We start from the raw sequence: 112,917 nt of genomic DNA on the forward strand, positions 1-112,917 counted from the left end.
GTCTCCGACAGGTACTTTCGTCGATACGCTTCTACGCACAGATTTCGCCGTACGCAGGTATCCTAGCTACGCGGGGGCTTGGCCCCTCCCGCGACCGGACTTTCACCGGCTAGAAGATGCGTGCTTCTGGGCACGCCAGACAAAAAAAAGAGGCCGCGAAAGATTCGCGGCCGTTGTTCATGAAGAACAACACAGTTATTGGATAGGAGTGGAGAGAAACCATACTGTACTTTTATTATATGTATACGTTTTCATTTTGTCAACACTAAAGCGGAAAAATTTGTTTCCGCTCTTCAAACGTGTCTATAAGTATACGGTGTAGCCTTTGGATTGCAGCAGCTCCATGGCCTTTTCCTGCTCTTTTACATTGCGGAAGGACAGCCGCATAACCCCGGGGACGTCCTCCCGACTCTCAATAATCTGGATGTTACTGAGGTTAACCTGATTATGTCCGAGCTCGGAAGTAATCTTTGCAATGATGCCGGGATGATCGGGAACATCCAGATAAATGTCGTACCGGGAGACGATCATGCCTTTTCTGCGTTCCGGCAGCTCATTGCGGAAGGCGCCGGCTTTCTGAAAGGCATCCTGAATGCCGACTCCATCCCCCCGCTCCAGCATAGACACAAACTTCTGTATTTCCTGATTCCAGTCCTGCAGAAGCGGCAGCAGCACCTTTCGGTTATTGACCAGAATGTCTCTCCATACCACAGGATCGCTGGCCGCAATGCGGGTCACATCTCTAAACCCTCCAGCCGCAAGCAGCTGGTAAAGTGGATTGCTGTCATTGTACTGACTAATCTGGTTGACCAGGGCCACCGCAATAATATGAGGAAGATGGCTGATGGCGCCTACAATCTGATCATGCTGCTCCGGATCGACCTGTACGACATGAGCCCGGGTATGGGAGAGCAGATCGGCAAGAGAGCGAACCTGATCCTCCGGCGTTTCCGGAGGCGGCGTCAGCACGTAATAGGCATTCTCGAACAGCAAGGAAGAGGCGGCACCCACGCCAGCCCTTTCCGAGCCGGCCATGGGATGTCCCCCAATAAAGCAGGCCTCTTGAAATTGCAATCTCCGTGCACAATCGGCAATGCTGGATTTCGTACTGCCTACATCGGTAATAATACATCCCGGCTTCAGGGCCATCTGGCTTAGTCGGGTAACATACTCCTCGAGGCGGCCCACCGGGACACATAGAAAAATATAATCGGCATCCTGAGCCGCTTCCTCTATGGATAGCGTCACCTTGTCAACGACGCCTCTGGCAGCAACCTGCTCGGCATAGCTCTCATCATGGCTAAAGCCTGTCACCGTAAGGCCAGGCTTTCCTTTGAAGCACATGGCAAGCGAGCCGCCGATCAGGCCAACACCGAATATTGAAATATTTATGTCTTGATCATTGGACATCTTCAGCTTCACTACTTTCAAAGTTACAGTCTAGGCAGGTGCTTGGATCTCGCGCAGCACTTCTTCCAGGACGGAGGCAAATGCCTGATTTTGCTCCGGTGTTCCCACACTGACCCGGATATATGTCGGGTAATGTGCAAAGCCGGGACGTACGATAATCCCTTGTCTCAGCAGCTTGTCGAACACATCTTTGCCCGAGGTCTTGACATCAACCATTACAAAATTGCCTTGTGACGGGAAATAGCTCAAGCCGAGACGGTCAAATTCTTGTTGCAAAAAGTCCCGTCCTTCTGCATTCAGCCTGCAGCATTCCTCAATAAAGCCCTGATCTCCAATCGCTGCTTTCGCTGCAGCCTGCGCCGAACGATTCGTATTAAACGGCTCCCGCACCTGGTTGATCAGCGTTATGACCTCCGGCTGAGCAATCCCATACCCGATACGCAGGGAGGCCAAGCCGTAAATCTTGGAGAAGGTGCGAAGAATCACCAGATTGCTGTATTTCTCCATCAGCGGAACGCCCTGTGGATAGCTCTCATCTGTTACAAACTCATAATAAGCTTCGTCCAGCACAACCATAACACTGGACGGCACCGCGTCCATAAATGAGATCAGGTCACGTTCTGCCACAATGGTTCCGGTCGGATTGTTCGGGTTACACACCCAGATAATCTTGGTCTTGTCCGTGACGGCGGCCAGCATGCCATCCAGATCGTGAACACCATTCTTCAGCGGCACTTCAATGCTGAGTGCACCTTCAATGTCGGCATTGCTCTTATATACCGAGAACGTCTGGTCGGCCATAATGGTCTCATCACCGGGAACGAGAAATGCCCGGGTAATGAGCGCGATAACTTCATCCGAGCCGCAGCCAAAAATCAACGAGGATTTGGCAACCCCAAGATATTCCGATAACGCTGTGGTCAGCTCCGCTGCGCCGCCGTCCGGATACACACTGACATTGGATAACTCAGCAATGATCGCTTCTTTCGCTTTCGGTGAGCAGCCATATGGATTTTCGTTAGAGGCCAGCTTGATGACTTCGTCCAGTCCCAGCTCGCGCTTCACCTCTTCAATCGGCTTACCCGGCTGGTAGACCGGCAGATTGACTATGTTTGATTTAGGCTTCATATTCATTCACTCACCCTTCGTGTACTTTACTGCCTTTTAACTGAGATACAAACTCCCGGATTTGCTGCAGCCCCTGCGCTTTGGTCTCTGCCTTCTCGAGCAGGGGAATTGCGGCTTCGATCTGTCGCACAATAGCACTGCCCACGACGACACCATCGCAAATCTCGGAAAAGCGGGCAACCTGCTCGCGGCTTGAAATCCCGAAGCCGATGGCTACCGGAATGTCTGTCAGCTGCTTGACCGTATTCAGGAAAGGCTCAATGCCACTGTAGAAATCCGTCCGCTCACCTGTTACGCCCAGCGAGGATACACAATACACAAAGCCGCTGGCATCACGGACAATATTCTCGATCCGCTCATGAGAGGTTGGAGCGACTAACGGGATCAGATGAACTCCTGCCGCCTTCGCCTTGCTGCGAATCTTCTCAGATTCTTCAATGGGCAAATCCGGAATAATGAATCCGCTAATATCGTGAGTCACAACCTCTTGTATAAAAGTATCTAGTCCCATTTGGAGCACGGGATTATAATACGTAAACAAAACAAATGGCAGCTTGCTGCCCGCTTGTCTTGCCTGCAGCGCGGTTTCCATACAGGTCCGAATCGTAACGAAGCTGCGCAGTGCACGCTCCGAAGCGCGCTGAATGACAGGTCCGTCCGCTAAAGGATCGGAATAAGGCACTCCCAGCTCCACAATATCGGCACCCGCTGCCTCAATCTCGGAAATGATATCCAGCGTGACTGCCGGATTAGGATCACCAACGGTAATGAACGGAATCAGTGCCGTTTCACCAGCCGCCCTTATTTTTTTAAATGCTTCATCCATCCGGTTCATAGGGTGTTACCTCCCGTGTATGCCATAATGGACTCTACGTCCTTGTCTCCCCGTCCGGACAGGCAAATGACGATAATATCCTCCTCGGTCCAATCCGCAGCCATCTTCGCCACTTGAGCTACTGCATGCGCCGACTCCAGCGCAGGGATTATCCCCTCCGTCCGGCACAGCAGCTGCAGAGCCTCCAGCGCCTCCCGATCCGTGATCGGTACGTACTGGACCCGCTCAATATCCTTCAGATAGGAATGCTCCGGACCTACGCCTGGGTAATCCAGACCGGCAGAAATGGAATGAGCTTCCTTCACCTGGCCATAATCGTCCTGAAGCAGGTAACTCATCGAGCCCTGAAATACACCCTTGGTTCCCTTGCTCATTGTAGCCGCATGCCGATCGGTTTCTACCCCTTTACCAGCCGCCTCTACACCAAAAAGCTGGACCTCAGCATCCTCCAGAAACGGATAGAACATGCCGATGGCATTGCTTCCGCCACCAATAGGTGCAAAGATGCGATCCGGCAGACGACCTTCCATCTCTAACATCTGCTTGCGGGTCTCATCGCCGATAATGCGCTGGAAATTCCGAACCATCATTGGATACGGATGAGGGCCAACCGCCGAGCCGAGGCAATAAAAGGTATCCTCAACGTGACTGACCCAGTAGCGCAGCGCTTCGTTCCCGGCATCCTTCAGTGTCCGGCTGCCTGAGGTGACCGGTACAACCTCTGCTCCCAGCATTTTCATGCGGAATACATTCAGCTGCTGACGTTTAGTATCCTCTTCGCCCATAAACACTTTGCACTCCAGCCCCAGCAAGGCGGCCACTGTGGCCGTGGCCACACCATGCTGGCCGGCGCCGGTTTCAGCGATAACCTTGTTCTTGCCCATGCGCTTGGCCAGTACCCCTTGGGCAATCGCATTGTTAATTTTATGGGCACCGGTATGATTCAAATCCTCACGCTTTAAATAAATCTTGGCTGATCCCAGATGCTTGCTGAGACGCTCCGCATAATAAAGCGGTGTCTCTCTGCCAGAATATTGCTTCAACAAATAAGCGATCTCCGCTTTGAATTCCGGATCATTCTCGTACCGCTTATATTCCTGCTCTAGTTCGATCAAGGCGTTCATTAATGTTTCAGGGACGAAGCGGCCTCCAAAATCACCGAAACGTCCATGTATATCGGGAAGCTGTATCATATGGATTTCACCCTTTCCACAAATGCGTTCACTTTTGCTATATCCTTCACACCCGGGGCGCTTTCGACTCCGCTGGAGACGTCTACCCCGTCGGGCTGAAACTGGAGCATTAAATCTCGAACATTGTCTGCGTTCAGGCCGCCTGCTACAAACAGCGGGATGCCATGGCGGCGTGTCCACTGCTGATATTCAGGAATGGACTCCCAATCAAACGTCTGGCCGGAGCCGCCGCCGTATTCCGGATCATACGTATCCAGCAGCAGGGCGTCAATGCTTCCGGCATAGCTCGCCAGCTCCTGAAGATGGTCTTTCCTGGCGTCCCCGCTGCGTACCGAAACAGCTTTATAAACAGAAACCGGGAAGCTCTCTTTCACTTCCCGGCAGAACTGCGAGGTTTCCTGTCCATGTAGCTGCACAACCTCCAGCGGGACATGGGCAAGCACCTCCCGCAGCTCCTCCATGGAAGGGTTGACAAAGACCCCGGCTGCGGCAGGCTGATCGGTCTGATCCCACTGACGGAGCAGCTCGGCAAGCTCTTTGGCCCGCTCTGCTGTAACCTGGCGTTTACTTCTTGCAAATACAAAACCGATCAAATCCACGGGTAAGTTTATCATCGATTTTAGCACTTCAACGTTCTGAAGTCCACAGATTTTTAGAAGGGGAGCGCTCATGCGAGCCCCTCACTTTTGAGTGTAACAGGGCCCATCAGCTCGGTGACAGCGGCAGAAACATCGGGCTGCCGCATGAAATGCTCTCCGATAAGTACACCTTGTGCGCCTGCAGCTGATAGATACTGAATGTCTTCTTTTTTACTAATGCCGCTCTCGCTGATCAAGGCAATACCGGACGGAATCAGAGCACTAAGCTCCTTCGTGATCGACAGCGAGGTCTCAAACGTCTTCAGGTTGCGGTTATTGACTCCTACCAGGGAGAGGCCTTCCAGCTTCAGCGCAATGCTGAGCTCCTCCTGGTCGTGCACCTCGACCAAGCAGTCCAAGCCGATCGAGCCGGCCACACCCATAAAATGCTCCAGCTGGGACGGTGTAAGAATCGCTGCAATTAACAGGACCGCATCCGCTCCAAGCAAGCGGGCTTCGTAGATCTGTGCCTCGTCTATAACGAAGTCCTTGCGCAGCAGCGGCAGGCCAACAGCCTGCCTTACCTGCTGCAAATAAGCGGCGCTGCCTTGAAAGTAGTGCACGTCGGTCAGTACTGACAAGCAATCCGCACCGGCCTCTTCATAAGACTTGGCTATCGATACGGGATCGAAATTTGGACGAATGAGTCCCTTGGAAGGCGAGGCCTTCTTCACTTCGGCAATCAGACCCATATCCCGGCTTCGGGAATGCAGCAGCTTGTTTGCAAAGCCCAGCGTGTCTGGCAGTCCTTGAATCTGCTCCCGCACATGATTCAGATCAAATCCGCGATACAGCTCCGCCAGCTCCTCTTTCTTCGTTGCGACGATACGATCAAGATACATAGGTCAGTTCCTCCGTTTTGGCAATTAATTGCTCCAGCTTGTTCTGGGCCGCACCTGAATCGATCGCCTGCGCGGCCTGGCCTACACCCTCTGCCAGAGTCTCCGCGAGACCGGACACATAAATACAGGCTCCGGCATTGGCTAGAACGATGTCACGGTAGGCATTCTGTTCACCCTGAAGAACACCGCGAATGATACTCGCATTCTCCTTAGCATCCCCGCCAATGACCGCCTGCATAGGATGGCGGCGAAGTCCTAATTCCTCAGGCTCAATATTAAATGTAGATATTTCACCGCCGCGAAGCTCACTGACCCGGGTCGGTGCAGAAACGCTGATCTCGTCCAGGCCGTCATGACTGGTGACCACCATAGCGCGCTTTAGCCCCAGCTCTTTAAGCACCTGCGCGATCGTTTCTGTTTTATGAATATCATAAATGCCCAGAAGCTGCCGGTCTGCTCCCGCCGGATTGGTCAGCGGCCCCAGCATGTTGAATACGGTGCGAATCCCCAGCTCTTTGCGCGGGCCTGCAGCATGCTTCATTGAAGGATGATAGATTTGCGCAAACAAAAAGCAGATGCCTATATCCTCCAGGCAGCGGGAGGCCTGCTCGGCATTCAGATGAATGTTGACCCCAAGCGCTTCCAGCACATCCGCACTTCCAGCACGGCCGGAGGCCGAGCGATTACCATGCTTCGCGACACGAACGGAGACGGAGGATGAGATGATCGCCGAAACGGTTGAAATGTTAAACTTGTGAATTCCGGATCCTCCGGTGCCGCAAGTATCAAGGAGCTGTGTACGTTCTGTCCGCACGCGTCCACCCGATCCCCGCATCGCTTCTGCGAAGCCGGTAATTTCCTCCACCGTTTCACCTTTCATCCGCAATGCTGTCAAGAGGCCGCCAATTTGTGACGGCGCAGCTTCTCCTTCCATAATGCTCTGCATAATCTGTCTTGCTTCTTCCCGGCTTAGATGCTGTCCTTCCACGATCTTGGACAGACCTTTAAGAATACCATCCGCATTGCCCACACCGATCTCCTCCTTCTTCTCTATTCATTTAGGGTTATATTCGAAAAAATAATCCTGATTCGTCACATGATCAGGCTTCGGCTCCGGCGGAAACATCTCCTCTGCTACCCGGATCGCCTTCAGCATCCCCTTCGCCTTGTTTACCGTTTCCTCGTATTCCTTCTCTGGCACCGAATCCCAGACGATGCCCGCTCCCGCCTGAACATAGGCCTTGCCTTTGCGGAAAATAATTGTGCGGATGGTGATACAGGAATCCATGTTGCCGGCGAAGCCTAAATAACCAATCGCTCCCGCGTACGCTCCTCTGGCCTCCCTCTCCAGCTCTGCGATAATTTCCATAGCTCGCAGCTTCGGCGCACCGGAGACGGTACCCGCCGGAAGACAGGACAGAAATGCATCAAAAAAGTCCTTATCCTCTCGCAGCTTGCCCGTCACGCTGGAGACGATGTGCATGACATGGGAATACCGTTCAATCTCCATAAAGGACTCACATTTCACGGTACCGAATTCACTGACACGCCCCAAATCATTTCTTCCTAAATCCACCAGCATGAGATGCTCGGCGCGCTCCTTCTCATCCTGCAGGAGATCCTCTGCCAATGCTTTGTCCGCAGCCTCATCGGCTCCCCTCGGCCGGGTACCGGCAATAGGCCGGGTTTCGAGCCGGCCGCCGTCTACTTTGACGAGCGCCTCCGGCGACGTTCCTACTATAATTTCTTCATCCATTTTCAAGTAGTACATATAGGGTGATGGATTCACTGTCCGAAGCACCCGGTAAACATGGAGCGGGGAAACCTCGGTATCAATATGAAAGCGCTGGGATAGCACAACTTGAAAAATATCACCGGCGCGAATATATTCCTTCGCCTTTTCCACATTTGCGATATATTGCTCCTTGGTCATGTTGGACTGAATGTCCTTCGGCTCCAGGTTAACCGGAATGCCTCTGGCGTTCACATTCTCACGAGGTCCCTGCTCCTGCAGCTGTCCCGCTGTCGCTTCAAGCCTGCTGCACACCTCATGATAGGATCGCCGAATCTCCTCATCGGTGTCTCCTTCCTTAATATGGACATTACCCAGAAGCAGAATGTGCTGCTTGATATGGTCGAACACGATAATCTGGTCGCAGAACATAAAACGAATATCGTCCATTCCCAGATCGTCCAGCGCATGCGCCGGCAGATTTTCATAATATTGCAGCAAATCATACCCGAAAAAGCCAATCGCGCCGCCTGTAAAAGGAGGCATCTCCTCTAGCTGCGGGCTTCGATATCCTCTCAGCAAGGCCTTCAGCTCCTCCACGGGCTTGCCGTTCAGCTGTTTGCGCTCGCCGTCCACCTCCACCTCAATGGTGCCGTTCTTGCCTTTAATCATCAGGAAGGGATCCGTACCGATAAAGGAATAACGCGCCCATTGCACGCCGCCCTCCACACTTTCCAGCAGAAACGCTCTTTCACGCTCGGCGTAACGCTGGAATAATCGGATCGGGGTTTCCATGTCGGCCAGCAAACGTACCGCTACGGGAATCAGGTTATACCGTCCTGCCAGGCTGATGACCTGCTCTACAGATGGACTCGCCATGCTCTCTTCCTCCTTAAAATTGCTTTGAAATGTTTATCTTAAAAAGCCAAAAAGACCCCTACCAAGGGTAGAGGTCACAAATTCAGAGTATATAAAGAGCACATATGAGGTTTCCTGATATTCTCCTGGACATTAACATCATGAATATTGGCGGTTTCATCAGCCCATATCACGCTACGTCAGGATATAACGAAAACAAACATCTCATATGCCGGATGCTATCAATCAGTCTCATCTCTGCTCAACTATACTCAGCTACACTCTACTCTGCTCATCTGCCCTTGATTATACATGATAAGTGCTTTTCCGTGCAACCCTGATTTCTATGAGGAAGCCGTCGATGACAGATCCGGCCGCAGGCGCTTGGCTTCATTGAGATAGACATGCTTGATGTCCTGCTGGCTTTTTTCAGTATTGACCTGAACCATGAGGCGTATGCAGCGCGGAAGGCTGCCCTCAACCGGTATCTCCACAGAACACATCAATGGAACGAGCTCCCAGCCGTCCAGGTTGCGAATAGCCTTTGCCGGAAAGGCTGCATTCAGATCCTGTGTCATGGTGATCCAAATATTGCTGATAAATTCCGGTTCAAGATCATTGCTCGAAATGATCTCCTGAAGCAACACAATCGTTTCATTCAAAATTTCCTGCTCGTTATTACCGGATACCGTAGTGGCACCGCGAATGCCGCGATTCATCATCATCCCTTGATCCCCTCTTTCTGTAAACGTTCCACAACGCTGCGTACTACGGTCACAGGCACATCCTTGACGATGCTGACACGACCGATTTCTTCCGGCACAATAAATACCATTTGTCCTTCTGAAAATTTCTTGTCGTGCTGCATGGCTTCCATGACTTCATCGACGGAAACATCCCCAGGCAATGTCACCGGCAGCTGTATCGCTTGCAGCATCTTCACCGTTTCATCGTACAGGCCGCTTCTTCCCAGCTCCTCAGCGAGCATCGCGGAGCCTGCCATCCCGATTGCGATGGCTTCCCCGTGCAGAAAACGTCCATATCCGCCGACAGCCTCAACAGCATGGCCGATGGTATGTCCCAGATTAAGAACCGCTCTCCATCCGCTTTCCCGCTCATCTGAGGATACGACCTCAGCCTTAATGGCACAGCCGCGCTCCAAACCATACGTTAAGGTATCCGCATCCAGGGCCAGTAAATCATCGGCGTGCTCCAAGCACCAGTATGCAAAATCCCGATCCAGAATCAGGCCGTGCTTCACCATTTCGGCCAGCCCCGCTGATACTTCGCGGGGAGGCAGCGTAGTCAGCGTATCTACATCATAAAGCACCATGACGGGCTGATGAAAAGCCCCGATCATATTTTTGGCCAGAGGATGGTTCACCGCCACCTTCCCACCAACGCTGCTGTCATGCGCAAGAATGGTCGTCGGAATTTGTACAAAAGTAATGCCCCGCATATATGAGGCTGCCACAAAGCCAGCAAGATCTCCCACGACCCCACCGCCCAGTGCAAAAACGGCCGAGCTTCGATCCAAACGGGAAGATATCGCCGTCGTCATGACTTCTTCGTAAACCTTTAATGACTTTGAGCCTTCACCTGCTGGAACAATATGTACTGCTGCATCATAACCTGCTTCCGCCAAACTGCTCTGAACCCGCTCCAGATAATGAGGGGCCACGCTTTCATCGGTAACGATGAGATGCCGGCTCTTACGACTGATTCCCCGCTCTTCACAATAGGTTCCTGCCTTGCTTAATAAATCCCGTCCAATATAAATCGGGTAGGATCGTTCTCCTAAATGGACTTGAAGTGTTTTCATGAACGTTCGCCCCTTAAAGTTTTAGGACTGTAAACCGCTAAAATCCTTGTCAGACCATTATAGTACAGCAGGCATGCTTTGACAAGAATAGATGACCATGTAACTACCCTTTCTGTGTCCTGTAATCAGGTTTCTGACTGAACCTGAAAACACAAAAAAGAGCCCTCCCCCAGATTCATTAAATCCAGGAAAGCAGCTCTTCGAGCGGGCCTCACTTGACTTTACTATACAGACGGCTTGGCTCCCGATGCATCGGCGCCGTATTACCCTCTGCCGATGACAAGACAGCAGATAATTGAAGCTTGTCCACGCCGAGCAGCTGCGCACATTCCTGTATGCTGAACAGCCCTTGGCGGTAAGCATCAATGACCTTGCGTTTATCCATACCTCAACCTCCAGACTCTGGCTTCATTGGCATAGTATGGATGGCACAGCTACAAATTATGCAGGTATTTACGATTGGATTTTGCGGTAGAAGAACGTTTCTGCGGTCTCTAACCCGTACTGCCCCGGGTTAAATATCTGCTCCGTGCTGCCTACAAACAGCACACCGCCAGGCCGCAGGCTGGCAGCAAACTTGTGATAGAGCTTGTGCTTTGCCTCTTCAGTGAAATAAATCATCACATTGCGGCACACGATCAGATCAAATCCGGTTTCAAATCGGTCTGTAAGCAGGTTCTGCTTCTGAAACCGAATTCCCTTCTTCAGCTGGGGATCAACACGGAATACCGGTCCTTCTTCCTTAAAATAACGGGAAGCAATCTCACGCGGCACGTCCTTTAATGACCTTTCCACATACAAGCCCTCTTGCGCACGTGCCAATGCGCCTTCATCCAGATCACTGGCCAGAATCGTGCTGCCAGAAAGCAGCCTCTCTTCTGAGAGAATCATAGCCAGCGTGTACGGCTCCTCCCCGGTAGAGCAGGCGGCACTCCATACCTTGAGTCGGCCGGATGGCTTCATCTCCGGCAGCACCTTGGTGCGAAGCACTTCCCACCGATTTGGATTCCGCCAGAATTCCGATACGTTGATCGTCATTCGATCCAGAAACTCCTGAAACAGCAGCTTGTCGTTCATCATCGCTTCGTAAAAAGCCGCAAACGATGAGTACCCGTTCTTCATCCGCAGGGTAGTCAGTCTGCGCTTCATCTGGGTTTCTTTATATTCTGCCAGATTGATTCCCGTGCTGCGCTCAATATTCAGGATAAAGCCGGAGTAATCCGGATCCTGTCCGATCTGCTCACATTGCATGGATTCTTACCTTCCCTGTCCCAGAATGACGTGCTTAACTCCAGCGGCTCATGCTCTTGTCATAATCCACGATCTCCTGGCTGTCAAAAAAGTTACCGATCTCGCGTTCCGCGCTTGCAGGAGAATCTGACCCGTGGATCAGATTACGGGGGGTATGACAGGCGAAGTCACCGCGAATCGTTCCCGGCTGGGCCTCTGTCACATTGGTTTTTCCGATGACTATTCGGGACAGCTCGATAATGTTATCGCCTTCCCACACCATCGCAAAGACAGGTCCCGACGTAATAAAGGAAACGAGATTCGGGAAGAAATCCTTACCTTCGTGCTCCGCATAATGCTTTTTGGCCTGTTTCTCTGTTACCTGCACGAATTTGCCAGCAACCAGCTTAAAGCCTTTATCCTCCAGACGGCTCACGATGCGGCCAATCAGACCCCGCTGAACACCATCCGGCTTGACCATTAAAAAAGTACGTTCCATGGTTCTCATCACTCTCCAATGTAATTTGTGATGCACTACGGTTCTAACGTAAATTTCAAGATAGGGCAATGTACGAAATTAAGTCTAGTATGAACGCTTGGTTACAAAATGTGCAATATCTTTTAAATGTTTTTTGGTACGGATATCCGGAAGATGGTCCAGAGCTTGAATCGCCTTGGCAATGTACCGGCTCGCAAGCTCCTCGGATTGCTGGATTCCTTGGCTCCCGCGGATGAGAGAAATCGCCGTACTGACGTCCCCTTGTCCGTCTTGCTTGTGAATCTGTTCAATTTCCTGCAGCAGCGGCTCCCGCGTCCTGGCATCCTGCAGAGCGAAGATGACCGGCAGTGAAATATTACCTTGACGGATGTCGCTGCCCGGCGGCTTGCCGATCTGTTTCTCAGTGCCGCAGACGTCGAGCAGATCATCCTGAATTTGAAAAGCCATGCCGACGTTGTACCCGAATCGGTACATCGCTGCAGCCTTTTGCCGGTCGGCATCTGCAGCCAGGGCTCCAAGCTGACAGCTAACGGCAATCAGGAGCGAGGTTTTTCTGCGAATGCGCAGCAGATATCGCCTGACATCCTGCTCCACATTAAAGAAATCCCGGATTTGCTCCATTTCTCCGATCGTCATTTCGACCATAGCCTTGGACAGAATCTGGTGAATTTCCGGATTAGATAGAGCTGTCGTCATTTCCAGGGCTTTTCCATATATGTAATCTCCGGTGTACATCGCGATTCGATTGTCCCACTTGGCCTTGACCGTCGGCTTCCCCCGCCTCATGTCGGCATTATCGATAACATCGTCATGCACCAGAGAAGCACTATGAATCAGCTCTAACGGAACGGCAATATGCTTGAGCTTCTCAATATCGTAATTTCCGAATTTGCCGCCCATAAGCACAAAGACAGGACGCAATCGTTTGCCGCCAGCCTTCAGCAGATGTAGCGACGTTTCGACCAGCTCCGAATCGCCGCCCTCAATGCTCCGGTAAAGCTCCTTCTCAATGAGATCCATGTCCTTCTTTAAGGCTCCAAAAATGTCCAGTCGTTTCATTCCTTCACCTGCACTACGAATTTGTCATTCCAAATCTCGGGATATACCCGGGACGGCAGCAGACCCAGCTCATGCGCATATTTGAAATACAGCTGAAGGCCTTGCTGCTTGCCGTCATCCAAATCATACTCCAGATTGCTGAAGTAGGTCTGCCAGTATTCTTGAGAACCGCCGATCACGGCTCTGGCTTCATCAATAATAGGCTGAAGCTCACTCAGACCCTTTAACTTGCTAGCCTGAAACATCTCCATAATCGCCTTCATTCTGCCCGGTGACTGCTGAACAGCAGCCCGGTTTACGGCCCAGACAGCATAGGTCATACTGCAGCCCGTATACTCCTTCCACCAGCGTCCCAGGTCAGTTACATGATATTTATGGTTGCTCCAGGAGGCCTTGATCGCATGATCTCCAATGAGCAGAGCACCGTCCGCTGATGCCATCATCAGGTCCAGATCCGGCTCCATGGTCATAAATTCGGGAGAGCCGTTGAGTGATTTTTTCATTAGGATCTTCAGCAGATTAACCGATGTCGCCGACGTGTTCGTCAAAGCGATCCGGGAGTGAACCAGCTGGGATAAGGGCTTTTGAGAGAACAACAAAATTGACTTGACGTCCCCGTCCGAGCTGACAGACAGATCCGGGAGCAGCAGCAGCTTGTCTGCCGCTTGTCCATATGCGAATGAGGATAGCGCGCCGATATGAATGCTTCCCTGCTGCATACCTTGATTCAGCACCGCGGGAACAGCCGTGAGCAGCTCCGCTGGAAAGGGAAGCCTGCCGGGATCTGCATAATGGAACAGCGGCCATGCATTCGTATAGCTGATCTTGCCGATCACCGTTTTTCCGTCAGGCCTGGACATCGTGGTCACCCCATCTTGTAAATAGTTCATGCTGGATCCCGACGCTGTCCAGCACTTTACCTACAAGAAAATCTACAAGGTCCTCCAGAGTCTGAGGATGGAAATAGAACGCTGGCATAGCCGGTATGATCTTGACGCCCAGTCTTGACAGTGTCAGCATATTTTCGAGATGGATTGCGTGCAGCGGAGTTTCTCTTGGCACGAGCAGAAGCGGACGCCCTTCCTTCAGCATCACATCTGCAGCCCGAGCCATCAGATTATCAGAAGCGCCATGCGCGACAGAGGACAGCGTGCCCATGGAGCACGGCATGATGATCATCCCTTCCACCAGATAAGAGCCGCTGGCAATGCCTGCTCCGATATCACCGATGGCGTGATACGTATAGCTCCCGGCGTACGCCCCGAAGTGCTGCTGCAGCAGATCCTCACGGTGAGTTCCCTGCCACCCCAGCTCCTCCTTCAGCACACGCCACCCGGCATTCGAAATCACCAGATGCACATCCATGTCCATAGATAAAAGAACCTGGATAAGCCGAACTCCGTAAATGGAGCCGCTGGCCCCTGTAATGCCTACAACCCAGCTTCGCTTCCGGTTGTCCGTCATACGTATTTCACCACCGAGTCGATTAAGGTAAATACGAACATAATCATGCTTAGAGCAATATTCATCGTAAAAAAGGCCGTTTGCAGCCTGCTCATATCGTTCGGTGATAGAATGTAGTGCTGATAGAACAAGATACCGCAGGCGATCAGCGCTCCTGCTAAATACCACCCGCCCAGCGGCGTGATGATCCAGAGCAGAAGCAATCCTGCAGCAGTAATCACATGAAAGCCTCGAGCGAACCAAAGCGCACGGCGCAGTCCAAACCGGGAAGGAATGGAATATAAGCCTTCCTTGCTGTCAAACTCTTCATCCTGACAAGCATAAACGACATCGAAGCCGGCGGTCCAGAAGGCAAGCGCCAGATAGAACACCATCGCTCTCCAGTCCAGCTGCCCGGTTACCGCAACCCAGCCTCCTAACGGAGCCAAGGCGGTGGTCAATCCAAGCACGACATGACAGAGCCAGGTGAAGCGCTTCGTGAAGGAGTAAATGACCAGAAAGAAGAAGGCGATGGGCAGCAGGCGGAACGCAAAAGGATCCAGTTCAATCGTAGCCCAGATAAACAGTGCAAAGGATACGATAATAAAAACAATCGCCTCCAGCGGCTTCAGCAGCCCGGCTGGAATAGCCCTCTGAGACGTTCTGGGATTCTTGGCATCAATATACTGATCTGCAAGGCGGTTAATGCCAAAGGCCGCGCTTCTGGCCCCGAACATCGCAAGAAAAATCCACCAGATATCCATCCAGGGCGGGAGATCGCCAAACACTGCGGCGGCACCCGCAATAGCTCCCATGAATGCAAAGGGCAGAGCAAACAACGTATGCTCTACTTTAATCATTTCTAAATATACGCCAATTTTCTTAAACATCCTTCTTCTCCTTGATTCCCAGGTGTAAGGCAGCAATGCCACCGGTCAAGGGGAAGGCTTTGACATTGGTAAGCCCGATGTCCGTAAAGACTCCAGCCAGCTCCTGCCGGCCCGGAAACATCTTCAAGGACTCTGGAAGCCACTTGTACTGCTCATACCGCTTTGCAACCACTTTACCCATCATGGGCAGCATCTGCTGAAAATAAAAATAATATAGTCCTTTAAATGGCTGCCAGGTTGGCTTGGACAGCTCCAGGCACACGACCATGCCTCCCGGCTTCACAACTCGCTTCATTTCCTTCAGCACCTGGACATAGTCTGGCACATTTCTCAAACCAAAGCCGATCGTTGCGTAATCAAATGAATTGCTATCATAAGGCAGGCTCATGGCATTCCCCTGAACGAGCGTAATCTGGCGGTCCAGGCTGCTTCGATCAATCTTCTGCTGACCCACGCCCAGCATGCCTGCACTAAAGTCCAGTCCGACTATGTGTCCGGTTTCACTTGCACGGGCCATGCTAATCGTCCAGTCACAGGTTCCACAGCATAAATCAATGGCGGTGTTCCCCGGCTGCACATTCATCTGCTTCATAGTGAATTTGCGCCACGCTTTATGCCGCCGGAAGCTGAGAAGATCATTCATCATATCATATTTGCCGGCAATGCTTTCAAATACCGAGTGAACATACTGCTCTTTCGGATGCTCTTCGCCCTGATGCTGATTGGCGGATGTTCTGGATGTGTTATTTCCCAACGTCTGCTCCCTACCCTTCTCTAACGGCACGGCGGCAGGTATTCAAGCGTTCCATGAACGGCTGTGACGCCATTCTGATCTGATTGCCGCCGCTCTCTCCTAGTGCCAGCCATGCTTCTTGTATGTTCTCCAGAGACTGGCTCAGCTTGTCCATCAGCTTATCCATAGATCTGTGCTTCAAGAGCAGCTGCTTCCAATCCTTGAGTTGCAAATCCTTGCGGGCCAGCAGCTTCTTGTCTTCCTCCAGCCCATTCTCCAGAACGAGCCAGTAGCTGTAGCCTTCCTTGCCTGCTTCCGGCGATGCGGAACGATCCATTTCGCGCATCAGCAGCTCACAGCGTGTGAATTCCTGCAGGAGCTGCCTCCAGGTCCCTGCTGCCGAAGCATCCAGCAACGGCGTAAAAGAAAGAAACAGCTGCATATTCAGCTGTACCATGTTTGACAGGTATTCTTCTGAAGTCAGGAGCATGCTCTTCATTTTACTATACAGCTTCATCTTCATCACATTCACTTCACTGACAGCACGGCTCATAAGTGCAATGCTTTGTATGTCACCGGATCTTGAGAGCAGCTGGTAGAACAGGCTGCTAAAGTAATCGCCCGCAAGCACCTTCAGCTGCCTCGATCTCATCTCCTGCTCATTCCGGACCTCCGTGACCGTGTCAATGCCTTCATGCGTGTCGAGACCCATCTGAACCAGTGAAGCAGCGAGTGCTGCTGTTTCCGAGCGTTCCGGTCCGCGATGCAGAGCGTGATTCTGCATAAATATGTATAGTAAATGAACTCGGGCATCCGGAAACTCCGGCAGCTCGGTATGATTCTGAATCATGTCATATTGCAAATATTTCTGGGCTATTGCGGGAACGCGATACGGTTTCATTCTCAGCCTCCGTGCACTTGATGTACTACAGTCACGTTGTGATTACAATCTAATCTATTATAACACATCATGTCGCGGCGTACATGCCTGTATATTGTATTTTAACCCTGAGCGTCCTGCTGAACTGCCTTTAGCCACAGATTTGTCAGAGTCAGATGCAGCTGCTCTGTCGCCTGTTCTGAAAAAGCTCCTGACTTCTGCTGGGATAGACCTTCACGCAGCTCCTCTGTCCAGTGATTCCTGTCCACGGAAGCCGCCAGCAGCAGCTGCTGTCTCCCTGTCCAAGGATCTGCAGCTATAAAGCGTAGATAGACATGCTCAATGTTGCCGACCTGCTCGAAGGCATAGCTCAGCAGCTCCAGAAGCTGCCGATGCACCATCACGGTGGAATGCTTCGCCTGCTCCAGCCGAAGATCGATCGAAAGCGCAGCCCCATGAAGCGCTGCACGCTGCAGATGTCCCGCCAGCTTCAAGGCATTCAGCTCATCCACGATATTCAGCTCGGTCAGTTCTCGTTTTGACATCTGGTCTGCCATAAAGACAGCAGAAGCTGCTTCATCAGAGGTCCCTGCCTGCAGCGGCATCCCTGAAATGCTTAACAGCAGCACTGCACCTGCCACAGCAGGCAGCAGGACCGCCGCGATCCCCTTATGCTTCATACGCCAGCCGCTCCTTTCTTTCTATTCATTGTCCTCCTGCCTAACCACGGTCATACCTCATATGTACAAAATAAAAAAGCAGGCTATGCCTGCTTTTTTATTGAATTTCAGCTGCCAGACTCCATTCTGCCGTGCTTCGTCATGACTTCTGCTTTTCCCCGAATTTTTACGGCCGAGGTATGATCCGTGAATTGAGCAATAATGATTTCACCTTTATCGAGCTTCTCGGTATGATGAAAACGGGTATCCTGTCCCCGGGTCAAGCCAATGACCTGAACACCGCTTTCCAGCGCCTTGACGACAAAGTAATCACCGCTGCGTGCATCCTCCATATACCTTCTGTGCCCCCTGTCCTTTAAAAGAAAGGACCGTGAATAAATTCACGGACCTTTCTTGTAGGTAATATGTAGAAATCTTTATTTAATTCCGTCTTTGAGCGCTTTACCAGGTTTAAATGCAGGAATTTTGCTCGAAGGGATTTCGATTTCTTCACCTGTTTGTGGGTTGCGGCCTTTACGTGCGGAACGCTCGCGCACTTCAAAGTTACCAAAACCAACCAGCTGAACCTTATCTCCATTTTGCAGAGCTTCGGAAATCGCATCAAATACCGCGTCTACGGCTTTCGTTGCATCCTTCTTGGAAAGCTCTGTAGCTTCAACCACCTGATTGACCAGATCTGATTTATTCATTCTTTCACCTCCCTGCAAGAGCTGTACATACTTGATATTCACTGTTTCCGATTTGAAGCAAAATATACGTATTTCTGGCCGTTTCGCCCGATGAAATTACTTATGCTTTTGGCGCGAACAGATTTATAGTAATACAGTCAAATCATAATTTCAAGACTTTTAGGTCCAAGATCATCCATTCATAAGAAAAAGCAACCACAAATCGGCTTATTTAGCCAGATTTTGGTTGCTAAGAAACTCTTCATAGGGCTACAGAATGATCGCAATCAAGCCGCCGGAGCCTTCATTAATAATACGTCCCAGTGTTTCCTGGAGCTTGTAGCGGGCATTGTCCGGCATCATCGCAATCTTACCCTGAATGCCTTCGCGGACAATAGAATGCAGCGAGCGGCCAAAAATGTCTGACTCCCAAATCTTGATCGGGTCGTTCTCAAAATCCTGCATCAGATAGCGAACCAGCTCTTCGCTCTGCTTCTCCGTCCCGATAATTGGCGAGAACTCAGACTCCACATCCACACGGATCATATGAATGGACGGCGCTGTCGCTTTCAGGCGAACCCCGAATCTCGTGCCTTGGCGGATCAGCTCCGGCTCATCAAGCGCCATCTCTGCCAGTGAAGGTGCTGCAATGCCGTAGCCGGTCGTCTTCACCATTTCGAGTGCCTCGGCGAACCGGTCATATTCCCGCTTCGCATGGGAGAACTCCTGCATCAGCTGCAGCAAATGGTCCTTGCCCCGGATTTCAACACCGACAACCTCCATCAGAATCCGGTCGTACAGCTCATCCGGTGCGAACAGGTCGATTTCGGCAACGCCCTGACCCATATTCATACCGCTCAGACCGGCCTGGTCAATGAAATCATATTCCATGAATTGACCGACAACACGGTCGACATCCCGCAGCCTTTTTATATCCTTGACGGTATCCCGTACCGAATTCTCATAGTTGCTGCGAAGCCAGTGGTTCTCATTGAGCACCATAACCCAGCTCGGAAGATTCACATTCACTTCATGCACCGGAAATTCATATAATACCTCTCGAAGGACGCCGGTTACGTCCTCTTCACTCATGCTTGCCGCGCTCAAGGTCATGACCGGAATATCATATTTGGCAGCCAGCTCGCTGCGCAGCTGCAGTGCCTCCTCGCTCTTCGGGCGAGTAGAGTTAATGACAACCACAAAAGGCTTGCCGACTTCCTTCAGCTCCTCGATCACTCTTTCCTCGGCGTCGACGTAAGAGCTTCTCGGAATTTCAGCAATGCTGCCGTCCGTCGTAATGACGACACCCAGTGTCGAATGCTCCTGAATGACCTTACGCGTTCCAATCTCGGCAGCCTCCTGGAATGGAATCGGCTCCTCGAACCATGGCGTCGAGATCATACGCGGACCATTTTCATCCTCGTAGCCCTTCGCGCCTTCCACGGCATAACCGACACAGTCTACCATTCTGACATTGACCTCAAGGCCCTCTGTCACTTTGATCTGTACCGCATTGTTCGGTACAAACTTGGGCTCTGTTGTCATAATCGTCTTTCCTGCTGCACTTTGCGGCAGCTCATCGACCGCCCGTACGCGATCCGCTTCATTCGTAATGTTCGGAAGCACGACCGTTTCCATGAACCGCTTGATGAAGGTTGATTTTCCCGTCCGGACTGCACCGACGACACCCAGGTATATGTCCCCCCCTGTTCGCTCGGCAATGTCCTTGAAAATGTCCACTTTTTCCAAAAGAGATCCCCTCCTCAAATTACTCCGAAGGAAAAATGCTATTAAGAGCATCCGCTTCGTGTTTCCTCTCACAGCTAAAGCCATTGCAGCATTTGAGCAGCCTTACCATGCCGCCAGCAGTCCGCCGCCCGGATTCCGAAGAGAGACATGGAAACGGCAAAGCGGCGTAACTCGTACATGCATTAGGACTAGTAACATCTTATTGTTCCGGGACTCAAAATATGCCGCCGTCTTTTAAAAGATTAAAAGGTTTTTGTAAGCACCCTACTGCCTCCAACCATCTTTATGTGTTGTATTTGCAAATATGCTACTGCCGGCAGATCAAATCATAAAAAAAAGCACCTCTGGCACGTATGTCCAGAGATACTTATAAGAGTGCGGGTTATGAAGAGCCTGGCTGAGGCACAGGCTGATTGTTCTCCCAACGGTAAGGGACCGACTTCACGGGCACATAAAACGATTCCGATTCCAGATATACCCGAAGATCCTGGTCCGGCTGAGGCTCCTGCCCATTTTTCTGAATAGCTTGCATAATGTCAAATGCGTAATCGATATAGACCTTGCCGCCCTGATCCATCATGATCACCACATCCTGGCCAGAATAGAAGCTCTTCAGCTTCCAATTCTTTGCGTCGGTCTTGGATATATCGACGGCCGTGAAGCCGGGATACAGCTCTTCTCCAGCCGGGAGCTTTCCTTGATCAGACTTGTAGCGGTCGACCGACATCTGCATATCATTTATCTTTTGCACGGTAAGCAGATCCATCACTTTAACGAGCGGCTCCTGCTCTTCATTAATAATCAGAAAACGCCCGCTGCCGCCCTTTTCAAAAGCGGTTGTCGGAATTTCATCCATATAGCCCATATTCTTGAGCTTGTCCAGGTCTACCCGGTATTTCTCATAACGCGGTATCTCTTCACCTGCAGTCATAATCGGCAGCAGTGATGTTTCTTTATAGTAATCATCCACGGCACCTTGAATTCGACGCACGCTTTCACGATAAGATACCTGCTCTTCCTGTGAATCCTCATTGGGATACATACAGCCGCTAAGCAGCAGCATGCCAATAAGTGCTATGGCAGCCAGATACATATTTTTCACTGGATTTCACCACTTCCCTTTAAATAAAATCCTCCCGATCCCGATTTCTTGCACTCTCCAACTGTCGGCGCACTGCCGCCTTCAGCGGATCCTCCGGTACTTCAACCTGCACATGATCATGAACAACCGTTTGACACGAGAAACGAATGCCTTCATCAATCAGCGTTCCCAGCTTGCGGCGCTCCTCTTCCTTCGGAGGCAGTACATGACTGCTCTCTTCTTCGGTGAGCTTAACCTTGCACATGAGGCAGCCCATTTTCCCGCCGCAGCGGGTCGGGATGTGAACCCCGGACTGTCTGGCTGCAGCCAGTACAGTAACTCCGGGTCTGACGCTGACGGTTTTGCCTTCCGGCATAAAAGTAACCTCACACTTCAGTTCAAGCTCCTCCTTACTCTGATGAAGTTTCCCCGCTTAACCCTTATGAATTCCTGCCAGCTCCTGAATGCGCAGTGTATGCTCACTGTCCAAGGTGTAACGGGATAACATATCTTGAAGCAGCGCGTGGTGCTGATCCGGACGGTATCTGATAGCTTGTCCAATGGCCTGATACCGATCCTCCCGATCTCTCAGCACATTAAATAAGAGCTCATGGCTCAGAGGTGTTAAACGGACAGGAGTACCGTGAAGCAGCACATCCGGCGCAGCAGGATATAAAAGCTCCATTTCCACAGTATACAAACTGCCGCCTGAACACACTTCAAAGCCGCCAACCAGCTCGGCCTCTATGCTGTCCAGTTCATAACGGCTTAACACGGACTTATACATACCCTCTTGATCCAGGCGCGGCTGACTCAACGCATAGGCTGCCAGCTGCTCATGAAGAGCCTGAATCCCTTCCAGGTCACTATACACGTCCAGATCCCGCGGCGGCTTATCCAGCTGCACTCCTTGAAGGAGCAGCGAGCAGCTGCCACCCAGCAGCCAGGGCGTTGAGAGGTCTTGAAGTAAAACAGACAGCTGCTGCAACGCTCGGGACAATCCCGGCATATCCTCTACATTCATGTATTTCACCTGCTTCCTCAAGCTGCATGCAGCCCTTCTCCATTAGGTGATCGAGGCCAGTCCGGTAATAAAGCCGATCAGCATCATCATAAATGCCACAAAGGACAAGCCGAAGCGTACCGCTCCCTTGGTCTTGCTTCGGGCGAATGTAACGACGATCACGGACAACGCCATAATCAGCAGTGCGATCATGGACAGCCACATCTTTTGCATTGGATCCAATTTAATATTGCCCCCTGTCTTTCTCTAAAATGTCTGCCCTAATTATATCATGACTTGGAATCTCCTCCTATCCTTCCACGCAAAAAGACCGCTGTATCTGCACACAGCGGCCTCATGTTTCTCAAAACCTTCACACTTTACTTGTTCATCATCATTTTCATCAAAGCTTCCATATTGCTTGGGTTCATCCCGCTTTTTTTGACGGCCGCGATGATCTCTTTGACGGTCTCTTCGCTGACAGGCACGTTCGCCATCGCCGAAACCTGCTTGATGAGCTGTCGAAGCTGGGCATCATTCTGCAGCGTTGACGGCTTCACGGTATTGGCCAGCTTTTTAACAGCTCCCGAAGAAATCTGCTTGCCGCTTTTTTTATTAATCGCGCTTAATACATCTTTAGGAAAGTTTTTGCTCATGTCCACCCCTCCTCCGGCAATCCTCATACTATCGTATGAAGCAGGAGGTCAAGGTGTGATTAAGCTAGGAATGCCACTGCTCCCATGTTTGGAGCGGCATCATTTCCATTTCCGTCTTCGGATCCCGTCCCATCAGGTTCATGACGGCTGTCCGAGGATCCCGCTGCTTAAAGAGCACATGATAGAGCTGATCCGCAATCGGCATTTGTACCCCGTGCTTTTCAGATAGCGCAAAGGCAGCCTGGGTGGTGCGAACCCCTTCCACAACCATGCCCATCGAGCTTAGAACCTCCTCTAGAGCCTTTCCCTCACCCAGCAGGTAGCCTGCGCGCCAATTCCGGCTGTGGCGACTCGTGGCGGTCACTACGAGGTCCCCAATCCCGGCAAGGCCGGCAAAGGTAAGTGGATTTGAGCCCATCTCAATCCCGATTCGGGTTATTTCAGCCAGTCCCCGTGTCAGCAGAGCCGCCTTGGCATTATCACCAAATCCCAGACCGTCAGACATCCCGGCACCCAGCGCGATAATATTTTTAAAAGCGCCAGCCAGCTCCACGCCGATCATGTCCCGATTCGTATACACTCTGAAATCATGGTTCATAAACAGGTCCTGAGCCGCCGCCGCCGCTTCACTGCTTGCCGAGGCTACCACGACCGTGGTTGGACACTGCCGGATGACTTCCTCCGCATGACTTGGACCCGACAACACGACGATGTCGCCTTCACTGCGCCCAAGCTCCTCCGAGATGACCGTTGACATTCGCTTTAAGGATTCAATCTCAAAGCCCTTGGTCGCGTGAATGATCAACGCATTGTCCTTGACACAGGATTTCAGCTGACTGCAAACTGATCTCATCGCTGACGACGGAGCAGCGATCAGTACTGCGGCAGCCCCGCGGACAGCCTCCTCCATATCTGTTGTCGCCTTCAGCTGTGGAGATAGCGTAATCCCCTTTAAATAACGGTGATTACTATGCTGCTCATTGATCTCCTGAACCTGCTCCGCATTCCGGCTCCAGATCATCACATTCAGCTTTTTGGAGACCAGGACACTCGCAAGCGCAGTCCCCCAGCTGCCGGCCACCAGCACCGCCACTTTATCAGACAACGCGTTTCCCTCCTTTAGAAGCTCCTCCTGAGCCCAGCTTGTTCTCTTTCCCCTGCATGATCTTGACAATGTTGCTTCGGTGACGCCAGAATGCAAACACCCCAATAATCAAGCTGGTCCAGAATACCGGCCAAGGATAGCCCATCAGCAGAAGAAACAGCGGCGTTAGAAGCACAAAGATCAACGATCCTAGCGAAACATATCGAGTAAAGACAATAGACAGAATAGCAATGATGCCCGCAAACAGCGCAGGCAAGAAGCAGAGTGTCGCCAGCACACCGATCGCAGTTGCAATGCCTTTTCCACCGCGAAAGCGGAAGTACACGGGCCAGTTATGGCCAATTATAGCTGCAATCCCGCATAAACCCGGCAGCCAGGCATTGCCGTCTCCAACCCAAACCCCGATCCATACGGCAGCAATGCCCTTGAGCACATCCAGGGCGAGAACGAGCACGGCCGGTCCTTTACCCAGAACCCGCAGTGTGTTCGTTGCCCCTGCATTACCGCTGCCATGCTGCCGGATATCAATCCCCTTCAAAAGCTTCGCCAGCAGCACACTAAAGCTTACAGACCCCAGCAAATAACTTGCAATGAATCCAACGATGTTCAGAATCAAGCCGTTCTCCCCTAACTTTCATCGGACTTTCGCCGTGTAAATATACGTATCGGAGTGCCTTCAAAATTAAATGCTGCACGAATTTTGTTCTCCAGATAGCGTTCATACGAGAAATGCATGAGCTCCGGATCATTGACAAACACAACCATCGTCGGCGGCTTCACAGCGACCTGAGTCGCATAATTAATCCGCAGTCTTTTTCCTTTGTCTGTCGGCGGAGGATTAATAGCTACCGCATCTGACACCACATCATTCAGCAAGTGCGTCTGAATCCGCAGCGAATGCTGCTCCGCAACATGCTTCACCACAGGCAACAGCTTCTGCAGGCGCTGCTTCGTCAAGGCGGACAGGAACACAACCGGTGCATAGGTCATGAACAGAAAATGATCACGGATCTTGTTCTGAAAGTGCTGCATCGTCTTGTCGTCCTTCTCCACCACATCCCATTTGTTCACGACAAATAGGGACGCCTTGCCCGCTTCATACGCATAGCCGGCAATATGCTTGTCCTGCTCAATAATGCCCTCTTCGCCGTTGATCAGCACAAGCACTACATCTGCACGCTCAATTGCGCGCATCGCCCGCATAACGCTATATTTCTCCGTCGTTTCATACACTTTGCCTCTCTTGCGCATCCCCGCCGTATCGATGAGGACATAGCGCTGGCCATCCTTTTCAAAAGGGGTGTCAATCGCATCCCGGGTTGTACCCGCGATATCGCTTACAATAACCCTCTCTTCGCCCAAAATGGCATTCACAAGGGAGGATTTCCCAACATTCGGGCGTCCGATCAAGGCTACCTTGATAACATCCTCATCGTATTCTTCCTCTGTCAATTCAGGCAGTGCGTCCACGACTTCATCCAGCAAATCGCCGATCCCAGTACCATGACTGCCTGAAATCCCAATGGGATCACCGAAGCCCAGGCTGTAGAATTCGTATATATCCTCGGCACGCTTCATGTTATCCACTTTATTAATCGCAAGCAGAACCGGCTTCCCGGAGCGGAATAGAATTTGAGCGACCTCTTCATCAGACTGTGTCAGCCCGGCCTTGGCATCACACATAAATACAATCACATCGGCTTCTTCAATGGCCAGCTCAGCCTGAATTCGAATGGACTTCAGGATCATATCCTCACCGTCGATCTCAATACCGCCAGTGTCAATGACGCTGAATTGCTTGCCGTTCCACTCGGCATTTCCATAAATACGATCCCGGGTTACTCCCGGTTTATCTTCAACAATGGCTAGTCGATCACCAATCAGCCGATTAAAAATCGTGGATTTACCAACGTTCGGCCTTCCGACAATAGCCACAACGGGTCTTGCCATGTTCACTCCTCCTGTCAATTCTTACGTTTATCATCATAGCAAAAAACAGTACAATTGGCTAACCTTTCATGCACCTTTTATTCATGTTGCCCATCATGGGCATACATATAAACAACAAACGGCGAACCCAGCTGGGTTCGCCGACGATGATTATAATAGTCGCTTGAACGTGCGTGATCTGGCTACAGTCTACTTGAATTTGCTCAGCTTGTCGCCGAAGCGCTCACCCAGCGTTACGCTCATGCCTTGGTTGTTCAAGGACACATTAGGGTTATCCTTCAGGTCAATTTTCGGACCTTTGGATGCTCTTTCGCCTCTTGGCGATGGAGCAGGAGCCGCTGGAGCTTCTTCCGTTTCCTTGATGCTGAGGCTGATCCGCTTCTCGTCCAGGTTCACATCCAGAACCTTCACTTGTACCTCTTGTCCTTCTTTCAGAACCTCTTGAGGAGTTCCAATGTGCTTGTGGGAAATTTGAGAGATATGAACCAGGCCTTCAACGCCTGGAGCCAGCTCCACAAATGCACCGAAGCTCACAAGACGCTTCACTTCACCGGTAACCACATCACCAATGTTGAATTTGTCAGATGCTGATTCCCATGGGCCCGGCTGAGCAGCTTTAATACTGAGGCTGATCTTGCCTTTCTCTGGATCGACCTTCAGCACCTTCACCTTAACCTGCTCTCCTTCGGACAGTGCATCCGACGGCTTCTCCACATGGCTCCAAGCGATCTCGGAAACGTGAACCAGTCCGTCTACACCGCCTACATCAACGAATGCTCCAAATTGAGTCAAGCGCTGAACCGTCCCTTCCAGCACTTGGCCTTCCTGAAGGTCAGCCATCACCTGCTGCTTGTTGGCTTCAAACTCCTCTTCCAGAACTTCCTTCTGGGAAAGAATAACCTTGTTGTTCTCGCGGTCCAGTTCTTTCACCTTTACGCGAAGGGTACGACCCTTGTAATCGCTGAAGTCTTCTACAAAATGACGCTCAACCATCGAAGCCGGGATAAAGCCGCGTGCACCGACGTCTGCTACGAGACCGCCTTTAACAACATCAGCGACAGTAACCTCGAATACGTCCTGGTCTGCGAAGTGCTTCTCAAGCTCTTCCCAAGAATTCTCAGTGTCAATTGCACGCTTGGACAGTACCAGACTCTCCTTGTCGTCATTGATGCTGACAACCTTGCACTCTACCTCTTGACCTACTTGAACCGCTTCAGAAGCGTTGTCAAGCTGTACCGAGGAAAGCTCGCGGACAGGGATCACACCGTCATATTTATATCCAATGCTTACATAAGCTTGGTTATCCTCCAGTTTGACGATCGTCCCTTTTACAGTGTCCCCTTTTTTCAAGGATACGATTTGGTCCAGCTGATCTTGAGTTTCAGCATTTTCTTGATTTCTTGTTTCTTCCGACATGTCAATAACCTCCTCAATTCAAACCCCATTTATTTAAACTCGCGTGTGCGAAGTTCAAAACATCATTATGCATGTTATAGCTTGCCATAAAGTATTTCACAATTATTCATCTTCACAGCGGCTACTCCCGGGTCGGCTGACCTGTGGCCTGCATTTCCCGGATACGGCTCATAATCATAGCTGTTACCTGCTCCAGTGTCTCAGGTGACTTGCTGTCCTTATAAGAGGATAAATCAATCGGCGCGCCGTAGATAATGCGGGTCTTGCGAAACAGCTTGTATTCTCCAACAATGGCCGCCGGTACAACCGCAGCGTCACTGCGAAGTGCAAAGCTTGCTGCTCCCCGCTTCGCGGCTTCAGAATCTGAGTTCCTCGTTCCCTCTGGGAAAATCCCCATAATCTCTCCGCCTCGTAAAATCTTGAGGGAGTTCTTAATGGAATCCTTGCTGACCCCGCCCCGCTTGACCGGAAAAGCTCCCAGCTGCTTCACGAGCCAGCCGAACAGAGGAATCTTGAACAGCTCTTCCTTCGCCATAAATTTAACCTGGCGCTTCACATGAATGCCTACCGAAATCGGATCTCTCAGGCTAATGTGATTCGCACAGATCAGCACTCCACCCTGATCCGGAATGTTGTGAACGCCTACCGATTCAAAGCGGTACAGCACTTGAAACAACGCCCGGACAACAGCTCTGCAAAACACATAAATCATTGTTCTTTCTCCCCATCCATACGAGTTCTACAAAAAGAAGTGATATACTCGACGACCTCATCAATATTCATGTCCGTCGTATCCAGAAACACAGCATCCTCCGCACGTCGAAGCGGTGATACTTCACGTTCCTCATCAAGACGGTCACGCCTAGCGATATCAGTCTCAAGCTGCTCTAACGTTATCCCTTCTGCTTTGTCCAACTCCTTGAATCGGCGGAGAGCTCTTTCCTTCACGCTGGCCGTCATGAAAATCTTGACCTCTGCAGCAGGCAGCACCGTAGTTCCAATGTCACGGCCATCCATGACAACGCCCTTCGATAAGGCCATCATTCGCTGCAGATGAACCAGATGGTGCCGAAGATCCTCAATTTGAGCATAACGGGACACCTCGGAATTTACTTTCTGGGAACGGATAAAGGGCGTGACGTCCTCCCCGTTTAGCAATACCATCTGACCTGATTCATGCGGTTTTAATTCAATCACCATATTCTGCACCGTTTGAAGCACTTTTTGCTCATTTTCTGCAGAAATTCCATGACTTTGCATATACCAGGTCACCGCCCGGTACATAGCTCCGGTATCCACATATATGTACTGAAGCCTGCTAGCCACCATTCTGGCTACGGTGCTCTTGCCTGCCCCAGCGGGTCCATCGATGGCAATGTTGATTCTGTTCTGTTCACCAGTCCCCTTCGTATGCACCGGGGCATTCCTCCTCAAACCTAAGCCTCAAGAAAAAAGCAGGCAAAGCCTGCGACGTGAAAATTATACCACACTACAGGAACTGATGCAAAAAGCTTCCCCAACAAATGCCTTTCCAATCCCTGGAACAACCGCGTCATTCAGCGGTTTCGGAAATCAAACTGCCTTTCGAAGCAATAGCGGATGAGCTTCTGACGCTCCATGTCAGAGATGCGGCTCAGCTTGACCATGACCAGTGATCTGGAGCCGGAAATTTCTTTGATGCGAACGACTTCTCCGCTGAAAGGGATGTGCTCGATTGCGCCGTTCTTGTACGCCGCCAGCAGCCAGCAATCCAGTGTCTCACCATCAGCAATACCATGATGGCTCTCTGCATAAAGTGAAACGCCGCCGCCGCCAACATCCTCAGTTCTCGTGACGAACTGCTTCCCAGAGCCGGTCGTAACGGCAACCTCAAGATCGGCCTGCACCCGGAGAAAGCTTCTTCTCTGGATTCTGGAGATCGACTCTTCCTCCGGCCTGCGAATGCGGATCTGGCGAATGACATCTTCGTGAAATCCAAGAACATAGCTGTTGAAGTAATTTTTGACCCCGCCCTCAGTCACGAAATACAGAGATAGCTCATCTCCCAAAAAGAGCTTCTTCAGTCTGCCGGATCCTTCCTCAATCGGAACCTCTATGTACAGCGACTGCTCGTCCATTTCCGCGATCCTGGATTTGTACACAATCCTGGATGCTGCTTCATCCCCGGTATCAATCTGAATAAATAATACCTCGTTAATCTTTGGAAACACCCTGATTCCTCCCCCTGCTTCTCACCGCCTTATTATATCACGGCCCGGCACCCCTGATCTTCAGTAAATTTTCCAGAATTGAAAAATTTCACTCTGCATTTCATCGCTTCCGGAGCATGGGCACATACGCAGCACAAAATAACTCAAGCCCCCGGCAAGATACCGGGGACTTGAGTGGGTCAGCAGGGTTTGAGATGTGCCGCCGCCATAGAAATGCTCAATAACTAGCACGAAGCGGCATGCAGAAAGCTTAATTCATCCCTTCATCGGCTTCCTTGACAACCTCTACCGTCTCTTCCAGACCGGTGTCGGCATTGATGAATATTTTATACTTCGAGCCGTTGATCCGGCCTCCAATCTCGTAGCACAGCGTATCCTCATCCCGATCATTTTTGATCAGCGCTTTTCGAGTATACTGTTCCTTGAAATCGCCATTCAACGTGTTCCGTGCTTCTTCAAGACTGAGCTTGGCCTCCGGCACCTCACGATTGTCCTGGTGTTCATATACGAACTCACTGGCCTGGAAACCGATAATATCGCCGTTATCCAGGGCAGACCGCACCGTCATTTTTTCGGGATAGATCAGGGTGTCGTCCTGCTGACGGACAAATGTGAAGTTGACCAGATTGTCATAGGGATCTGCAGATACAGCCTTCATGCTGCGATACCCCTTCTTCTCCAGGAATTGCTCCGCCTTCTCCATCGCCTGCTGAACTGAGACCTGCTTGCTGCCGACCTGGCGTCCGTCCGTGTAGGAAATCAGCAATCCTCCCTTGCGGGTAAAATCCATACTGATTGGCTGCATGCCTTCAGCCTGCACCGTCGCGGTATAAGACTCCCAATCTGTGCCCTGGCCGTTGGCGATGATCGTGCACTCCGCACCCTGTCCCAGATCTGCAAACTTCAAAGCCTTGCGCTGAATATCCTCTTCATTTACGGCTACACCGGACAGCATTTTGACGGAACGCTTGGTATACATGCTGCTTACGGATGGTCCCCATTCGAGCTCGGGATAGGCCTCCACCTTTTTGTTTACCGACGAGAACCCGTCAATGATGCTGTTACCTGCCAACTCCTGCTGACTTGTCATAGCCATATCTACATCAAGCCAGCGCAGCTTCTGTGATAGAGCAGTGTTCTGCACTTCCTGCAAATCCTTCGTAATTTCGCCGGAATTCTGATAGAGCTGCTTCAGCGTTTTGGCTTCGGTGTCGCTAAGCGGCTCCTTCGTCAGGTCCCGGACACCGGTCTTGTACGAAAAGTTGGCAATCCGGGATAGAAACTCCTCCGTTTTCTCCAGAGACAGTGTGGACAGTGGCAGCTGATTGAGTTCATTCTGCGCCTCACTGGTCAATCTCCAGACGTTCATCAAGCTTTTCCGCTGCATGCCCTGTGACGCCGTATTGACCGCAATCGAGTTGCCGATTTCATCATGAATACGGTCCATATGATAGGACAGGTCATGAAACGCGCGCTGATATTGATTCTCCGCGTGGATCTCAACGGCATTACGTTCCTCTTTTAACTGATTTCCCCACACGAGCGAGCCGATGAACAAGATGGCGGTGACCGGAAACAGGACCGCACTAATGCGTTTATACATCCAATAGCACTCCTTTCTTCTGAATCCTGCCGTTAGTTTGACTAGAAGAAAGTGGTTCTATGCATTAGTTCTCTTCTTCGATTTCAAAATGACTCTGGTTATCGCACAAGCATTGCTTGAAGCCCGTTTCAATGCGTCCGCCATCTTTTTTGCCGCGCAGCACGTAGCGTTCCCCGCATTCCTTGCAGCGGATTTTCACCTTCACCCTCAACATAAAAAAAGACACCTCCATGTATAGTCTCCCGCAGCTGTGCGTGCAGGGGCTCTATTGTGAAGTGTGTCCGCTATATTTAAGTTTTAACCTCTTCGTCCTTGTGGATCATACGAAAAGGCGAACGGTTATTGGCTCGTGCAATCTTGCCCATGGCTCCGTACCAGAGCAGAACCATCATCGGAACGATGAACCACAGCCAGCTGTTCTTAAAGGTATTCAAAATAAGGTCATACAGTGCATGATACGCCCATGGAATGAGTAGTGACATCAGCAGGAATCTGCGGCTCAAAGAGCCTTTGCTAAACTTGGCACGCCCCAGATAGTATCCCATAATAACTCCAAACATGGCATGACCCGAAACCGGCAGCATCGCCCTGATCATCATCGGAGCAAAGGCGCCCTGACTATACCAAGCATACAGGATGTTCTCCGCACTGGCGAAGCCGAGTGAGATGGCCGCAGAGTACAGAATGCTGTCATACGGTTCATCAAACTCTATATGATTGTAAATGAGATGGAACAGAACGAACCACTTTAGAAACTCCTCCACGCCGCCTGAAATGAACACGGGCTCGATGAACATGATGCCACCGAACCAATTCAGCATGCCCTTCTGGATAATGAGAACAGGGATCACAATTAGAAATCCGAACAGGAACATCCGCAGGACCATATGCAGCGGCTCCTGATCGTATTTGTCTTTGAGGTAGAAATAGGTCAGCAGTGAAAGACCCGGTGCCAATGCAGAAGCCAAAATCGTAAACACCAGCACCGAATCCCCCCTTCACTCAGTGACAGCGTTAATGCTGTCATCGAAAATGCTAGTTATGACTTGGAAAGTGGAGACAGATTTGTCCTATAGCATCCTCAGCCATCACCTTGGTGCCATATTCTTCAAGAACCGCTTCACTGACCGTTGATGAGTGGCCAAATTCAGATAAAACCGCGGTCAGCGCATTCAGCTTCTCAGCCGTAAACTGCTCCGCATCAAACCACAGATACCATTTATCCTTATAGCTGTACAGCGTTCCGGCATGGTCGGTAACTAGGCTCAGCATATGAGCGGCCTCCACCACGATCTCGAAATCGTTGAAAGCGTACATTACACTGCCGTTGTGCTCAAGAGTCAGCTCCATCTCATAGACTTCATCGGGCATTTCATCCTCGGACAGTCCTCCGAAATGATGATCATACTTTCCACGGGTTACAATGACGACCATGCCTTGGGAAGGAAGAGCAAAGACCTCGACGGCCAGCGGGCCTGTGGCGTCAAAGCCCAGCTCGCTATAAGCCTGATCCATCATCTCCGTGAACAGGTCATATACCTTCGGTATCTCCTGCCACATTTCTTCTCTCTGGATTCCCCGATCGCTGAGATCGTCGAACGTGAGGAAAATCCGAATCTTATCTTGACCCAGACGTTCTATTTTCATGACAGGATCCTCCTCTATATACCAAGTAGTAATAACATAATATGATGCCTCAAATAGATCATTGCTAAAAATAGTGATCTATATTGATTTTATCATTTAATACCCACAAATGCACGTAAATATGTAGCTGCCCAAAAAAAGAATCATCCCGGAAAAACATCCGAAATGATTCTACACTTGCTAAATGGGTTACAAACCCGGTATGACTGTATGCGTCTCGTTCAGGATTTGCTCGACCTCGTGCTTAACATCCGGGTTTTTCTTGATGAAATCTTTTAGCATATTCAGGTTGGCAGCCTTCGAATGGTCCGATGCCGATACCCCGTGCTGAACATTCGGGGATGGAGAAGAAAATCTGCTGCCTGTACTGGGGGAGCTGCCGTTATGGCTGCCACCTCCGTTTGCTGTATTTCCAGCAAGGTCTTTCATTTTGTCCTTCGCTCCGCCGGTCAGCTGGTCAAGATTACCGCTCTTAACCATGGACATCATGGAAATGCCGCGCTTGGACATCATGCGGTATACTGCCGCTCCGACAATGACACCGTATATAAATGACGAAGTCTTCACCAAATCAAGCCTCCTTATATGATAAACTCATGTCTAGTGTTCTCGGTCGGCCCTGAACTCATGCGATATAAAAAAAGGAAAGTGAGATGGATTCATGGTTAAACAAACAGCTGTGCTGCTGCTGGCAGCCTGCCTTACGCTTACCGCCTGCAGCCAATCCGAGCCCGTGCCGGAATCAACGGAGACAAGCTCCCAGCCTGGGCAACAGGAAGACTCAGGAACAAGTAACGAAGCCTCCGGTCAAAGCCCGGAAGACACGATGAAAGATCAAACAGAGACGCCAACCGAAGCCCCGTCTACCGGAGATCGTCAGGACAGCCAAGCTTCTTCTGAAGAATCAGAGGCCTCAAATGATTCGCAGGATCCCGCTACTGAAGTTGAAGACCATCAAGGCGAAGCGGAGCCTAGGAAGAACACAGATCAAGGCGAGCAACCAGAGGCCGCAGTGATGCGCTACCATATGAACAAGGTATATAACATTGTACCTAGTGAGGAAAGTGCACCGGAGAAGGTCGTGTTGCTCACCTTTGACGATGGCCCGAAGGAGGAAGAAATGCTTCTTCAGCTTCTGGATACGCTGGACAAGCATGATGCCAAGGCTATCTTCTTCGTGAACGGCTATCGTGTGGAAGAGAACCCCGAGCTGTTAAAGCTGATTCATGACCGGGGGCAGACGATCGGTAATCACAGCTGGGATCATATCGACCTCAAGAAAGAAAATTCTGCCTCCGTGAAGCAGCAGATTGAGGATGTCCAGCAGATTGTTGAGCAGGAAATTGGCGTGAAGCCGCGCTTTTTCCGGCCGCCGTTCGGCTCGGGAGGAGATACTGTCAAGCAGACTGCCAAAGAGAATGACCTTCTGTTCATGACCTGGTCCAACGGCTCCCTTGACTGGGATGCCAGCACACGCAACAAGCCGGAGGCGGTGATCCGGAATGTCATGGAGCAGCTTCATCCCGGTAGCAATATTCTGATGCATGAGCTTCCATGGACCGTGGACGCATTGGACGAGCTGCTGACCCAGCTGAAAAGTAAAGGCTATGGCTTTGTCAATCCGGAGGAAATAGAACCGGAGATGAAATAATCGGCTAAACCTGCCATCCAAAGAAACACCCTGACGGCTCCTTGTAAGGAGGGTCAGGGTGTTCTTGTTAATGTGATCAGATGATACTCGGACGGACAACACAGTCTTATAGGAATGTGAGACGTGCCAAAGCCCCGGCTGATCAAGAGCTTGATGACTTCGTTAGACCTTCGGCTGCGGTGCAGATCAAACCAGCCGGAATCGTATTTCTGATAATAAAATGGTTCCAGGCGAATCGCACCCAGCAGCGGCAGCACGATCTGTCCTCCATGCGTATGTCCCGACAAGATTAAATCACAGCCAAGCTTGGCTCTACCCTTGATCCAGATGGGATCATGTACAAGGACGATATGATAGGGGTCGTTTTTGGCTTTTCCCTTATAGCTGCTAAAAGGGTGTTTCCGCGTCTTGGGCTGCATATATCCCGTCAGTGCAATGTGATCGCCGCCCTTTTCAAGCACCAGCGTTTCGTCCTTCAACAGCCTCACTCCGGCACTCCTGAGCAGCTCCTCCACCTTGACGGCTCCCGCGTTGAGATCATGATTACCTAGCACAGCATAGGCCTGTGAATGGGAAGACAAGATCTTCAAGTTGTGCTCCACTCTTGATAAAGGAACCCCCTTTTCGGTCAAATCACCGCCAATCAGCACCAGATCAGCACGGGCCAATGAGTCAGACATTAAAGCCATAGACAGCTTGCGCCGGTGAATATCCGAAATAAACAGAATGTGAAGCCCGTCAAAGCCTTCCGGAATCCGGGAAGAGCTCACACTCTCCTCTCTGACCCGGTATCCAAAAGCCTCTATACTCATCCATATCCATAACAAAATTAATATTGTAGCCAAACCGGCAACGATCCACAGTATCAAAATATATCCTCCAGTGAAGGTGCTCCAGCCAGCCCCCACCAAAGCAGCCCAGCCATCAGCAGCATAAATAAAATAATTAATGAATTGACAAACCACTTGCTCATCCGCACACGCTGAGATGAATAGGTTCGGGATCTTGAAGGCGTGCTGGAGCCACCGGAGGCCGGCTTTGGAGCTGGCTTTGCAGCAGGCTGTCCTGATGCCTTTACGGCTGGCTTGCGGACTCTTGCAGCCCCGCGGCTGCCTGCAGCGTTGGAAGCCTTCCTGGCCTTCACTGAAGCTGATGATCTGGATGCAGAAGCATGATGATCCTTTGCAGTCACTGCCTCTTTTCGGGTCCGGGAGGCCTGGCTTCGTGTTGTCTTTGATGTATCTCTTGTTTTCTTATCCGATGGCTTATGTTTGGAGCTTTTACGTCCGCGCTGATGCTTCTCTACTCTGCTTAATTTCTCCATCGCTATCCTTTCTGTTGTCGAAAACGGATGGCAAGCCCCGATATTAGATCAATCAAGAAATGACATACAATCGGCGCCCACAACGAGCCGGTCTGGATATATATATAACCCAGCCCATAGCTGCTGAGAAACACCCAGCCTGTTGGAAACCAGTGCCTTAAATAACGCACATGGATTAAAGCAAAGAGGATACTTGTCCAGTAAGGACCGATCGCAAATTGAATGGCTCCCCGGAACAGAAGCTCCTCACAAATAGAAACCACTAGGGCAATGACCACGATATGCCACACCGGCCGCCCTTTGAACAGTAGCTCGTTGATGCCGCCGTCGTCCATACTGCTTTCTGGCAAAACGCGGGATATTAACAGATCTGCAGCCAATAAAACGATCGCCAGCCCAGCGCCCCAATAGATTACGTTCCAGCTGCCGGAGAGCTCCAGCAGCTGGATCGGATTCCGGTGCTGGAATAAAATCCAGACCAGCGCTGCTACCAGCGTCAAACCCTGAGTTAAGTACAAATTAATGAGCAGCAGTCTGTCGGTTAGCTGGTGAGGCTCTATTTTTTGAATTTTGAATTTGAATTTTTTCATGATAGCCTGCCTGTCTATTCATAGATTTGCCGTAAGAGCATCATAGCAAAAAACCATCCCCCTGTAAAAGTCGCCTACTGTCTGCCAAGGTCAAGGTCATGGCTGAAGCAGCCTAAAAACTTATTGACACGATGATACCTCCATGTTACATTATGTAAAAAATTAAGATGAAAACCGATGATGGAAACAAGGTGCTTCACATGCTCCTCAGAGAGCCGATGGCAGGTGTAAATCGGCGGGTATAGGTGCCTTGAGCGATCCTGAGATATTTCGCTGAAAGAGAAGTAGGCGCAATCGGATGATATCCGTTACCAATCATGGCCCAGATCGGCCGCTTGAGGCTGCTTGATAGCAGTGAATAAGGGTGGTACCACGAAATAACTCTCGTCCCTTACTACGGAAGTAGTATGGAGATTGGGGGTTTTTTAATATTACAATCTCTTTGCCGCATCACCGCGTCCCCTTAACTATGGGTGTAATGGACTGTATTTACATACAGACCTTATTCTATATTGAATTCCAGCAAAAGTGTTCAAGGAGGAAGAGAAACCATGTTTAAAGTTTTGGTATCGGATCCGATCAGTGATCTGGGTATTCAGCAGCTGATGGATGCAGCCGATGTGCAGGTAGACAAAAATACCGGGCTCAGTGAAGACGAGCTTACTGCCATTATCGGAGATTACGACGCATTGCTTGTACGAAGTCAGACCCGCGTGACTGAGAAAATTATGTCGGCGGGCTCCCGCCTCAAGGTGGTTGGCCGCGCAGGTGTTGGCGTGGATAACATTGATCTGGAAGCTGCTACGAAGCGCGGCATTGTCGTTATCAATGCCCCGGACGGAAACACGATTACGACTGCTGAGCATACCTTCGCCATGATGATTGCACTTGCCCGCCACATCCCGCAGGCTTATGCGAAGACGGTGTCCGGCACCTGGGACCGCAAATCATTCCTCGGCGTCGAGCTGCGCAACAAAACCTTGGGCGTAATGGGCATGGGACGGATCGGGAGTGAAGTTGCACGCCGTGCCAAGGCTTTCGGCATGAGCATTCTTGCTTATGATCCATTCCTGACTGAAGAACGCGCGGAGAAGCTGGAAGTGACGCTCTCTTCCGTGGAGAACATTATCCGGAATGCGGACTTTATTACGGTTCATACTCCGCTTACTCCAGAGACCCGTCACATGATCAGCAGACCGCAATTCGAAATTATGAAAAAGGGCATGCGCATCGTGAACTGTGCCCGCGGCGGCATTATTGATGAGCTGGCGCTCGTAGAGGCGATTGATGAAGGGATCGTTGCCGGCGCGGCGTTTGACGTATTCGAGCATGAGCCTCCAGCAGCGGATCATCCGTTCCTGAGCCATCCGAAAGTCATCGTGACCCCTCATCTGGGCGCATCCACGATTGAAGCTCAGGAAAATGTAGCTATTGACGTATCAGAGCAAGTACTGCACATCCTGCGGAACGAGCCGTTCAAGAACGCCGTCAACTTCCCGCTGGTTGCTGCGAATGTGATGAACAAGCTGCAGCCTTACTTCCCGCTGGGCGAGAAGCTTGGCAGTGCTGCTGCTCAAATCTCGACTCAAGCCATCCAGGAAATTCACGTCGATTATGCCGGTGAGCTGGCTGAGGTGGATACCCAGGCACTGACTCGCTATATCGTGAAGGGTGTTCTGGAGCGTCATCTGGGCAGTGAAGTAAACATTGTGAACGCGATGCATCTTGCGAAGAGCCGCGATCTGCATGTGGTTGTTTCACAGACTCCAAAGACCAAGGGCTTTACGAATCTCGTGACCGTTACCCTCAAGACTCAAAACGGCGGAGAGCATCTTGTAGCCGGCACCCTGCTGCACGGGTACGGTGAACGTATTGTGCGTCTGGACAAGTTCCCGGTCGATATTGCTCCACAAGGTCACCAGATCCTGATCTCCCACAACGATAAGCCAGGCATCATTGGCCGCGTTGGAACCCTGCTGGGTGAGAACGATGTTAACATCGCCTCCATGCAGGTAGGACGTAAAGTTATTGGCGGCGAAGCGATTATGTTCCTCACCGTGGACAAGGACGTTCCTAAAGAAGTGCTGGTGAAGCTGACTGGCCTCAGCGACCTGAACACCGCTCAAGAAATCGTGCTTTCCTAATTCCTGGCTTCATGGCAAAATGTCCTGCGAAATCTTTCTTTCGCAGGACATTTTTTTGTATACAGCCTCTTCTATTGTTCCACGTTGAACAAGAATAACAGCGTCATTCAACAAAAAACACCTCCCTGCAGGAGGCGTCTTTGTCGGAAACTTGGAAATGAATGCAGGAAATATCAGGAACCGCGGTTGTCCATCAGGCTTGTCAGTCCGGTATAACAAAGGTAAACCTTGTCCCCTCGCCTACGACACTATCCACTGTAATTTGTCCCTTGTGCGCTTCTACGATGTTCTTTACGATGGCTAGACCAATCCCCGTACCGACGGTTTCTCCGCGTACACGGGCCTTGTCTGCCTTATAGAAGCGGTCAAATACAAAAGGTACATCAGCAGAAGGAATACCTACACCCTGATCAGACACTTCAAACTGAATGGCCGCCGCGCTGCCGGTCAGCGAGATCCGCTCCAGTGTAATGGATATCCCTTTGCCAGAGGGTGTGTGCCGGATTGCGTTATCCAGCAGGTTGGTCAGCACCTGCTCCAGCTTGTCCTCATCTGCAGCGTTCAGCAGCAGATTCTGACTGCGCTTGTAAAGCGTCAGCTCAATGTCCTGCTCCTTGGCACGAACCGCGAATTTCCGGGTTACCCGCTCACACAGCTCCCCGGCATCGACCTTCTGCAGGTCGAGCTCGGCATGACCCGCTTCCATCCGTGTCAGATCCAGCAGATCCTTCACCAGCCGCCCCATCCGTAAGGACTCTTCATGAATGACCTGGATGAGCTCACGGCTCTCTTCCGGTGAAGCTGCCATACCATCAAGCAGCGCTTCACTGTAGCCCTGCATCATCGACAGCGGGGTTCTGATTTCGTGTGACACGTTCGCAATGAAGTCAGTTCTCATCTTCTCCAGCTTCACCTGCTCCGTAATATCTCGCAGCACCGCAACCGCTCCGCGCTTGATATCATCCGAATACAGCGGCGCCATATGCGCCTCCCAGACCCCCTGCTTGACATGCAGATCTGCCATCTGATCACGCCCCTCCCGCATCGTCTTGTTGAACAATGCAATCAGCGGCTCCGGCATCACCTCGGCGGCCCATCCGCCGCCCTCCAGATCCTTGTCCCATTTCAGGCCCTGCCAATTCTCCATCACCTGTCGTCCCGGTGGGTTCGCAAGAATAACATCGCCATTATTATCAAATGTAATCACTGCATCGCTCATACTGCGCAGTACGCTCGAAAGATGCTCTTTCTCATGGTTCAGGCTTCGGATGGTCGTCTCCAGCTCTGCCGCCATATGATTAAACGTATTCGCTAGTTCGCCGATTTCATCGCTGGTCACAAGCTTCAGACGCGTATCATAGCGTCCTCGCCGAATCGCGTTGGCAGCCTCAATCAGCTTCTGCATCGGCTGTGTAATCTTGGTAAGCAGGAACAGGCCGAAGAAGGTCGTCATCGCAAAGCCGATAATGGATACATACGTGAAGAGCCGCTTGATGTCTCCGGAGTTGGAGGAATTAAACACGGTATCGATATAAGGAAGAAGAAACAGTCCCAGCGTCAGAAGGACACAGGCTACAAGCAGTGTAATTGTAATCCACAGCTTGCCGACAAGGGTACGCCAGAATTTCACGTTATTTCGGAACCTCCAGCTTATACCCGACGCCCCAAACCGTCATAATCATGGAGGCCGCTTCCGGTGACATTTTGTTCAGCTTCTCACGCAGACGCTTGACGTGAGTATCTACCGTACGCAAATCGCCGAAAAACTCATAGTTCCATACGTCCTTCAACAGCTCTTCCCGGGAAAAGACCTTATCCGGAGAAGAAGCCAGGTAATGAAGCAGCTCATATTCCTTCGGAGTCAGGTTGATTTCGCGGCCGCCCGCGCTCACCCGGTGCGCATCATGCTCAATAACCAGGTTCGGAAATACGATACTGCTGCTGCTGGACGTGGATTCCTTGGACAAATAGGCCGTTGCAGAGGAACGCCGCAGGATTGCCTTTACTCTGTATATGACCTCACGGGGGCTGAAGGGCTTCACAACATAGTCATCTGCACCGACCTCAAAGCCCTGAACCCGATTAATCTCCTCGCCTTTGGCTGTCAGCATCAGAATCGGGGTAGATTTCACCTGTCGCACACGTGCACAGACCTCAACACCGTCCATACCCGGAAGCATGACATCAAGCAAAATCAAGCCATAGTCCTCCGAGGTTGCTTTCCGCAGAGCCGTCTCCCCGTCCTCGGCCTCCTCGATTTCATACCCCTCTTTTTCCAAATACATCTTCAAAAGACGTCGGATGCGCTCCTCATCATCCACAACCAATATCCGGTTTCCATGATCACTCATGAGCCACAACTCCTTCTTCGTCATATGGAAAATCAGAAGCAGCCCTGTAGCATCCGCTAAGAACCCTTCTGATTTGTTAACCACTTATTCTTTACTTGAATATTATTCCGTACCTGCGTAGGAATGCAGGCCTGCAATAATTAAGTTGACACCCACCAGCGTAAACATGACCACGATAAAACCGAGCACACTCAGCCAGGAGGAGTTCTTGCCCTGCCAGCCTCGAGACAGGCGAAGGTGGAGGTAAATGCTGTAAAACAGCCAGGTAATCAGCGCCCACACTTCTTTCGGATCCCAGCCCCAGAATCGGCCCCAGGCAATTTCGGCCCAGATCATGGCGAAGATCAGACCTCCCAGGGTAAAGATCGGGAAGCCGATCGCGATAGCCCGGTAGCTGATCTCATCCAGATCATCCGGATCGAGCCGGTTCAATGCCGGCTGAATAAACTGGGCAATAGGTTTGCGCAGGAGAACGCGAATCAAAGCATATAATACCAAGCCGCTCAGGATAGACCAGAGCACCGTATTCAGCTTGCGGGCCGCATTGATGCCCTCCATCCAGGACGGCGCCTGAAACAGCGGCTTGCTCATGCCCAAGAAGCTGTCGAAGGCGATAGTCTCACTGTTATAGGGTGATACGATCGGCGGCATATCATACTCCACCTGAACGGTCTGATCCTGCTGCAGCTTTTCATTCCATTGAACCTGGGAAAAGGAAGCCTCATATCCCGCCGCACGGAAGCTGTAGACAGATACCATAAATCCGATCATAACCACGATCAGGAACATACAAAATTCCAGCCATCGCTGTTCTTTGCGATCTGATCGCTCGGCACTGCTGAAGTTTACTGTGCGAAGCAAGTGCATCAGACCTGCAATAAAGCCCACCGCGAAGAATGCATCTCCCAAGGAAGCCATGGTGACATGAATGCCAAGCCAGTAGGACTGCAGCGAAGGAATCAGCGGCTGTACCTCTTGAGGAAATACAGCTGCGTAAGCCATAATCAAAATCGTCAGCGGCAGTGCAAACAGGCCCAGCAGCGATTTCTTATAAAGCATGTATAGCACAATAAAGGCCACCATAATAGACATGGATAAAAAGGTCATAAATTCATACATATTGCTGACCGGCACATGGCCGGCCCAGATCCATCGGGTTATGAAATAGGTCAGGTGACCAATAAGACCCAGAACCGCGGTGTAAAAAGCTATTTTTCCCCACTTGGCCAAATGGACCTCAGGATCCCGCTTTCGAAAACGCTTGCCCATGACCGCAACCCCATAAAAGGTAAAGGCCAGGCAGTATAAGAAAAAAGCTGCGATAAAGGCATCACTGCTAAAATCTATTAATGTCATGCTTTGTTCCCCCCGTTATTTACCAATGACTTTTCATCTACGTCCAGATCCATCTCTTTAAGGACCGCAGCAATTTCTCTCCTCAAGCCGAACCAGTTCTTGTTCGTATGAGCGCCCAACGTCAATACGCCGTGATCCACCCGGAGCCAAATCCGCCGATGCTGAAAATAAAAGCCCAGCACCAGACCCAGCATGCCGATGCCTGCTCCAACCCACACAAACGGCATCGCCTTATCAATCCGAATGTTGAGATAGGTCGTCGATTCTGAAAGCTCGACATTCTCCATCGACGATACCTGAAGGTCAAATTTCAGCTCTCCCCCGCCCAGCTGCCTGTTCAGAGCATCCTGCTGAAAGCGTTCCTTATCAATCTGTTTCGGAAAGTAGAAATACTGGACTCCCGTCTCAGGCAGATCAGGACCCTCGATCAAGAACAAAAAGGCAGGCGCGTTCGGATTCGACGACATGTTGGCCGGCTTTCCATCCGCATTCAAGCCGAAATCCGTATAGAGATCCTTCACGGTCAGCGTATAGGGCCCGACCTTGTAAGCCTTCTCCGGATAGTTCATGTCCAGCTTGAACGTCCCATATTCTTCTCCGGTCACCGCGTCAGTCAAAGCTGGCGTCACCGAGATGAGAGTCGGCGTGAGATCGTAGTCAAATTGGTAGGCCTTCAAGCCTTCATAATTCAAGGGATGGTTGACTTCAATATTGTGACGCATGACTTCCTTCAGCTGAGGCTCCTCTCCAAGCTCACAGCCCGCAAGGCATTCATAAAGGATAGCCTTGGTTTCAAATTTCTCGGGCAGAATCTTGCCTTTGCCCTGAAATTCCTTCGGGAGATCCTCTTCACTGTAAAACTGCACCGAAAACCCGTCATTCTGCAAATAGTAGCTCGTATCCGGGATGAGCTTGGGCTGGCCTTCCGGAAACGCCATATGCGTGTCCATATGAAGACCCGGAAGTCCTCTAGCGAGCACAGCTAGCAGGAAGACGATCAAGCCGATATGAAGCACATAAGGACCCCACCGGCTGAAGCGCTGCTTCTCTGCAAGCAGTGTTGACCCGTCCGTGCGGACCCTGTATCCTTTTTTGCGGATTTTGGGGGCCACATGCTCCACCCACTGCACTCCGTCTCCATGAATGTCAGCCTCAAGACTCACACGCTGCCGCTTCAGGAAGGACAGATGCTTTGGAATCCGCTGACGGCTCAGTGCCTTGTACAGAGGCAGTACCCGATCCAGGCTGCAGATGACGAGCGAAGCCCCGATCAGAACCAGCAGCAGCACAAACCACCAGGACGTATATGTATGGGATAAACCGAGCAGATAATAAATATGGCCCAGCTGCCCATAGTTTTCTTGGTAATAAACAGACGCATCAATATTCAAAAAGGTGCTTTCCTGAGGATAGATCGAGCCCAGCATGGCACCGATGGTCGTGATCGTAATTAAATAGATCGCCACTTTCACCGAGGAGAAAAAATTCCATACGCGGTCAATAACCCCGGGGTTGTCCTTCTGCGAGCGTCTGGCGACGCCGTCATAACGCATCTCCAAAAGGTCCTGCGCTGCGGCTTCCTCGTTCAGCGGCTTGCCGCACGCCTCGCACAGCACGGTGCCGACCGGATTCTGATGGCCGCACTCGCATTTTGTATTCTGGATGCGGCTGTTACCTGTTTGCTCATTCATTTCGCATTCACCAACTGCCCGATCTGTTTATCCAGGGTGTCAATGTTCAGCTCTCCGATGGTAATGCGGTCAATCTTTCCATCCGGCGTCACAAAAAAAGTGGTCGGCATCGGCCCCACTCTAAAGCTTTCGACAGCCTTGCGGTCCGGATCCATGAGAATCGGAAATTCCACACCCATCTTGGCTGCAAAATTCTCGACCACCATGGGCTTTTCCCCCACATTAATGCCGACAATGACCACATCCTGGTCCTTCCATTTCAACCATTGCTCCTGCAGGGCGGGCATTTCCCGGACGCAGGGCTCGCAGTAGGTCCCCCAGAAATTAATGACCCTCGCCTTGCCCTCCATCTCGTCCATCGTGTGGACAGCTCCGTCCATTCCGAGCAGCTTATAGCCCGGCACGTCATCCCCAGCCTTGGGGGCACTATTCTTTCCTGTAACGACGGTCGTTACAGCATAAACACCCAGCAGGACGATTGCCAGCAGGATGAAAACTTGTACCCATTTTTTCGTGTTACCTGTCATGCTGCAGCATCCTTTCTATGACAACCTTCATCATGAACTCCATAAGGTGTGAACATCCTATGAACATTATAACGAAGATTGTCAATAAAACAGGAAGCCAATTTGAAAATTATGTGTCAGGTTCTGCGCCGTGGAGGTCGTTTCCCCTCAGGCTTGCTGTTTTTGGCGGACATTGCCATCTGAACCAGCCTGTTAATCTCATCTGGTGTCAGGTGGCGATAGATGCCCCGCTTTAAATTTTGCAGCAGCAAATCTCCATAAGAGATACGCTTTAGCCGGATTACCGGATGGTTGATCGCCTCGAACATCCGGCGGACCTGTCGGTTACGTCCCTCATGAATCGTAATGGAAATGACGGCCTGCTTGTTGTCAGGATCGACATCCTTGTATTCCACTTCTGCCGGCGAGGTCATGCCGTCCTCCAGCATAATACCCTGACGAAGCTTGTCCAGCCCCTCCCCGTGGGGAACTCCCTTAACCGTTGCCAGATAAGTCTTCGGAACATGATACTTCGGATGGCTCAGCAAGTTCGCAAATTCGCCGTCATTCGTAAGCAGCAAAAGCCCTTCCGTATCATAGTCCAGCCGTCCGATCGGATAGACGCGCTCACGCACGCCCTTCAAATAATCCGATACGATCTTACGGCCTTCCGGATCGGAAGCGCTGGTAATAACGCCTTTCGGTTTATTCAGCATGACATAGACTTTCTTCTCATTCTTGATCGGCTTTCCGGATACCGTAATTTCGTCCTGATCCGGGTCTGCTTTCGTGCCGAGTGCTGTCACGGTCTCACCGTTCACCTGCACCTTGCCGCCCAGAATAAGCTCTTCACACTTACGCCTGGAGGCTATCCCGGCCTGTGCCATGATTTTTTGTAATCTCTCCATGTTTGTTAGGTCACCTCATCCCTAATGATACCCACCTGCGGGATAAATCACAAGCGCATTCCATGGGAAATTGATACCGGGACAGGTGTCGTGGTGCGGAAATAAATATAACGGAGAAATCTCATAGCGCCGGGACAGCTCAATAATGATTTTGCTGGCTTGAAACAGCTGCCTTTTTTGGTAGAAATCCATTAAGCTATATTCCAGATTAAAGTCACCCTCCAGACAGATATGAATATATTCGGGGTGCCGAAGTGACGGGGCAGCTTTTACCGACCCATCCCTCAAAATCATAAAATCCCAAGCCTCCTCCTGATGATCTCGTTCCGTACAAGCCGTGTGGTGGATAATAAAGCCTTCGAAATTCATAGGAGCCCTCCATTTCCTCTGACTTGCCACAGTATATGAGACAGAGGGTCAGGGCGTATGGATACCTGTCACTATGAAGTAATTAAAAAGCCTCCTTATCCGAAGACAAGCAGGCAAAAAAAGATGGCAGCAATAAATCCGATGATGTCCGAGAACAAGCCGACCTTCAAGGCATACCGGCCCTTTCGGATCCCGACCGCGCCAAAATATACAGTGAGTACATATAGCGTTGTATCCGTGCTGCCCTGAATGGTGGAGGCAATCCGGCCGATGATGGAGTCCGGCCCGTAGACATGGATCAGCTCGGTCGTATAGGCCAGGGAGCCCGTTCCGGTCAGCGGGCGAAGCAGACCCAATGGCATGATTTCCGGCGGTACGCCAAGACCCAGCAGAAACGGGCCCATCCAGGAGGTCATGGCCTCCAGCGCGCCGGAAGCGCGGAACACACTAATGGCCACCATCATACCGACAAGATGCGGGATGATGGATATGGCGGTCGAGAAGCCGTCCTTGGCACCATCCACGAAGGTTTCATAGACCGGTACCCTGCGGGCGAAAGCGAACAATGGGATAAAGGCAATCACGACCGGAATCATCCAGACAGAGATGAGATACATCAGCTCTAGCACGGGGCGTCACCCTCTTTCGGGGTATGAGGCCAGGCCGGAGGCTTTTTCTTTTTCGATTGTGAGATGAGCCGATGCCTGCACCAGCGGTCAGCCATAATTGCCGCCAGCGTAGCGACCGCTGTCGCCATCAGCGTCGTGCCCACAATTTCAGCGGGGTTAGCGGAATGATAATTCATCCTTATCGCGATTAGCGTCGTCGGAATCAAGGTGATGCTCGCGGTGTTCAATGCCAGCAAGGTGCACATAGCCGGGGAGGCCTGCTCCTTGTCCGGATTCAGCTTCTGCAGCTCCTGCATGGCCTTGATTCCCATTGGTGTTGCCGCATTGCCGAGGCCAAACAGATTTGCGCTCATATTAGATAGAATGTAGCCGAAGGCTGGATGATTTTTCGGGATGTCAGGAAATAAATACCTTACTACCGGTCCCATTAACCGGGCGATCTTCGCCAGGAGGCCCGAATCCTCTGCCAGCCTCATTAATCCCAGCCAAAACACCATAATACTGATCAAGCCGAAGGATACGGTTACGCCAGTCTGAGCTCCATCGAAGACGGCTTTGGTAACGTCCTCGATGTTCCCGTTCACGGCGGAAAAGATAAATCCGATCAAGATCATTCCCATCCAGATGACATTTATCATCCTAGTTCCCCCTTTCGGACATGATCCTTCTTTAATCTCCCAAGAACTTGCGGAGCACAATCCCTGCAGACCTTAAGAAGCCTTGCTTCTCTGTTTGGTGCCAGGTTTCGCGTGCATGCTCCTCATTCTGCTGCTCTTTTGGAATCAAGCTGCCTTCTTCATACACCGGCACCCGTCCGATCACTTCACCATGCAGCGACAGCTCGATATACCCTCTCCTCCCGAACGACAGATCCGGCTCCACCGCTTTGTGCAGGACGAGCTTGTTCTTGACAAGCGCCTGCTCTGCCGGCAGCAGTGCATAGGCAAAGCGGTTCCCGGCTTTCAGCGGCTGTCCTTGAACCGCTTGGCCCTCCTGAATCAGCTGATGCAGCTGAAAATGCTCAAAGCCGTAATCCAGCAGCTTGCCGTGATCATTCCAGTCGTTCCCATCATTAAGGGTGACAACGGCCAGCTGCTGTCCGTTTCTCGTGGCCGAGCTGACAAGGCAGCGTAATGCTTTTTTCGTATAGCCGGTCTTGACGCCGTCAGCACCTTCATACAGATGCAGCATTTTATTTTTGTTGCTCCATTTATAATCCCAGCTCTCATTCGGGTTAGGCGCCTTCTTGACCTCGGTCTTGACGATCTCGGCGAAATCCGGATTGTGCAGCGCGTAAGCCGTAAGCTTGGCCATATCGTTAGCCGTTGAATAATGCTCATCATGGTCGAGTCCATGTGGATTCATAAAATGGGACCCCGTCATCCCCAGCTCAGCCGCCTTCTCGTTCATAAGCAGCACAAAGCCCTCCTCTGAGCCGCCGACATGCTCTGCGATAGCCGTAGCTGCATCATTGCCTGACCTCAGCATTAACCCGTACAGCATATGCTCCAGCAGCATCTCCTCACCAAGCTTTAGAAATAATGAGGAGCCTTCTTTGCCGAAAGCATTCTTGCTCACCTTCACCTGGGATTTCAAATCTCCATGCTCAATCGCGACGATTGCCGTCATGATTTTGGTCAGACTGGCGACACGCATCCTTTTGTTGCCTTCTTTACTGTACAGCAGCCTGCCGGAGCTGACGTCAATCAGTGCTGCCGATTCCGCGTAATTACCCGGTGGAGATGGCATTGCGAGTTGCTGCTCTACACGCTCGGCATGCACAGTCATAGCCAGACTGAACGGGAAAGGCAAGCCTGCAGGTCCGAGCAGGAGCAGCATTCCGAGAAGCCATGTGGAAGCCAGTCTAAGCTGCAAGTTACGTTTTATTTTCATGGGAATCCTCCGCTAAAGTGATATGTTGTACAAGTATATGCGGGACAGGCTGCAGGTATGTCCTTATGCTCACCAAACACAAAAAAGAGGCTATCCCAAAAGATCTAGGGTCTTGCGGGATGGCCTCGTTTGTTGTTGCGAGCTGCTCCGCGTACCTATCGTTCCTCCCCTCGCTGCTGCCCCCAAATTTCTTTGAATGATTCTAGCAAGGAAGAAATTCGGGGGCAAAGGCGACCGCTGCCGCGGGTCCGGAATCGTTTCGTCCTCTCCGCTGCTTCGTGCATGGATCAGCTTTATCTCTACATGGATTTAGAAGACGACATTCCATCCAATCCCCTTGTTGCTCAAGAAGGCGGCAATAGACCAAAAATCAGAAATGGCGATGCAGGGATAACCTCCCCAACATCGCCATTTCTTCATTACTGGCCTAATTTTTCATAAAGAGAACTGTCTCGTCATTCAAAAAATTACTTCGGGGACAGCCCCTTCGCTGTAGCTGGGCTCGGCTTAATGGGAATGGCCGTTACCGTTCTGGGAACCAGAAGCATCCTTCGCGGTTTCATTCCCCTGATTGCTGCTTTGGAACATGGACTGAATCTGCTCCAGCAGGTAAGGCGTCGAGTCAATAATACGCTCGAACAGATGCGTCTGGTTGTCCAGCGGAACGATGTGAACGCCATCCTTGCCGACTACGAGAAACGCAATCGGCCGGATCGATACGCCGCCGCCGCTGCCGCCGCCAAAAGGCAGTGTCGCCTTTCCGCCGTTCTGTGTCCCGCCGTTCGGTGAACCGTCGGAACTGGAATTATAATCACTGCCGCCTGCAGCGAAGCCGAAGGCAACCTTGCTGATCGGAAGAATTACCGTACCGTCCGGTGTATTGACTGGATCTCCGACAATGGTGTTCACATCGACCATTGCTTTAATATTTTCCATCGCGGTCTGCATCAAGCCTTGAATCGGGTGATCGGACATGATCATTACTCCTTTACGCTGTTTTGATATAGCCTTAAGTAGGTCCTGCTGTTTATCATCCCCTAAAGCAAACAGACTATGTAATGCCGATTCCTGCCGGCTCAAGGACGATGCCGATGTTTCATGGCCTCAAGCTTGATCCAGCTCTCGCTGCAGGGTGCTTTTCCAGGTCCGAAGTCCGCCTTCCACTCTCCACACCCGAATCCACAGCGCAAGCCCCGCCTTCACCAGGGCATATACCTTTACGCGCAGATCAACATCCAGAGCACTTGACAGCTGCGGCGGCCCGTTAAAATCCGGAATAATAAACAGCTCCGGCTTGCCATGCAGCTTCACATGATACGACAGCCAGCCAAGGATCATATGCTTAATTCCCCACAGAGCTCCTGAAGCGGTGGCCGTTTGGGCTGCATCATCGAGGGCAAGGCTTGTAGACCAGAACACGGAAGACACGTTGAAGATCCGAACCGACCTCAGCATCCATGTCTTGAACCCGTCCGTAGCCTGAAGCAGCTTCTTCATATCCTGAAAGGCCAGAAGGGAGCGTGCATCGGGATCGGATTTACCCGACGGATCGATCCATTTCCCGAAGAAGCGTGAAGGTGGCTGCTGCTCCTCTACCACTTCCTCTTTGAAGGAATGCAGAGGCAGCTCCAGCGTCTTCTTGAATAAGCCGTATAAAGAATGAATATGAATGACCATGGAGTACTGACGGGCTGCCAGCTTGATCCGAATCCCCAGCTTTACGGTCGAACCCAGCACAAGGCAGGCACACACCAGCAGCAATCCTCCTACAATTAAGCCACCAACAACCCATGCATTCATATCATGCCCTCCAGCACCAGATTCTTACTGCCTGTCTTTTCTCTGGGTTAGTATGGCAATTACGAAAGAAATCATACGGCATGTCAAAAAGCCCGGGAAGCCCGGGCTCTAGGTAGTCCACATTATGAATTGACGTCATCCAAAGTAAGCTGCTGCTCATCCAGCTTGTCAAACAGCATTTGGGTTTCCTCTTCCAGGCTGTCGCCATCGCCCTCAAACTGTGAAGGCTCCGGCAAATCCTGAATGCTGCCCAGGCCAAAATAATCAAGAAAAGCCTTGGTCGTTCCATACAGGATCGGTCGGCCGATGGCCTCTGCGCGCCCCACTTCAACGATTAGACCCTTGTTGGACAAGGTCTGGATGGCTCGCTCTGCCTTAACCCCGCGGATCTCTTCGATCTCCACTCGGGTAATGGGCTGCCGGTAGGCCACAATTGCCAGAGTCTCGAGTGCGGCCTGAGATAACGAGGATCTGGAAGGCGAATATGCCAGCCGCTCGAAATACTCGGCATGCTCTGCCCGCGTCGCCAGCTTGTAGCTGCCTGCAATCCGTACAATTTGAAGGCCTCGCCCTCCCGCTTCGCAATCCGCCTTCAGCTCTTCCAGCGCATCGGTAATCCGTTTTGCCGACTGCTCGGTAATTTCGGCCAGCTGCTTCACGGACAGCCCTTCTTCTCCCGAGAGAAACAAAAGGCCTTCAATAAGTGATTTCAGCTTCGGTAAATCCATCAAACTTGACTTCCCCTCTCCACTCCATCACGATGTCATCAAACAGCTTCTCCTGAAAAGCGAAAATCTGCTTCATCTTCATTAGTTCCAGTATCGCCAGAAACGTAACCACAATCTCATGGCGCACCATGTCCTCATGGAGCAGCCTGGAGAACAGAACCCGGCCTCCCGGCCCTTGAGATGCAAGAACGTTTACTACTTCCCGAATCCGGTCCTTGACCGAGATTTCATCCCGCTGGATGCGGGCATAGGAGGTGCGCTTAACTGCCTTGCTCAAGGCTCGCTGAAAGGCAGCAATCAGATCCGAGGCATGCAGCCCCTGGACGGGATTCTCCTCGGCGATCGGCATATACGGCGACAGATCCTCCGGCTCTTTGGAATAAATCAGACTGCGCTCCCATTCCTTCTCGTGCAGATGCTGGGCAATGCCCTTATACTTTCGATATTCAATCAGCCGCTGCACCAGCTCTGCACGGGGATCAAAATCATCCTCCATGTCCATATCAAAGTCATCCATTTCGATGACCGGCGGCTTGGGCAGCAGCATTTTGCTCTTGATCGACAGCAGTGTGGCAGCCATCACCAAAAATTCACTCGTAATTTCCAGCTCCAGCTCCTTCATGCTCTGCAGATACGTCATGTACTGTTCCGTGATCTCACTGACGGGGATATTCTGGATATCGATTTCCGCTTGATCAATCAAATGCAGCAGCAGATCCAGCGGTCCTTCGAAGGTCTCCAGCTTGTACAATACGGTCACAATCCATCCTCCCGCCACAAAAAAATAAAATGCAGTGCCCTGTAAAAGAGCACTACATTAAATAAGCACTATTTTAGCTGTTTCGTCAAGTTCGCCATTTCAATTGCGGCCATTGCAGAATCCCAGCCCTTGTTCCCGGCCTTCGTGCCTGCCCGCTCAATGGCCTGCTCGATGTTCTCTGTCGTTACAACACCGAAAATGGTCGGTACGCCGGTCTTCAGGTTGATCGCGGAAACTCCCTTGGCTACCTCGTTGCACACGTAATCATAGTGTGTAGTAGAGCCGCGAATGACCGTCCCAAGCGTAATGATGGCATCGTATTTGCCGCTTTCCGCCATTTTTTGGGCGATCAGAGGAATTTCAAAGGCTCCCGGTACCCAAGCCACATCTGTTTCTTCCTCCTTCACACCGTGGCGCTTCAGTGCATCCAGCGCACCGCCCAGCAGCTTGCTCGTAATAAATTCATTAAAGCGCCCAACCACGATGCCGTAACGCAGTCCCTCGGAGACGAGATTTCCTTCAAATACATTTGCCATGAATATCAACCTTTCTTTATATGAATTTTATATGAATTAAAAGAGTAAACATCAGCTGGTGCTTTCACAATTGCGGTTCTGTCGTGGATCAGCGGTTCTGGTCCTCATTCTGCTCAATATCATCAAAGATCAGCATATGACCCAGCTTCATCTGCTTCGTATGAAGATAACTGGTGTTATCCTCATTCTCCGGCATCTGAATCGGGACCCGCTCCACGACCTCCAGCCCATAGCCCTCCAGGCCTTTAATTTTGCGGGGATTGTTGGTCAGCAGTCGGATCTGGCGAATCCCTAAATCCTTCAGGATCTGTGCGCCAATGCCGTAATCGCGCAAATCAGCGGGAAAGCCCAGCTTGAGATTGGCATCGACGGTGTCCAGCCCTTCCTCCTGCAGCTTGTAGGCCTTCAGCTTATTAATCAAGCCGATGCCCCGGCCCTCCTGCCGCATATACAGCAGCACGCCATTGCCCGCTTCATGGATCTGCCGGAGTGCAGCTTCAAACTGCGGACCGCAGTCACAGCGGTGGGAGTGAAACACATCCCCTGTGAGACATTCGGAGTGCACCCGGACCAGAACCGGCTTCTCTCCGTCAATCTCGCCCTTCACGAGAGCTACATGCTCTTTATGATCCACGTCATTACTGTAAGCTACGGCCTGAAACACACCATAATCTGTCGGCATGCGTACTGAAACCTCTCGATTCACTAGCTTCTCGGTTGCATTGCGATACTGGATCATATCCTTGATGCTGATCAGCTTCAGGTCAAATTTACGGGCGATTTCGACCAGATCAGGCAGCCTCGCCATACTTCCATCTTCCTTGATAATCTCACAAATAACGCCTGCCGGGTAGGACCCGCACATCCGGGCCAAGTCGACAGCGGCCTCAGTATGCCCCGCGCGGCGCAGCACCCCGCCCTGCTTCGCAATCAGTGGAAACATATGCCCCGGCCGGCGAAAATGGAAAGGTCCGGCTGTGGGATCCATGATACCTTGTACCGTCATGGAGCGCTCCATGGCTGAAATCCCGGTCGTCGTCTGAACATGATCGATGGAAACCGTGAAGGCCGTACCGTGAAAATCTGTATTCTGCGCCACCATCGGTTTAAGGTCCAGCTCCTGGGCCCGCTCCGCCGTCATGGGCATACAGACCAAGCCCCGGCCTTCGCGAATCATGAAATTGATGACCTCAGGTGTCGCTTTTTCTGCCAGCGCTACAAAATCCCCTTCATTCTCCCGGTCTTCATCATCGACGACGATGACGACCTTACCATTCATCAAATCCTCCATCGCTTCGGCAATGGAGTGGAACTGAAACGGCTCTTGCATGTCAACCCTCCTCCTTCTTGTGTGCTTTTGTATCTCATGCGAATCCGTGTTCCGCCAAATAATCCATGCTGACAGAGCTAGATTTGCTTTTGTGATGACCTGATGTACGAGATCCGTAATGAAGCAGGTGATCTACGTATTTGCCCAGAATGTCATTCTCAATATTGACGGAATCTCCGCCCTTCTTTAAAGCCAGCACCGTCTCCTCAAGCGTATGGGGAATAATGGATACCGTAAAGCTGCTCTCGGTCGTATCCACCACCGTAAGACTGATTCCGTCCAGGGTTACGGAGCCCTGTGGAATAATATATCTGAACATATCCCGATCCTGAGGAACGATTTCATACATTACCGCATTCTGATCCGGCTTCACCCGGGAGATTACACCCGTGCCGTCCACATGACCCTGAACAATATGTCCGCCGAAACGGCTTCCCGCAGCCATTGCCCGCTCCAGGTTCACTTTACTGCCGGCCTGCAGCACTCGCAGATTCGTATGGCGGTAAGTCTGCGGCATAACATCCACTGTAAATAACCCGTTCTCTATGGAGGTCGCTGTCAGACAGACGCCATTTACGGCGACACTGTCGCCGAGCTTCAGATCATCCATAATCCGGGAAGCCGATATAGCAAGCACCATAGCCTCACCGTTCCGGCCAATGCGCCGCATTTCTCCAATCTCCTCAATAAGGCCTGTAAACATGGATCAACCCTCCTTATCGCTGTTTTTTTCCTGTCCGTCAAGGAGTTCCCTTCTCCACACCGGCTTGCCGGAAATCATAATATTATCCTCCAGCTGCTCCATGCTTAAATCCTCCAGGACGACCGCCTCGCTCATCTGCTCGACGCCTCCGAACATGAAGCTGGAGGGTGCTCCCAGGCCTCCCGCAATTTTGGGAGCAATAAACAGAATGATCCGGTCTACCAGCTCCTCCTCCAGCATCGAGCCGTTCAGCGTGCCCCCGCCCTCCAGCAGAATAGAGGCTATTTCTCGCTGTCCCAGCTGCTTCATTGCTGATGTCATATCGACACGCGGTCCCGCTCCGCAGTAGATAATCTCGGCCCCCAGCTCTTGCAGGGCCTTGGCTTTGTCCTCATCACTCTGCTCGGTTGTCAGAATCAGCACTTGTGAGATTCCATCCTGCAGCAGCTTGCTGTCCATAGGAATTCGCAGCTTCGAGTCCACCACAATCCGAATAGGATGAATACCTGGCACGGGCAGACGGGTGGTCAGCTGCGGATTGTCGGCAATCACGGTGGATACGCCCACCATAATTCCTTGATGCCGGTGCCTTAGCGTATGCACTCTGGTCCGGGATGCAGCATTTGAGATCCATTTGCTGTCGCCGGTCTTGGAAGCGATCTTGCCGTCCAGGGTGCTCGCTGTCTTTAAGGTAACATAAGGCATACCGGTCGTAATATATTTGATAAAAGCCTCATTCAAGCTCACAGCGCGCGCCTCCAGGACGCCCGTCTCCACCTGAATCCCTGCTGCCTGAAGCATTTGGATTCCTCGTCCTGCAACCTGAGGATTCGGATCCTGCATCGCAATCACCACGCGGGAAACACCTTCGGCAATCAGACGTTCACTGCAGGGCGGCGTCTTGCCATAATGGCTGCACGGCTCCAGTGTAACGTAGACCGTACTGCCTGCAGCAAGCTCCCCTGCCATATTGAGCGCATGCACCTCGGCATGAGGCGTTCCTCGCTCCAGATGAGTACCTACACCAGCCAGCCGGCCTTGATTCACGACAACACAGCCCACGACAGGGTTGATTCCGGTCTGTCCCTGCGCTTTGTCTGCCAAATCCAGGGCAAGAGCCATATAGTATTCATCGTTCATCACTTGCATTGCCCACTCACCCACTTTGAAATGATCTAGCTGTTACAAAATGAACCTTTAAGAATACAAAAAGCCCTGAGTCTGGGGTTTATCCAGATCAGGGCATGTTTAATGGGAGTACACCAAAAATCATTCCGGTGACAAACAGCTCAAAGCAACGCAAAGAAAAGCAGAGAAAGGCAATCATGCCCTCCGGCAAGTCTTGTATCGTTATCTTTGTGAAATTTGACACACAGGAAAGCAATGATTTCTCAGTGAGGCACAGCACAAATAAAGTGCTATGCGCTCTTCTCCTTCTCCCATCCAGACTATACTGTCGGTCCCGGATTTGCACCAGGTCCACCGGCTCTACGAAGTAGAGACGGGTCACGGACTGAGTTCGAAGAGACATCTGCACAGCGTGCACTCTCCGTCCATCACCGCCGGTAGGGAATTTCACCCTGCCCCGAAGGATATGATATTCAGCTATACTTTGCAACCTATGAAGTCATGTTACCATATTTAAAATTAATAAAGCAACAATGAGGCGAAAAGCGCTTAGCAAGGATCAGCCCAAAAAAAGCCCTCTCAGACACATACTGCCTGAGAGGGCTGCTTCCTTGCTAATTGTTTCTACGCTTCCCAAACCTTGACTTCCTTCATCTTGTCGCCAGGCTTCACATTGTTAACATGCTCCATACCGCTGGTTACTTTACCAAAAACAGTGTGCACGCCGTCCAGGTGAGGCTGCGGGGAATAGACGATGAAGAACTGGCTGCCGCCGGTGTTGCGTCCCGCGTGTGCCATGGACAGTACACCCGTCTCATGCTTCGTAGTGTTGGTAGCTGTTTCACAGTTAATGGTGTAGCCAGGACCGCCCGTGCCGTTGCCTACAGGGCAGCCGCCTTGAGCCACAAAGCCCGGAATTACACGGTGAAAGCTCAGTCCGTTATAAAAGCCGCTGTTCGCCAGCTTCTCAAAATTTGCTACTGTGTTTGGCGCTTCCTCCGGCAGAAAATCAATTTCCACCATGCCGCCGTTTTCGAGTTCGATGGTTCCTTTTTTCATTCCAATCACGTCCCTTTACGGTATGATAGCCGCTCATCAAGCGGCCTCAGCACTGCTCTCAAAGACTCACGTTGTCCATTGTATCGTATAATTCTCCCAAAGGAAAGGAGGCCCGGCTTGGCCTGCGCCTTAGGGGCCTCCTTCATCCCAGAAATGCATTGGTTATGCTAATTACTTCAGGACACTTTCCTTGCTGATGCGCTCAGGCACCACGTCCAGGTGAACGATGTCCTCCAGGCTTTCGCGGCGGACCACAAGATCACTTTGGCCGTCCTTCACGAATACGACCGCCGGCTTACGGATCCGGTTGTAGTTGCTGGCCATGGAATAGTTATAAGCACCTGTGCAGGCTACAGCCAGCAGATCACCGGACTCCACCTTCGGCAGATCCAGATCCCAGATCAGCATATCTCCACTCTCACAGCATTTACCGGCGATGGATACCGTCTCTTCCACCTTGTCGTTCGCGCGGTTCGCGAGAATGGCTTCATAACGGGATTCGTACAGAGCCGGACGCGGGTTGTCTGTCATGCCGCCGTCTACGGCTACATATTTCCGAACCCCTGGAATGTCCTTGCTCGTGCCAACCGTGTACAGTGTTGTACCTGCGTCGCCTACGATACTGCGGCCTGGCTCGACCCAGATTTCAGGCAGCTCTTCGGCGATACCTGCAAAGTGATTCTTCACCGCATCAGTAATGGCCTTCACATATTGGGACACCTGCAACGGAGTATCGCCTTCCACGTAGCGGATACCGAAGCCGCCGCCCAGGTTGACGACAGTAAAGGTTACGCCCAGCTGTTCCTTTACCGAAGCCGCAAATTCAGCCACACGCTGAACTGCCATCTGGAAACCTTCCACCTCAAAAATCTGGGAGCCGATATGGGAATGCAGCCCCAGCAGCTCCAGATTGTCTTGCTGCGAAGCCAGCTTCACAGCCGTGAAGGCAGAGCCGTTACCAATATCAAAGCCGAACTTGGAGTCTGTCTGGCCGGTCGAGATATATTCATGCGTGTGAGCCTCAACGCCTGGGGTTACGCGCAGCAAAATTTTAACCTGAACCTGCTTCTCAGCGGCAATCGCCTGAAGCATGTGCAGCTCCACCTCATTGTCGACAACAAAGCAGCCGATCTTGGCGTCCAGCGCCATCTCGATCTCTTCGATCGTCTTGTTGTTGCCATGGAAGTGAATACGCTCTGCTGGGAAGCCCGCCTGCAGCGCTGTGTACAGCTCGCCGTCGGATACAACATCCAGGGACATGCCTTCCTCTTCTGCCAGACGGCACATCGCCATAACGCAGAACGCCTTGCTGGCATATGCCACCTGGAATTTCAAGCCGGACGCCTTAAAAGCTTCGATATATTCTCTTGCCCGGTCTCTGACCGCTTGCTCATCCACAATATAAAGAGGGGTGCCATACTGGGCTTTCAGCTCTGAAGTGTCACAGCCCCCGATTTCAAGATGTCCATTCTCATTGATTGTGCTAGTACCGTGTAGAAACATGCCTGCAATTCCTCCGATCAATATTTTAAAAATGGGTAATCGAGTAATTCTACACAGTATAGCAGACAAGACCCTCAAAAAGAAATGGATTATTACACAGAACGTTTGTATTGATTAAGTTTGATTGCCCGGCTTCATCTCAGGACCCATCTTGCTGTTGTCCCTCGTTTTGTTGATGGACGGGCGTTTTCTGGAATACAGCAGCGGCTTGCGGAGCAATACCTCGCCCATAGCCTTTGCACTAAAAGGAATAAACGGCCACAGGTAGGAGGAGTTATACGAGCGATGTGTAGTCAACAGCACAATGAGCAGCGTCGTCCCCGCGACAAAGCCCTTTACACCGAACAGCGCCACCGCAATCAGCAGCACCAAACGGACAGCACGGTTGGCAAGCCCCAGCTCATAGCTCGGTGTCGCAAACATTCCGATCGCGGCCACAGCCATATACAGAATAACCTCATTGACGAAGAATCCGGTTTTGACCGCAATGTCTCCAATCAGGATGGCAGCAATCAGGCCCATGGCTGAGGCCAGCGGCGTCGGTGTATGCACCGCGGCCAGCCGCAGCAGATCCACACCAAACTCAATGATCAGAAACTGCATAATGATCGGCAGCTTTGCATTCTCCTGCGGACCGAGAATCTCGAGAAAAGGCGGCTTGAGCTCGGGATGGACGACCAGCAGCATCCAAAGCGGGAGCAGAAACATGGAGGCCAGTATTCCGCCAAAGCGAATCCAGCGCAAATACGTTCCCATAAACGGCGTCTGCCGGTTCTCTTCGGCATGCTGACATAAATCAAAGAACGTGGTCGGCATGATCATCACGCTGGGCGATGTATCCACCATAACCACGACCCGTCCCTCCAGCAAATGAGAGGCGACTACATCGGGTCTTTCCGAGTATCTGACGAGCGGATAGGGATGCCAGCCGCGGTTGACGATGGCCTCCTCCAGCTGCTTGTCCGCCAGCGGAAGTCCTTCCAGGTCCAGCTTGTTAATCTTGTCGCGGATGGCTTCCACCTGAACCTGATCGACGATATCATCCACAAAAACAATGGCAACATCCGTCTGTGTCCGCCGTCCGACCTTCATAATCTCACAGTTCAGTCCCGGGTCACGCACCCGCCTGCGGATCAGGTTGATGTTCGTGAGCAGGGTTTCGGTGAAGCCGTCGCGCGCTCCGCGGACGACACGCTCCACCTCCGGCTCTGCCGGACTACGCGACGGATAGCTGCGGGTATCCAGGATAATCGCCCGGTTCTCGCCTTCTATAAAGATGGCACTTTGGCCTACCAAAGCCTCGTTGATCGCCTCGCTCAGCTTCAGCGTGTCAGCTACCTGAACGAACGGAATATACTGGTTCTTGATCGCTTGGACCGGATGAGACTTTAAATCCTGGGTGTCCAGCAGGGTCAGCCGGTTCAGGATCAATGTCGTCACGTCACTGTTAATCAGGCCATTGACGAACAAGATCGCGGTGCTTCGGCCTCCGATGACCATTTCCCGCAGCACGATGTCAAAGGAGCGGTTCAGACCGACAATATCCTCCAGAGCGCTCTTTAAATCCTTCAGCCTGACGGGGATTTCATCCTTTCCCAGCCAGTATTCTACCGATTCCTCTGTATTGGCCGAGGTTTCGGCATCTCTTTTTTCCAGATGGGCCTTCTCCTTCATTTCTTTCATGACGCTTGGCGGAACCGGGGGAACCTCTTCTCTGCCGAATCCGGTCGATTTGTCTTCCATTTCTTCCATCGTCATTCTCCTCCTTGATGGGGATGGGCTAAGGCCTGTAAATAAACCAGTCAAACAGTGAGCCTGCGACCTTTCCGGCTACCATCGCCATGAGCAGGCCGAATAAATACCCTGTCATCTTCAGCCTTTTGGCGAGAATCGGCAGGACATTCAGCACCTCCGTCAGCGCCGCAGCCAGCAGTCCGATAAAGATGCCGCACCATAATCCGATCAAAGTGCTGGTAATCCGTCCCAACGGAATACTCCAATGCCAGAAATCCGCCAGTGTTCCGATCAGCGAGCCGCCGATCAGTGCACCCTCGTACCAGTGAACCCGGTGATAGGTGCGCGTTAACTGAGCCAGCCTCGGAATAATATCCAGCACGATGATCAGGGCGATCACTCCGCCTCCCACGGCAACGCCGCCGGCAACGCCAAGCAGAATAGACAGTGCATCATGAAGCTTGAGCATTACCGCCGTCTCCCTGACGAAGGCCCAATATGCGTTGTGCGGCTGCGATATTCCTCGGCTACGACAAACTGGTCGAGATTTTCTTGATACAGAAACATTTCCACTTCCAGCGGGGTCGGCTCTTCATTCCATTTTTTCTTGAACAGATGGTTAAAAAAAACGGTCATCCCGAAGCCAATCCCGAGCGAATATGCCGTCTGAAACAGATACGGATGCTCATCCCGCTCCCCGGTGACCATCTCCACAATCCGAACCTGCACCTCCAGCATGTTCACATCCGCGTGGAAGTTCATAATCGTCAGCGCGGAGCCGAAGAACAGCAGCAGCCAGACGAGTGGAAACCAGATCCAGGACGGCTTGGCCTCTCTTCCCGTCAGCTCAATCAGCGTATGATTATGTCCCATCGGCTCGATGCGGGCACCAGGGATCAGCATCAGAATCTTCGGGATGATCTGAATAAGATCCAGCAGCAGGCGATTGCCTTCCTTCTCCTTGGGCACAGCGATCACCAGATTACGAAGCGGCTCCTCCCATTCGCGGTCACAGATGAGAAAAGCAACCTGACCCAGCATAATAGGCTGACTGCGCGGAAGTGAGATTCGGCTGCGAAGCTGAACAAATATGGTCGGAGCGGGATTCCTGTTCATCCAAAAACACTCCTTCACTGCTAAATTGCTTTTAGTATGGGAAATTCAAGTCGGTTCTACTCTTTGAAGCTTTTCCAGTTCAAGCCAGGCTTGTATCGCAAAAAGGACCGCCACTGCCAGACCCTGCATCTGGAGTGACGGCCCTTTCGCTACTGGGCAATCTGATTTTTGATGTTTTGAAGAATTTTTTTCTCCAGCCTGGAAACCTGCACCTGGGAAATTCCCAGCCGCGAGGCTACCTCCGACTGAGTCTGGTCACGGTAGTACCGCAAGTAGACAATCAGCCGCTCCCGTTCGGAGAGTCCTTCAATGGCCTCATTGAGAGCCAGCTTGTCAAACCACCGTTCCTGAGATTCGTCGGCGATCTGATCCATCAAGGTAATAGGATCTCCGTCGTTCTCAAACACGGTTTCATGAATCGAGGTGGGAGGCTTGTTCGCCTCTTGTGCAAACACAACCTCCTCCGGGGTGACGCCCAGCTCCTCAGCGACCTCCTTCACGGTCGGGAGTCGGTCAAGATGCTTGGAGAGCTCGTCCCTCTTCTTGCGCACCTTGTTCGCCATTTCCTTCAGCGAGCGGCTGACCTTCAGCGTCCCGTCATCACGGAGAAAGCGCTGAATCTCGCCGATAATCATCGGTACAGCATAGGTTGAGAATTTCACGTCATAGCTGAGATCAAATTTGTCCACAGATTTCAGCAGTCCGATACAGCCAATCTGAAACAAATCCTCCGGCTCATATCCGCGGTTCATAAAGCGCTGCACCACCGACCAGACCAGACGAATGTTACAATTCACCAGTGTATCCCGGGCCACATTATCTCCGCTTTGGCTAAGTGCGATCAAACGTTTAACCTCAGCGTCGTCCAAATAAGTCTGCGAAGCTTTCTTCACATCGGCATCCATGTGTCCAACCCCTAATTATACAAAGCTTTCTTGGATTCAATCCTTTTTTTCATTTTGATCGCGGTGCCGGATCCCGGCTCACTGACAACATCGAATTCATCCATGAAATTTTCCATGATCGTAAAGCCCATGCCTGATCTTTCCAGCTCCGGCTTGGAGGTATACAGCGGCTGCTTCGCCATCTCCAGATCCTCAATTCCCTGACCACGGTCCTCAATAATCAACGTGATAAAGTCCCCGTCAATGGACGCTTGAATCCGCACTTTACCCTGGGGATCACTGTCATAGCCATGAATAATGCAGTTGGTCACGGCCTCGGACACGACGGTCTTCAGGTCACTCAGCTCATCCATGGTTGGGTCCAGCTGAGAGATAAAGGCTGCCACGGCGACCCGGGCAAAGCCTTCATTCTCTGATTTTGCCGCGAATTCAAGCGTCATGAAATTATGCTGTGCTTGTGCTTCACTCATGACACAACCTCCAAACCCGAAAGTGCAGTAGCCTCGTCTTCATAGATCGGCATAATCTTAAACAGGCCCGACATTTCCAGCAGGCGGTACACCGCCGGCTTCACATCGCATACCGCCATTTTTCCGCCCTTTTGCTTTATAATCTTGTAACGACCCAGGATTACACCGAGTCCCGAGCTGTCCATAAACTCCAATTCTTTAAAGCTCAGCACCAGATGCTCCGTCTGCCGCCGTGAAATCGCCTCATCCAGCTGCATTCGGACCAGATCTGCCGTATGGTGATCCAGCTCCCCTGACAGCCTGACGATCAGCACGTGGCGCTGATGCTCCATATCTACGTTTAAATTCATGCTTGCTCACTCTCCTCCCTGACTTGAACAAGGATTTCTACGAAGTGATTTCACTTTCCTGCTCCCCGACAAAACTAGAAGAAAACCCCTATGAATCTACATGAAACAGCTGCTGGGTCGTGCGCTTGAACAGCTTCCAGAACCCGGCTCTCTGAATTGCTGAGGAGGAGGTCAGCTCAAATTCCTTGATCAGCGCCTCTCCCTGATACACCTTCAGCGTCCCGAGCACCTGGCCTTCTGTGACCGGAGCAGCAATGCTTTCAGGCAGAACAATCTCATGACGCAGCTCCTCGGTTTTACCGCCTTTTTTTACAAGAACGCGGTAATCCTGCTCCGCCTGCAGCTGAATTTGAGGCTCGGAGCCTTTGGAGACCTTGACGGTACCCAGCATCTCGCCCTTTTTGAACACGGCATGCATTTGATACTGGGCGAACGCGTAATCGAACATTTTAGATATTTCAGCATTTCTGATTTTCGTATCCGGTGCTCCCAGCACGACCGCCACTGCACGTAGGCCGTCCCGCTGCGCTGTGGCAGACAAGCAGAACTTGGCTTCTGACGTATACCCGGTTTTCAGTCCGTCTGCGCCGGCATAGAAGCGTACCAGCTTGTTCGTATTGACGAGCCAAAAGGGCTTCTCGGAGTCCTTGCGCAAATAATCCTGATAGGCTCCTGTATATTTCGTAATACCCTCATATTGCAGCAGCTCACGGCTCATGAGTGCAATGTCGTGGGCGGAGCTATAATGATTCTCGGCAGGCAGTCCATTACAGTTGACAAAATGAGTATCCTTCATGCCGAGCTCTGCTGCCTTTTCATTCATCATGCGAACAAATTCTTCCTCCGACCCGGCAATCTTCTCCGCCATAGCCACTGAGGCATCATTTCCGGAAGCCATCGCAATGCCCTTCAGCATCTCTTCCACCGTCATCTCTTCACCCGGCTCCAGAAAAATCTGCGATCCTCCCATGGATGCGGCATACTCACTCGTGCGAACGAGATCGGTCCACTTGAGCCGCCCTTCATGAATGGCCTCCATGGTCAGCAGCATGGTCATAATCTTGGTAATGCTGGCCGGTGGCAGCTTATCATGGCTGTTCTTTTCATAAATGATTGTGCCTGTATCGGCATCCAGCAACACCGCGGAGCGCGCATTCGGAGCCAGCTCACTGCCCGCGTTCTGTCCGGCTGTCTTTTCTTCAGCATAACCGGGAGCAGCATGGAGCAGCATGCAAACCGCTAACAGACCGGCTATCAATGTTTTTTTCACGAGGTCCCCTCCTGACATAGGTTACAGCTAGCCGCAGATGCGGTTATGAATCCATTGTCGTCAGGTTGTCACTAGATTATTCCAATTCCCGAGATGCATACCATAATATTTACTTCTTTGGACATGTAAAAAAGGCCTGGAACCGTGCACCAAGCACGGTTCCGAGCCTCTGTTCTAGCGAGTAATTGTCACGTTTACATTCCAGGAATAATGGCCGTCACGAGATCCAGGAAGGTCTCCCGGACCATTTCCGCGGTCTCCATGACCTCGTCATGAGATAACGGCTGGTCCAGAATGCCTGCTGCCATATTGCTGATGCAGGAAATGCCCAGCACCTCCAGACCGGCATGACGGGCGACTATAACCTCTGAAACGGTAGACATTCCTACTGCATCTGCCCCCAGGGTACGCAGCATCCGGATTTCTGCCGGCGTCTCGTAGGTAGGGCCAAGCAGCCCCGCATACACGCCCTGCTGCAGCGAAATACCGCGCTGCTCCGCCGTGCTCAAAGCGAGGCGGCGAAGGCGGCGGCTGTAGGCCTCCGACATATCCGGAAAGCGCACGCCGAGTGACTGATCATTGGGACCGGTCAACGGATTGACTCCGGTCATGTTCAGATGATCCGTAATCAGCATCAGATTGCCTGGCTCAAAATCCATGTTTACACCGCCGGCTGCATTCGTAACGAGCAGGCTTTGCACGCCGAGCTGCTTCATGACTCTTACCGGAAAGGCCGTCAGCTCCGGGCCGTAGCCCTCATACATATGAAAACGGCCCTTCATCATGACGACTGGACGCTCCTGGATGAATCCCAGCAGCAGCTCGCCGTCATGGCCTTCCACTGTCGATACCGGGAAATGAGGAATTTCGTGATAAGGAATTGACACGGTATCTGTCAGCAAATCCGCCAGCACGCCGAGGCCGGAGCCCAGGATCAGTCCCACCTCCGGCTTCACGCCCCCTTTGCCTGCAATATAAGCTGCTGCTTCTTGAATCTTTTGACCTTGTGTTGCTGTCATTTCATGCACCTCTCCCTAAAGTTTAGCGTGTTTATTTCAGTTGTTCCAAAAAGCTTTGACCGTGCTCCGGCATCTTGGCTTTGAAGTTATCGGCGATCGTGGCGCCGACATCGGAGAACGTACTTCTCAAGCCCAGATCTCCCGTTTGCGTGAGCCCCGGGCTGTATGCGAGCAAAGGCACAAACTCCCGGGTATGGTCCGTCCCGGCATGAACCGGATCGTTCCCGTGGTCCGCGGTCAGAATGAGCAGATCGTCGTTCTTCAGCTGATTTAAGAGATCCGGCAGAGCATCATCAAACTCCTTCAGCGCCTGTCCATAGCCTGCTGGATCGCGGCGATGACCGTACAGCGAATCGAAATCCACAAGATTCGTAAACAGCAGACCGTGGAAATCCTTGCTCAGCTGGCTGATCGTTTCCTCGACACCGTGCTGATTGCTCTTGGTTGGATAGGATTGCGTAACCCCTTCATTCGTAAAAATATCGCTGATCTTGCCAACCGCAATTACATCCAGCTCCTGCCTTGCCAACGCATTCATTACGGTAGGCTCCGGCGGCTTGACCGCATAATCATGCCGGTTTGGCGTTCGTTTGAATTGTCCGGGCTGGCCTGTATAAGGCCTTGCAATGACTCGTCCCACTGAGAATCCCGGCTGCAATGTCAGCGTCCGGGCTATTTCACACGCCCGGTACAGCTCTTCCAGCGGGATAACCTCCTCGTGAGCAGCAATCTGAAATACACTATCCGCCGATGTGTAGACGATCCAGGAGCCTGTCCTCATCTGCTCTTCGCCGTATTCTTCAATAATTTCAGTGCCGGAGGCCGGCTTGTTGCCCAGCACCTTGCGTCCGGTCGCCTGCTCGAATTGAGCAATCAAGGCTGATGGAAAGCCGTTCTCGTAAGTGTTAAACGGAGTCTCCACCTTGAGGCCCATCAGCTCCCAGTGCCCGGTCATCGTGTCTTTGCCCACCGAAGCCTCCTGCATTTTGCCAAAATAAGCCTTGGGCTGAGTCGCAGCACTTACCTGCGGCAGACCTTCAATGTTACCCAGTCCCAGCTTCTGCAAATTCGGCAGCTGTAAATGGGGGTTATGCTCTAATATGTGGCGCAGGGTATGCGCTCCTTCATCTCCGAACTTATTCGCATCCGGCGCTTCTCCGATCCCTACGCTGTCAAGAACAATCAGGCAGATTCTGCGAAACGGTGTGGTATGGGATAGTGTCATATTCAATCACTCCTTGGCCTTGTAGTCTGAATCGTTCATTACACCAATTGGGGGTCGTCTATTGCAAGATCATCACTGCGGCTTCCCGGCCCGGGGATGAAAATGGTCGTAGACCTCCTTCATGCTGCTTCTGCGGGACGTCAGGTAGATTTGGGTCGTCGATAAATCAGAATGACCCAGCATCTCCTGCACGGAGCGTAAATCTGCTCCATTATCCAGCAAATGAACCGCGAAGGAATGCCTAAGAGTATGAGGCGTGATGTCTCCCTTAATCCCCGCCTCCTGGCTGTACTTCTTCAGGATTTTCCAGAATCCCTGGCGGCTTAGCCGCTGTCCCCGGCTGTTCAGAAACAGTGCCGGTTCACGATCCTCTTGCTTCAGCAGCTTGAGGCGGTGCTCATCTACATAATGCTTCACACACTGGGCTGCTAGTGGGCTCACCGGTAAAATCCGCTCTTTACCGGAGCTGCCTTTGCAGCGGATAAATCTCAGCTCGGTGTGAACATCCTCCACATCCAGATTGATAAGCTCCGACACGCGAATCCCTGCAGCATAGAGCAGCTCCAGCATCGCCTTATCCCGGGCTCCCGACGCAGTTGCTGCAGCAGGGGCTGACAACAGGCTGTCTACCTGCTCGATGGTCAATGTGCTTGGCGTTTTACGCTCGGCTTTGGGCGATTCCAAATGCACAGAGGGATCCTGCTGCAGCATCTGATTTCTAACCAGATATTGAAAAAAAGATTTCAGCGATACGATGCTCCGCATAACTGTGGATACCGCTCTCCCCTGCTGCTTCAGATGCCCGATATACAGACTGAGCTGCGTCCGGTTTACATCCACCAGATGCTCCGTGCCCCGCTCGGCGGCATATTCCATAAATCCTGTAATATCATTGCGATAGGAAGCCAGCGTGCTGGGACTCAAGCCTTTCTCGTCCGCCATGTACGTGATATAGCTTTCCAGGTGCTCTTTCATTGCATATTCTGCTCCTTCACTCCGCCTTCATATACCACTCGCTTTACTCTCCATACCAATAATACAGCTTGAGCCGATCACCAGGCGAGAAGGAATGGCTCGGCAGATCATTCGGGTTAAAGGCCTTGATTGCATGTCCGACAGGCACCCGGTACGGATCAGGCGGAATCATCCAGCTGCCAGCCCAGTCCAGCAGGACATAAAACATCAGGGTGAGCATCGCAAACGCCATGGTAAAACGAAGAAACGCCCCTATTTTTCGAATTGAAATAATCATTCACAGACCCCCTACACGCAGATGGTATCCCTACCAGATTATGAAGCATCTGTCCCGGGTATGACCGAACGTCTTGGAAGAGCCTGGTCTGGCTTGGCAGAGGGCCTATCATTCACTAAACGCAAATGACAGCCGTGAACCCGTGCTTCCATCACCCTCACGCCGCAGCAGTCTCAAAGGCCTCAAAAAAAGCCCTCCCGGAAATGTTCTTTCCGCAAGAGGGCTGTTCTGTCGCGTGAGTTTCTAATCCATTCCTTTATAGCCGGTTAGGCCTGTTCACCATGATCCGGGCTGTCCTTCTCCTTGCATCGGTAACAGATGCCGTGGAAATCAAGCCGGTGATCATGAACGGTAAAATTAAATTCCTTCTCCAGCCGTTCCTCCAAAGGTCCCAGCCAATCCTCACGGATCTCGTCCATGCTTCCGCATTGAGTACATATTAGATGATGGTGATGATGCTTCGATGTATCTGTACGCAGATCGTACCGGGCAACGCCGTCACCGAAGTTAATCTTCTCGACCACATGCAGCTCACTCAAGAGCTCCAGGGTCCGGTACACGGTCGCCAGGCCGATTTCAGGAGCTTTCTCTTTGACGAGCATAAACACATCTTCTGCGCTGAGATGATCGTCCTCATTCTCCAACAATACGCTGACGGTGGCTTCCCTTTGGGGCGTTAATTTATAGCCTTGGGATTGTAACTGCTGTTTGATTTTGTCGATCCGTGCTTCCATCGTTCCCCTCCCCCTTGGAAATCACTGCACGCAATTGTCACTTCCTTCATTATAGGGGGACTTTACAAACAAAGTCAAACGGTTTTCACAGTCAAACAGGGCCTCATGACGTCAGCAGTAAAGGCGCGACCCACCTCATCATCTGGGGAGAAATCCAGGTCTCCAGCGACGCCGCCACCAGCATGAGCAGGGCCATCAGAGCCATAACACCTGCATAAGCGGCAAAGGGCTTCTTCAGGCTTCCTCCCTTCTGGGAAAGCAGGCGGCTTCGTATAATATACAAGGAGAATCCCATAGCGGCCACGCTGCTGATTAACAGCACCGGAATGAGAAGCAGATTGTGCGGAACGACAGAAACGAGCGCAAAGAGCAGCCCTTTCCAGGCGTATTGTCCGACCATGTATCCTACGGTGAAGCCGATCAGCACCCCTTTTAAAAAATCAAGCACTAGAATGCCCGGCAGCCCGATTACCGACAGACCAAGCAGGAAGATCAGTCCGATCCACTTTATATGCAGGACAGCAATGCTGCGGAAGTCTGGCGGGGCATCGCTGCCGCTATCGCCTAGACTCACAAACAAATGCTGAAGATATCCCGCGAGATCCTGCTGCTGCTCCAGGGACAATGCATTGACCATCAGCGCCCCGAACAGCACGCCAACGAGAAACAGGACGGCCACGAACACGTAGAGCGGCAGCTGGTCCTTCAGGCTTTGACGCAACCATGTCATCGGGATTATACGCTCCTTTCAGAAGGTCTCTCCCTACACTCTATGACATAGCTTGGCCTCCTATGACGGCGGGGCGTAAACCTCCCGCCGAATTGCATAAATGTGCACACCTCAACCGCCGCATCTTTATCCATGCATGGAATATTTATGTCCAAATCAATCACCTCTGACAATAAGACTGCATAAGGCGAGAAAGGGTTCCCTTTTATTGCAAAAAAAACCTTTCTTCTGTTCTCGGTTTCCAGATTTCACGGAAAACCGAGGTTCCAAAAGAAAGGTTTTAATAAAGCTAGCTAGGCTTTGTAATTCTCCCGTAAACACCGCCGCCGCCGGAGGATAGCTGCAGCGTACCGCGGCGAGCCATCAGAATATGACGAGCAATGGCTGCTCCCGCAGTCCTGGTAAGCTCCTCTTCAGAAGCCTGATGAAGGATCGCCATTTCGCTTCCGAAGGCGGCCAGGAGCCGTTTCAGCGTGACTTTTCCCAAGCCCGGAAGGAATTCCAGCGGTACCTGAACAAGATATGGCGGGCGGTGCACAGGAACGACAGGCTCCCTCCGGTCCGCAATGGAAAGAATTCGATCCAGCACGCCTTGAACGGGGTTCAGGCTTCCGCACAGCGGGCAGCGATGTGGTGTGGAATGATTGAAATGCTCCTCCAGGACACTGCCGCAGCTACGGCAAAAGGTCCGATGATATTTACCCAGCCGGGGGTCCAGTCCGTAATTCCGGACAACCCGTCGTCCTTTTTTGCGCTGGATAGCCATGACAAATTCGTCATACGACGGATGATCCAATAACAGGACATTGTACTCACGGCCGATTTTAGAGAGGGAATGGGCATCCGAATTTGTCAGAAACGTAAACTCATCCAGCTCAGACAGCAAACCTGCCATAGAGGTATCCGCACTCAAGCCCAGCTCGACCGCAAAAATGAGTGAAGGGTCCAGCACACGCTCCATCCGGTCTGACATACTGCCGTAAAGGCCTTTATACGGCGTGAAGATATGTGCCGGAATGAGCAGCCCTCCGCGCTCCGCAACCTCCCTCTGCAGGCTCCGCGGCTCAACATACAAGCGCTGAGAGCTAAGCTGAACATTTTTCATAGAACGAGACATCCATAATGTAAAGCTCTTCATGTCCGCAAGCGTCCGCAAATAAACAAGCACATGGCAGGCTCCCAGCTCCGGAATCGCAACTTCAAGCTCACAGCCTAACAGAATGACCGTGTTCTCATAGGCAATCCCTCCGCCTGCAAGCTCCTGCATCACACCGTCGCGCAAGCAAGCCTCAATATCTGCCTGTACAGAAGGAGAATGGCAGTCAATGATCCCGATCATATGGATGCCCTTGCGCTCCGCGGCCTCTTTGGCTATAGCTTCAAAGGTTAGATTTTTGCTGCCGCTGATCTTGACAGACTGCCCGTTGCCCGCTCTGCCAATGTGAATATGGAAGTCACCATAATAGGGCTGCAGGTGATCCAGATTCGCTGTGGACACCTAAAGGCTCCCGGTCAGCTTGTATATTTTCCAGGCGTAGACAGCCATGATCGTTTTGGCATCGCTAATCCGCTCCTCCTGAATCAGGCGCTCCGCCTCCTCCAGCGTAACCTCCGTCATCTCCAGGAATTCATCCTCGTCGGGCTGCATCGCTCCGGCCTGAAGCTCCTCAGCCAGATATAAATGAATGATCTCGTCGGCAAAGCCGGGCGAGGTGTAAAAGGATTGCAGCTTCCGGATCGTTCCGCAAGAGTAGCCCGTTTCTTCTTGAAGCTCTCTTTTCGCGGCTTCCAGCGGATCCTCTCCCGGCTCCAGCTTGCCAGCAGGAATTTCGACCTCTGTCCGGCCAAGGGGCTGCCTATACTGCTCCACGACTAGCATTTTGTCCTGATGAAGCGCAAGGACGGCAACAGCTCCCGGGTGCCGCACAACCTCTCTCGTAGCCATACTGCCATCCGGCAGCATCACGGTATCAACCTGAAGAGAAATGATCTTGCCATTAAAAATAGAATCGCTGGAAATGGTGCTTTCATCTAGCGCTTCATTCGCGGGGTGACGGGAATCCGCAGATGGGCTCATGTAAAATAACCTCCTTGGTATAAAAACGTCATGTCTGACCATGCTTTTGCATAGGGTGTATTATATCAAACTTTCGATGAAAGAAGGAAACAGGCATGAAGAGCTATCGCGGCACAAATTCGATTCACTGGGTGGGACAGGCCTGGCAGATTAAAATCATGCTGAAGCAATGGCAGCAGACCTGGGGTCCAGATGCCCGAATCCAAGATTTGATCCACGACAAAATGATGTATAAACGCGAAAAGTAACCTCTAGTCTTAGGACTATGTACTTAATTTTCGACTTTTTTCTATTTTTTTCGTACTTTCACCATGACTTTTTCCCTTTACGAGTGTTCTATACATGGGAGGTTGCCTATGAGAGAACTTATGGATTGGAATTACGAACATGAACCAGCACCGTCACAGCCTTTTGCACTCGGTCAGTGGTACGAGAGACGCGGAAGGCTTCATAAAGCGCTGTCCTGCTTTAAGGCAGCCGCCCTGGATTTACCGGTTCAAGGACATCACCCGGCCGGCCAGGCCACTCCATCGGAGCTATGGATGCACTACGGAAGAATTCAAGCCAAATTAAATCGTGCTGCCGAAGCCGATCAAGCCTTCAGACAAGCCTTGCTGCTGGGAGGCGGCGATATTCTGCCGGCGTTACAGGAGTGGGCCGCGCTGCTTCATAAGAATAAATGGTCAGATTCAGAAATTTACGAGCGTTTTAGGTCTGAGGATGTCCTTCAGCTTGTCCCGCCGCAGGCCGCAGGGGAAGCCTTAATGTATATCGGCGCTTATGCCGAAGCTGCCCGCTGCTATGACTCGGTGCCTGCTCTGACAGGCGGAGACAGAATCAGGCATATTCAATGCCTGATTCTGTGCCGGCGTCTGGAGGATGCCGTGTCATTGATTCTGCAATGGCTTCAAGGTCAGGATGCAAGCCCAAGCCTGCTCACATCCGAGGAGTCCAGCTTCGCCAATCATGCCTTGCTGCTCTGCCAGTGGAGATTACACGGGATTGTTCCAGAACCGGCTGGAGACAGCGCCCCTAGCTTTCGCCAGCAAATGGCTAACACGGCTATAGCGCTAGGCATGCTTGCTGAGGCCGAGCAGCTATTACAACGTGAAGGAAGAAGCGGGGAACTGCTGCTGATTCAACTTCTTTATGAGGAAGGGTACTTCAAGAGTGCACTGGAGCGTCTGCAGCATATCCATCTTAGCAGCTCCGAGCTGACTCATTGTGAGGCTGCAAGAATCCAGATGATTCGCGCCGAGCTGCTTTACGATCAGCATCTATATGCAGAAGGCGCAAGTGCGTTTAAGCTGCTCCGCTTGCAAAGCCCTCACCTCATGCTTGCCAAATACGGTGAAGCAGCATGCTGCCTTCAGGCTTCACTAAGCTCGTTATCCGCCCGGATTGAGAAGCTGTGTTCGTCACCCGCGGCTCAAGAACAGGTGGTTCGTTATATGGAATGCATCCACAGTGCGCTGCATGTGCTCGAAAGCAGCGGCTGGCATACCTCCTGGACACCGGGTCAGCTTAGAAGAGAAACAGCCCCCCGCCAGGCGGCATGCTTAAACTAGTGAAGGATGCTCCATACAATAACAAAGGGGAGCATATCAAAGTAGATTCTTGTTTAAAGAGGCAGCTCACTTGAGTGAGATCTGAAGCAAAACATAAAGACATGGTGGAGTCAGGGAGGGGATCCCAGCACCGCCATGTCTTTTTTAGGGTCTATTGCCGTCTTCTTCAACAGGTTATGAGCAAACGAGGCCATCCCGCAAGACCCTAGATCTTGTGGGACAGCCCCTTTTTATGCGTGCTTCTTAATGCGCCTCAATGCTGAGTCTCTTGAAAAAGAGAAAGAACAATTGTGGCTGCCTTTACAAGATTATCCGCATGGATACGCTCTTTCGTGGTATGGATGTTCTCATAGCCTACCGCCAGATTCACCGTCGGAATGCCAAGTCCGTTAAATACATTGGCATCACTCCCGCCTCCCGAAGTAAACAGGCTAAGCTTCAGGCCGGCCGCCTCAATGGCTCGCTTCGCAAGCTGAACAACCTCGTCATGCTCGTTGTAGCTGTATGCCGGGTAAATAATTTCGCTGCGAAACTCACTTTTGGCTCCATACTCGCGTACCGTCGTTTCCAACGCTTCCCGCATATTCGAGATTTGCTGCTCTACCTTCTCCTGGACGATACTGCGTGCCTCTGCATCAATCTGTACGTAGTCACACACGATGTTTGTTGGTCCACCGCCTTGAAACTTGCCAATGTTGGCTGTCGTCTCTTTATCGATCCGGCCCAGCTTCATCGCAGCAATCGACTTTGCGGCGACCTGAATGGCGCTGATGCCGTCCTCGGGGTTGACTCCGGCATGTGCTGACCTGCCATGAATGACCATCTGGATGCGCGCCTGGGTAGGCGCCGATACGGCAACAGAGCCAACCTCTCCGTTCGAGTCAAGGGCGAAGCCAAAATCAGCGTCAAGCAGATCCGGCTGCAATGCCCGAGAGCCGACAAGTCCAGACTCTTCTCCGGCTGTTATGACGAACTGAATCTGACCATGAGGCAGGTTGTTCTCCTGAACCACCCGGATGCTTTCCAGCAATGCGGCAAGCCCTGCTTTATCATCCGCACCCAGGATCGTAGTTCCGTCACTGCGGATATATCCGTCTTCCCCGAGCTCCGGCTTCACCCCTTTCCCTGGTGTTACGGTGTCCATATGACAGGTGAATAAGAGCTTGGGAGCATGCTCAGCCTGCTCCGCCTCCCAGGTTACAATGAGGTTGCCCGAGCCATGACCTGTTCGCTCTTTGGAATCATCCTCCTGCACTTGAAGGCCCAGCGCGCCGAATTTTTTTTTCAGTACTTCACTGATCTGTTCCTCGTGCCCGGTTTCACTATCAATGGAGACAAGCTCCATAAATTCATTCAGGATTCGTTCCCGGTTTACCACTGGACTTCCCTCGCTTTCTCTGATAAGTTACAATAAGTCTAAACGTTGAACCGTCGGGGACAACCTGCATCCGTTCATGAACTCAAAATTAAAGGAGTAGCATCATGCAGCAAAAAAAATGGTTTCGCATCGTCATCTACCTCATGCTGGCCGCTATGATCGGCTCTACCCTGTTTATTGTGCTCGAACCTCTGCTTGTGCCATAGCGCCCCCTGAATACATCAATTCAAGACCAATCAGGCGGCAGCTTAGCCTCATAAGGAAATACCCGGGTGAAGCATGCTGTAATCTCCCGGGCCGCTTCCTCCATGTCGATTTCCCCTCCGGTACACTCTTCCAGCGAGGTAATGCCATACTGCTGAATTCCACACGGAACGATGCCGGCAAAGCCTTCCTGCTTCACCTGATCCTTAATGTTAAGCGCAAAACCATGGCTCGTAATAAAGCCACGGTGCTGCCGCGCCTTATTAAACTTCACCCCAATGGCACAGATCTTGGCGTCACCGACCCAGACCCCCGTATATTCCGGCTTTCTGCAGGACTGAATCCCAAACTGCTCTAGATAGTTCATGATGACCTGCTCCAGGCTGCGAAGATAGCCGTGCAGATCCAGCTGCTTGCCTCCCTCCAGGAGCAGCAGCGGGTACCCGACCAGTTGCCCGGGGCCATGATACGTAATATCCCCGCCACGGTCAATCTCAAACAGCGTAATTCCCCGCTCCTTGAGCTCGCGCTCATCCAGAAGCAGATGCTCCGGATGGCGCTGAGAGCCCATGGTATAGGTAGGCGGATGCTGGAGCAGCATCAAAGCCTCATTCGATTGTCCCTGATCAATCTGGGAGGCGCGTGCTTTCTGCAGGTCCCAGGCGGCCGCATAGTCCAGCTGAGGCGTATAGGTCACATCGAGCGCTTTTGTCATTGTATCTACCACCTTCAACAGAACGGGATGAATTAATACAGCTTGGTATCCGGTGTAAAGCCCTCCAGATTATCCTTGACCCGCTGCAGGAATCGTCCGCAAATGACACCATCCAGAATTCGATGATCCAGTGACAGGCACAGGTTTGCCATCGACCGGACCGCAATCATGTCATTAATGACGACAGGCTTCTTCACAATCGATTCAAAGGTGAGGATCGCAGCCTGTGGATAGTTAATGATCGGATAGGACAATATAGAGCCAAAGGACCCGGTATTATTCACCGTGAAGGTCCCTCCCTGCATATCATCCAGCGTGAGCTTGCCTTCTCGGGTTTTGCGGGCCAGCTCCTCGATTTCCCGGGCAAGGCCGGCAATGTTTTTTTGATCTGCATTCTTGATGACGGGAGTCATCACAGAGTCCTCGGTGCCTACAGCCAGCGACAGATTGATATCCCGCTTGACAACGATCTTGTCTACAGCCCAGTAGGAGTTCATAATCGGGTAATCCTTGATCGCACTGACGACCGCCTTCAGCAGAAAAGCAAGGTAGGTCAGGTTGACTCCCTCTTTGCGCTTGAACTCATCCTTCACCTTGCTGCGCAGCAGAACTAGATTGGTCACATCGACCTCGATCATCGTCCAGGCATGCGGAATTTCAGAGACGCTTTGACGCATGTTCCGGGCAATCGTATTTCGAATTGGCGTCACATCAATATACTGCTCGGAACGGCCAGAACCGGCTTGCTCCACCTCGATCTTCGGAATTCGCGGCATTTCGGTAAGATGCAGGCCGGAATGCCGCACGTCAGGAATGGCTGTGTCCAATGGCTGGCTGCTGCGCGAAGCATTAGGCTCCTTGCGCGGCTCAAAAGGCGAGGCGGAAGCCGGGCTAACTGCTACATCTCCAGTGTCCCCTGCCGCCGGAGCCGGCTGCTCCATTGCCTTCATCACATCTTTCCGGGTAATTCTTCCGCCCATCCCACTACCGTTTACACGGCTCAGGTCAATGCCATGCTCTGAAGCCAGGGCTTGCACGGCGGGAGAGTACCGGTTGCGCATGGAGGCATCTCCTGAAGACTTTGATGAGGCCGTAGCAGCAGGAACGCCTTCTCCTATGGCCTCAGACTGTGCCTGCGGCTGGGATGGAGCGTCTTGCGTTTGAATGAGACAGATAATTTCTCCTACACTAACCGTGCGTCCTTCCTCTGCGAGAATGTCCCCCATGACTCCGTCCAGTGTGGACGGGATCTCAGCATTCACCTTATCTGTCATCACTTCACAGATGGGCTCATATTGCTCAATGGGATCCCCCGGCTTCTTCAGCCATTTCCCGATGGTGGCAGACACTAGTGATTCGGCCAGCTGCGGCATCGCAACCTCCGTCATTTTCCCGTATTCTGACATGCTCACAACTCCCTGTAGCTTTAGTAAAGCGCCAGCTGGCGCATCGCTTCTTTAATTTTGTCTTTATTCAGCATATAAAACTTCTCCATTGGCGGGCTGATGGGCATCGCCGGAACATCCGGCGGGCATACTCGCGTGATAGGCGCATCCAGCTCATACAGGCATTCCTCTGCAATAATTGCAGCTACCTCAGCTCCAATCCCACCGGTCTTGTTATCCTCATGCACGATCATTACCTTGCCGGTCTCTTTCACAGCTTCAAGAATTCCTTCTTTATCGAGCGGCTGCAGCGTTCTTAAATCCAGCACATGTGCCGTGATGCCCTCTTCCCGTTCCAGCTCCTCCGCAGCCTGAAGCACGAAGTAGAGCGGCTGGCTGTATCCAATTACCGTAATATCCATACCTTGGCGCAGCAGGTTCGCCTTCCCGATCGGAACGGTATAGTCATCCTCAGGCACGTCTCCGGTAATGAGCTTGTAGCATTTCTTGTTCTCAAAATAAAGCACGGGGTCCGGATCCCGAACTGCCGCCTTCAACAGCCCTTTGGCATCGTAAGCCGTAAACGGCGCTACAATCTTCAAGCCGGGCGTGCCAAAAAAGATCGACTCCGGACACTGGGAATGATACAATCCCCCGAAAATGCCGCCCCCGATCGGAGCGCGGACTACGATGGGACAGCTCCAGTCATTGTTCGAGCGGTAACGGATTTTGGCTGCTTCGCTAATAATCTGGTTCGTAGCGGGCAGCATGAAGTCAGAGTACTGCATTTCTGCAATGGGCTTCATCCCATACATGGCTGCTCCAATGGCGACGCCCGCAATGGCAGATTCAGCAAGAGGAGTGTCCATGACTCGCATTTCTCCGAACTGCTCCATTAATCCTTTCGTCGTCGTAAAAACGCCGCCTTTGACGCCGACATCCTCACCCAGCACGAATACAGCGTCATCCCGCTGCAGCTCTTCCTTCATCGCGAGCCGGATCGCATCGATATACTCCATAACAGGCATGCTTAGTTTCCTCCTTCATTCTCGGCGTAAACATGCCGCAGTGTATCTTCTGGCAGCGGAAACGGCGCCCGATCTGCAGATTCGGTAGCTTCTTTTATTTCCAGATTTAGCTGGGCAATGAGGTCCTCATCCTTCTGCTCATCCCAGATTCCGCAATCGACCAAATACTTCTTAAAGCCTGCCAGGCCATCCTTCTTCCAATGATCCTCTACCTCTTCCTTCGTCCGGTAGGCAAGATCATTATCCGAGGTGGAATGCGGTGAAAGCCGGTACATCATAGCTTCGATCAGGGTCGGTCCTTCGCCTCGAACCGCACGCTCCCGAGCCTCCTTCACCGCTGCATACACCTCCAGCGGATCATTCCCGTCTACGCGAATCCCCGGGAAGCCATATCCCAGAGCCCGATCGCTTACGCGCCCGGCAATTTGCTTGTGAAGTGGCACAGAGATGGCGTACTGATTGTTCTCGCACATGATAATGACGGGAAGCTTGTGAACCCCGGCAAAGTTACAGCCCTCATGGAAATCCCCCTGGTTGCTGGAGCCCTCACCAAAGGTGACAAAGGACACAAAATCCTTATTCTGCATCTTCGCGGCTAAAGCGAGTCCCACTGCATGCGGCACCTGCGTCGTCACCGGGCTCGAGCCGGTCACAATACGCAGCCGCTTGCTGCCAAAGTGCCCGGGCATCTGCCGTCCGCCGCTGTTCGGATCCTCAGCCTTGGCGAATGCGGAAAGCATCAGCTCTCGTGGAGTCATGCCTACAGCCATTACAAAGGCATAGTCGCGGTAATACGGGAGAAAATAATCCTTCTCGCGGTCTAGCGCAAAGGCAGCACCTACCTGGGCAGCCTCCTGGCCAATGCCGGAAACGTGAAAATTAATTTTGCCTGCCCGCTGCAGGAGCAAATTCCGCTCATCAAATTTCCTTGCCATCATCATATATCTGTACATGTCCAGCACTTGGCCATCGGATAAACCAAGCTGCTCATGTCTAGTCTTCGAAGAATTGCTTACTTCTTGCATGAAGATCCCTCCTTCATCATCCAGCCAAGTTAAAGAGTTATATGGTGCCTGTACCGCGCACTATAACTTAGTATTAACACCTGGTACTAAGACTTGGCTTTAACTTATTATAATCCCTTTTTGTCTAAAAAGAAACGAAGGATTGCTCTGAGTCACCTCTAGTCAGATTCCAATGGCTCGTCCATCCAGATGCAGCATCGCCTCGCCTACGATTTCAGACAGCGTCGGATGGCTGTGGACGACATAGCCCACTTCTGTGGCTGCAGCATCGAGCACCTGTGCCAGGGCGGCTTCCCCAATGAACTCCGTAGCATGAGGTCCAATGATATGAACCCCTAGAATATCATCAGTCTCCGCATTCGCGATCACCTTGCAGAAGCCTTCGGCAGCCCCTTGAATGAGAGCCTTACCGTTGGCTGAGAACGGGATCTTGCTGATCTTGAGCTTGTCATTCTGTGCCTTGGCTTCCTTCTCTGTGAGCCCGACGCTGGCTGTTTCAGGACGGGTGTACACGCATCTGGGAATCCATTCACTGCGATAAGGATGCAGCGGCTGACCAGCCAGATGCTGTACCGCCACCAATCCTTCATGAGCCGCAGCATGGGCCAGCTGAAGCCCGCCAATGACATCGCCGATGGCATAAATATGCGGCTCTGTCGTCTGCATATGCTTGTTCACGGCAATCACGCCGTCCGTCACGGAAACATCCGTATTTTCCAGGCCGATCTGATCCGCGTTTCCTTTTCTGCCAACGGATACTAGAATCGTGCTTGTCCGCATTTCGTGCTGTACTCCGTCCTTTACAATCTGGATGCAGACCTCTTCTCCCCGCACTTCGTATGTATCGGTCTGAACATATGCATCCGTCCAGATGTTCACTCCCCGCTCTGAAATATGCTTTCTCAGCTCGCGGCTGATATCCTCATCCTCGGCTGGCAGCAGCCGGGGCGCGGCCTCCACCAGAGTAACCCGGACTCCGAAATCATTCAGCATAGAAGCCCACTCTACGCCGATCACTCCGCCTCCCACAATCAAGATAGATTCTGGCAAACGTTCCATCTGCAGGGCATGACTGCTGTCCATAATGCGCTGACCGTCCGGGACCAGACCCGGCAGCTCCCGCGGGCTGGAGCCTGTAGCGATAATGAGATGAGACGGCACGACCGTTTCCATCTCACCATCCGGCAGCTCCACCGCCACGGCTCCGCTGCGAGGCGAGAATATGGACGGTCCGATGACACGTCCCTTTCCATATATGACCTGAATTTTATTTTTGCTCATTAAATATTGAACGCCCTGATGCAGCTTCCCGACAATGTTGTCCTTGCGCTGCAGGACCTTGCTGAAGGACAGGCGAACGCCATCAGCTTCAATGCCGTAAGCTTCGCTTTGATTCATCTCTGCATACATTTCGGCACTTCTCAGAAGAGCCTTGCTCGGGATGCATCCGCGATGCAGACAGGTTCCACCCAGCTTGTCCTGCTCAATCAGCACGACAGATTTCCCCAGCTGAGCCGCCCGGATCGCCGCTGTATAACCACCCGTTCCCCCGCCGAGTACAGCAACATCACATGTTATCGTCAATTGTAAGGCACCCCCGTTATGTACTTGATCCTCTTGTTATTTTACTCTCTTTTAGAATGATTACAAATGTCAGTCTCTTTCAAATAGACAGTGTGTCTGGAAACAGGTATGATAAGGTAGACTCTATGGACAAGGCAGGTAGTGATATGAAATTGCTGATCTCCCGATTTATTGCCATTCTTATTCTGGTCATTCCTGGGTTTATGGCTATGAAGGGCTTCCTCATGATGAAAGATGCTCTGTTTCTATATATCGCTGTGCACGGTGATGATACTGCGCTTCAGAAGAGCTTTAACTGGCTGACCTTTGGCGGCGGACTGATCCTGTTCATTCTCGGTATCGGATTTTTGGCCGGCTGGGTGCTGTTTCGCGACCGGAAGCGGAATTATGTCGGCCCCCGGTTCAAGGAGAAACGCAAGCATTAAGGTACATGGTTTTCATGCAGATCATGACCAGACTGAAGGAAACACCGGCAGCGTGAGCTTCCCGGTGTTTTTTGTGTTCTATCGACCTTATACCTTAGGATCGCTCACTTTACTCGTATAGCGCTTCTTTTAGCCTTGTGGACATCACGTCTTGCCGGGACGCCCTTAGCGCCGCTTTGCGCAGCTTATAGTTCTGCTCCTCCAATGCATCCAGCTCCTGGATCAATGTCAGTATCCATGCGGCAGCCTCCTCGGTCAGCTTTCCTTGAGTCAGCAGCTCCTGATAGCGGCCAAGCCGCGATTCATTCATTTCCTTATTCATGTCTTCGTCCCCTCCGTTAGAATGAAATACGCCACCTCCTGTGCGGTAAGCTCCTCGCTCCCCATCTACAAGAAATGACGTATGATCCACACCTTAAGTGTGTCAGCTCACTGCCCCTAACCCTTTCAAGACACCTTATGCTCAATTCTCAGCTTGTCCGCCACCATGGCTATGAATTCGCTGTTGGTTGGCTTGGATTTGCTGATGTTAATCGTATAACCGAATAAATGGCTGATGCTGTCAATATTGCCGCGGGTCCAGGCTACTTCAATCGCGTGGCGGATAGCACGCTCGACGCGTGAAGGCGTGGTCTTGAATTTCTCTGCGATCGCTGGATACAGCGTCTTGGTGATGGCACCCAAAATTTCAATGTTGTTGTACACCATTGTAATGGCTTCACGCAAATATTGATAGCCTTTAATATGCGCTGGAACTCCGATTTCATGAATAATGGACGTAATGTTAGCATCCAGATTCTTGCCCTTGCCCATGGGAACCACATTGGCCTTGGATGTAGAGGCAGCAAAAGAAGAGGAGCCTGCCAGGCTTCCGGATACTCCAACCAGCTGGCGGATCCGGCTGGCCAGTACTTCCATGTCAAAAGGCTTCAGAATATAATAAGATGCGCCCAGCTGGACAGCACGCTGCGTAATATTCTCTTGGCCGAATGCGGTCAGCATAATGACCTTCGGCTGCGGAGAAAGGTTCATCTCCCGAAGACGCTCCAGCACGCCCAATCCGTCCAGATGAGGCATAATAATATCCAAAATAAGTACATCCGGCACCTTGCCGGTCTGCTGGATCATGCTTAGTACCTCGTCGCCGTTATAAGCAATACCGCTGACCACCATATCTGGTTGTTCCGAAATATACTCCCCTAACAAATTTGTAAACTCGCGGTTATCATCAGCCAGTAACACTTCGATCTTTTGCAATTGATGCTCCTCCTTTATGATCACCTGGATTATTCATGTCCAAATTATCTTGATAAAGGATTTCGACAACGGGGTTTAAATTCCTTCTGTCGAAAATTATTTTTCTTTATTTTTTTCAATTCCTGATTTATAATTAATATTTTATTTCAATTTACCCTCTAATTCGCCTGCAATCGACAAAAAATCTTAAGGCGTTAGCTCGCCTTAAGATTTTTGGGTCTGTCAGGTTTCGCCGGAAGCACTCCGGAGTCCTGAAGCATCCATTCGATAAAGCAGCCGTAGCCGGATTTCGGATCGTTGACGAACACATGCGTCACGGCACCGATGAGCTTGCCATTCTGGACAATCGGACTGCCGCTCATCCCCTGCACAATCCCGCCCGTTTTCTTAATCAGCCGCGGATCTGTAATCCGGAGCACCATCCCTTTGGTAGCCGGCGCGTCCTGCTTGGATACATGAATGATTTCTACGTTGAACCTTTCCACCTGCTGGCCCTCTACAACGGTAAGAATTTCGGCAGGTCCCACTCTCACCTCACCGGATAATCCCACCGGAATGGGTTCAGGATAAAGACTGTGTTCCGGCTTATCCTTCATCTTGCCAAAGATGCCAAACGGTGTATTTCTCTGTACATCACCCAGCACACGGCTGTCCTTCAAGAAATGCGCCCGTTTCTCACCCGGCTCTCCCTCTTCACTGCGCGAGATGGAAGTAACGTTGGACTGAAGAATCTCACCGCTTCCGACCTCAATCGGGGTCTGGGTATTCATATCGGTAATGACATGTCCCAAGGCTCCATACACCTTCTGATGAGGCGCGTAAAAGGTTAATGTCCCTACACCCGCTGCAGAATCCCGAATGTACAGGCCCAGGCGCCAGGTCTGATCCTGTTCGTCAAAAGCAGGAGACAGCTTCGTTTGCATTTCATGACCGTCACGCTTAAAAATAATGTTCAGCGGCTTGTTGGCTTTTCCCGCCTGGTCCACAATGGCAGCCACTTTGGTGACATTATCCAGGGGCACACCGTTCATGGATGTCAGCAGATCACCCAGCTTCAAGCCGGCGCTTTCTCCCGGAGAAGCTTTCCCGCCACTGCCCCCATGAACCAGATGATGTCCGACAACGAGAATGCCGGCAGATTTGACCTTCACGCCAATCGTCTGGCCGCCGGGAACTACTTTAAGTTCGGGCATGACATCGACGTTCACGGTCTTGAGAGGAATGGTACCAAATAATTTCAGTTTAACCTGGGCGCTCCCGGCCTGCTGTGAGGTCAGCTGAATCGGATTGCGCAAAGAAACCTGCTGGGCATGATGAAAGGAGCCGTTAACCTGAACGACTTCCGGCCGATCCACAGAGGCCACCGCCTGTACAGGCATTGCCAGCTGCAGCTTTCCTTGCTGTCCGCTGAACATGGAAATATGATCCGGCAGCCTGGAAAAGGATTGAACAGGCTCGGCAGCGGCAACAAAGCAAAGAAAGAAGGCCATCAGCATTCCGAGCAGCTTTCTCTTGAGGTTGGGGTTCAATGGCTGTCACGCTCCCTTTTTCTTCTTTCGCTTGACGAAAAGGTTGGTCGCCAATTGCGTACCTTTAAGTTAACCTTGCCCCCACCCTTTTATAACTGTCAATCATTGACCCGCAGGCTGCCGGGAAGCTTTTTGCGCCTTCGCCAAATTCAGCATTTCCTGGGCATGATGAAGTGTTTTTTTAGTGATTTCCACGCCACCCAGCATCCGGGCGAGCTCTTCCACCCGTCCCTTCTCCTGCAGTGGCTCCACCTGCGTCATCGTTCTTCCTTCATCCAGTCTTTTCTCGATCAAGTATTGATGATCTGCCATGCACGCCACCTGCGGCAGATGGGTGATGGAGAATACCTGACAGCTTCTCGCCAGGATAAACAGCTTCTCGGCAATAGACTGGGCTGCGCGTCCGCTCACTCCCGTGTCTACCTCATCAAAGATCAGCACCGGAATCTGGTCATGTCTTGCAAAAATACTCTTCATAGCCAGCATGATCCGGGACATTTCGCCGCCGGAAGCAATTTTGGCCAACGGCCGCAGCGGCTCGCCGGGGTTTGGAGAGATGAGAAATTCCACGCTGTCTATTCCATGCCGGCTTAGGCGGATTTTTTGGCCACCATATTCAACGCTGCCGGAAGGATCCAGCTGCAGCTCGATCTTCACCTCCAGTGAAGTTCTCTCCATTTGAAGATCCTTTAGCTCATGCTCCACCTGAACGGCAAGGCTGGCCGCCATGTTACGGCGAGCCTTGGACAGCTCTTCTGCAGTCCCCAGCAGCTGTTGAAGCAAAATCTCCCGCTCTTCCCGCAGCTTCTCCAGATGCTCATCCTTGTTCTCCAGAAGATTACTTTCCTTCTCAATGTTCTTGTAGTATTCCAGAATCTGCTCTACATTATCCCCGTATTTCCGGCGAAGACTGGATATGGTGTTCAAGCGGTCATCAATCTCACTGAGACGATCGGGATTGAACTCAATCCCATCGCGGTAGTCACGTAGCTGGAATACTGCATCCTCCAGCTGATAGTAGGCGGATTGCAGCTGCTCCAGAATAGGCTTTAATTCCTTCTCATCGTAGCCCGCTACATCCTCAACCCGGTTCAAGGCCCGGCTAATGGACTCTAGACCGCTCGCGCCGAACAGAATATCGTACGCACCGCTGACCGAGTCCATCATCTTCTCGCTATGTGACAGCTTCAAGCGCTCCTCACCGAGCTCTTCATCCTCACCGGTGCGAAGCTTGGCGGCAGCGATCTCTTCCAGCTGATAACGATACATATCCAGCATTTGATACGCCTTCTGGCTGGTCTCCAGCAGCTCGTTCAGCTCTTTATCCACTCGGAGATAAGAGCTGTATTGCTCCTGGTATCGCTGCTTCAGCGGACCGATGACGGAGCTTCCGTAGGTGTCCAGCAGGCTGAGATGACGATCCGGGCGCAGCAGGCTCTGATGCTCATGCTGCCCGTGAATGTTGATAAGCTGCTCTCCAACCTCCCGAAGCATGCTGAGATTCACCAGCTGGCCATTAATGCGGGATGTGCTTTTCCCTTGGGCGGTCAGCTCCCTGCGAATGAGCAAATGCTCCTCCGGATGCCCCTCAATCCCCAGCCTCTCCAAGGTTTCCCATACCGGATGCTGCGGCGTGAGGTCGAATAAGGCTTCAATTTCTGCTTTGTCACAGCCGTAACGGACCAGATCTGCAGAGCCCCGCCCGCCCGCTGCAAGTCCAAGCGCATCAATAATAATGGATTTTCCCGCTCCCGTTTCACCCGTCAGTACATGAAAGCCCGGAAAAAACTGTACATCCACCGATTCAACAACAGCCAAGTTGCGGATCGATAAGGTTGCTAGCATAATGAAGCACCTCCACGCTGGAATATGATAATCAGGAAATATACCCCATGATTTGCGTGACGACGGTCTCGCTGTCTTCTTCGGTCCGGCAGATCATGAGTATCGTGTCATCGCCGCATATCGTTCCCATAATATGTGACCATTCCATGTTGTCAAGCAGCACCGCGACGGAATTTGCCGTCCCTGGCAAGCATTTCATGACAACCAGGTTACCCGTTCTGTCAATATGCACAAAATTGTCTACCAAGGCCCGCTTTAGCTTCTGCACGGGATTATACCTTTGGTCCGTCGGCATGGAATATTTGTATCGTCCGTCATCCATCGGGACCTTGATCAGCAGCAGCTCCTTGATATCCCTTGATACCGTCGCCTGTGTGACCTGAAAGCCTGCGTCGCGCAGTGCTTCAACTAGCTCATCCTGCGTCTCGATCTCCTGATGAGTAATAATGTCCCGGATTTTGATATGGCGTTGTCCCTTCATGTTACCAGACCCTCCTGAGCTTGCCCCTTAATAATGATTCTTGCTCCACATTTCATCTGTCCACTCCATCGTTACTTTCCGAACCGTTCCCTGCTGATCATCGACATAGAGGAGTCCGGCACAGTCCGGGTACATCAGCAGCACCGGCATAAGCCGGTCCCTTACTGAAGCCCCGCTCCAATCCATCGCCATTCGCTCGCGCGAGAGCTTGACCAGGTAAAGCTGCCCCTCCTCATCGGAGGCTACATAATCCACGAACAGGCGGCTATACACCTCCTGTGCCCCGATCTGAAAAGAAAGATTGATCTTTACCTTTCCGCCTATAACCTCATAACCGTCCTGCAGAAGCAGCTCAAGCGCCGGATGATCCTCAATCTGTTTGTGAATAGGCACCGTCGTAAAGACGGCCGTTTGCGGAGACGTCAGCCACCGATTCAGCCGCCACAGCACGACTCCTGCTGCCATAACCGCCAAAACCACCATGAGCACCCTGTCGATGTTTTCATGCATTTTTGGTTTCACCTCAAGAGGTGTAATTCGTGAATGAAAAAGTGAACTCCTTTATTTCAACAAAAGAAACCCATCATTTCGATGAGTTTCCCGTGAATGTATGAGCCGCCTGTTTGACCGTATCCTCGATCAGCTTGCTCAGAGCCTCAGGAATATGTTCCTTCTCTTGCTCCGGTGCTTCCGTCAGCAGGCCCGGCTCATCGGCAGTCACTGCCCAATGCGCCAGAAATTCAATATTTCCTTCACCGCCGGTAATAGGCGAAAAAGTAAGTCCCTTGAGGCTGAAGCCAAGCTGTGCTGCAAATCCGAGCACCTCTTGAAGCACCTCCCGGTGAACCTTGGGGTCCCGGACCACACCGGATTTGCCCACCTTCTCCCGTCCGGCCTCGAACTGGGGCTTGATCAGCGCAGCGACATCTCCCGGCTTACCAATTAACACCTTCAGGACGGGCAGGATGAGCTTAAGTGAGATAAACGATACATCAATGCTCGCAAAATCAGGACTCGGACCCTTCAGCTCTTCTGGCGTCATATAGCGAAAATTCGTCCGTTCCATCACCTGGACACGATCGTCATTGCGCAGCGACCAGTCCAGCTGATTGTACCCGACATCAATGGCATAGACGTACGAAGCTCCATGCTGAAGCGCGCAGTCTGTAAAGCCGCCGGTAGAAGATCCGATGTCCAGCATGCTTACTCCTTTCAGATCCAGTCCGAAGGTACGAATAGCCTTCTCCAGCTTAAGTCCCCCACGGCTTACATATGGGTGCAGTGCACCCTTTACCCGAATCTCGGCCGAGCGGGGAATTTTCATGCCCGCTTTCTCGATCCGTTCTGTTCCGGCATAGACGAGGCCGGCCATAATGGCGGCCTTCGCCTTCTCCCGGCTGTCATAAAACCCCTGCTCTACGAGCAAAAGATCAATGCGTTCTTTTTGTATGGAATCCATGCTATGCTCCTAAGCTCTGATACTAGGATGAGACACTGCGCTTGTTCCGCGCACCGACCGCAGGTGCAGTCAGTTCTCTTACCCGTGCGCATACTGCTTCGGCAGTTAAGCCTACCTCTGCCCTCTGCTGCTCGACACTGCCGTGCTCAATGAAGCGGTCCTCAATTCCCATCAGGGAAACGACAGCATCATAAGCCCCTTGCTCTGCAAAATACTCCAGCACGGCGCTGCCAAGACTGCCTGCTTGAGAAGCTTCCTCCAGCACGATCATCGCAGTGTGGGAAGTCGCCAGTTGATCCAGCATTCCCGTATCCAGCGGCTTCATAAACCGCGCGTTTACGATCTGTACCTGAACCCCTTCACGCTTCAGCATATCAGCGGCCGTCTCGGCCAGCTGCACCATAGGTCCTGCCGCCAGAATAGCACAGCCCTCTCCACTGCTCAGCTTCTCCCAAGAACCGATCGGGATACTCCGCAGCTCTTCGTCCAGGCTGACACCCAATCCGCTCAGGCGCGGGTAACGGTATGCAATCGGGCCGTCATTGTATTCAAGCGCCGTATACATCATATGACGAAGCTCATTCTCATCCTTCGGCATCATCATGACAAGGTTGGGAATGTGACGCATAAATGCGATATCGTATACCCCTTGATGAGTTTCTCCGTCTGCACCGACAAAGCCGGCCCGGTCAATCGCGAACATCACATTGGCGTTATGCCGGCAAATATCATGCACAATTTGATCATACGCACGCTGCATAAAGGTAGAGTACACCGCAAACACCGGCTTCATCCCTTCCATAGCCAGGGCCGCGCACATCGTCGCTGCATGCTGCTCTGCGATACCGACATCAATCATTCGGTCCGGGAATTCCTTGCTGAAAGGAATGAGCCCCGACCCTCCCGGCATGGCCGGAGTTACAGCGACAATACGATCATCCTGCTTGCCCAGCTCCACCAGTGTCGCGCCGAACACATCCGTATATTGCGGATTACCCACGGATTTCAATACCTGTCCGGACTCAATCTTGTAAGGAGAGATCCCGTGCCATTTATGCGAATCGTTCTCTGCAGGATGGTATCCCTTGCCCTTTGTCGTAATTACATGAATGAACACCGGTCCGTCCACATTATCCGCCTGGCGCAGCGTATCCATCAGCTTGCCCAGATCATGCCCGTCTACCGGTCCCAGATAAGTAAAGCCCAGCTCTTCAAAAAGAATCCCCGGCACCATCATATACTTCAGGCTGTCCTTTACGTTCTGTGCCGTCTTGGCGAGACGATCTCCGATCGCCGGAATCCGCTTGAGCAGGCTCTCCACCTCATCCTTCGCCCGAAGGTAGTGGCGGTCTGAGCGAATCTTGCTCAAATAATTGTGCATCGCACCTACATTCGGGGCGATCGACATCTCATTATCATTCAGAATGACCATCAGCTTCTTCTTCTCATGGCCAATATGGTTCAATGCTTCAAACGCCATGCCGCCGGTTAAAGCTCCATCCCCGATTACGGCTACGACGCGGTTGCTGCCGCCCTTCAAATCACGAGCGAGCGCCATGCCCATCGCTGCAGACAGCGAGGTGCTGCTGTGGCCCGCTTCCCAAACGTCATGCTCACTCTCGGTGCGCTTGACGAAGCCGCACAGCCCCTTGTATTTACGGAGCGTGTCAAACTGGTCCTTGCGCCCAGTCAATATTTTATGAACATAAGCCTGATGGCCCACATCAAAGATCATTTTATCGGAAGGACTGTCAAAGCAATAATGCAAGGCCAGCGTGAGCTCCACCACTCCCAGATTCGATGCAAGATGTCCGCCGGTTACCGATAGCTTTTCGATTAGAAACTGGCGGATTTCGGCCGCCAGCTCGACCAGTTCCTCAACCGACAGTGTTTTTAAATGCTCCGGTTGCTGTATTGTTGGAAGCAGCACAATGAATCTCCCCGCTTTCCTTGGTTAAGTTTATAGACATTAGACATTATATCACAAAAAAACCGCTTGCATGTACATCGCGCTTAGTGGTCCCGGGACATCAGATAATCGGCAATTTCCAAAAGACGCTGAACATCCTTTAATCCCGCACCTTCAATAACTTCCTTCGCTTCCCGAGTTAGCTGCTCTACCTTCTGCTGTGAAGCCTCCAGGCCGATAAAGTACGGATACGTAACCTTCTGCTGCTTGACGTCGCTTTGTACCTTTTTGCCCAGCTTGGCTTCATCTCCGGTCAGATCCAGAATGTCATCTTGAATTTGAAAAGCCAGCCCCAGATGATGACCGAACGTTCGCAGTGCCTGCAGCGCATTCTCCTCCACACCAGCGATTCTACCGCCAGCCAGCAGCGAGAACATGATCAGATCACTGGTCTTGTGGAGGTGAATATACTCCAGCTGCTCCAGATTCGTAAGGCCCTGCTCGCCTTCCATATCAGCCACCTGACCTCCGACCATGCCCCTCGGGCCGGCGTACTCCGAGAGCTCCTCGACAATAGCGAGCACTGCATCAGCAGGGACCCCGTGCTGCCTAGAGGCTTGAACGACACTGTAAAATGCATGGGTGAGCAGAGCGTCCCCGGCCAATATAGCCGCCGCCTCACCGAACACCTTATGATTCGTCGGCTTGCCGCGTCGAAAGTCATCATCGTCCATGGCCGGGAGATCATCATGAATTAAAGAGTATGTATGCACCATTTCAACTGCGCAGGCTACCGGAAGCGCAGCCTCCCTCTTCCCGCCGCCTGCCTCGCAGGCGGCGACCACAAGCAGCGGCCGCATCCGTTTGCCCCCCGCCATCAGGGAGTAGGACATGGATTCCTGCAAGCTTTGCGGCACACTCCACTGTGATGGCAGGAAGCTGCCCAGCTGATCATTCATCAGGCCCCCGATTTCTTGCATATACTGCTCCAGCGTCAACCGGTTATTCAAGCTCACCCGACTCCTCCATGGATGTGCCGAACGGACGGCGCTTAACCTCTCCGCCTTCCTCCACGACCATCTCGATTTTTTGTTCGACCTGCTCCAGCTTCTGGCTGCACAGCTGGGATAGCTTCATTCCCTTCTGGTACAGATCTATGGCTTTCTCCAAAGGCACGTCTCCATCCTCCAGCTGGCCGACAATCAGCTCCAGCTGCTCCATTGCTTCCTCAAAGCTCATCTCTGCTTCACTCGACATGTTCCTTCTCCTCCTTGATTCCCCAAATTTGACATTGCAAAGAGCCGTCACTGACCTTGACCTGAACCAGATCGCCGGGCTGAACCTCGCTCGTCTTCTTGATCAGCCGACTTTCGTGCTCATCATAGACCAGGCTGTAGCCGCGCGACATGACCTTCAGTGGACTGAGTGCATCCAGATGGCGGATTCTTGATAGAAGCTCCTGTCGTTTCGACCGCAAAATAAACTGCATCGCTTGCTTTAGCTGATCGCTGGCGTCATCCTTTCTCCTGCGTCCCGCCTCGGCCTGAACCTTCGGATTCAGCCGAACCAATCCCTGATTCAGAGAAGCCAAGCGCTCCCGGCTGTAGCGGGTATGTCCCTGCAGGCTGCCCTGCAGCCGCACTTTGAGCAGATCCAGCCGCTCGGCATGCCGGAGCATGTAGCGGCGAGGATGCACCAGTGCCGGAGAGCGTTGCAGCGAGGACAGCTGTTCACGCCTTCTGCGAAGGGACTGCTGCAGGCTCTGCCGGAGCTGCTTCTCCCGTTCCCGCAGCCTTTCCTTCAGCTCCAGCTGATTGGGAACAGCCAGCTCGGCGGCCGCTGTCGGGGTCGCCGCCCGGAGGTCAGCCGTGAAATCCGCGATGGTGAAATCCGTCTCATGACCTACTGCAGAAATGACAGGTATTCCGGAAGCATAAATAGCTCTCGCCACCGGCTCCTCGTTAAAGGCCCACAGCTCTTCCAGCGAGCCGCCGCCCCGGCCTACGATGAGCAGCTCTGCTTCCTGCAGCCGATTCAGCACCGTAATACCCTTGACGATCGAGGCCGCAGCCCCCTTCCCCTGCACCAGCACGGGGTAAAGCACCACTTTAGCCTGTGGATAACGGCGTCGAAGTGTAATCATGATGTCCCTGACCGCAGCGCCGGTGGGCGAGGTAATAACCCCGATCGTCTGAGGGTAAGAGGGTATAGGGCGTTTGCGCTCCGCGGAGAACAGCCCTTCACTTTCAAGCTTCTTTTTCAGCTGCTCAAAGGCCAAATACAAGGATCCGATCCCGTCCGGCTGCATGTGAGTGGCGTAGAACTGATACTGTCCATCCCGTTCATACACCGTCACATTACCTCGAGCAATAACCCGGGCACCTTCCTTCGGAATAAAGGGAAGCTTCTGGTTGTGAGCCGAGAACATGATTGACTTGACACGGCTGCCCTCATCCTTGAGCGTGAAATACATGTGACCGCTGGAATGATGCGTAAAATTCGAAATCTCTCCCCGAATCCACACGTCCGAAAGCCGGGGATCTCCGTCCATTTTCATCCGGATATAGCGGTTCAAGTCCTTGACGGAAAGAACGCGCTGCGGCTCGGCCGGTTTCATCATTAGGCCAGCCCGTTCAGGCGCTTCGCCGCCAGCAGCGTGTTCTGCATCAGCATCGTGATTGTCATCGGGCCCACACCGCCGGGAACCGGAGTAATATAGCCGGCAGCCTCTTTAGCGGATTCATAATCCACATCGCCCGCCAGCTTGCCGCTGTCCAGACGGTTGATGCCTACATCAATGACAACGGCGCCCGGCTTGATGTAGGAAGCATCCACCTTGTTCGCAATACCAATGGCGACCACGAGAACGTCAGCCTGTCTTGCGATCTCCTGCATATTAGCCGTGCGGGAGTGACACATCGTTACGGTTGCATGCTCCCGCTGCAGCAGCAGGGATACGGGCTTGCCGACAATATTGGATCTCCCGATAACAACGGCGTGCTTGCCTTCAAGCGTTAAACCGGTGCGTTTGATCAATTCAATAACCCCTGCCGGCGTACAAGGAAGCAGGCTGTCCTCTCCGATGACCAGGTTACCCACGTTGACGGGATGGAAGCCATCTACGTCTTTTTCAACAGCAATCGCGTCGATCACCGCTTTCTCCTCAATATGCTTTGGCAGCGGCAGCTGCACGAGAATGCCGTGAATCTGCTTGTTATGGTTCAGCTTGTCCACCAGCGCAAGCAGCTCCTCCTGACTGGTTGATGCCTCAAGACGGTGCACCTCGGAATAAAAGCCGAGCGTTTCGCAGGCCTTTGCTTTATTGCGGACATAAACCTGGGAAGCCTGGTCTTCGCCGACCAGTACAACAGCCAGACCGGGAGTGACACCCTTGCCTGCAAGCTCCTTGACTTCCTCCTTGATGCTCTCCCGAATTTCCTGCGACACCTGTGTTCCGCTAATTACGTTTGCACTCATTTCAAGCCTCTCCCTTGTCATTGAAATTGAAATCGTGGAGTCGTAAACCTGGATTGCTGCTATTTGTCCGTTCTGGCTGCGCTGCTACTCGGCAGAGCCTTCCAGGCGTGCCGTTACCTGCTCCAGATCCTGAAGCATTTTCCCCAGTACGCCATTGACGAACTTGCCAGACTCCTCCGTGCCAAAATGCTTGGACAGCTCGATCGCTTCATTCACGGCCACCTTGCCAGGCACGTCATCACGGTAGACCATCTCATAGACAGCAAGACGCAAAATTTGACGGTCTACGCGAGACAGACGGCTAACCTGCCAGCCCTTCAAATAGTCTGTCAGCACACCATCCACGCTGTCCTTCACCTTCCAGCAGCCGTTAACTAGCTGAAGCAGGGTATCGCGGACGCTGTCTTCATCACCGTCTATGCTGCGCTCGGTCTCATTCTCCTCGGCTGCTTCAGACAGCAGCATGGCAACGGCTTCCCCGCTTTGTACATCGTTCATTTCCATTTGATACAAGCTTTGAACTGCAATTTCCCTGATGACACGTCTTTTCATGTGTTTCCTCCTGCTTGGACCTTTTGAATCCCAGTTAATATAAAGCTTAGTATATCCCTATATGAAAAAAACCTGTGATGCACCTTTCTTTTTCGCTGTGCGAACGGACAGAGTGGTCTTCTCGCATTTGCCAAAAAGGAAGGCATATCACAGGGCTTCATTTAAACAGCCGCCACCGCTCCGTCAACCAGCGCCCCCATTCCTGCCAGCGATACAGGGGGCCTTGACGAAGATCACTTCGTTTACCGAAGGTGTAGCCGATAAATACCACAAATGCAAAGAACAGCATATCCCAAAATCCAAATGCTAAATAAATGAACCCACAGACCAGACCGCTGGCCACACCAAAGATTCGTCCTCCGTGACTCTCCCATATCGCTTTCCATGACATCCGAAGAAGCTCACCTCTATTCTACGCGGCTCTTGAAGCTGGGCGCCTGAACCACGTTTGCAATATACACGGCGACGCCGGAAACCGGTATTCCTGTTGTATCCTCCACGAAATCGTGGACCTGCTTCTGAACCTCGGTGGTCAGGGCCGGGATGGATTCCTCGCCATCTACCACAGCGCGAATCGTAATGTCCAGGCCTGCCTGGGATACCTTGATTCTTGCCTTTAGATCCCGAACTCCCCGAACACGGGAAGCAGCCTTCAGGCACAAATTCTCGATCGTTTCCACAGAAATCTGAATATCTCCATATTCAGTGCGCTGATCAATGGAATTTGTCGTTGTGCGATCACGGCGGATGGAGATATAGAAGAACCGGATACTCATCAGCAGAAGAACAGCCGCTGTAATGATACAGCCAAGAAACAGCACTTGTTCCTGGTCGAAGGTCAGATCATAGGGAATAACACCGCTCAGCAGGAGGATGGCAACGATGGATATAGCGCCGATGCTCAAGCTGTAAATAAAAAGCATAAAGCGGTCCAGGATTTTAGCCATGAACAGCACAGCCTCCTTAAAATTAGATGAAACCCTCGACAACCGTCAAGGGCTCAATAAGTAACTTATTTCACTCGCTGGATATGGTCCGGGTCCTCATGCTTCTCGCTGGTTTTGGCAAAATGCACATCATGGATATGCACATTGACTTCCACCACATTCAGTCCAGTCATATTCTCAATGGAGCGCTTTACGTTGCGCTGAATTTCACTAGCTACCTCGGGCAGCCGGTGACCGTACTCTACGATCACGGATACATCAACAGCAGCTTCGCGCTGGCCCACTTCAACCGTAACTCCCTTGGAGAGGTTCTTGCGGCCGAGCAGCTCGACAATGCCGCCGGCAAAGCCGCCGCTCATTCCAGCCACGCCTTTAACCTCTACCGTAGCCAGTCCCGCAATAACCTCGATGACTTCCGGTGAGATCTGGATCTGACCGATATCCGTCCGTTCAAATTCGGTCGGCGTCTGCAATGAATCTGCCATAGTCACGACACACCTTTCAATTTCAAATTAATATCCGAGCAGATACAGCATGCACACATTAAACCTACTATATCATCTGCCACATTCCTTGACAAACCATACCCTTGGAAGACCTATACCTCGTGATCCTCCAGGAATTTGATGTCGAAGTCACCCTGAAGAAAAACCGGATGGTTCAACAGCTTCTGGTGAAAAGGAATCGTAGTATGAATGCCCTCGATCTCAAACTCCACCAAAGCACGCTTCATCTTGGCGATGGCTTCTTCCCGGGTCGGAGCCCAGACAATCAGCTTGGCAATCATGGAGTCGTAAAAAGGCGTAATCGTGTATCCCGGATAAGCTGCGCTGTCCACGCGAACGCCCGGGCCGCCAGGAGGAAGATAGAACTGGATTTTGCCCGGTGCCGGCATAAAGCCTTTGTCGGGATTCTCCGCATTGATCCGGCATTCCATAGACCAGCCGTTAATCACGACCTCTTCCTGCTTGAAGGACAGTGGATGCCCTTCGGACACGGAAATCATCTCTTTGATCAGGTCAACCCCGGTAATCATCTCGGTTACAGGATGCTCGACCTGAATCCTTGTATTCATCTCCATGAAATAAAACTGATCATCCGGTCCCAGCAGAAATTCCAGCGTACCGGCCCCAGAGTAATGAACAGCCTTTGCTGCACGGACCGCTGCCTTCCCCATGCGTTCCCGAACCTCTGGAGTCAGCACCGGACAAGGCGCTTCCTCTACGAGCTTCTGACGGCGGCGCTGAACGGAGCAGTCACGCTCTCCCAAATGCACGGCATTACCATGACGGTCCGCAATAATCTGAATTTCAACGTGCTTCATGCCGGTTAGAAACTTTTCCAGATAAACACCAGCATTGCCGAATGCCTTCTGGGCTTCCTGCTGCGCAGTAGTAATCTGCTTGATCAGGGATTCCTCGTCATCCGCGATGCGGATGCCTTTGCCACCGCCGCCGGCCGTGGCCTTGATAATAACAGGGTAGCCGATATCCCGCGCGATCATAACCGCCTCGTTCAGATCCTCTACCAGGCCATCGGAGCCGGGAATAACAGGCACGCCGGCATCCTTCATTGTCTGCTTGGCCACCGCCTTGTCGCCCATTTTGGAAATGGCATCCGCCGAAGGGCCAATGAACGTAATATTGCAAGACTCGCAAATTTCAGCGAAGTCAGCGTTTTCAGCGAGAAAGCCGTAGCCGGGATGAATCGCGTCACACTCTGTCAGTGTGGCGACACTCATAATATTCGTAATGTTCAAGTAGCTGTCCTTAGACAGGGTGGGACCTATGCAGTAGGCTTCATCCGCCAGCTTGACATGAAGGGAATCATGATCCGGCTCGGAATATACAGCAACCGTGGAAATGCCCATTTCCCGGCACGCACGAATGATGCGCACCGCAATTTCGCCGCGGTTTGCAATCAGCACTTTTTGGAAAGTCATGCAGTTTACCTCCTTCGAACTTGTCGTTGTCGTGAAATGGTGTGATTCGGATGGAGGCGATTAATCCGGCTTCACCAGGAACAACGGCTGACCAAACTCGACCAACTGACCGTTCTGAACGAGGACTTCAACGACTTCACCCTTGATCTCAGCTTCCAGCTCATTCATCAGCTTCATCGCTTCAATAATACATACGGTGGATTTAACGCCCACCTTATCGCCAGCGCTGACAAACGCCGGCGCTTCCGGAGACGGGGAGCTGTAGAACGTTCCAACCATAGGTGACACAATCTTATGTAGGGAGCTAGCTGCATCTGCGGCTGCAGACGGCTCAGCAGGAGCTGTCGCAGGAGCCTGGCTTGGAGCCTGCGAAGGTGGTTGGAAAGGCTGCGGTACCGCATAAGCCTGAGGTGCAGCCTGGTAGCTGACGACTTCAGGATTTCCCGGCTTCTTGATAGACAGGCGGGTGCCTTCATTTTCGATTTCGAGCTCTTGAATAGAAGTTTGATCCACAAGCTCGATCAATTCCTTAATCTCGCTTAACTTAAACATTCTCAACTCTCACTCCTTCACGATCTGTCAAATTCAGCTTATGACAGTGTCAATAACTTAACGTATTATATCATAAACCGAAGAAATGGAAAGAGTCCAAGTCTTTATCCCGGACTCTTTCCACAGCTTCATATCAGGAGCAAAGGAGTCTTAAGGCGTTACATATTGGACACTGATCTTATCCTGGGAAACATTCAGCTCCTTCATGACCATGCTGACAATGCCTGCAGCATTTTTGGCATCCAGCCCTTCGCTCAGAACGACAACGTTGTAACGATCGTTCTCCTCCTTCACTACAGCATTCTCAAATTGCTGCTGCAGCTTCTCCTCGATGGACCACAGAATGGATTCTTTTTCCTCCAGGCTGTTAAGGTCGTTGGTCACTTTGGCGGTTTCTTCCGGCGTCGTGTTCTGATCCCCCAGCTTAGCCATCAGCTCCTCATGCAGCTGCATATTCTTGTTCGCCCGGTCCAGCTGATACGACTCCAGCTTGGCGGATGACGAGCCTGCCTGTACCTGGGCCACCTCTTCGAGAATTTCATCCTCGGATTTGGCCGTTTCCTTGCCGGACTCATTCACAGCGGTATCCTCTGACCCTGCTTCCGGCTGAGCGGGATTTCCGGTTTCATCGGCAGCCTCGCCACTGGCCTTGGAGGTATCTGTGTCACTGCCGGCTGCCGCATCCTCAGACTTGCCGGCATCGCCGTCTACGCCTTCCTCCACCACTTCATGGACGACAATTTCATCACCCTGGGCCTGCAGACCAAAATCCTGCGTCCGCTCTGCCACCGGCGGAGCCGCGGGTCCAGCGTCCTCCGTGAACAGATAATAGGCTGAGAGCACAACCATCAGGCTTAACATGGATACGAGCCAAATCGTTTGTCTTTTGTTATTCATTTTGAACACTTCCTCCTTTAAAATAACACTTGGAATCACTCTGGTTTCGCTTACTCCTGCTTGCGCGGCACGACTGAAATCTTATAGCTTGGTACACTGAGTCCTCTTTGAACAGCATCAACAATCAAGCTTTTGACAACCTCATTCTCAGCCCCCTTGGCCACGATCAGCACTCCGCGCACCTGCGGCTTGATCCGCTTGGTCACAATAGGGGTCTGTTCACCCGATGACTCATACGTTACAATCTCACCGTCCCGGGTATAGCTCGTTACATGCCGCTTGCCGCCTCCGGCATCGTTCTCCTCAGTCAGCTCCTGGGAATCCTTAACGTTGCGCTGTACAATAATCTCTTCTGTGGATTCCACCGTAATCATCACATCCACGGCGCCGACACCGACGATCTGCTCCAGCATGACCCGGGTCCTTGTTTCAAACTCCTGCTCAATATTCCCAAATGGACTGCCGCCTGGGTCCGGTGCAGGTGCCGCCAGCGTAGACGCGGGGTTATCTGGCGGCTCCCGCCCGATATTTTCGTGATCCAGCTTCTTGACGTTCACAAAGGAATTGAACAGCATCATGGCCACTCCCAGTAGCCCGAGAATAATAAGCCAGCGCAGGGTTTGCATTTTTTTCGCCCCGCCGTTCTCACCGCCCAGCCACTGCTCCAGCTTCTTGCTCCACTTTCCCAATACGGGCCCCCTCCTTCAGCTTATTTTCTGCCGTAACCGTGATGTTCTTCTCTTGAATGCTCCATGAAGCGCGAAGCAGCTTCTTCACCGCAGCTTCCTGCGCCTTCAGCCACGCTTCCTGTTCAGCGCCATAGGGCTGGGCAGAGACCTCTTGCTCGGAGTCATCTGGGCGCTGCTCCACTTCAATAACAACCGGGTCAATGCTAACCGGCTCTATATCTTTACGACCGCTCCCGTAAGGAGTCTGTACGTTGTTCATGTTCTCCCCGGGCGGCCTCAGCCTGACGACTACCGATGAAATTACAGGCTCAGGCTCAGATCCCCTACCGCCTTCTTGCAGCAGCAGCGACACCTCGACCGCCTCCGGCTCTTCTCCTGTCTCCGCTGCAATCTCCTTCTTCATCTCCAGGGCTGCCTGCTCGGCGGCCCATTGGAGGCTTTGCCGCTCTCGCGTCTCTTTGATGTCCTCTGCCTGTGCCAGGATCTGTGCGAGACCTGTCTGCGCCTGCTTCGAGCCCTGCTCAATCGACTCCAGCTGCTCTGCCAGCCTTACCTCGGGTGCCTCATGAAAGAGCTGGAGGATCGGCTGCAGCAGCGCCAGCAGAACCATAAGGCTCAGCACAAGACGCGCATAGCGCTGCATGGAATTTCCAGGCAGCAGCAGCTCTACCAGCGCTGCAAAGATCACAATCAGGATGACGTTTCTCAGCCATTCACTCAGCCAATCCATGACATCCCTCCCTTCCATTTCACACCGCTATCGCATCATGACCGTAATATTGGCAGCTGATAAGAGAATCGTAATGGCCAGAAAGAACATCAGACTGACTGCGGCCAGCGCTGCAAACACATATAGCATGGTTTTGCCAATAGCCTGCAGGCATTTCACGATCGGCGTATCACCCAGTGGCTGCATGATGGCCGAGGCCAGGTTATAAATGAGTGCCAGCGCCAGGATCTTGATGCCGGGAAACGCACATAGAAACAAAATGATGATGACACCGGCGAGACCAATGGAGTTCTTCACGAGCAGGGAAGCTGAAATAACGGTATCTGTCGCATCAGCAAACATTTTGCCTACGACGGGAACGAAGTTGCCTGTCACGTATTTGGCGGTTCGAATAGCGACACCGTCCGAAATCGATCCGGTCACCCCTTGTACAGAAATGACACCGAGAAAGACGGTGAGCAGGACGCCCAGAATTCCCATCCCAATCCCGCGAAGGAGATTGCCGAGCTGTGTCAGCTTGTACTTTTCTGATAGAGAGCTCACCAGATACAGCATGGCAGCGAAGAACAACAGCGGAAACACGACTGTACTGATCAAGGTGCCCACGGTATGAACCATAAAGATGATCAGGGGATGCGAGATCGATACGGTCACGACATTGCCCATAGAGGCCAGGAGCGCAAATAGCAGCGGCAGCATGGCCAGCATGAAATCGATCATCTGATCAATCGCATCCTTGGCATATCCGATGGCCACCCGGAAGCTGTTCACGGCGATGACGAGAACGACCATATAGCAGATGGTATAGGCTACCCGGCTCACTGTGCTTTTTTCAAAGGCCGTGTGCAGATTTTCCAAAATCATACTCAGAATGCTGATCATCATAATCGCGGCGAGCAGCCTGCCATTGTACAGCACCTCGTGCCAGATATATCCCATGAGGGTTGACAGCATTGTCGACAGCTCCAGCCCTTCGCCTCCGGGCAGCAGCAGGTCCATCAGGGAAGGGGACTGTCCATCCGGAAAAAAACCGCCGTACTCCTGCATAAGCTGGTCCCAATATTGCTCCACCGGCTCTACCGGCAGCTCCTCCGCCTGCTCCTGCACCCACTGGTCGGCTGGTGATGTCGAAGACGCTTCAGCGAAAGAAACACCCGGCAGAAAAGACAGGAGAAGCAGAGGAATCAGCAGGATCACGAGCCGTGCCGGAAGACCTGGCCTCGCCGGATATGACTTCAAGTTCATCCCCTCTTTCTCAAGCCGGCAGCAGCTTCAGTACCGTTTCAATAATGATGCCGATGATCGGCACGGCCAGAACCAGAATCAGCACCTTTCCGGCCATTTCAATCTTGGAGGCGATGGATTCCTGACCGGCATCCCGGACGACCTGAGCTCCCATTTCAGCAATGTAGGCAATGCCGATAATTTTCAGGACTGTCTTCAGGTAGATGATCTGCACGCCGGATCTCTCTGCGAGATCCTCCAGCATGGTGATGACCGTCCCGATCTTGCCCGCCAGAAACAAAAAGATAACAACGCTTGTGGTTACTGTAAGCAGAAAAGCAAATAGCGGCTTCTGTTCTTTGATGATCAGGATCAGTATGGTGGAGATCAGTCCGATACCGACAATTTGTATCATATCCATGGCGGTCTAAGCCTTACTGAAACAAAAATATCGTTCGGATTTCCTGAAGCAGATCATCCAGCAGCCGAACCACCATAAACAAAACAACGACGAATCCAATCAATGTTACCCAGTGTGCCATATCCTCTTTTCCCATCTGCTTCAGGACGGTATGAATCATGGCAATAATAATGCCAATCCCGGCAATTTGGAAAATGGCGTTCACTTCTATGTTCATTTCCTGGCACCTCGCTAAAAGATCAAAATGACGATCAATGCACTGATGAGAAAGCCCAGGCTTTTGCTCATTTTTTCATATCTGGCCTGATCCTCTCGGGCCGCCGCCTCTTCATGCTTCAGCTGGCTGGCGGCAAGTGCAATATGCTTCATCTGGTCCTGCCGGTCGCTAGTGCCAAGCACAATGCTCAGCTGCCGGATCACTTCCCGTTCAGCCGGCTTCATGCTGGTCTGCCTCCAGTACAGGCGGAGCGAGGACTCCATGCTTTCCTGAACGGACAGACCCGCCTGCGGTCCCATTCCCCGAGCCGCCTCCAGAAATAAACCGGAGAGCGGCATCTTCATCGAGGCTCCGATTCGCTCCAGAGCCCGGGGCAGCGGGGTAAAGCCATAGCTGATTTCTGTCTCCAGCCTCTGGAGTGCCAGAATCAGCTCGCGGATCTGCCGGGGGCGGGCGGCGAATTGCCTGGCTTGATACAAGCCGGCCAGCCCGCCGGAGAGGATAACCAGAGCAGCGCCAAACCATTTAAGCACTCAGGTCACCACCCCGTGCGGCCACGATGACTTGATCTCGTTGACGCTGGCATCATACAGGCGAAAAAAGAAACCCCCTTGTGACCTGTCCAGCACGGCATAACGCTCAAACACCCGGGCCTTCATGAGAGAAGCAAGCGCCTGTCTGCCCGCTGCATCCTCCAGGGAGGAGCCGTGGGCCGTAGCGACCACGCTGATTCCGGCATGGAGTGCTTCCGAGACCGCCTCTGCATCCTCCGGCCTTCCGATCTCGTCCACCATCAGCACCTCCGGCGACATGGAGCGAATCATCATCATCATGCCTTCCGCCTTCGGGCACCCGTCCAGCACGTCAGTTCTGGGGCCCAGATCGAAGGAGGGCACCCCCTGAATACATCCGGCTATTTCAGAGCGTTCATCCACTACGCCAACTTTTTTTCCCTGACAGGCTGTGAAAGCTGAAGGTGAATAGCCGCTGCTGATTAGCCGGGCCAGATCGCGCAGGATCGTTGTCTTACCCTTCTGCGGAGACGATACCATTAGCGTATGCCTGATCCGGTTTCGATCCCGATCCAGCAAATAGGGCAGCAGCGGCTCGGCAGCGCCTCTGATTTCTTTGGCGAGCCGAAGATTGAAGCTGCTAATATCCCGGATATGCCTCACCTTCCCATCACTAAGCACAGTTCGTCCAGCCAGGCCGACACGGTGTCCGCCAGGTATGGTGATGAAGCCCTTGCGAAGCTCCTCCTCCAGCGTGTATAAAGAATGATTGCTCATCATATCCAGCAGCCTCAGCATATCCTCCCGGGTTGGCTTGTACGCCTCCTCTGGCTTGCGTGTAAAGGTTCCAGCGGGTGTTAGAAACTGAAACACTCCTTCATAGTTCAGCTCCAGCGGGCGGCCTTCCCGCAGCCGGATTTCTTCCAGCGGCTTCATGACGTCTTGAGGCATGCAACGCAGCAGAGCCTGAATATGATCCGGAAACAGATCCAGCCAGCTTGTATTCATAAGCATTTCCTCCAGTGTAATTCGTTGCTAAGTCATGTCCTATTTCATGTGTATGCCTGTACGCCCCAATTATGCACCGAATCTATCATTTTTTTAAAATCCCATATAACAGAAATGCTGCTCCGCACATGATCCAGCCGATTTTGCCCCAGGACAGCTTGTCCGCCATGCCAAACAGTCCGATCGTCGTCGTCAGGATCAGCACCAGGGGACCGACAAAGGCCAGCGCAGAATTCACAGCCAGCGCTTTATCTACCTGATTCAGGCGAAGCATCCAGATCGCTGCCAGAATTTCAACACTGCCGGAAAACAGCCGGAGGGAAGCCATACTCACCACAAACTTGTCCAGCATGTTCAACCTCCTCCATAATTTGATAACTTACCATATGCATCATAGCTTTCATTTATCTCTACTTTTTTGGAGGAGGCTATACGAAGCTGGTAGAATACAACATGAAGACAGCACAAAAAAAGCACGGATGTGCGGGGAATATATTCCGCGCACATCCGTGCTTCATATGGATCGAATTAGCTGCACTTTCTTTGAATCAATTACCGGCGAACCTGTGGCCCGCCTACAGAAGCCTGCTCTGTGGTATCCAGACCGTAAGCAGTATGCAATGCCCGAACGACACCTTCCAGATTACTGCTCTCAATGACGCAGGATACTTTAATCTCCGAGGTGCTGACCATCTTGATGCTGACCTCCTGCTTGGAGATCACATCGAACATTTGAGCAGCAACACCCGGATGGCTGACCATGCCGGCGCCGACGATCGACACCTTCACGAGATTCACCTCAGAGGTCACTTCGCGGAACGGAAGCTCGCTGCGGATGCCTTCAATGACCGCAAGTGCGCGCTCCGACTCATCGCGGGAAATGGTAAAGGAGAAGTCAGCTTCTCCGTTCTGCACACCGCTCTGTACGATAATATCGACGTCAATGCCTTCCTGTGCCAGGGCACCGAACACCTTGGCAAGCACGCCGGGATAATCAGACACTCCCAAAATACTGATTCTGGCCACATTCTTATCAAAAGCGATTCCGCTGACTACTGCGCCTTGCTCCATGCTGGCTTCCTCCTTCACAACCGTACCTTCGTTATAATTAAAGCTGGATCTTACAACAAGCTTGACATCATTATGCTTCGCATATTCAACAGCCCGCGGATGAAGCACTGCCGCTCCCAGATTTGCAAGCTCCAGCATTTCATCGTATGAGATTTCCTGCAGCTTGCGCGCGCATTTCACGACACGCGGATCGGTGGAGTAGATGCCGTCAACATCTGTATAAATTTCACAAACGTCAGCATGGACAGCAGCAGCCAGTGCAACGGCGGTCGTATCGGAGCCGCCCCGGCCGAGTGTCGTAATTTCGCCTTCCTCAGTCATGCCCTGGAAGCCGGCGACAATAACGATCTTGCCCTGCTCCAGTGCCTTCTGAACGCGAATAGGGGTAATATCTGTAATGCGGGCCTTGCCGTGTACAGCTTCCGTGCGGAAGCCAGCCTGCCAGCCCGTATATGAGACCGCTTCACGCCCGAGTCTATGAATGCTCATGGCAAGAAGAGACATCGAGATCTGCTCTCCTGTCGTCATCAGCATATCCATTTCCCGTGCAGGCGGATGTTCATTTAATAACTTGGATTGGTCAATCAAATCGTCTGTCGTATCGCCCATTGCAGAAACGACGACAACCACTTGATGCCCTTCATCCTGCTTCTCAACAATTCTTCGGGCGACGCGCTGCATACGCTCCGTGTCCCCGACGGAGCTGCCCCCGAATTTCATAACATACAGTGACAACCTGCCTTCACTCCCTACTTTATCAGTATGTATCCATGGTTTCTCACTTTAAAACAGTATAATACGAAAGTGCTTGGTTCCGTCAAGCAATTTCATAGCTGTCACCAAAAGTTCGGCAGGCTGGGAAATCAGCCCATCTTCTTGCAGCTACAAAAAAGCCGCCCTCCTGCATAACCTGCAGACAAGGGCGGCGGTGCTCACAACGATTAAGCGCGGGAAATATATTTGCCTTCACGAGTGTCTACGAGCAGGACATCATCTTCGTTAATGAAGAGAGGAACCTGTACGTTCAGGCCGGTTTCCAGCTTCGCATTCTTGGTTGCTCCAGTAGCCGTGTTCCCCTTGATGCCCGGCTCCGTCTCAACAACCTTCAGGTCCACACTGTTCGGCAGGTTAATCCCGAGAATTTCGCCCTGGTAGCTGACGATGTTCACGTTCATGTTCTCTTTCAGGAAGTTTAATTCCCATTCCAGCTGCTCGCTGGTCAGGCTGAACTGATCGTACGTTTCGTTGTCCATGAACACATGCTCTTGGCCGCTCGCATACAGGTACTGCACGCCGCGGTTCTCGATCATGGCACGGCCGATCGTCTCTCCTGCACGGAATGTTTTCTCGACCGTATTGCCATTGCGCAGGTTCTTCAGCTTGGAGCGAACGAACGCTGCCCCCTTGCCCGGTTTCACGTGCTGAAACTCAATAACGGTGAAAATATCGCCGTCAACCTCAACGGTCAGGCCTGTTTTGAAATCGTTAACTGAAATCACAAAAATCCCTCCTGGTTAAATAGGTCGTTAGCGACCTGGTTCTTCTTGATTCTGCTGCCCGGATGGACTGTGCTTAAAGCACGGTAAAATCTTTGGGCGAAGATGTTAAAATATGAATACCCGATTCCTGGATCACAATATCATCCTCGATCCGAACACCGCCGAGGCCCGGAATATAAATCCCTGGCTCTACAGTCACGACCATGCCTGGCATCAGCACATCATCACTCAGCTTGGAAAGGCGGGGCATCTCGTGAACCTCCATTCCGAGACCATGTCCCGTACTGTGTCCAAAGTACTCCCCGTAACCGTATCGCGTAATGATATCGCGGGCAAGCGCATCGGCTTCACGCCCTGTCATTCCCGCTTTGATGTGTTCGAGCGTATGCAGCTGGGCTTGTAGCACAATATCATAAATTTCCTTCAGCTTCGGATCCGGTTTGCCTACGGCAATTGTACGTGTTAAGTCCGAGCAGTAGCCGTTCAGCAGCGCCCCGAAATCAAAGGTGATCAATTCATTGGAGCCAATGATCTTGTCACTCGCAACGCCGTGAGGCAGCGCAGACCGGACTCCTGAAGCCACAATCGTGTCAAAGGAAGACGACGTCGCCCCTCTCTCCCGCATAAACATCTCCATCGAGAGATCAATTTCCGACTCCGACTTCCCGCTCTGAACGATGCCCAGCACGTACTGGAACGTCTCATCCGCCAAATCAGCAGCCTGCTGCATCACCTTCAGCTCGTCACTGTCCTTGATAATCCGAAGCTGTTCAACCATTCCGCTCACCGGAGTGAGCGTAACCGACTTCAGCTGCTCCGCATAGGTCATGTACACGGAGTATGTAACGTGATCCTGCTCGAAGCCGAGCGAGGTCACGCTTTCTTGAGCCAGAAGCTCCTTGACCGTTTCCATCACCTTGGCACCGTGTTCAATGACTTCATACCCTGGTGCCTGCTGAGGCGCCTGGGTCATGTAACGAAAATCGGTCAGCAGATAGGAGTGCTCTTTCGTGATGAGCACGTATCCGGCAGATCCGGTAAAGCCGGTCAAGTACCGGCGGTTCACCGCACTGGACACTAACAAGGCCTGCAAGCCCTTGCTGTCCATGATCTCCCGGAGCCGAGCTGCTCTGTGGTTAGCCATATTGCTTCAATCCCTTCCGAATCCTGTTCATCGTGTTAGCGCGTGCTGCTGCCCCCATTCAGAATATCCAGCAGGGCGTGAAACCCAAGCTTGTAGCTGCCTGCACCAAAGCCGCAGATCTGTCCGGCACATACCGGAGCGATGACCGACGTATGGCGGAAGGCTTCCCGGGCGTGGACGTTCGATAGATGAACCTCAACCGTTGGAATGCTGACCGAGCTGATCGCATCCCGGATGGCATAGCTGTAATGGGTAAAGGCTCCCGGATTCAGCAGGATGCCGTCAGCCTGTCCCATTGCTTCATGAATACGGTCAATCAGCGCGCCCTCATGATTGGATTGAAAGAACGTTACGGAAACCGAGTTACGTTCTCCTTCCTCCACTAAAGCTTCTTCAATGCTCTGCAGTGACGTGCTGCCGTAGACGCCGGGCTCCCGTATGCCGAGCAGGTTCAAATTGGGTCCGTTCATGACCCAGATGGACTTCATAAGGCTTCCCACCTTTTCGTCAAATAACCAAAAGCTATTTTACCATAGGGGAAGTCAACTTGAGAAGTTTTTTTAGCTCCGGCTCAGTACCCCTTTGCCGTCTCGCAGCTTTTCATCCGTGTACTCGACCGCTGTCGTATAGCCGATAAACAGCCCCCACAGCAGAAACAGGCACATCTCTGAAATATTCGTATCCCAGGTCAAGAGCTTGACCGGCGCACTCCATTGCAGCAACGGATTCAGAACTATGAACAGAAGGACCCACCAGACAATCCCATAAGCAATGCCTGGCCAGGGTCCCTTTGCCTTTAGAAACAAGAGCACATACAGCAGGGAAGCTGCAACTGACAATACGATAAAGGAGAGCCACCCAGCCAGCTGACCCGCCGTGGATACGAGAAAGCTGTGCTTAAAGAAGGGCTCCAGCAGGAAGCCCGGAAGGACGGATGTAAAGTTAAAGGCATAGAAGAACCAGCGGATGCCTCCCCAAATGAGTCCCGCGTAAAAGCCTAGCTCAAGCGCAAAGGTAAAGCGGTTCGTGTGAATAGAAGCAGATCTGCTCTGTAATGGATGCATGGAATAAAACACTCTCCTTGATCGTTATACGCCCTTACAAAAGCGGCAAAAGTTTGAATCCTAGTATGCTCCTGAACGTGCTGCCTTAATCAAACTAGAATTTAACTCCAACATTCGATACAATAAGGATATGTATTTAAGCATTTCAAGTATTTTGAGACAGGAAGGTGAATTGTTTGTCCCAAAAGCCCGCTCCGGTCAGCTATGGTGGCCAAGCCGTGATCGAAGGTGTTATGTTCGGCGGCAGGCACGTCAATGTAACTGCTGTACGGAGAAAAAACAACGAAATTAAGTTTCTCGAAGTGCCAAGGGAAGATAAATCCCTGATCCTCAGGCTGCGTAAAATTCCACTGCTACGCGGAATTATTAGCCTCATAGATTCAAGCATCAAAGGCTCCAAGCATCTTAATTTCTCTGCAGATGCCTACGCCGATGACTCTCTGGATCCCGAAGAACGGGAGAAGCAGAAGGAGAAAGAGGATTCTGGCTGGAGCCTCAGCATGATTATTGGAGTAGCGGCGGTCAGCGTACTATCCTTTGTATTCGGCAAGCTCTTGTTCACGCTCGTCCCTGTGTTTGTAGAGGATTTTCTGTTCGGTGATATTATTGACAACTACATTATCCGCAATCTGATCGAAGGCGGCATCAAGCTCCTACTTCTTCTCATTTATCTCTGGGCGATCTCGCAAACCCCGGTCATTAAGCGGCTGTTTCAATATCATGGAGCAGAGCACAAGGTCATCAGCGCCTTTGAAGCCGGTGAAGAGCTGACGGTGAAGAATGTCCAGAAGTACACCCGTCTCCATTATCGCTGTGGCAGCAGCTTCATGATGCTGACAATTGTGCTTGGCGTCGTCGTATATTCCATCGTGCCATGGGATAACCTGACCGAAAGAGTCATTCAGCGCATTGTGCTGCTGCCCGTCGTCCTGGGCATTTCCTTCGAATTTTTGAAGCTTACCAACTCGCTCCGAGAGGTTCCGGTGCTTCGGTACTTGGGATATCCCGGCTTGTGGCTTCAATTGCTGACGACGAAAGAACCGACCGACGATCAGGTCGAGGTTTCCATCGCTTCATTTAACCGGATGCGGGAGCTGGATGCCCAATTCGAACGGGCCGCAACGGCGAAGCCGGCAGCGGGAAGTGTACTTGACCCTGCGAAAGGATGATGAATCCATGTACAGGCTGAGAACGCAGAAGATCATTCTGGGCATCTTTATTTCACTGGCGGCGGTAGGTCTGCTTCTAAATCTGCAGCATTATTATATTCCACTGATCATTGTCGCTGTCGTATTTCTGCTTTACAAGTTTCCGCCTGGTACCCGGCGCCGCCCCAAGGTCAAGCCTTCACGCAAGACTCAGGCCAAGATCAAGGCAGCAAGGACAGCCGGCATGAAGGCAGAGCCCTCTCAATCATCCCGAAAGAAGCGGTATCCGTTCCAAGTTATTGAAGGCAGCAAGGGAAAAAGTGAGGACGAGGACATGCCAAAGTATCATTAATCTCACATACACGCCAAAAGGGCTGCTTCGCAAAGGAAATCACCTTTGCGAAGCAGCCCTTTTTAATTCAAAATCCTTATTGCGGGATCCATTCCTTAAAAAACTGCGTCCCTGCCATCAATCCTGATTGATATAATGCCTCGCTTTCAGCTTCCGACAAATCAAAATGGGTTGTGCCAATACCGAGGGTCGGGATCTTAATCGTGCGGTTTCGGTTCTCCTTCTCAATATACCGTTCATCATGCGCAGACAGCATCGTTTCAAACATGGCACTCAGCATACTGAATGGTCCTGTGATTTTATGCGGCTCTTCTGCATGCTTGCCGACCATTTGAAAGCCCACGACAGGGGGAGGCTTTGAAAGTCCTGTTCCTTTTCGTTTGCGGTCAAAGAGCCATAACGGAAAATTGCTAAGCAGCCCGCCATCGACAATGTACACAAATTGCTCATTAAAGGCCTTTCCTCTAGCCGGCTCCCCAATAAGCCTCAGAATGACCGGATCAAAGAAGTAAGGAATGCTGCAGCTCATCCGTACGGCCTTCGCTACAGGAAACGTGGCCGGATTGATCCCGTAGTTTCGCAAGTCATCCGGAAGGACGAGCAGCTTTCCGTTCGTAATATCCGAAGCCACAATGTAGAGCTTGCCTGCAGGAATATCTGAAAAGGTGACGATGCCCTTGGCAAGCAGCAGACTGCGTACCCATTGCTCCAGTGCTTCTCCGGAGTATAACCCTTTTTTCAGCAAGACCCGAAGAGCAGGTCCAACGAAGGCCGTATCAAAGAACGGCGCCCGCACCAGGAGCCGTTCAAAAGGCATGTTCTTAATGATGTGTTTCATCTCATCAGCGGTATAGCCTGCTGCCAGCACGGACGCTACAATGGAGCCTGATGAGGTCCCAGCTACCCGTTTAAAGTTGATCCCTTGCAGCTCCGCCGCCTTTACGGCTCCAGCCAGTGATATGCCTTTGACGCCGCCACCCTCAAATACGGCATTAATATCCATAATAAAACCCCCGCCTCACATGGTCTATTGACTATGTATGAGAACGGGGGAGTATTCATGTCTTACAACGTACTGATTTAGGATTGATAATATAATTTCAATTGATCCAGCAGCCCGAGCGGATTGCCGAGCAAGTGCTTGGCTCTGAAGAACAGGCTCCCTTGGATATCCTTGTATTTGTCATTGTAGCGAAGCTGGTTAATAATTTCAGTGGCTGTCTGCCAATTCTTATCCTGGGCCGGATCGCCGACCTTGTATGCCGCATGTCCGATCAGGAGATCGACTCCGGTTCCGGAAACCTCCTTCACCCACCAGTCCACCAGCTTATCGTAATCCGCAGCGGTATAATTCATGCTCCAGTAGATTTGCGGGGCGATATAATCGATCCAGCCATTCTGAATCCAGGTCCGTGTGTCGGCATACATGCTGTCATAGGCTGTAACCCCTGCTTTGGTCGGAGATCCTGTTCGGTCTGCGGTATCATTGCGCCACACGCCGAAAGGACTGACCCCGTAGTACACCTGTGGCTTCACCCGCTTGATGCTTTCTCCCAGCTCTTCAATAAAGGTATTCACATTGCCGCGCCGCCAATCTGCAACGGTACGATATGAGCCTGTATTGTACAGCGCATAGGAGCTGGAGTCAGGGATCGACGTATTAGACGGATAAAAATAATCATCCAGATGAATTCCATCTACATCATAACCGTCCACCACTTCGATAATCGTATCTATAATATGCTGTCTCGCTGCAGGGTTGCCGGGATCGATCATCAGCTGGCTGTTCACCTTCAGAATCCAGTCCGGATGAGCGACAGCAATATGATTGGCAGCGAGGCCGCTTGTGGATAGCTCGGTATGCGCTCGAAACGGGTTGAACCAGGCGTGAAATTCCATTCCCCGCTTCTGCGTCTCCTGAATCATAAATGCAGCAGGATCGTAGCCGGGATCCTTGCCCTGAGTTCCGGTCAGTGCCTTCGACCAAGGAACCAGTGCCGAGGAGTACAGTGCGTCACCTGCAGGCCGAAGCTGCACAAACACCGCATTGAATCCAGCCGCCTGCAGCTTGTCCAGCATTTGGATGAAGTCCTGCTGCTGCTGCGCTGCGGTCGTCTTCGTGGCAGGCCAGTCCAGATTATAAATACTGGACACCCAGGCTCCCCGAAGCTCCTTCTCTACCGGCTGCGGTACTACCGGCGGGATTCCCGGCTCCTCGGGAATGATCCAGCCGCTGGTCATATCAATGATCTTCTGCTGCTGATTCCACTTCACAGTCAGCCCCAGCTTCTCGCTGATGAACCTTAGCGGCACCATCACTCGGCCGTTCTGGATTTGAACCGATGCACTCAGTGCCTCCGGCACTCCATTAACAATGGCCGTTGGAGATCCCGATTTCAGGCTGATGCTTATGTTCTGCTGCGAAATCACAGCCGTTTTCGTGCTTTGGTTCCATGCAATGGATGCGCCCAGCCCTTCGCTGATGACGCGAGTCGGCACCATCGTCACATTTACTTTAGAAAGGATGTACGGCGGTACATCGCTGTACAGCCTCTGACCGTCAAGCAGAATCTGGATGTCGGGGCTTTGCGCCTTCGCAGCGGGAACCACCGACGGGAGACACAACAGGGTCAACAGCAGCACCAGCAGCCATCTTCGTAACTTCATTCTTTAGAACCTCCAGTTTCTAGGTTTCGCAGGCAACCTTTCATGAAAAAAGCATCTGTCAACTGCGGACAGATGCCCTTTCTACGATTCGCTAACCAATTCCTGATGAATATTCCGTAGCTCCTTGAGACGTTGTTCATCCCGATTAAAATATTCTACCAGGGTCTCTATACAAGTTATGGAGTCCCAGCTCAGATGATGCTCAATTCCTTCTACATCCGCGTAAATATTCTCTTCCTGTACGCCAATGATGCCCAGGAACTGCTCCAGCAGCTGATGGCGGGCCATCAAGCGCTTCCCCATCTTCTTGCCCTTGCTGGTCAAGACGAGGCCGCGATACTTCTCATAGATCAAATATTCATCCTTATCAAGCTTCTGAATCATCTTCGTGACGGATGAGGGGTGAACCTCCAAGCCTTCGGCAATATCCGAAACGCGCGCATAACCCTTCTCTTCAATCAGCTTGTAGATGCGCTCCAAATAATCCTCCATGCTGGGTGTAGGCATCTTCATTTCCCTCTTTTCTCATATCTTCCAAAACGTCCGGCAACGGTGTACCTGCACCGTTAATGATACATGTTCTCAATAGCACTTGGCAAGTCCTGCCGGGATCGCCTGTTTGTAATTGTCAGGTGTCAAGACGAGAGTCAAGGTCCATACTATGCTTAGCTTACAGAAAGAAGGTGCAGCCGTGGCCGAGACGACATTGACAGCTCCACCCGTCAAACGCATTCCCAAGCCGACCAAGCCGTTCATCCCCGACCTTGTTTATTTTGAACCGGATGCGCTGGAATATCCCAAGGGTCAGAAAATTATGGAGTTCGTCAAAGCACGCAACATTGAATACCGCATGACAACCTCTCACAACCGGATAACCAATCTTCCCGGGGAGACGGAGCAGGAAAAGTACCGGATGGCCAAAAGAACCCTCGTCGTCGGCCTGCGAAAAACGCTGAAGTTTGACCAGTCCAAGCCGTCGGCAGATTATGCGATTCCCATTTCCACCGGCTGTATGGGCCATTGCCATTATTGTTATTTACAGACGACGCTGGGCTCCAAGCCCTACATCCGAGTTTATGTTAACACAGAGGATATTATAGGCGCTGCGAAAGGCTATATTGACGAAAAAGCACCGGAAATCACAACCTTTGAAGCCGCCTGTACCTCTGATCCCGTCGGGATTGAGCATATTACCGGTACGCTGCAGGAACTGATCACATTTATGGCCGGACAGGAGCATGGGCGACTTCGGTTTGTAACAAAGTTTCACCATGTCGGTCCTTTGCTTAATCTGAATCACAACGGTCATACCCGAATCCGGTTCAGTGTCAATGCGGATTATGTGATTCGCCAGTTTGAGCCTGCCACCTCGCGCTTTGAGGAACGAATTGAGGCTGCATCCAAAATCGCCCATGCCGGCTATCCGTTAGGCTTCATCATCGCTCCCATCATTTGGTATGACGGCTGGGAGGAAGGCTATGCAGAGCTGCTAAAGCGCCTCTCGGATTCACTGCCGCCCGAAGCAACCAAGGACCTGAGCTTTGAGATGATTCAGCACCGTTTTACCAAGACGGCCAAAAACGTGATTCAGCAGCGTTACCCCAAAACCAAGCTGGAGATGGATATTGAAAAAAGAAAGCAAAAATGGGGACGCTGGGGCCAATACAAATATGTATACCCTGATGAACAGCAAACCGCCCTGCGACAATTTATCACAGAGCGGATCTTTGACCATTTTCCAGAGGCAAGGATTGATTACTTTACGTAATTTAGAAACGAAGCCATTCCGGCGTTATGCTTTGAAGCCAGATCGTAATTCTAAACATTTGATTGCTAAACAGCAAGATCCCCATAAGAATCATTAGCGCACCGCCGACCTTCATCAGCACACTGGAATATTTGAGAATCCAGCGCGTGGATCCGATGAAGAATGCCAGGATAAAGAAGGGAACTGCAAATCCGAGAGAGTATGACGTGATCAGCGGGAACCAAGTGCCGGGATCGGTGGCCGCGAGGGCAATAATAGCCATCAGGATCGGGCCTACGCAAGGGGACCACCCTGCAGCAAACCCGATTCCGAACAAAAAGGTGCCTATGTATCCCGCCGGCTTGGATTTGAAATCGAACTTGCGGTCCTTCATGAGAAACCGGGGCTGAAACAAGCCAACCAGCATCAGACCCATCAAGATAATAAGCAGCGCCGAGAGCTGC

General features: G+C 51.9%; 129 protein-coding genes, 1 riboswitch and 1 other annotated feature (1 of these 131 only partly in view). Of the genes, 9 read left to right on the plus strand and 120 right to left on the minus strand.

Features of this window, described 5'->3' with window-relative positions; translation table 11 throughout:
* Nucleotides 1-303: 303 nt before the first annotated feature.
* From JJQ72_RS13625 to JJQ72_RS13820, 40 genes are all read right to left on the minus strand, one after another.
* A complete protein-coding gene (locus JJQ72_RS13625) occupies nucleotides 304-1,410 on the minus strand; it encodes a prephenate dehydrogenase (RefSeq protein ID WP_208204016.1) in 1,107 nt (368 codons plus the stop codon).
* A gap of 30 nt (nucleotides 1,411-1,440) precedes the next feature.
* Complete coding sequence (hisC, locus tag JJQ72_RS13630; RefSeq protein ID WP_208204017.1) at nucleotides 1,441-2,538, minus strand: histidinol-phosphate transaminase; 1,098 nt, start codon at nucleotides 2,536-2,538, stop codon at nucleotides 1,441-1,443.
* A gap of 10 nt (nucleotides 2,539-2,548) precedes the next feature.
* Complete coding sequence (gene trpA, locus JJQ72_RS13635; RefSeq protein WP_138225578.1) at nucleotides 2,549-3,373, minus strand: tryptophan synthase subunit alpha; 825 nt, start codon at nucleotides 3,371-3,373, stop codon at nucleotides 2,549-2,551.
* Nucleotides 3,370-4,566, minus strand: a complete 1,197-nt coding sequence (gene trpB, locus JJQ72_RS13640; RefSeq protein WP_208204018.1) for a tryptophan synthase subunit beta — start codon at nucleotides 4,564-4,566, stop codon at nucleotides 3,370-3,372. The genes trpA and trpB overlap by 4 nt, the downstream gene beginning before the upstream one ends.
* A complete protein-coding gene (locus JJQ72_RS13645; RefSeq protein ID WP_208204019.1) occupies nucleotides 4,563-5,237 on the minus strand; it encodes a phosphoribosylanthranilate isomerase in 675 nt (224 codons plus the stop codon). Before JJQ72_RS13645 ends, trpB begins: the two co-directional genes overlap by 4 nt.
* Nucleotides 5,234-6,046, minus strand: a complete 813-nt coding sequence (trpC, locus tag JJQ72_RS13650; RefSeq protein ID WP_208204020.1) for an indole-3-glycerol phosphate synthase TrpC — start codon at nucleotides 6,044-6,046, stop codon at nucleotides 5,234-5,236. The genes JJQ72_RS13645 and trpC overlap by 4 nt, the downstream gene beginning before the upstream one ends.
* Complete coding sequence (gene trpD, locus JJQ72_RS13655; protein ID WP_208204021.1) at nucleotides 6,036-7,076, minus strand: anthranilate phosphoribosyltransferase; 1,041 nt, start codon at nucleotides 7,074-7,076, stop codon at nucleotides 6,036-6,038. Before trpD ends, trpC begins: the two co-directional genes overlap by 11 nt.
* 24 nt (nucleotides 7,077-7,100) lie before the next feature.
* Complete coding sequence (gene trpE / locus JJQ72_RS13660; protein ID WP_138225573.1) at nucleotides 7,101-8,657, minus strand: anthranilate synthase component I; 1,557 nt, start codon at nucleotides 8,655-8,657, stop codon at nucleotides 7,101-7,103.
* 323 nt (nucleotides 8,658-8,980) lie between these two features.
* Nucleotides 8,981-9,358 carry a chorismate mutase gene (aroH, locus tag JJQ72_RS13665; RefSeq protein ID WP_138227707.1) on the minus strand — a complete coding sequence of 126 codons (378 nt, stop codon included), beginning with the start codon at nucleotides 9,356-9,358 and terminating at the stop codon, nucleotides 8,981-8,983.
* Entirely contained in the window at nucleotides 9,358-10,458 is a 1,101-nt protein-coding gene (gene aroB / locus JJQ72_RS13670; RefSeq protein ID WP_208204022.1) for a 3-dehydroquinate synthase, read from the minus strand. The genes aroH and aroB overlap by 1 nt, the downstream gene beginning before the upstream one ends.
* A gap of 211 nt (nucleotides 10,459-10,669) precedes the next feature.
* Nucleotides 10,670-10,843: a hypothetical protein gene (locus JJQ72_RS13675; protein ID WP_175415254.1), complete on the minus strand. Its 174-nt coding sequence runs from the start codon at nucleotides 10,841-10,843 to the stop codon at nucleotides 10,670-10,672.
* Nucleotides 10,844-10,911: 68 nt separating this feature from the next.
* On the minus strand, nucleotides 10,912-11,709 hold the full coding sequence (locus JJQ72_RS13680) for a CheR family methyltransferase (protein WP_208204023.1): 798 nt from the start codon (nucleotides 11,707-11,709) through the stop codon (nucleotides 10,912-10,914).
* A gap of 34 nt (nucleotides 11,710-11,743) precedes the next feature.
* On the minus strand, nucleotides 11,744-12,187 hold the full coding sequence (gene ndk / locus JJQ72_RS13685) for a nucleoside-diphosphate kinase (protein WP_138225570.1): 444 nt from the start codon (nucleotides 12,185-12,187) through the stop codon (nucleotides 11,744-11,746).
* A gap of 84 nt (nucleotides 12,188-12,271) precedes the next feature.
* Nucleotides 12,272-13,246 (minus strand): polyprenyl synthetase family protein, encoded by a 975-nt coding sequence (locus tag JJQ72_RS13690; protein ID WP_208204024.1) that lies wholly within the window; start codon nucleotides 13,244-13,246, stop codon nucleotides 12,272-12,274.
* Nucleotides 13,243-14,106, minus strand: coding sequence for a menaquinone biosynthetic enzyme MqnA/MqnD family protein (locus JJQ72_RS13695; protein ID WP_208204084.1), 864 nt, complete (start codon nucleotides 14,104-14,106; stop codon nucleotides 13,243-13,245). The genes JJQ72_RS13690 and JJQ72_RS13695 overlap by 4 nt, the downstream gene beginning before the upstream one ends.
* Entirely contained in the window at nucleotides 14,093-14,710 is a 618-nt protein-coding gene (locus JJQ72_RS13700; protein ID WP_208204025.1) for a UbiX family flavin prenyltransferase, read from the minus strand. Before JJQ72_RS13700 ends, JJQ72_RS13695 begins: the two co-directional genes overlap by 14 nt.
* Nucleotides 14,707-15,579, minus strand: a complete 873-nt coding sequence (locus tag JJQ72_RS13705) for a UbiA-like polyprenyltransferase (RefSeq protein WP_208204026.1) — start codon at nucleotides 15,577-15,579, stop codon at nucleotides 14,707-14,709. Before JJQ72_RS13705 ends, JJQ72_RS13700 begins: the two co-directional genes overlap by 4 nt.
* A complete protein-coding gene (locus JJQ72_RS13710) occupies nucleotides 15,572-16,333 on the minus strand; it encodes a demethylmenaquinone methyltransferase (RefSeq protein WP_208204027.1) in 762 nt (253 codons plus the stop codon). The genes JJQ72_RS13705 and JJQ72_RS13710 overlap by 8 nt, the downstream gene beginning before the upstream one ends.
* Before the next feature lie 10 nt (nucleotides 16,334-16,343).
* On the minus strand, nucleotides 16,344-17,213 hold the full coding sequence (locus tag JJQ72_RS13715) for a heptaprenyl diphosphate synthase component 1 (protein ID WP_138225565.1): 870 nt from the start codon (nucleotides 17,211-17,213) through the stop codon (nucleotides 16,344-16,346).
* 101 nt (nucleotides 17,214-17,314) lie between these two features.
* Nucleotides 17,315-17,872, minus strand: coding sequence for a hypothetical protein (locus JJQ72_RS13720; protein ID WP_208204028.1), 558 nt, complete (start codon nucleotides 17,870-17,872; stop codon nucleotides 17,315-17,317).
* Between the two features lie 107 nt (nucleotides 17,873-17,979).
* Nucleotides 17,980-18,204, minus strand: a complete 225-nt coding sequence (gene mtrB, locus JJQ72_RS13725; RefSeq protein ID WP_138225563.1) for a trp RNA-binding attenuation protein MtrB — start codon at nucleotides 18,202-18,204, stop codon at nucleotides 17,980-17,982.
* A gap of 84 nt (nucleotides 18,205-18,288) precedes the next feature.
* Nucleotides 18,289-18,579, minus strand: coding sequence for an HU family DNA-binding protein (locus tag JJQ72_RS13730; RefSeq protein WP_407669156.1), 291 nt, complete (start codon nucleotides 18,577-18,579; stop codon nucleotides 18,289-18,291).
* A 231-nt stretch (nucleotides 18,580-18,810) separates the two neighbouring features.
* A complete protein-coding gene (gene spoIVA, locus JJQ72_RS13735) occupies nucleotides 18,811-20,289 on the minus strand; it encodes a stage IV sporulation protein A (protein ID WP_138225561.1) in 1,479 nt (492 codons plus the stop codon).
* A gap of 382 nt (nucleotides 20,290-20,671) precedes the next feature.
* Nucleotides 20,672-21,382, minus strand: a complete 711-nt coding sequence (locus JJQ72_RS13740; protein WP_208204085.1) for a DUF3939 domain-containing protein — start codon at nucleotides 21,380-21,382, stop codon at nucleotides 20,672-20,674.
* A 28-nt stretch (nucleotides 21,383-21,410) separates the two neighbouring features.
* Nucleotides 21,411-21,746 carry a 2Fe-2S iron-sulfur cluster-binding protein gene (locus JJQ72_RS13745; RefSeq protein ID WP_325053198.1) on the minus strand — a complete coding sequence of 112 codons (336 nt, stop codon included), beginning with the start codon at nucleotides 21,744-21,746 and terminating at the stop codon, nucleotides 21,411-21,413.
* 57 nt (nucleotides 21,747-21,803) lie between these two features.
* On the minus strand, nucleotides 21,804-22,394 hold the full coding sequence (locus JJQ72_RS13750; protein WP_208204029.1) for a hypothetical protein: 591 nt from the start codon (nucleotides 22,392-22,394) through the stop codon (nucleotides 21,804-21,806).
* 42 nt (nucleotides 22,395-22,436) lie between these two features.
* A complete protein-coding gene (locus tag JJQ72_RS13755; protein WP_138225558.1) occupies nucleotides 22,437-22,616 on the minus strand; it encodes a DUF2768 family protein in 180 nt (59 codons plus the stop codon).
* Between the two features lie 137 nt (nucleotides 22,617-22,753).
* Entirely contained in the window at nucleotides 22,754-23,029 is a 276-nt protein-coding gene (locus JJQ72_RS13760) for a stage VI sporulation protein F (protein ID WP_138225557.1), read from the minus strand.
* 64 nt (nucleotides 23,030-23,093) lie between these two features.
* Nucleotides 23,094-24,134 carry an NAD(P)H-dependent glycerol-3-phosphate dehydrogenase gene (locus tag JJQ72_RS13765; protein ID WP_208204030.1) on the minus strand — a complete coding sequence of 347 codons (1,041 nt, stop codon included), beginning with the start codon at nucleotides 24,132-24,134 and terminating at the stop codon, nucleotides 23,094-23,096.
* Entirely contained in the window at nucleotides 24,127-24,750 is a 624-nt protein-coding gene (gene plsY / locus JJQ72_RS13770) for a glycerol-3-phosphate 1-O-acyltransferase PlsY (RefSeq protein ID WP_138225555.1), read from the minus strand. Before plsY ends, JJQ72_RS13765 begins: the two co-directional genes overlap by 8 nt.
* Before the next feature lie 11 nt (nucleotides 24,751-24,761).
* Nucleotides 24,762-26,084 carry a ribosome biogenesis GTPase Der gene (gene der / locus JJQ72_RS13775; RefSeq protein ID WP_138225554.1) on the minus strand — a complete coding sequence of 441 codons (1,323 nt, stop codon included), beginning with the start codon at nucleotides 26,082-26,084 and terminating at the stop codon, nucleotides 24,762-24,764.
* Between the two features lie 189 nt (nucleotides 26,085-26,273).
* Nucleotides 26,274-27,500, minus strand: a complete 1,227-nt coding sequence (gene rpsA, locus JJQ72_RS13780; RefSeq protein WP_138225553.1) for a 30S ribosomal protein S1 — start codon at nucleotides 27,498-27,500, stop codon at nucleotides 26,274-26,276.
* Between the two features lie 121 nt (nucleotides 27,501-27,621).
* Nucleotides 27,622-28,212 (minus strand): lysophospholipid acyltransferase family protein, encoded by a 591-nt coding sequence (locus JJQ72_RS13785; RefSeq protein WP_208204031.1) that lies wholly within the window; start codon nucleotides 28,210-28,212, stop codon nucleotides 27,622-27,624.
* On the minus strand, nucleotides 28,209-28,916 hold the full coding sequence (gene cmk / locus JJQ72_RS13790) for a (d)CMP kinase (RefSeq protein WP_138225551.1): 708 nt from the start codon (nucleotides 28,914-28,916) through the stop codon (nucleotides 28,209-28,211). The genes JJQ72_RS13785 and cmk overlap by 4 nt, the downstream gene beginning before the upstream one ends.
* A 140-nt stretch (nucleotides 28,917-29,056) precedes the next feature.
* Nucleotides 29,057-29,710 carry a flagellar brake protein gene (locus tag JJQ72_RS13795; RefSeq protein ID WP_208204032.1) on the minus strand — a complete coding sequence of 218 codons (654 nt, stop codon included), beginning with the start codon at nucleotides 29,708-29,710 and terminating at the stop codon, nucleotides 29,057-29,059.
* Nucleotides 29,711-29,960: 250 nt separating this feature from the next.
* Nucleotides 29,961-31,313 (minus strand): germination protein YpeB, encoded by a 1,353-nt coding sequence (ypeB, locus tag JJQ72_RS13800; protein WP_138225549.1) that lies wholly within the window; start codon nucleotides 31,311-31,313, stop codon nucleotides 29,961-29,963.
* Between the two features lie 64 nt (nucleotides 31,314-31,377).
* Nucleotides 31,378-31,527, minus strand: coding sequence for a hypothetical protein (locus tag JJQ72_RS13805; protein WP_208204095.1), 150 nt, complete (start codon nucleotides 31,525-31,527; stop codon nucleotides 31,378-31,380).
* A 76-nt stretch (nucleotides 31,528-31,603) separates the two neighbouring features.
* A complete protein-coding gene (prsW, locus tag JJQ72_RS13810; RefSeq protein WP_208204033.1) occupies nucleotides 31,604-32,299 on the minus strand; it encodes a glutamic-type intramembrane protease PrsW in 696 nt (231 codons plus the stop codon).
* A 49-nt stretch (nucleotides 32,300-32,348) separates the two neighbouring features.
* On the minus strand, nucleotides 32,349-32,960 hold the full coding sequence (locus JJQ72_RS13815) for a genetic competence negative regulator (RefSeq protein ID WP_138225548.1): 612 nt from the start codon (nucleotides 32,958-32,960) through the stop codon (nucleotides 32,349-32,351).
* Between the two features lie 189 nt (nucleotides 32,961-33,149).
* Nucleotides 33,150-33,527, minus strand: coding sequence for a hypothetical protein (locus JJQ72_RS13820; RefSeq protein WP_138225547.1), 378 nt, complete (start codon nucleotides 33,525-33,527; stop codon nucleotides 33,150-33,152).
* Between the two features lie 94 nt (nucleotides 33,528-33,621).
* On the opposite strand from JJQ72_RS13820, the gene JJQ72_RS13825 reads away from it, so the two are divergent.
* Complete coding sequence (locus JJQ72_RS13825) at nucleotides 33,622-34,611, plus strand: polysaccharide deacetylase family protein (RefSeq protein ID WP_208204034.1); 990 nt, start codon at nucleotides 33,622-33,624, stop codon at nucleotides 34,609-34,611.
* 53 nt (nucleotides 34,612-34,664) lie between these two features.
* Here the strand turns inward: JJQ72_RS13825 and JJQ72_RS13830 are convergent, their stop codons facing one another.
* The 3 genes from JJQ72_RS13830 to JJQ72_RS13840 are packed head-to-tail and all read right to left on the minus strand — an operon-like array spanning nucleotide 34,665 to nucleotide 36,525.
* Complete coding sequence (locus JJQ72_RS13830) at nucleotides 34,665-35,480, minus strand: metallophosphoesterase (protein WP_243896087.1); 816 nt, start codon at nucleotides 35,478-35,480, stop codon at nucleotides 34,665-34,667.
* On the minus strand, nucleotides 35,477-35,935 hold the full coding sequence (locus JJQ72_RS13835; protein ID WP_208204035.1) for a hypothetical protein: 459 nt from the start codon (nucleotides 35,933-35,935) through the stop codon (nucleotides 35,477-35,479). Before JJQ72_RS13835 ends, JJQ72_RS13830 begins: the two co-directional genes overlap by 4 nt.
* A 2-nt stretch (nucleotides 35,936-35,937) precedes the next feature.
* Nucleotides 35,938-36,525 (minus strand): CPBP family intramembrane glutamic endopeptidase, encoded by a 588-nt coding sequence (locus JJQ72_RS13840; RefSeq protein WP_138225544.1) that lies wholly within the window; start codon nucleotides 36,523-36,525, stop codon nucleotides 35,938-35,940.
* Between the two features lie 168 nt (nucleotides 36,526-36,693).
* Nucleotides 36,694-36,920: a binding site (T-box leader), on the plus strand.
* A gap of 156 nt (nucleotides 36,921-37,076) precedes the next feature.
* Between JJQ72_RS13840 and serA the strand changes: the two genes are divergently transcribed.
* Nucleotides 37,077-38,669, plus strand: a complete 1,593-nt coding sequence (gene serA, locus JJQ72_RS13845; protein ID WP_208204036.1) for a phosphoglycerate dehydrogenase — start codon at nucleotides 37,077-37,079, stop codon at nucleotides 38,667-38,669.
* A gap of 202 nt (nucleotides 38,670-38,871) precedes the next feature.
* On the opposite strand, the gene JJQ72_RS13850 is transcribed toward serA, so the two are convergent.
* The 35 genes from JJQ72_RS13850 to JJQ72_RS14020 form a co-directional block, all read right to left on the minus strand.
* Nucleotides 38,872-40,299: an ATP-binding protein gene (locus JJQ72_RS13850; RefSeq protein WP_138225542.1), complete on the minus strand. Its 1,428-nt coding sequence runs from the start codon at nucleotides 40,297-40,299 to the stop codon at nucleotides 38,872-38,874.
* Between the two features lies 1 nt (nucleotide 40,300).
* Nucleotides 40,301-41,020 carry a response regulator transcription factor gene (locus JJQ72_RS13855; protein WP_138225541.1) on the minus strand — a complete coding sequence of 240 codons (720 nt, stop codon included), beginning with the start codon at nucleotides 41,018-41,020 and terminating at the stop codon, nucleotides 40,301-40,303.
* A 102-nt stretch (nucleotides 41,021-41,122) separates the two neighbouring features.
* Nucleotides 41,123-42,376 carry a c-type cytochrome biogenesis protein CcsB gene (ccsB, locus tag JJQ72_RS13860; RefSeq protein WP_138225540.1) on the minus strand — a complete coding sequence of 418 codons (1,254 nt, stop codon included), beginning with the start codon at nucleotides 42,374-42,376 and terminating at the stop codon, nucleotides 41,123-41,125.
* Entirely contained in the window at nucleotides 42,373-44,067 is a 1,695-nt protein-coding gene (locus JJQ72_RS13865; protein ID WP_208204037.1) for a cytochrome c biogenesis protein ResB, read from the minus strand. The genes ccsB and JJQ72_RS13865 overlap by 4 nt, the downstream gene beginning before the upstream one ends.
* Nucleotides 44,064-44,594 (minus strand): redoxin domain-containing protein, encoded by a 531-nt coding sequence (locus tag JJQ72_RS13870; RefSeq protein ID WP_138225538.1) that lies wholly within the window; start codon nucleotides 44,592-44,594, stop codon nucleotides 44,064-44,066. Before JJQ72_RS13870 ends, JJQ72_RS13865 begins: the two co-directional genes overlap by 4 nt.
* Nucleotides 44,595-44,710: 116 nt before the next feature.
* Complete coding sequence (locus JJQ72_RS13875; RefSeq protein WP_138225537.1) at nucleotides 44,711-45,481, minus strand: pseudouridine synthase; 771 nt, start codon at nucleotides 45,479-45,481, stop codon at nucleotides 44,711-44,713.
* 21 nt (nucleotides 45,482-45,502) lie between these two features.
* Nucleotides 45,503-45,850, minus strand: coding sequence for a peptidoglycan recognition protein family protein (locus JJQ72_RS13880; protein ID WP_208204038.1), 348 nt, complete (start codon nucleotides 45,848-45,850; stop codon nucleotides 45,503-45,505).
* 95 nt (nucleotides 45,851-45,945) lie between these two features.
* On the minus strand, nucleotides 45,946-46,467 hold the full coding sequence (locus JJQ72_RS13885; RefSeq protein ID WP_208204087.1) for a spore maturation protein: 522 nt from the start codon (nucleotides 46,465-46,467) through the stop codon (nucleotides 45,946-45,948).
* A gap of 5 nt (nucleotides 46,468-46,472) precedes the next feature.
* Nucleotides 46,473-47,117: a nucleoside recognition domain-containing protein gene (locus tag JJQ72_RS13890; protein ID WP_138225534.1), complete on the minus strand. Its 645-nt coding sequence runs from the start codon at nucleotides 47,115-47,117 to the stop codon at nucleotides 46,473-46,475.
* 31 nt (nucleotides 47,118-47,148) lie between these two features.
* Entirely contained in the window at nucleotides 47,149-48,267 is a 1,119-nt protein-coding gene (locus JJQ72_RS13895) for a D-alanyl-D-alanine carboxypeptidase family protein (protein ID WP_243896096.1), read from the minus strand.
* A 612-nt stretch (nucleotides 48,268-48,879) separates the two neighbouring features.
* On the minus strand, nucleotides 48,880-49,347 hold the full coding sequence (gene ytfJ, locus JJQ72_RS13900) for a GerW family sporulation protein (protein WP_138225533.1): 468 nt from the start codon (nucleotides 49,345-49,347) through the stop codon (nucleotides 48,880-48,882).
* Nucleotides 49,348-49,476: 129 nt separating this feature from the next.
* A complete protein-coding gene (locus JJQ72_RS13905; protein ID WP_208204039.1) occupies nucleotides 49,477-50,172 on the minus strand; it encodes a DUF2953 domain-containing protein in 696 nt (231 codons plus the stop codon).
* A gap of 122 nt (nucleotides 50,173-50,294) precedes the next feature.
* Complete coding sequence (gene scpB, locus JJQ72_RS13910) at nucleotides 50,295-50,900, minus strand: SMC-Scp complex subunit ScpB (RefSeq protein ID WP_138227701.1); 606 nt, start codon at nucleotides 50,898-50,900, stop codon at nucleotides 50,295-50,297.
* Entirely contained in the window at nucleotides 50,869-51,660 is a 792-nt protein-coding gene (locus JJQ72_RS13915) for a segregation and condensation protein A (protein ID WP_138225531.1), read from the minus strand. The genes scpB and JJQ72_RS13915 overlap by 32 nt, the downstream gene beginning before the upstream one ends.
* A 68-nt stretch (nucleotides 51,661-51,728) precedes the next feature.
* Nucleotides 51,729-52,196 (minus strand): 6,7-dimethyl-8-ribityllumazine synthase, encoded by a 468-nt coding sequence (gene ribH / locus JJQ72_RS13920; protein ID WP_138225530.1) that lies wholly within the window; start codon nucleotides 52,194-52,196, stop codon nucleotides 51,729-51,731.
* Nucleotides 52,197-52,284: 88 nt separating this feature from the next.
* Nucleotides 52,285-53,526, minus strand: coding sequence for a bifunctional 3,4-dihydroxy-2-butanone-4-phosphate synthase/GTP cyclohydrolase II (locus tag JJQ72_RS13925; protein WP_208204040.1), 1,242 nt, complete (start codon nucleotides 53,524-53,526; stop codon nucleotides 52,285-52,287).
* A gap of 34 nt (nucleotides 53,527-53,560) precedes the next feature.
* Nucleotides 53,561-54,229 carry a riboflavin synthase gene (gene ribE, locus JJQ72_RS13930; RefSeq protein WP_208204041.1) on the minus strand — a complete coding sequence of 223 codons (669 nt, stop codon included), beginning with the start codon at nucleotides 54,227-54,229 and terminating at the stop codon, nucleotides 53,561-53,563.
* A gap of 3 nt (nucleotides 54,230-54,232) precedes the next feature.
* A complete protein-coding gene (gene ribD / locus JJQ72_RS13935; protein WP_138225527.1) occupies nucleotides 54,233-55,378 on the minus strand; it encodes a bifunctional diaminohydroxyphosphoribosylaminopyrimidine deaminase/5-amino-6-(5-phosphoribosylamino)uracil reductase RibD in 1,146 nt (381 codons plus the stop codon).
* A 278-nt stretch (nucleotides 55,379-55,656) separates the two neighbouring features.
* A riboswitch (FMN riboswitch) is annotated at nucleotides 55,657-55,826 on the minus strand.
* Nucleotides 55,827-55,981: 155 nt separating this feature from the next.
* A complete protein-coding gene (locus JJQ72_RS13940; protein ID WP_138225526.1) occupies nucleotides 55,982-56,416 on the minus strand; it encodes a peptidylprolyl isomerase in 435 nt (144 codons plus the stop codon).
* 171 nt (nucleotides 56,417-56,587) lie between these two features.
* Nucleotides 56,588-57,919, minus strand: coding sequence for a diaminopimelate decarboxylase (gene lysA / locus JJQ72_RS13945; protein WP_208204042.1), 1,332 nt, complete (start codon nucleotides 57,917-57,919; stop codon nucleotides 56,588-56,590).
* Nucleotides 57,920-58,033: 114 nt separating this feature from the next.
* Nucleotides 58,034-59,662: a spore germination protein gene (locus JJQ72_RS13950; RefSeq protein ID WP_208204089.1), complete on the minus strand. Its 1,629-nt coding sequence runs from the start codon at nucleotides 59,660-59,662 to the stop codon at nucleotides 58,034-58,036.
* A 37-nt stretch (nucleotides 59,663-59,699) separates the two neighbouring features.
* Nucleotides 59,700-60,122, minus strand: coding sequence for a stage V sporulation protein AB (locus JJQ72_RS13955; protein ID WP_138225524.1), 423 nt, complete (start codon nucleotides 60,120-60,122; stop codon nucleotides 59,700-59,702).
* Entirely contained in the window at nucleotides 60,122-60,769 is a 648-nt protein-coding gene (locus JJQ72_RS13960) for a stage V sporulation protein AA (RefSeq protein WP_138225523.1), read from the minus strand. Before JJQ72_RS13960 ends, JJQ72_RS13955 begins: the two co-directional genes overlap by 1 nt.
* Before the next feature lie 149 nt (nucleotides 60,770-60,918).
* Nucleotides 60,919-61,674 (minus strand): RNA polymerase sporulation sigma factor SigF, encoded by a 756-nt coding sequence (gene sigF / locus JJQ72_RS13965; RefSeq protein ID WP_138225522.1) that lies wholly within the window; start codon nucleotides 61,672-61,674, stop codon nucleotides 60,919-60,921.
* Nucleotides 61,675-61,685: 11 nt separating this feature from the next.
* A complete protein-coding gene (spoIIAB, locus tag JJQ72_RS13970; RefSeq protein ID WP_208204043.1) occupies nucleotides 61,686-62,144 on the minus strand; it encodes an anti-sigma F factor in 459 nt (152 codons plus the stop codon).
* Nucleotides 62,141-62,494 (minus strand): anti-sigma F factor antagonist, encoded by a 354-nt coding sequence (gene spoIIAA, locus JJQ72_RS13975; RefSeq protein ID WP_138225520.1) that lies wholly within the window; start codon nucleotides 62,492-62,494, stop codon nucleotides 62,141-62,143. Before spoIIAA ends, spoIIAB begins: the two co-directional genes overlap by 4 nt.
* 88 nt (nucleotides 62,495-62,582) lie before the next feature.
* A complete protein-coding gene (locus JJQ72_RS13980; protein ID WP_347880755.1) occupies nucleotides 62,583-63,764 on the minus strand; it encodes a D-alanyl-D-alanine carboxypeptidase family protein in 1,182 nt (393 codons plus the stop codon).
* A gap of 194 nt (nucleotides 63,765-63,958) precedes the next feature.
* Nucleotides 63,959-64,783, minus strand: coding sequence for a purine-nucleoside phosphorylase (locus tag JJQ72_RS13985; RefSeq protein ID WP_208204045.1), 825 nt, complete (start codon nucleotides 64,781-64,783; stop codon nucleotides 63,959-63,961).
* Nucleotides 64,784-64,814: 31 nt separating this feature from the next.
* A complete protein-coding gene (gene deoB, locus JJQ72_RS13990) occupies nucleotides 64,815-66,008 on the minus strand; it encodes a phosphopentomutase (RefSeq protein WP_208204046.1) in 1,194 nt (397 codons plus the stop codon).
* Nucleotides 66,009-66,080: 72 nt separating this feature from the next.
* Nucleotides 66,081-66,983 (minus strand): site-specific tyrosine recombinase XerD, encoded by a 903-nt coding sequence (xerD, locus tag JJQ72_RS13995; protein ID WP_208204047.1) that lies wholly within the window; start codon nucleotides 66,981-66,983, stop codon nucleotides 66,081-66,083.
* A gap of 43 nt (nucleotides 66,984-67,026) precedes the next feature.
* Nucleotides 67,027-67,260, minus strand: coding sequence for a DUF4227 family protein (locus JJQ72_RS14000; protein ID WP_138225515.1), 234 nt, complete (start codon nucleotides 67,258-67,260; stop codon nucleotides 67,027-67,029).
* A 266-nt stretch (nucleotides 67,261-67,526) separates the two neighbouring features.
* The gene (gene fur, locus JJQ72_RS14005; RefSeq protein WP_138225514.1) at nucleotides 67,527-67,994 is read right to left on the minus strand and encodes a ferric iron uptake transcriptional regulator; all 468 of its coding nucleotides are present in this window, start codon (nucleotides 67,992-67,994) and stop codon (nucleotides 67,527-67,529) included.
* Nucleotides 67,995-68,097: 103 nt separating this feature from the next.
* Nucleotides 68,098-68,724 (minus strand): stage II sporulation protein M, encoded by a 627-nt coding sequence (spoIIM, locus tag JJQ72_RS14010; protein WP_208204048.1) that lies wholly within the window; start codon nucleotides 68,722-68,724, stop codon nucleotides 68,098-68,100.
* 289 nt (nucleotides 68,725-69,013) lie between these two features.
* Nucleotides 69,014-70,222 (minus strand): endonuclease Q family protein, encoded by a 1,209-nt coding sequence (locus JJQ72_RS14015; protein ID WP_347880756.1) that lies wholly within the window; start codon nucleotides 70,220-70,222, stop codon nucleotides 69,014-69,016.
* Entirely contained in the window at nucleotides 70,223-70,801 is a 579-nt protein-coding gene (locus JJQ72_RS14020; protein WP_138225512.1) for an NUDIX domain-containing protein, read from the minus strand.
* 95 nt (nucleotides 70,802-70,896) lie between these two features.
* On the opposite strand from JJQ72_RS14020, the gene mciZ reads away from it, so the two are divergent.
* Nucleotides 70,897-71,049, plus strand: a complete 153-nt coding sequence (gene mciZ, locus JJQ72_RS14025; RefSeq protein ID WP_208204049.1) for a Z-ring formation inhibitor MciZ — start codon at nucleotides 70,897-70,899, stop codon at nucleotides 71,047-71,049.
* Nucleotides 71,050-71,157: 108 nt separating this feature from the next.
* Entirely contained in the window at nucleotides 71,158-72,369 is a 1,212-nt protein-coding gene (locus JJQ72_RS14030; protein ID WP_208204050.1) for a tetratricopeptide repeat protein, read from the plus strand.
* A gap of 253 nt (nucleotides 72,370-72,622) precedes the next feature.
* Here the strand turns inward: JJQ72_RS14030 and JJQ72_RS14035 are convergent, their stop codons facing one another.
* Complete coding sequence (locus tag JJQ72_RS14035) at nucleotides 72,623-73,747, minus strand: tripeptidase T (protein WP_208204051.1); 1,125 nt, start codon at nucleotides 73,745-73,747, stop codon at nucleotides 72,623-72,625.
* 104 nt (nucleotides 73,748-73,851) lie between these two features.
* On the opposite strand from JJQ72_RS14035, the gene prli42 reads away from it, so the two are divergent.
* Nucleotides 73,852-73,953: a stressosome-associated protein Prli42 gene (gene prli42, locus JJQ72_RS14040; RefSeq protein WP_138225508.1), complete on the plus strand. Its 102-nt coding sequence runs from the start codon at nucleotides 73,852-73,854 to the stop codon at nucleotides 73,951-73,953.
* A gap of 20 nt (nucleotides 73,954-73,973) precedes the next feature.
* Here the strand turns inward: prli42 and lipB are convergent, their stop codons facing one another.
* The 5 genes from lipB to lpdA form a co-directional block, all read right to left on the minus strand.
* Nucleotides 73,974-74,666, minus strand: coding sequence for a lipoyl(octanoyl) transferase LipB (gene lipB, locus JJQ72_RS14045; RefSeq protein ID WP_208204052.1), 693 nt, complete (start codon nucleotides 74,664-74,666; stop codon nucleotides 73,974-73,976).
* A gap of 32 nt (nucleotides 74,667-74,698) precedes the next feature.
* A complete protein-coding gene (locus JJQ72_RS14050) occupies nucleotides 74,699-76,072 on the minus strand; it encodes a dihydrolipoamide acetyltransferase family protein (protein WP_138225506.1) in 1,374 nt (457 codons plus the stop codon).
* Nucleotides 76,073-76,092: 20 nt separating this feature from the next.
* Nucleotides 76,093-77,079, minus strand: coding sequence for an alpha-ketoacid dehydrogenase subunit beta (locus JJQ72_RS14055; protein ID WP_208204053.1), 987 nt, complete (start codon nucleotides 77,077-77,079; stop codon nucleotides 76,093-76,095).
* Nucleotides 77,080-77,081: 2 nt separating this feature from the next.
* Nucleotides 77,082-78,104: a thiamine pyrophosphate-dependent dehydrogenase E1 component subunit alpha gene (locus JJQ72_RS14060; protein ID WP_138225504.1), complete on the minus strand. Its 1,023-nt coding sequence runs from the start codon at nucleotides 78,102-78,104 to the stop codon at nucleotides 77,082-77,084.
* A gap of 162 nt (nucleotides 78,105-78,266) precedes the next feature.
* A complete protein-coding gene (gene lpdA, locus JJQ72_RS14065; RefSeq protein ID WP_208204054.1) occupies nucleotides 78,267-79,688 on the minus strand; it encodes a dihydrolipoyl dehydrogenase in 1,422 nt (473 codons plus the stop codon).
* A gap of 146 nt (nucleotides 79,689-79,834) precedes the next feature.
* On the opposite strand from lpdA, the gene JJQ72_RS14070 reads away from it, so the two are divergent.
* Nucleotides 79,835-80,113, plus strand: a complete 279-nt coding sequence (locus JJQ72_RS14070) for a DUF2627 domain-containing protein (RefSeq protein ID WP_208204055.1) — start codon at nucleotides 79,835-79,837, stop codon at nucleotides 80,111-80,113.
* A 109-nt stretch (nucleotides 80,114-80,222) separates the two neighbouring features.
* Here JJQ72_RS14070 and JJQ72_RS14075 read toward each other — a convergent pair whose 3' ends face one another.
* The 32 genes from JJQ72_RS14075 to JJQ72_RS14230 all read right to left on the minus strand — a co-directional run bounded on the left by JJQ72_RS14075 (nucleotide 80,223) and on the right by JJQ72_RS14230 (nucleotide 106,539).
* On the minus strand, nucleotides 80,223-80,435 hold the full coding sequence (locus JJQ72_RS14075) for a hypothetical protein (RefSeq protein WP_208204056.1): 213 nt from the start codon (nucleotides 80,433-80,435) through the stop codon (nucleotides 80,223-80,225).
* Nucleotides 80,436-80,560: 125 nt separating this feature from the next.
* Entirely contained in the window at nucleotides 80,561-81,370 is an 810-nt protein-coding gene (gene spo0A / locus JJQ72_RS14080) for a sporulation transcription factor Spo0A (protein ID WP_138225500.1), read from the minus strand.
* 194 nt (nucleotides 81,371-81,564) lie between these two features.
* Entirely contained in the window at nucleotides 81,565-82,899 is a 1,335-nt protein-coding gene (gene spoIVB / locus JJQ72_RS14085) for a SpoIVB peptidase (RefSeq protein WP_208204057.1), read from the minus strand.
* Between the two features lie 102 nt (nucleotides 82,900-83,001).
* Nucleotides 83,002-84,744, minus strand: coding sequence for a DNA repair protein RecN (gene recN / locus JJQ72_RS14090; protein ID WP_208204058.1), 1,743 nt, complete (start codon nucleotides 84,742-84,744; stop codon nucleotides 83,002-83,004).
* A 31-nt stretch (nucleotides 84,745-84,775) separates the two neighbouring features.
* A complete protein-coding gene (gene ahrC / locus JJQ72_RS14095) occupies nucleotides 84,776-85,225 on the minus strand; it encodes a transcriptional regulator AhrC/ArgR (protein ID WP_138225497.1) in 450 nt (149 codons plus the stop codon).
* A 27-nt stretch (nucleotides 85,226-85,252) separates the two neighbouring features.
* A complete protein-coding gene (locus tag JJQ72_RS14100; protein WP_208204059.1) occupies nucleotides 85,253-85,735 on the minus strand; it encodes a hypothetical protein in 483 nt (160 codons plus the stop codon).
* A 73-nt stretch (nucleotides 85,736-85,808) separates the two neighbouring features.
* Nucleotides 85,809-86,684 (minus strand): TlyA family RNA methyltransferase, encoded by an 876-nt coding sequence (locus JJQ72_RS14105; protein ID WP_138225495.1) that lies wholly within the window; start codon nucleotides 86,682-86,684, stop codon nucleotides 85,809-85,811.
* Between the two features lie 22 nt (nucleotides 86,685-86,706).
* The gene (dxs, locus tag JJQ72_RS14110) at nucleotides 86,707-88,614 is read right to left on the minus strand and encodes a 1-deoxy-D-xylulose-5-phosphate synthase (RefSeq protein WP_208204060.1); all 1,908 of its coding nucleotides are present in this window, start codon (nucleotides 88,612-88,614) and stop codon (nucleotides 86,707-86,709) included.
* A gap of 83 nt (nucleotides 88,615-88,697) precedes the next feature.
* Entirely contained in the window at nucleotides 88,698-89,552 is an 855-nt protein-coding gene (locus JJQ72_RS14115) for a polyprenyl synthetase family protein (protein ID WP_407669155.1), read from the minus strand.
* Between the two features lie 43 nt (nucleotides 89,553-89,595).
* Nucleotides 89,596-89,850, minus strand: coding sequence for an exodeoxyribonuclease VII small subunit (xseB, locus tag JJQ72_RS14120; RefSeq protein WP_138225492.1), 255 nt, complete (start codon nucleotides 89,848-89,850; stop codon nucleotides 89,596-89,598).
* A complete protein-coding gene (gene xseA, locus JJQ72_RS14125; protein ID WP_138227698.1) occupies nucleotides 89,840-91,210 on the minus strand; it encodes an exodeoxyribonuclease VII large subunit in 1,371 nt (456 codons plus the stop codon). The genes xseB and xseA overlap by 11 nt, the downstream gene beginning before the upstream one ends.
* A 2-nt stretch (nucleotides 91,211-91,212) precedes the next feature.
* A complete protein-coding gene (gene folD / locus JJQ72_RS14130) occupies nucleotides 91,213-92,070 on the minus strand; it encodes a bifunctional methylenetetrahydrofolate dehydrogenase/methenyltetrahydrofolate cyclohydrolase FolD (RefSeq protein ID WP_208204061.1) in 858 nt (285 codons plus the stop codon).
* An 84-nt stretch (nucleotides 92,071-92,154) separates the two neighbouring features.
* The gene (gene nusB, locus JJQ72_RS14135) at nucleotides 92,155-92,622 is read right to left on the minus strand and encodes a transcription antitermination factor NusB (RefSeq protein ID WP_138225490.1); all 468 of its coding nucleotides are present in this window, start codon (nucleotides 92,620-92,622) and stop codon (nucleotides 92,155-92,157) included.
* A 157-nt stretch (nucleotides 92,623-92,779) separates the two neighbouring features.
* Complete coding sequence (locus JJQ72_RS14140) at nucleotides 92,780-93,013, minus strand: DUF2273 domain-containing protein (protein WP_138225489.1); 234 nt, start codon at nucleotides 93,011-93,013, stop codon at nucleotides 92,780-92,782.
* A 16-nt stretch (nucleotides 93,014-93,029) separates the two neighbouring features.
* A complete protein-coding gene (gene amaP / locus JJQ72_RS14145; protein ID WP_208204062.1) occupies nucleotides 93,030-93,569 on the minus strand; it encodes an alkaline shock response membrane anchor protein AmaP in 540 nt (179 codons plus the stop codon).
* A 65-nt stretch (nucleotides 93,570-93,634) separates the two neighbouring features.
* The gene (locus tag JJQ72_RS14150; RefSeq protein ID WP_138225487.1) at nucleotides 93,635-94,054 is read right to left on the minus strand and encodes an Asp23/Gls24 family envelope stress response protein; all 420 of its coding nucleotides are present in this window, start codon (nucleotides 94,052-94,054) and stop codon (nucleotides 93,635-93,637) included.
* A 113-nt stretch (nucleotides 94,055-94,167) separates the two neighbouring features.
* Complete coding sequence (gene accC / locus JJQ72_RS14155) at nucleotides 94,168-95,511, minus strand: acetyl-CoA carboxylase biotin carboxylase subunit (protein WP_138225486.1); 1,344 nt, start codon at nucleotides 95,509-95,511, stop codon at nucleotides 94,168-94,170.
* A 60-nt stretch (nucleotides 95,512-95,571) separates the two neighbouring features.
* The gene (gene accB, locus JJQ72_RS14160) at nucleotides 95,572-96,063 is read right to left on the minus strand and encodes an acetyl-CoA carboxylase biotin carboxyl carrier protein (RefSeq protein WP_208204063.1); all 492 of its coding nucleotides are present in this window, start codon (nucleotides 96,061-96,063) and stop codon (nucleotides 95,572-95,574) included.
* A 150-nt stretch (nucleotides 96,064-96,213) separates the two neighbouring features.
* A complete protein-coding gene (locus JJQ72_RS14165) occupies nucleotides 96,214-96,960 on the minus strand; it encodes a SpoIIIAH-like family protein (RefSeq protein ID WP_208204064.1) in 747 nt (248 codons plus the stop codon).
* A gap of 50 nt (nucleotides 96,961-97,010) precedes the next feature.
* Nucleotides 97,011-97,649 carry a stage III sporulation protein AG gene (gene spoIIIAG / locus JJQ72_RS14170; protein WP_175415253.1) on the minus strand — a complete coding sequence of 213 codons (639 nt, stop codon included), beginning with the start codon at nucleotides 97,647-97,649 and terminating at the stop codon, nucleotides 97,011-97,013.
* Nucleotides 97,606-98,379: a stage III sporulation protein AF gene (gene spoIIIAF / locus JJQ72_RS14175; RefSeq protein WP_208204065.1), complete on the minus strand. Its 774-nt coding sequence runs from the start codon at nucleotides 98,377-98,379 to the stop codon at nucleotides 97,606-97,608. The genes spoIIIAG and spoIIIAF overlap by 44 nt, the downstream gene beginning before the upstream one ends.
* Before the next feature lie 27 nt (nucleotides 98,380-98,406).
* Nucleotides 98,407-99,618, minus strand: coding sequence for a stage III sporulation protein AE (gene spoIIIAE, locus JJQ72_RS14180; protein WP_243896088.1), 1,212 nt, complete (start codon nucleotides 99,616-99,618; stop codon nucleotides 98,407-98,409).
* A gap of 16 nt (nucleotides 99,619-99,634) precedes the next feature.
* Entirely contained in the window at nucleotides 99,635-100,024 is a 390-nt protein-coding gene (spoIIIAD, locus tag JJQ72_RS14185) for a stage III sporulation protein AD (protein WP_138225481.1), read from the minus strand.
* Between the two features lie 13 nt (nucleotides 100,025-100,037).
* A complete protein-coding gene (gene spoIIIAC, locus JJQ72_RS14190) occupies nucleotides 100,038-100,241 on the minus strand; it encodes a stage III sporulation protein AC (RefSeq protein ID WP_138225480.1) in 204 nt (67 codons plus the stop codon).
* A gap of 14 nt (nucleotides 100,242-100,255) precedes the next feature.
* Nucleotides 100,256-100,774, minus strand: a complete 519-nt coding sequence (gene spoIIIAB / locus JJQ72_RS14195; RefSeq protein ID WP_138225479.1) for a stage III sporulation protein SpoIIIAB — start codon at nucleotides 100,772-100,774, stop codon at nucleotides 100,256-100,258.
* Entirely contained in the window at nucleotides 100,775-101,761 is a 987-nt protein-coding gene (spoIIIAA, locus tag JJQ72_RS14200; protein WP_208204067.1) for a stage III sporulation protein AA, read from the minus strand.
* Nucleotides 101,762-101,846: 85 nt separating this feature from the next.
* Nucleotides 101,847-102,113, minus strand: coding sequence for a YqhV family protein (locus JJQ72_RS14205; protein WP_138225477.1), 267 nt, complete (start codon nucleotides 102,111-102,113; stop codon nucleotides 101,847-101,849).
* 200 nt (nucleotides 102,114-102,313) lie between these two features.
* Nucleotides 102,314-103,567, minus strand: a complete 1,254-nt coding sequence (locus JJQ72_RS14210) for an aspartate kinase (RefSeq protein ID WP_208204068.1) — start codon at nucleotides 103,565-103,567, stop codon at nucleotides 102,314-102,316.
* Between the two features lie 206 nt (nucleotides 103,568-103,773).
* A complete protein-coding gene (gene efp / locus JJQ72_RS14215) occupies nucleotides 103,774-104,331 on the minus strand; it encodes an elongation factor P (RefSeq protein ID WP_138225475.1) in 558 nt (185 codons plus the stop codon).
* 73 nt (nucleotides 104,332-104,404) lie between these two features.
* Nucleotides 104,405-105,475 (minus strand): M24 family metallopeptidase, encoded by a 1,071-nt coding sequence (locus JJQ72_RS14220; RefSeq protein WP_208204069.1) that lies wholly within the window; start codon nucleotides 105,473-105,475, stop codon nucleotides 104,405-104,407.
* A gap of 35 nt (nucleotides 105,476-105,510) precedes the next feature.
* On the minus strand, nucleotides 105,511-105,963 hold the full coding sequence (gene aroQ, locus JJQ72_RS14225) for a type II 3-dehydroquinate dehydratase (RefSeq protein WP_208204070.1): 453 nt from the start codon (nucleotides 105,961-105,963) through the stop codon (nucleotides 105,511-105,513).
* Nucleotides 105,964-106,035: 72 nt separating this feature from the next.
* A complete protein-coding gene (locus JJQ72_RS14230) occupies nucleotides 106,036-106,539 on the minus strand; it encodes a YqhR family membrane protein (protein ID WP_208204071.1) in 504 nt (167 codons plus the stop codon).
* 176 nt (nucleotides 106,540-106,715) lie between these two features.
* On the opposite strand from JJQ72_RS14230, the gene JJQ72_RS14235 reads away from it, so the two are divergent.
* The gene (locus JJQ72_RS14235; protein ID WP_138225471.1) at nucleotides 106,716-107,708 is read left to right on the plus strand and encodes a DUF1385 domain-containing protein; all 993 of its coding nucleotides are present in this window, start codon (nucleotides 106,716-106,718) and stop codon (nucleotides 107,706-107,708) included.
* 7 nt (nucleotides 107,709-107,715) lie between these two features.
* Nucleotides 107,716-108,039: a hypothetical protein gene (locus tag JJQ72_RS14240; protein ID WP_208204072.1), complete on the plus strand. Its 324-nt coding sequence runs from the start codon at nucleotides 107,716-107,718 to the stop codon at nucleotides 108,037-108,039.
* 76 nt (nucleotides 108,040-108,115) lie between these two features.
* Here JJQ72_RS14240 and JJQ72_RS14245 read toward each other — a convergent pair whose 3' ends face one another.
* The 3 genes from JJQ72_RS14245 to mntR all read right to left on the minus strand — a co-directional run bounded on the left by JJQ72_RS14245 (nucleotide 108,116) and on the right by mntR (nucleotide 111,213).
* The gene (locus JJQ72_RS14245; protein WP_208204073.1) at nucleotides 108,116-109,042 is read right to left on the minus strand and encodes a patatin-like phospholipase family protein; all 927 of its coding nucleotides are present in this window, start codon (nucleotides 109,040-109,042) and stop codon (nucleotides 108,116-108,118) included.
* A 77-nt stretch (nucleotides 109,043-109,119) separates the two neighbouring features.
* Nucleotides 109,120-110,706: a family 10 glycosylhydrolase gene (locus JJQ72_RS14250; protein ID WP_208204074.1), complete on the minus strand. Its 1,587-nt coding sequence runs from the start codon at nucleotides 110,704-110,706 to the stop codon at nucleotides 109,120-109,122.
* 81 nt (nucleotides 110,707-110,787) lie between these two features.
* Nucleotides 110,788-111,213, minus strand: coding sequence for a transcriptional regulator MntR (mntR, locus tag JJQ72_RS14255; RefSeq protein WP_138225467.1), 426 nt, complete (start codon nucleotides 111,211-111,213; stop codon nucleotides 110,788-110,790).
* 184 nt (nucleotides 111,214-111,397) lie between these two features.
* On the opposite strand from mntR, the gene splB reads away from it, so the two are divergent.
* On the plus strand, nucleotides 111,398-112,474 hold the full coding sequence (gene splB / locus JJQ72_RS14260) for a spore photoproduct lyase (RefSeq protein WP_347880757.1): 1,077 nt from the start codon (nucleotides 111,398-111,400) through the stop codon (nucleotides 112,472-112,474).
* Between the two features lies 1 nt (nucleotide 112,475).
* Here the strand turns inward: splB and JJQ72_RS14265 are convergent, their stop codons facing one another.
* A protein-coding gene (locus JJQ72_RS14265; protein ID WP_138225465.1) for a cytochrome c biogenesis CcdA family protein crosses the window boundary here: on the minus strand, nucleotides 112,476-112,917 show its 3' portion. 272 nt of this gene lie beyond the right edge of the window; 442 of the gene's 714 nt are visible here — the last part of the coding sequence; the start codon falls outside the window, past its right edge; its stop codon occupies nucleotides 112,476-112,478.

Source organism: Paenibacillus sp. F411 (assembly GCF_017582705.1).
In the GTDB taxonomy this organism is placed as follows: Bacteria; Bacillota; Bacilli; order Paenibacillales; family Paenibacillaceae; genus Paenibacillus_AQ; species Paenibacillus_AQ algicola.

Excerpts from the sequence above, each read along its gene's own strand:
- JJQ72_RS13625 (WP_208204016.1), bottom strand. The coding sequence starts at position 1,410 with ATGTCCAATGATCAAGACATAAATATTTCAATATTCGGTGTTGGCCTG.
- hisC (WP_208204017.1), bottom strand. The coding sequence starts at position 2,538 with ATGAAGCCTAAATCAAACATAGTCAATCTGCCGGTCTACCAGCCGGGT.
- trpA (WP_138225578.1), bottom strand. The coding sequence starts at position 3,373 with ATGAACCGGATGGATGAAGCATTTAAAAAAATAAGGGCGGCTGGTGAA.
- trpB (WP_208204018.1), bottom strand. The coding sequence starts at position 4,566 with ATGATACAGCTTCCCGATATACATGGACGTTTCGGTGATTTTGGAGGC.
- JJQ72_RS13645 (WP_208204019.1), bottom strand. The coding sequence starts at position 5,237 with ATGAGCGCTCCCCTTCTAAAAATCTGTGGACTTCAGAACGTTGAAGTG.
- trpC (WP_208204020.1), bottom strand. The coding sequence starts at position 6,046 with ATGTATCTTGATCGTATCGTCGCAACGAAGAAAGAGGAGCTGGCGGAG.
- trpE (WP_138225573.1), bottom strand. The coding sequence starts at position 8,657 with ATGGCGAGTCCATCTGTAGAGCAGGTCATCAGCCTGGCAGGACGGTAT.
- aroH (WP_138227707.1), bottom strand. The coding sequence starts at position 9,358 with ATGATGAATCGCGGCATTCGCGGTGCCACTACGGTATCCGGTAATAAC.
- aroB (WP_208204022.1), bottom strand. The coding sequence starts at position 10,458 with ATGAAAACACTTCAAGTCCATTTAGGAGAACGATCCTACCCGATTTAT.
- JJQ72_RS13675 (WP_175415254.1), bottom strand. The coding sequence starts at position 10,843 with ATGGATAAACGCAAGGTCATTGATGCTTACCGCCAAGGGCTGTTCAGC.
- JJQ72_RS13680 (WP_208204023.1), bottom strand. The coding sequence starts at position 11,709 with ATGCAATGTGAGCAGATCGGACAGGATCCGGATTACTCCGGCTTTATC.
- ndk (WP_138225570.1), bottom strand. The coding sequence starts at position 12,187 with ATGGAACGTACTTTTTTAATGGTCAAGCCGGATGGTGTTCAGCGGGGT.
- JJQ72_RS13690 (WP_208204024.1), bottom strand. The coding sequence starts at position 13,246 with ATGAAACGACTGGACATTTTTGGAGCCTTAAAGAAGGACATGGATCTC.
- JJQ72_RS13695 (WP_208204084.1), bottom strand. The coding sequence starts at position 14,106 with ATGTCCAGGCCTGACGGAAAAACGGTGATCGGCAAGATCAGCTATACG.
- JJQ72_RS13700 (WP_208204025.1), bottom strand. The coding sequence starts at position 14,710 with ATGACGGACAACCGGAAGCGAAGCTGGGTTGTAGGCATTACAGGGGCC.
- JJQ72_RS13705 (WP_208204026.1), bottom strand. The coding sequence starts at position 15,579 with ATGTTTAAGAAAATTGGCGTATATTTAGAAATGATTAAAGTAGAGCAT.
- JJQ72_RS13715 (WP_138225565.1), bottom strand. The coding sequence starts at position 17,213 with ATGAAACCGTATCGCGTTCCCGCAATAGCCCAGAAATATTTGCAATAT.
- JJQ72_RS13720 (WP_208204028.1), bottom strand. The coding sequence starts at position 17,872 with ATGAAGCATAAGGGGATCGCGGCGGTCCTGCTGCCTGCTGTGGCAGGT.
- mtrB (WP_138225563.1), bottom strand. The coding sequence starts at position 18,204 with ATGGAGGATGCACGCAGCGGTGATTACTTTGTCGTCAAGGCGCTGGAA.
- JJQ72_RS13740 (WP_208204085.1), bottom strand. The coding sequence starts at position 21,382 with ATGTATCTGGCTGCCATAGCACTTATTGGCATGCTGCTGCTTAGCGGC.
- JJQ72_RS13745 (WP_325053198.1), bottom strand. The coding sequence starts at position 21,746 with ATGCCGGAAGGCAAAACCGTCAGCGTCAGACCCGGAGTTACTGTACTG.
- JJQ72_RS13750 (WP_208204029.1), bottom strand. The coding sequence starts at position 22,394 with ATGAATGTAGAGGATATGCCGGGATTGTCCCGAGCGTTGCAGCAGCTG.
- JJQ72_RS13760 (WP_138225557.1), bottom strand. The coding sequence starts at position 23,029 with ATGAGCAAAAACTTTCCTAAAGATGTATTAAGCGCGATTAATAAAAAA.
- der (WP_138225554.1), bottom strand. The coding sequence starts at position 26,084 with ATGGCAAGACCCGTTGTGGCTATTGTCGGAAGGCCGAACGTTGGTAAA.
- rpsA (WP_138225553.1), bottom strand. The coding sequence starts at position 27,500 with ATGTCGGAAGAAACAAGAAATCAAGAAAATGCTGAAACTCAAGATCAG.
- JJQ72_RS13785 (WP_208204031.1), bottom strand. The coding sequence starts at position 28,212 with ATGATTTATGTGTTTTGCAGAGCTGTTGTCCGGGCGTTGTTTCAAGTG.
- ypeB (WP_138225549.1), bottom strand. The coding sequence starts at position 31,313 with ATGTATAAACGCATTAGTGCGGTCCTGTTTCCGGTCACCGCCATCTTG.
- JJQ72_RS13805 (WP_208204095.1), bottom strand. The coding sequence starts at position 31,527 with ATGTTGAGGGTGAAGGTGAAAATCCGCTGCAAGGAATGCGGGGAACGC.
- JJQ72_RS13815 (WP_138225548.1), bottom strand. The coding sequence starts at position 32,960 with ATGAAAATAGAACGTCTGGGTCAAGATAAGATTCGGATTTTCCTCACG.
- JJQ72_RS13825 (WP_208204034.1), top strand. The coding sequence starts at position 33,622 with ATGGTTAAACAAACAGCTGTGCTGCTGCTGGCAGCCTGCCTTACGCTT.
- JJQ72_RS13835 (WP_208204035.1), bottom strand. The coding sequence starts at position 35,935 with ATGGAGAAATTAAGCAGAGTAGAGAAGCATCAGCGCGGACGTAAAAGC.
- JJQ72_RS13840 (WP_138225544.1), bottom strand. The coding sequence starts at position 36,525 with ATGAAAAAATTCAAATTCAAAATTCAAAAAATAGAGCCTCACCAGCTA.
- serA (WP_208204036.1), top strand. The coding sequence starts at position 37,077 with ATGTTTAAAGTTTTGGTATCGGATCCGATCAGTGATCTGGGTATTCAG.
- JJQ72_RS13855 (WP_138225541.1), bottom strand. The coding sequence starts at position 41,020 with ATGAGTGATCATGGAAACCGGATATTGGTTGTGGATGATGAGGAGCGC.
- ccsB (WP_138225540.1), bottom strand. The coding sequence starts at position 42,376 with ATGACATTAATAGATTTTAGCAGTGATGCCTTTATCGCAGCTTTTTTC.
- JJQ72_RS13865 (WP_208204037.1), bottom strand. The coding sequence starts at position 44,067 with ATGAATGAGCAAACAGGTAACAGCCGCATCCAGAATACAAAATGCGAG.
- JJQ72_RS13870 (WP_138225538.1), bottom strand. The coding sequence starts at position 44,594 with ATGACAGGTAACACGAAAAAATGGGTACAAGTTTTCATCCTGCTGGCA.
- JJQ72_RS13875 (WP_138225537.1), bottom strand. The coding sequence starts at position 45,481 with ATGGAGAGATTACAAAAAATCATGGCACAGGCCGGGATAGCCTCCAGG.
- JJQ72_RS13880 (WP_208204038.1), bottom strand. The coding sequence starts at position 45,850 with ATGAATTTCGAAGGCTTTATTATCCACCACACGGCTTGTACGGAACGA.
- JJQ72_RS13885 (WP_208204087.1), bottom strand. The coding sequence starts at position 46,467 with ATGTATCTCATCTCTGTCTGGATGATTCCGGTCGTGATTGCCTTTATC.
- JJQ72_RS13890 (WP_138225534.1), bottom strand. The coding sequence starts at position 47,117 with ATGATAAATGTCATCTGGATGGGAATGATCTTGATCGGATTTATCTTT.
- JJQ72_RS13895 (WP_243896096.1), bottom strand. The coding sequence starts at position 48,267 with ATGACTGTGCATGCCGAGCGTGTAGAGCAGCAACTCGCAATGCCATCT.
- ytfJ (WP_138225533.1), bottom strand. The coding sequence starts at position 49,347 with ATGTCCGATCACCCGATTCAAGGCTTGATGCAGACCGCGATGGAAAAT.
- JJQ72_RS13905 (WP_208204039.1), bottom strand. The coding sequence starts at position 50,172 with ATGAATGCATGGGTTGTTGGTGGCTTAATTGTAGGAGGATTGCTGCTG.
- scpB (WP_138227701.1), bottom strand. The coding sequence starts at position 50,900 with ATGGATTTACCGAAGCTGAAATCACTTATTGAAGGCCTTTTGTTTCTC.
- ribH (WP_138225530.1), bottom strand. The coding sequence starts at position 52,196 with ATGGCAAATGTATTTGAAGGAAATCTCGTCTCCGAGGGACTGCGTTAC.
- JJQ72_RS13925 (WP_208204040.1), bottom strand. The coding sequence starts at position 53,526 with ATGCAAGAGCCGTTTCAGTTCCACTCCATTGCCGAAGCGATGGAGGAT.
- ribE (WP_208204041.1), bottom strand. The coding sequence starts at position 54,229 with ATGTTTACAGGCCTTATTGAGGAGATTGGAGAAATGCGGCGCATTGGC.
- ribD (WP_138225527.1), bottom strand. The coding sequence starts at position 55,378 with ATGCAAGTGATGAACGATGAATACTATATGGCTCTTGCCCTGGATTTG.
- JJQ72_RS13940 (WP_138225526.1), bottom strand. The coding sequence starts at position 56,416 with ATGAAAAAAGGAACCATCGAACTCGAAAACGGCGGCATGGTGGAAATT.
- lysA (WP_208204042.1), bottom strand. The coding sequence starts at position 57,919 with ATGTTTCTACACGGTACTAGCACAATCAATGAGAATGGACATCTTGAA.
- JJQ72_RS13950 (WP_208204089.1), bottom strand. The coding sequence starts at position 59,662 with ATGGAAGACAAATCGACCGGATTCGGCAGAGAAGAGGTTCCCCCGGTT.
- JJQ72_RS13955 (WP_138225524.1), bottom strand. The coding sequence starts at position 60,122 with ATGCTCAAGCTTCATGATGCACTGTCTATTCTGCTTGGCGTTGCCGGC.
- JJQ72_RS13960 (WP_138225523.1), bottom strand. The coding sequence starts at position 60,769 with ATGAACAGGAATCCCGCTCCGACCATATTTGTTCAGCTTCGCAGCCGA.
- sigF (WP_138225522.1), bottom strand. The coding sequence starts at position 61,674 with ATGGATGCCGATGTGAAGAAAGCTTCGCAGACTTATTTGGACGACGCT.
- spoIIAB (WP_208204043.1), bottom strand. The coding sequence starts at position 62,144 with ATGAGTGAAGCACAAGCACAGCATAATTTCATGACGCTTGAATTCGCG.
- spoIIAA (WP_138225520.1), bottom strand. The coding sequence starts at position 62,494 with ATGAATTTAAACGTAGATATGGAGCATCAGCGCCACGTGCTGATCGTC.
- JJQ72_RS13985 (WP_208204045.1), bottom strand. The coding sequence starts at position 64,783 with ATGACAGCAACACAAGGTCAAAAGATTCAAGAAGCAGCAGCTTATATT.
- deoB (WP_208204046.1), bottom strand. The coding sequence starts at position 66,008 with ATGACACTATCCCATACCACACCGTTTCGCAGAATCTGCCTGATTGTT.
- xerD (WP_208204047.1), bottom strand. The coding sequence starts at position 66,983 with ATGAAAGAGCACCTGGAAAGCTATATCACGTACATGGCGGACGAGAAA.
- JJQ72_RS14000 (WP_138225515.1), bottom strand. The coding sequence starts at position 67,260 with ATGATTATTTCAATTCGAAAAATAGGGGCGTTTCTTCGTTTTACCATG.
- fur (WP_138225514.1), bottom strand. The coding sequence starts at position 67,994 with ATGGAAGCACGGATCGACAAAATCAAACAGCAGTTACAATCCCAAGGC.
- spoIIM (WP_208204048.1), bottom strand. The coding sequence starts at position 68,724 with ATGACATGGTTGCGTCAAAGCCTGAAGGACCAGCTGCCGCTCTACGTG.
- JJQ72_RS14020 (WP_138225512.1), bottom strand. The coding sequence starts at position 70,801 with ATGAGCCCATCTGCGGATTCCCGTCACCCCGCGAATGAAGCGCTAGAT.
- mciZ (WP_208204049.1), top strand. The coding sequence starts at position 70,897 with ATGAAGAGCTATCGCGGCACAAATTCGATTCACTGGGTGGGACAGGCC.
- JJQ72_RS14030 (WP_208204050.1), top strand. The coding sequence starts at position 71,158 with ATGAGAGAACTTATGGATTGGAATTACGAACATGAACCAGCACCGTCA.
- prli42 (WP_138225508.1), top strand. The coding sequence starts at position 73,852 with ATGCAGCAAAAAAAATGGTTTCGCATCGTCATCTACCTCATGCTGGCC.
- lipB (WP_208204052.1), bottom strand. The coding sequence starts at position 74,666 with ATGACAAAAGCGCTCGATGTGACCTATACGCCTCAGCTGGACTATGCG.
- JJQ72_RS14050 (WP_138225506.1), bottom strand. The coding sequence starts at position 76,072 with ATGTCAGAATACGGGAAAATGACGGAGGTTGCGATGCCGCAGCTGGCC.
- JJQ72_RS14055 (WP_208204053.1), bottom strand. The coding sequence starts at position 77,079 with ATGCCTGTTATGGAGTATATCGATGCGATCCGGCTCGCGATGAAGGAA.
- JJQ72_RS14060 (WP_138225504.1), bottom strand. The coding sequence starts at position 78,104 with ATGCAAGAAGTAAGCAATTCTTCGAAGACTAGACATGAGCAGCTTGGT.
- JJQ72_RS14070 (WP_208204055.1), top strand. The coding sequence starts at position 79,835 with ATGAAATTGCTGATCTCCCGATTTATTGCCATTCTTATTCTGGTCATT.
- JJQ72_RS14075 (WP_208204056.1), bottom strand. The coding sequence starts at position 80,435 with ATGAATAAGGAAATGAATGAATCGCGGCTTGGCCGCTATCAGGAGCTG.
- recN (WP_208204058.1), bottom strand. The coding sequence starts at position 84,744 with ATGCTAGCAACCTTATCGATCCGCAACTTGGCTGTTGTTGAATCGGTG.
- ahrC (WP_138225497.1), bottom strand. The coding sequence starts at position 85,225 with ATGAAGGGACAACGCCATATCAAAATCCGGGACATTATTACTCATCAG.
- JJQ72_RS14100 (WP_208204059.1), bottom strand. The coding sequence starts at position 85,735 with ATGCATGAAAACATCGACAGGGTGCTCATGGTGGTTTTGGCGGTTATG.
- JJQ72_RS14105 (WP_138225495.1), bottom strand. The coding sequence starts at position 86,684 with ATGGATTCCATACAAAAAGAACGCATTGATCTTTTGCTCGTAGAGCAG.
- JJQ72_RS14115 (WP_407669155.1), bottom strand. The coding sequence starts at position 89,552 with ATGAATGATCAGCTGGGCAGCTTCCTGCCATCACAGTGGAGTGTGCCG.
- xseB (WP_138225492.1), bottom strand. The coding sequence starts at position 89,850 with ATGTCGAGTGAAGCAGAGATGAGCTTTGAGGAAGCAATGGAGCAGCTG.
- xseA (WP_138227698.1), bottom strand. The coding sequence starts at position 91,210 with ATGAAACCGGCCGAGCCGCAGCGCGTTCTTTCCGTCAAGGACTTGAAC.
- folD (WP_208204061.1), bottom strand. The coding sequence starts at position 92,070 with ATGAGTGCAAACGTAATTAGCGGAACACAGGTGTCGCAGGAAATTCGG.
- nusB (WP_138225490.1), bottom strand. The coding sequence starts at position 92,622 with ATGAAAAGACGTGTCATCAGGGAAATTGCAGTTCAAAGCTTGTATCAA.
- JJQ72_RS14140 (WP_138225489.1), bottom strand. The coding sequence starts at position 93,013 with ATGTCATGGAAAGCGATATGGGAGAGTCACGGAGGACGAATCTTTGGT.
- amaP (WP_208204062.1), bottom strand. The coding sequence starts at position 93,569 with ATGGCTAAAATCCTGGACCGCTTTATGCTTTTTATTTACAGCTTGAGC.
- JJQ72_RS14150 (WP_138225487.1), bottom strand. The coding sequence starts at position 94,054 with ATGGCAGATTCATTGCAGACGCCGACCGAATTTGAACGGACGGATATC.
- accC (WP_138225486.1), bottom strand. The coding sequence starts at position 95,511 with ATGACTTTCCAAAAAGTGCTGATTGCAAACCGCGGCGAAATTGCGGTG.
- accB (WP_208204063.1), bottom strand. The coding sequence starts at position 96,063 with ATGTTTAAGTTAAGCGAGATTAAGGAATTGATCGAGCTTGTGGATCAA.
- JJQ72_RS14165 (WP_208204064.1), bottom strand. The coding sequence starts at position 96,960 with ATGAATAACAAAAGACAAACGATTTGGCTCGTATCCATGTTAAGCCTG.
- spoIIIAF (WP_208204065.1), bottom strand. The coding sequence starts at position 98,379 with ATGGATTGGCTGAGTGAATGGCTGAGAAACGTCATCCTGATTGTGATC.
- spoIIIAD (WP_138225481.1), bottom strand. The coding sequence starts at position 100,024 with ATGGATATGATACAAATTGTCGGTATCGGACTGATCTCCACCATACTG.
- spoIIIAC (WP_138225480.1), bottom strand. The coding sequence starts at position 100,241 with ATGAACATAGAAGTGAACGCCATTTTCCAAATTGCCGGGATTGGCATT.
- spoIIIAA (WP_208204067.1), bottom strand. The coding sequence starts at position 101,761 with ATGAATACAAGCTGGCTGGATCTGTTTCCGGATCATATTCAGGCTCTG.
- JJQ72_RS14205 (WP_138225477.1), bottom strand. The coding sequence starts at position 102,113 with ATGCTGGACAAGTTTGTGGTGAGTATGGCTTCCCTCCGGCTGTTTTCC.
- JJQ72_RS14220 (WP_208204069.1), bottom strand. The coding sequence starts at position 105,475 with ATGGCTAACCACAGAGCAGCTCGGCTCCGGGAGATCATGGACAGCAAG.
- aroQ (WP_208204070.1), bottom strand. The coding sequence starts at position 105,963 with ATGAAGTCCATCTGGGTCATGAACGGACCCAATTTGAACCTGCTCGGC.
- JJQ72_RS14230 (WP_208204071.1), bottom strand. The coding sequence starts at position 106,539 with ATGCATCCATTACAGAGCAGATCTGCTTCTATTCACACGAACCGCTTT.
- JJQ72_RS14240 (WP_208204072.1), top strand. The coding sequence starts at position 107,716 with ATGTACAGGCTGAGAACGCAGAAGATCATTCTGGGCATCTTTATTTCA.
- JJQ72_RS14245 (WP_208204073.1), bottom strand. The coding sequence starts at position 109,042 with ATGGATATTAATGCCGTATTTGAGGGTGGCGGCGTCAAAGGCATATCA.
- JJQ72_RS14250 (WP_208204074.1), bottom strand. The coding sequence starts at position 110,706 with ATGAAGTTACGAAGATGGCTGCTGGTGCTGCTGTTGACCCTGTTGTGT.
- mntR (WP_138225467.1), bottom strand. The coding sequence starts at position 111,213 with ATGCCTACACCCAGCATGGAGGATTATTTGGAGCGCATCTACAAGCTG.